General features: G+C 69.8%; 104 protein-coding genes and 1 pseudogene (1 of these 105 only partly in view). 53 read left to right on the top strand and 52 right to left on the bottom strand.

Translation table 11 applies throughout. The annotated features are described in order from the left end of the window. Positions 1-277 precede the first annotated feature (277 nt). The gene (locus ACVFYP_RS12325; RefSeq protein WP_499200483.1) at positions 278-820 is read left to right on the top strand and encodes a fasciclin domain-containing protein; all 543 of its coding nucleotides are present in this window, start codon (positions 278-280) and stop codon (positions 818-820) included. 81 nt (positions 821-901) lie between these two features. Here the strand turns inward: ACVFYP_RS12325 and ACVFYP_RS12330 are convergent, their stop codons facing one another. The 5 genes from ACVFYP_RS12330 to ACVFYP_RS12350 all read right to left on the bottom strand — a co-directional run bounded on the left by ACVFYP_RS12330 (position 902) and on the right by ACVFYP_RS12350 (position 7,780). Next, positions 902-1,327 (bottom strand): OsmC family peroxiredoxin, encoded by a 426-nt coding sequence (locus ACVFYP_RS12330; protein ID WP_499200484.1) that lies wholly within the window; start codon positions 1,325-1,327, stop codon positions 902-904. Between the two features lie 99 nt (positions 1,328-1,426). Beyond that, positions 1,427-4,291: an ATP-binding protein gene (locus tag ACVFYP_RS12335; RefSeq protein ID WP_499200485.1), complete on the bottom strand. Its 2,865-nt coding sequence runs from the start codon at positions 4,289-4,291 to the stop codon at positions 1,427-1,429. 99 nt (positions 4,292-4,390) lie between these two features. Further along, on the bottom strand, positions 4,391-5,254 hold the full coding sequence (locus ACVFYP_RS12340; RefSeq protein ID WP_499200486.1) for an alpha/beta fold hydrolase: 864 nt from the start codon (positions 5,252-5,254) through the stop codon (positions 4,391-4,393). 26 nt (positions 5,255-5,280) lie between these two features. Continuing rightward, positions 5,281-5,919, bottom strand: coding sequence for a cysteine hydrolase family protein (locus ACVFYP_RS12345; protein ID WP_499200487.1), 639 nt, complete (start codon positions 5,917-5,919; stop codon positions 5,281-5,283). Positions 5,920-6,316: 397 nt separating this feature from the next. Next, a complete protein-coding gene (locus tag ACVFYP_RS12350; protein ID WP_499200488.1) occupies positions 6,317-7,780 on the bottom strand; it encodes an LLM class flavin-dependent oxidoreductase in 1,464 nt (487 codons plus the stop codon). Between ACVFYP_RS12350 and ACVFYP_RS12355 the strand changes: the two genes are divergently transcribed. Next, positions 7,730-8,431 (top strand): GntR family transcriptional regulator, encoded by a 702-nt coding sequence (locus tag ACVFYP_RS12355; protein ID WP_499200489.1) that lies wholly within the window; start codon positions 7,730-7,732, stop codon positions 8,429-8,431. The two genes, ACVFYP_RS12350 and ACVFYP_RS12355, sit on opposite strands and share 51 nt — an antisense overlap. 193 nt (positions 8,432-8,624) lie before the next feature. Next, the gene (locus ACVFYP_RS12360; RefSeq protein ID WP_499200490.1) at positions 8,625-9,608 is read left to right on the top strand and encodes a Bug family tripartite tricarboxylate transporter substrate binding protein; all 984 of its coding nucleotides are present in this window, start codon (positions 8,625-8,627) and stop codon (positions 9,606-9,608) included. Between the two features lie 71 nt (positions 9,609-9,679). Here the strand turns inward: ACVFYP_RS12360 and ACVFYP_RS12365 are convergent, their stop codons facing one another. Then, positions 9,680-11,056, bottom strand: coding sequence for an amidase (locus ACVFYP_RS12365; RefSeq protein ID WP_499200491.1), 1,377 nt, complete (start codon positions 11,054-11,056; stop codon positions 9,680-9,682). Between the two features lie 7 nt (positions 11,057-11,063). After that, the gene (locus ACVFYP_RS12370) at positions 11,064-11,888 is read right to left on the bottom strand and encodes an IclR family transcriptional regulator (RefSeq protein WP_499200492.1); all 825 of its coding nucleotides are present in this window, start codon (positions 11,886-11,888) and stop codon (positions 11,064-11,066) included. Between the two features lie 162 nt (positions 11,889-12,050). On the opposite strand from ACVFYP_RS12370, the gene ACVFYP_RS12375 reads away from it, so the two are divergent. Both ACVFYP_RS12375 and ACVFYP_RS12380 read left to right on the top strand, forming a co-directional pair. Then, entirely contained in the window at positions 12,051-13,040 is a 990-nt protein-coding gene (locus ACVFYP_RS12375; RefSeq protein WP_499200493.1) for a Bug family tripartite tricarboxylate transporter substrate binding protein, read from the top strand. Positions 13,041-13,059: 19 nt separating this feature from the next. Further along, on the top strand, positions 13,060-13,749 hold the full coding sequence (locus ACVFYP_RS12380) for a cyclase family protein (RefSeq protein ID WP_499200494.1): 690 nt from the start codon (positions 13,060-13,062) through the stop codon (positions 13,747-13,749). A gap of 50 nt (positions 13,750-13,799) precedes the next feature. Here the strand turns inward: ACVFYP_RS12380 and ACVFYP_RS12385 are convergent, their stop codons facing one another. The 7 genes from ACVFYP_RS12385 to ACVFYP_RS12415 are packed head-to-tail and all read right to left on the bottom strand — an operon-like array spanning position 13,800 to position 22,170. Next, entirely contained in the window at positions 13,800-14,585 is a 786-nt protein-coding gene (locus tag ACVFYP_RS12385) for an enoyl-CoA hydratase-related protein (RefSeq protein ID WP_499200495.1), read from the bottom strand. After that, positions 14,582-15,757, bottom strand: coding sequence for a CaiB/BaiF CoA transferase family protein (locus tag ACVFYP_RS12390; RefSeq protein WP_499200496.1), 1,176 nt, complete (start codon positions 15,755-15,757; stop codon positions 14,582-14,584). The genes ACVFYP_RS12385 and ACVFYP_RS12390 overlap by 4 nt, the downstream gene beginning before the upstream one ends. Then, on the bottom strand, positions 15,754-17,874 hold the full coding sequence (locus ACVFYP_RS12395; RefSeq protein WP_499200497.1) for a hydantoinase/oxoprolinase family protein: 2,121 nt from the start codon (positions 17,872-17,874) through the stop codon (positions 15,754-15,756). Before ACVFYP_RS12395 ends, ACVFYP_RS12390 begins: the two co-directional genes overlap by 4 nt. Continuing rightward, the gene (locus tag ACVFYP_RS12400) at positions 17,871-19,487 is read right to left on the bottom strand and encodes a hydantoinase B/oxoprolinase family protein (protein WP_499200498.1); all 1,617 of its coding nucleotides are present in this window, start codon (positions 19,485-19,487) and stop codon (positions 17,871-17,873) included. Before ACVFYP_RS12400 ends, ACVFYP_RS12395 begins: the two co-directional genes overlap by 4 nt. Before the next feature lie 7 nt (positions 19,488-19,494). Beyond that, on the bottom strand, positions 19,495-20,466 hold the full coding sequence (locus ACVFYP_RS12405; RefSeq protein WP_499200499.1) for a Bug family tripartite tricarboxylate transporter substrate binding protein: 972 nt from the start codon (positions 20,464-20,466) through the stop codon (positions 19,495-19,497). Between the two features lie 52 nt (positions 20,467-20,518). Then, complete coding sequence (locus ACVFYP_RS12410; RefSeq protein WP_499200500.1) at positions 20,519-21,220, bottom strand: GntR family transcriptional regulator; 702 nt, start codon at positions 21,218-21,220, stop codon at positions 20,519-20,521. 56 nt (positions 21,221-21,276) lie between these two features. Continuing rightward, positions 21,277-22,170, bottom strand: a complete 894-nt coding sequence (locus tag ACVFYP_RS12415) for a LysR substrate-binding domain-containing protein (protein ID WP_499200501.1) — start codon at positions 22,168-22,170, stop codon at positions 21,277-21,279. Between the two features lie 223 nt (positions 22,171-22,393). On the opposite strand from ACVFYP_RS12415, the gene ACVFYP_RS12420 reads away from it, so the two are divergent. From ACVFYP_RS12420 to ACVFYP_RS12445, 6 genes are all read left to right on the top strand, one after another. After that, positions 22,394-23,380 carry a Bug family tripartite tricarboxylate transporter substrate binding protein gene (locus ACVFYP_RS12420; RefSeq protein ID WP_499200502.1) on the top strand — a complete coding sequence of 329 codons (987 nt, stop codon included), beginning with the start codon at positions 22,394-22,396 and terminating at the stop codon, positions 23,378-23,380. 40 nt (positions 23,381-23,420) lie between these two features. Further along, positions 23,421-25,505, top strand: coding sequence for a hydantoinase/oxoprolinase family protein (locus ACVFYP_RS12425; protein ID WP_499200503.1), 2,085 nt, complete (start codon positions 23,421-23,423; stop codon positions 25,503-25,505). Continuing rightward, positions 25,505-27,121, top strand: a complete 1,617-nt coding sequence (locus ACVFYP_RS12430) for a hydantoinase B/oxoprolinase family protein (RefSeq protein WP_499200504.1) — start codon at positions 25,505-25,507, stop codon at positions 27,119-27,121. The genes ACVFYP_RS12425 and ACVFYP_RS12430 overlap by 1 nt, the downstream gene beginning before the upstream one ends. Positions 27,122-27,451: 330 nt before the next feature. Continuing rightward, the gene (locus ACVFYP_RS12435) at positions 27,452-27,943 is read left to right on the top strand and encodes a (2Fe-2S)-binding protein (protein ID WP_499200505.1); all 492 of its coding nucleotides are present in this window, start codon (positions 27,452-27,454) and stop codon (positions 27,941-27,943) included. A 10-nt stretch (positions 27,944-27,953) separates the two neighbouring features. Further along, entirely contained in the window at positions 27,954-30,269 is a 2,316-nt protein-coding gene (locus ACVFYP_RS12440) for a xanthine dehydrogenase family protein molybdopterin-binding subunit (protein WP_499200506.1), read from the top strand. 29 nt (positions 30,270-30,298) lie between these two features. After that, complete coding sequence (locus ACVFYP_RS12445) at positions 30,299-31,270, top strand: SDR family oxidoreductase (protein ID WP_499200507.1); 972 nt, start codon at positions 30,299-30,301, stop codon at positions 31,268-31,270. On the opposite strand, the gene ACVFYP_RS12450 is transcribed toward ACVFYP_RS12445, so the two are convergent. Genes ACVFYP_RS12450 through ACVFYP_RS12460 form a run of 3 tightly spaced genes read right to left on the bottom strand, consistent with a single transcriptional unit; the run spans position 31,257 to position 33,465 of the window. Beyond that, a complete protein-coding gene (locus ACVFYP_RS12450) occupies positions 31,257-32,195 on the bottom strand; it encodes an alpha/beta hydrolase (RefSeq protein WP_499200508.1) in 939 nt (312 codons plus the stop codon). The two genes, ACVFYP_RS12445 and ACVFYP_RS12450, sit on opposite strands and share 14 nt — an antisense overlap. Next, positions 32,192-32,815: a DedA family protein gene (locus tag ACVFYP_RS12455; RefSeq protein ID WP_499200509.1), complete on the bottom strand. Its 624-nt coding sequence runs from the start codon at positions 32,813-32,815 to the stop codon at positions 32,192-32,194. The genes ACVFYP_RS12450 and ACVFYP_RS12455 overlap by 4 nt, the downstream gene beginning before the upstream one ends. Then, entirely contained in the window at positions 32,812-33,465 is a 654-nt protein-coding gene (locus ACVFYP_RS12460; RefSeq protein ID WP_499200510.1) for a class I SAM-dependent methyltransferase, read from the bottom strand. Before ACVFYP_RS12460 ends, ACVFYP_RS12455 begins: the two co-directional genes overlap by 4 nt. Positions 33,466-33,620: 155 nt before the next feature. Between ACVFYP_RS12460 and ACVFYP_RS12465 the strand changes: the two genes are divergently transcribed. Continuing rightward, a complete protein-coding gene (locus ACVFYP_RS12465; RefSeq protein WP_499200511.1) occupies positions 33,621-34,331 on the top strand; it encodes a response regulator in 711 nt (236 codons plus the stop codon). A gap of 11 nt (positions 34,332-34,342) precedes the next feature. Beyond that, positions 34,343-35,668, top strand: a complete 1,326-nt coding sequence (locus tag ACVFYP_RS12470) for a sensor histidine kinase (RefSeq protein ID WP_499200512.1) — start codon at positions 34,343-34,345, stop codon at positions 35,666-35,668. 5 nt (positions 35,669-35,673) lie between these two features. On the opposite strand, the gene ACVFYP_RS12475 is transcribed toward ACVFYP_RS12470, so the two are convergent. The 4 genes from ACVFYP_RS12475 to ACVFYP_RS12490 form a co-directional block, all read right to left on the bottom strand. Continuing rightward, positions 35,674-37,095: an aminotransferase-like domain-containing protein gene (locus ACVFYP_RS12475; protein ID WP_499200513.1), complete on the bottom strand. Its 1,422-nt coding sequence runs from the start codon at positions 37,093-37,095 to the stop codon at positions 35,674-35,676. Positions 37,096-37,132: 37 nt separating this feature from the next. Continuing rightward, positions 37,133-38,413: a hydroxymethylglutaryl-CoA reductase, degradative gene (locus tag ACVFYP_RS12480; RefSeq protein ID WP_499200514.1), complete on the bottom strand. Its 1,281-nt coding sequence runs from the start codon at positions 38,411-38,413 to the stop codon at positions 37,133-37,135. A 44-nt stretch (positions 38,414-38,457) separates the two neighbouring features. Continuing rightward, entirely contained in the window at positions 38,458-39,435 is a 978-nt protein-coding gene (locus ACVFYP_RS12485) for a Bug family tripartite tricarboxylate transporter substrate binding protein (protein ID WP_499200515.1), read from the bottom strand. A gap of 122 nt (positions 39,436-39,557) precedes the next feature. Next, complete coding sequence (locus tag ACVFYP_RS12490; protein WP_499200516.1) at positions 39,558-40,472, bottom strand: LysR family transcriptional regulator; 915 nt, start codon at positions 40,470-40,472, stop codon at positions 39,558-39,560. Between the two features lie 115 nt (positions 40,473-40,587). On the opposite strand from ACVFYP_RS12490, the gene ACVFYP_RS12495 reads away from it, so the two are divergent. Then, entirely contained in the window at positions 40,588-41,574 is a 987-nt protein-coding gene (locus ACVFYP_RS12495; protein ID WP_499200517.1) for an MBL fold metallo-hydrolase, read from the top strand. A gap of 32 nt (positions 41,575-41,606) precedes the next feature. Continuing rightward, the gene (locus ACVFYP_RS12500; RefSeq protein ID WP_499200518.1) at positions 41,607-42,701 is read left to right on the top strand and encodes an aldo/keto reductase; all 1,095 of its coding nucleotides are present in this window, start codon (positions 41,607-41,609) and stop codon (positions 42,699-42,701) included. A gap of 90 nt (positions 42,702-42,791) precedes the next feature. On the opposite strand, the gene ACVFYP_RS12505 is transcribed toward ACVFYP_RS12500, so the two are convergent. Continuing rightward, positions 42,792-43,673 (bottom strand): SDR family oxidoreductase, encoded by an 882-nt coding sequence (locus ACVFYP_RS12505; RefSeq protein WP_499200519.1) that lies wholly within the window; start codon positions 43,671-43,673, stop codon positions 42,792-42,794. A gap of 97 nt (positions 43,674-43,770) precedes the next feature. On the opposite strand from ACVFYP_RS12505, the gene ACVFYP_RS12510 reads away from it, so the two are divergent. From ACVFYP_RS12510 to ACVFYP_RS12555, 10 genes are all read left to right on the top strand, one after another. After that, complete coding sequence (locus ACVFYP_RS12510; RefSeq protein WP_499200520.1) at positions 43,771-44,586, top strand: helix-turn-helix transcriptional regulator; 816 nt, start codon at positions 43,771-43,773, stop codon at positions 44,584-44,586. 69 nt (positions 44,587-44,655) lie between these two features. After that, positions 44,656-45,048: a DUF2946 family protein gene (locus tag ACVFYP_RS12515; RefSeq protein ID WP_499200521.1), complete on the top strand. Its 393-nt coding sequence runs from the start codon at positions 44,656-44,658 to the stop codon at positions 45,046-45,048. Between the two features lie 65 nt (positions 45,049-45,113). Next, positions 45,114-45,548: a DUF2946 family protein gene (locus tag ACVFYP_RS12520; RefSeq protein ID WP_499200522.1), complete on the top strand. Its 435-nt coding sequence runs from the start codon at positions 45,114-45,116 to the stop codon at positions 45,546-45,548. Positions 45,549-45,607: 59 nt separating this feature from the next. Beyond that, positions 45,608-47,650, top strand: coding sequence for a TonB-dependent receptor plug domain-containing protein (locus ACVFYP_RS12525; protein ID WP_499200523.1), 2,043 nt, complete (start codon positions 45,608-45,610; stop codon positions 47,648-47,650). Continuing rightward, the gene (locus ACVFYP_RS12530) at positions 47,650-48,207 is read left to right on the top strand and encodes a hypothetical protein (protein ID WP_499200524.1); all 558 of its coding nucleotides are present in this window, start codon (positions 47,650-47,652) and stop codon (positions 48,205-48,207) included. The genes ACVFYP_RS12525 and ACVFYP_RS12530 overlap by 1 nt, the downstream gene beginning before the upstream one ends. Further along, complete coding sequence (locus ACVFYP_RS12535; protein ID WP_499200525.1) at positions 48,204-48,980, top strand: DJ-1/PfpI family protein; 777 nt, start codon at positions 48,204-48,206, stop codon at positions 48,978-48,980. Before ACVFYP_RS12530 ends, ACVFYP_RS12535 begins: the two co-directional genes overlap by 4 nt. A gap of 16 nt (positions 48,981-48,996) precedes the next feature. Continuing rightward, a complete protein-coding gene (locus ACVFYP_RS12540; RefSeq protein WP_499200526.1) occupies positions 48,997-50,106 on the top strand; it encodes an ABC transporter substrate-binding protein in 1,110 nt (369 codons plus the stop codon). Further along, positions 50,094-51,146, top strand: coding sequence for a FecCD family ABC transporter permease (locus ACVFYP_RS12545; RefSeq protein WP_499200527.1), 1,053 nt, complete (start codon positions 50,094-50,096; stop codon positions 51,144-51,146). Before ACVFYP_RS12540 ends, ACVFYP_RS12545 begins: the two co-directional genes overlap by 13 nt. A gap of 23 nt (positions 51,147-51,169) precedes the next feature. Then, the gene (locus ACVFYP_RS12550) at positions 51,170-51,922 is read left to right on the top strand and encodes an ABC transporter ATP-binding protein (protein ID WP_499200528.1); all 753 of its coding nucleotides are present in this window, start codon (positions 51,170-51,172) and stop codon (positions 51,920-51,922) included. A gap of 65 nt (positions 51,923-51,987) precedes the next feature. After that, positions 51,988-52,863 (top strand): S1C family serine protease, encoded by an 876-nt coding sequence (locus tag ACVFYP_RS12555; RefSeq protein WP_499200529.1) that lies wholly within the window; start codon positions 51,988-51,990, stop codon positions 52,861-52,863. Positions 52,864-52,871: 8 nt separating this feature from the next. Here the strand turns inward: ACVFYP_RS12555 and ACVFYP_RS12560 are convergent, their stop codons facing one another. The 7 genes from ACVFYP_RS12560 to ACVFYP_RS12590 form a co-directional block, all read right to left on the bottom strand. Next, the gene (locus ACVFYP_RS12560; protein WP_499200530.1) at positions 52,872-54,089 is read right to left on the bottom strand and encodes an O-antigen ligase family protein; all 1,218 of its coding nucleotides are present in this window, start codon (positions 54,087-54,089) and stop codon (positions 52,872-52,874) included. Positions 54,090-54,109: 20 nt separating this feature from the next. Next, positions 54,110-54,889: a glycosyltransferase family 2 protein gene (locus ACVFYP_RS12565; RefSeq protein WP_499200531.1), complete on the bottom strand. Its 780-nt coding sequence runs from the start codon at positions 54,887-54,889 to the stop codon at positions 54,110-54,112. A gap of 276 nt (positions 54,890-55,165) precedes the next feature. Beyond that, positions 55,166-57,838: a pyruvate, phosphate dikinase gene (ppdK, locus tag ACVFYP_RS12570; protein ID WP_499200532.1), complete on the bottom strand. Its 2,673-nt coding sequence runs from the start codon at positions 57,836-57,838 to the stop codon at positions 55,166-55,168. Positions 57,839-57,915: 77 nt separating this feature from the next. Then, positions 57,916-60,057 (bottom strand): glycine--tRNA ligase subunit beta, encoded by a 2,142-nt coding sequence (gene glyS, locus ACVFYP_RS12575; RefSeq protein ID WP_499200533.1) that lies wholly within the window; start codon positions 60,055-60,057, stop codon positions 57,916-57,918. Beyond that, on the bottom strand, positions 60,057-60,446 hold the full coding sequence (locus ACVFYP_RS12580; RefSeq protein WP_499200534.1) for a type II toxin-antitoxin system VapC family toxin: 390 nt from the start codon (positions 60,444-60,446) through the stop codon (positions 60,057-60,059). Before ACVFYP_RS12580 ends, glyS begins: the two co-directional genes overlap by 1 nt. Next, on the bottom strand, positions 60,443-60,703 hold the full coding sequence (locus ACVFYP_RS12585) for a type II toxin-antitoxin system VapB family antitoxin (RefSeq protein WP_499200535.1): 261 nt from the start codon (positions 60,701-60,703) through the stop codon (positions 60,443-60,445). Before ACVFYP_RS12585 ends, ACVFYP_RS12580 begins: the two co-directional genes overlap by 4 nt. Before the next feature lie 52 nt (positions 60,704-60,755). Then, positions 60,756-61,625: a glycine--tRNA ligase subunit alpha gene (locus ACVFYP_RS12590; protein ID WP_499200536.1), complete on the bottom strand. Its 870-nt coding sequence runs from the start codon at positions 61,623-61,625 to the stop codon at positions 60,756-60,758. An 83-nt stretch (positions 61,626-61,708) separates the two neighbouring features. Between ACVFYP_RS12590 and ACVFYP_RS12595 the strand changes: the two genes are divergently transcribed. Further along, positions 61,709-62,113, top strand: a complete 405-nt coding sequence (locus ACVFYP_RS12595; protein ID WP_499200537.1) for a ketosteroid isomerase-related protein — start codon at positions 61,709-61,711, stop codon at positions 62,111-62,113. Here ACVFYP_RS12595 and ACVFYP_RS12600 read toward each other — a convergent pair. Beyond that, the gene (locus ACVFYP_RS12600) at positions 62,098-62,790 is read right to left on the bottom strand and encodes an alpha/beta fold hydrolase (RefSeq protein ID WP_499200538.1); all 693 of its coding nucleotides are present in this window, start codon (positions 62,788-62,790) and stop codon (positions 62,098-62,100) included. The genes ACVFYP_RS12595 and ACVFYP_RS12600 overlap by 16 nt on opposite strands. Between ACVFYP_RS12600 and ACVFYP_RS12605 the strand changes: the two are divergent. Next, positions 62,701-62,964: pseudogene (locus tag ACVFYP_RS12605) on the top strand (tautomerase family protein); the annotation flags it as partial. The gene ACVFYP_RS12600 and the pseudogene ACVFYP_RS12605 overlap by 90 nt on opposite strands. Here the strand turns inward: ACVFYP_RS12605 and ACVFYP_RS12610 are convergent. Then, positions 62,862-63,899, bottom strand: coding sequence for a substrate-binding domain-containing protein (locus tag ACVFYP_RS12610; protein ID WP_499200539.1), 1,038 nt, complete (start codon positions 63,897-63,899; stop codon positions 62,862-62,864). The pseudogene ACVFYP_RS12605 and the gene ACVFYP_RS12610 sit on opposite strands and share 103 nt — an antisense overlap. A gap of 54 nt (positions 63,900-63,953) precedes the next feature. After that, positions 63,954-64,823 (bottom strand): branched-chain amino acid aminotransferase, encoded by an 870-nt coding sequence (locus ACVFYP_RS12615; protein WP_499200540.1) that lies wholly within the window; start codon positions 64,821-64,823, stop codon positions 63,954-63,956. Positions 64,824-64,942: 119 nt separating this feature from the next. Here ACVFYP_RS12615 and ACVFYP_RS12620 point away from each other — a divergent pair, with 119 nt between their 5' ends. From ACVFYP_RS12620 to ACVFYP_RS12635, 4 genes are all read left to right on the top strand, one after another. After that, on the top strand, positions 64,943-65,227 hold the full coding sequence (locus ACVFYP_RS12620; protein WP_499200541.1) for a UxaA family hydrolase: 285 nt from the start codon (positions 64,943-64,945) through the stop codon (positions 65,225-65,227). Positions 65,228-65,240: 13 nt separating this feature from the next. Further along, the gene (locus tag ACVFYP_RS12625) at positions 65,241-66,416 is read left to right on the top strand and encodes a UxaA family hydrolase (RefSeq protein WP_499200542.1); all 1,176 of its coding nucleotides are present in this window, start codon (positions 65,241-65,243) and stop codon (positions 66,414-66,416) included. A 54-nt stretch (positions 66,417-66,470) separates the two neighbouring features. Continuing rightward, positions 66,471-67,055, top strand: a complete 585-nt coding sequence (locus ACVFYP_RS12630; RefSeq protein WP_499200543.1) for an HD domain-containing protein — start codon at positions 66,471-66,473, stop codon at positions 67,053-67,055. 71 nt (positions 67,056-67,126) lie between these two features. After that, a complete protein-coding gene (locus ACVFYP_RS12635; protein ID WP_499200544.1) occupies positions 67,127-69,664 on the top strand; it encodes a Calx-beta domain-containing protein in 2,538 nt (845 codons plus the stop codon). 1 nt (position 69,665) lies between these two features. Here the strand turns inward: ACVFYP_RS12635 and ACVFYP_RS12640 are convergent, their stop codons facing one another. From ACVFYP_RS12640 to fabD, 11 genes are all read right to left on the bottom strand, one after another. Next, a complete protein-coding gene (locus tag ACVFYP_RS12640; RefSeq protein ID WP_499200545.1) occupies positions 69,666-70,460 on the bottom strand; it encodes a DUF72 domain-containing protein in 795 nt (264 codons plus the stop codon). A 50-nt stretch (positions 70,461-70,510) separates the two neighbouring features. Then, the gene (locus ACVFYP_RS12645) at positions 70,511-71,338 is read right to left on the bottom strand and encodes a metallophosphoesterase family protein (RefSeq protein ID WP_499200546.1); all 828 of its coding nucleotides are present in this window, start codon (positions 71,336-71,338) and stop codon (positions 70,511-70,513) included. Further along, positions 71,335-72,078 (bottom strand): phosphonate ABC transporter, permease protein PhnE, encoded by a 744-nt coding sequence (gene phnE, locus ACVFYP_RS12650; RefSeq protein WP_499200547.1) that lies wholly within the window; start codon positions 72,076-72,078, stop codon positions 71,335-71,337. Before phnE ends, ACVFYP_RS12645 begins: the two co-directional genes overlap by 4 nt. Further along, complete coding sequence (locus tag ACVFYP_RS12655; protein ID WP_499200548.1) at positions 72,075-72,935, bottom strand: phosphate/phosphite/phosphonate ABC transporter substrate-binding protein; 861 nt, start codon at positions 72,933-72,935, stop codon at positions 72,075-72,077. Before ACVFYP_RS12655 ends, phnE begins: the two co-directional genes overlap by 4 nt. A gap of 65 nt (positions 72,936-73,000) precedes the next feature. Further along, positions 73,001-73,708 carry a TVP38/TMEM64 family protein gene (locus ACVFYP_RS12660; RefSeq protein WP_499200549.1) on the bottom strand — a complete coding sequence of 236 codons (708 nt, stop codon included), beginning with the start codon at positions 73,706-73,708 and terminating at the stop codon, positions 73,001-73,003. 64 nt (positions 73,709-73,772) lie between these two features. After that, a complete protein-coding gene (gene mltG, locus ACVFYP_RS12665) occupies positions 73,773-74,750 on the bottom strand; it encodes an endolytic transglycosylase MltG (RefSeq protein WP_499200550.1) in 978 nt (325 codons plus the stop codon). A gap of 53 nt (positions 74,751-74,803) precedes the next feature. Next, positions 74,804-76,093, bottom strand: coding sequence for a beta-ketoacyl-ACP synthase II (gene fabF / locus ACVFYP_RS12670; RefSeq protein WP_499200551.1), 1,290 nt, complete (start codon positions 76,091-76,093; stop codon positions 74,804-74,806). A gap of 37 nt (positions 76,094-76,130) precedes the next feature. Further along, positions 76,131-76,370 (bottom strand): acyl carrier protein, encoded by a 240-nt coding sequence (locus ACVFYP_RS12675; RefSeq protein ID WP_092963667.1) that lies wholly within the window; start codon positions 76,368-76,370, stop codon positions 76,131-76,133. Between the two features lie 282 nt (positions 76,371-76,652). After that, positions 76,653-77,390, bottom strand: a complete 738-nt coding sequence (fabG, locus tag ACVFYP_RS12680) for a 3-oxoacyl-[acyl-carrier-protein] reductase (protein ID WP_499200552.1) — start codon at positions 77,388-77,390, stop codon at positions 76,653-76,655. Continuing rightward, the gene (locus ACVFYP_RS12685) at positions 77,390-78,289 is read right to left on the bottom strand and encodes a GNAT family N-acetyltransferase (RefSeq protein ID WP_499200553.1); all 900 of its coding nucleotides are present in this window, start codon (positions 78,287-78,289) and stop codon (positions 77,390-77,392) included. Before ACVFYP_RS12685 ends, fabG begins: the two co-directional genes overlap by 1 nt. After that, on the bottom strand, positions 78,286-79,245 hold the full coding sequence (fabD, locus tag ACVFYP_RS12690; protein WP_499200554.1) for an ACP S-malonyltransferase: 960 nt from the start codon (positions 79,243-79,245) through the stop codon (positions 78,286-78,288). The genes ACVFYP_RS12685 and fabD overlap by 4 nt, the downstream gene beginning before the upstream one ends. Positions 79,246-79,481: 236 nt before the next feature. On the opposite strand from fabD, the gene rpsF reads away from it, so the two are divergent. From rpsF to ACVFYP_RS12740, 10 genes are all read left to right on the top strand, one after another. After that, positions 79,482-79,961, top strand: coding sequence for a 30S ribosomal protein S6 (gene rpsF / locus ACVFYP_RS12695; RefSeq protein ID WP_499200555.1), 480 nt, complete (start codon positions 79,482-79,484; stop codon positions 79,959-79,961). Between the two features lie 6 nt (positions 79,962-79,967). Then, entirely contained in the window at positions 79,968-80,255 is a 288-nt protein-coding gene (gene rpsR / locus ACVFYP_RS12700) for a 30S ribosomal protein S18 (RefSeq protein WP_216878295.1), read from the top strand. 27 nt (positions 80,256-80,282) lie between these two features. Further along, complete coding sequence (locus ACVFYP_RS12705) at positions 80,283-81,218, top strand: hypothetical protein (RefSeq protein ID WP_499200556.1); 936 nt, start codon at positions 80,283-80,285, stop codon at positions 81,216-81,218. Between the two features lie 11 nt (positions 81,219-81,229). Continuing rightward, positions 81,230-81,802, top strand: a complete 573-nt coding sequence (rplI, locus tag ACVFYP_RS12710) for a 50S ribosomal protein L9 (RefSeq protein ID WP_499200557.1) — start codon at positions 81,230-81,232, stop codon at positions 81,800-81,802. 166 nt (positions 81,803-81,968) lie between these two features. After that, entirely contained in the window at positions 81,969-83,183 is a 1,215-nt protein-coding gene (locus ACVFYP_RS12715) for a class I SAM-dependent methyltransferase (RefSeq protein ID WP_499200558.1), read from the top strand. A gap of 97 nt (positions 83,184-83,280) precedes the next feature. Further along, a complete protein-coding gene (locus tag ACVFYP_RS12720; RefSeq protein WP_499200559.1) occupies positions 83,281-84,822 on the top strand; it encodes a replicative DNA helicase in 1,542 nt (513 codons plus the stop codon). Continuing rightward, the gene (locus ACVFYP_RS12725) at positions 84,803-85,276 is read left to right on the top strand and encodes a GNAT family N-acetyltransferase (protein WP_499200560.1); all 474 of its coding nucleotides are present in this window, start codon (positions 84,803-84,805) and stop codon (positions 85,274-85,276) included. The genes ACVFYP_RS12720 and ACVFYP_RS12725 overlap by 20 nt, the downstream gene beginning before the upstream one ends. A gap of 2 nt (positions 85,277-85,278) precedes the next feature. Then, positions 85,279-86,373, top strand: coding sequence for an alanine racemase (alr, locus tag ACVFYP_RS12730; protein ID WP_499200561.1), 1,095 nt, complete (start codon positions 85,279-85,281; stop codon positions 86,371-86,373). Between the two features lie 19 nt (positions 86,374-86,392). Next, positions 86,393-87,178 carry an MlaE family ABC transporter permease gene (locus tag ACVFYP_RS12735; RefSeq protein WP_499201266.1) on the top strand — a complete coding sequence of 262 codons (786 nt, stop codon included), beginning with the start codon at positions 86,393-86,395 and terminating at the stop codon, positions 87,176-87,178. Next, positions 87,175-87,948 (top strand): ABC transporter ATP-binding protein, encoded by a 774-nt coding sequence (locus ACVFYP_RS12740; RefSeq protein WP_499200562.1) that lies wholly within the window; start codon positions 87,175-87,177, stop codon positions 87,946-87,948. The genes ACVFYP_RS12735 and ACVFYP_RS12740 overlap by 4 nt, the downstream gene beginning before the upstream one ends. A gap of 42 nt (positions 87,949-87,990) precedes the next feature. Here ACVFYP_RS12740 and ACVFYP_RS12745 read toward each other — a convergent pair whose 3' ends face one another. Beyond that, positions 87,991-90,666 (bottom strand): glycosyltransferase, encoded by a 2,676-nt coding sequence (locus tag ACVFYP_RS12745; protein WP_499200563.1) that lies wholly within the window; start codon positions 90,664-90,666, stop codon positions 87,991-87,993. A 702-nt stretch (positions 90,667-91,368) separates the two neighbouring features. Between ACVFYP_RS12745 and radA the strand changes: the two genes are divergently transcribed. The 4 genes from radA (at position 91,369) to purF (ending at position 95,980) form a co-directional block, all read left to right on the top strand. Beyond that, on the top strand, positions 91,369-92,796 hold the full coding sequence (gene radA / locus ACVFYP_RS12750) for a DNA repair protein RadA (protein WP_499200564.1): 1,428 nt from the start codon (positions 91,369-91,371) through the stop codon (positions 92,794-92,796). Positions 92,797-92,850: 54 nt separating this feature from the next. Beyond that, positions 92,851-93,825 (top strand): NAD-dependent epimerase/dehydratase family protein, encoded by a 975-nt coding sequence (locus ACVFYP_RS12755; protein WP_499200565.1) that lies wholly within the window; start codon positions 92,851-92,853, stop codon positions 93,823-93,825. A gap of 103 nt (positions 93,826-93,928) precedes the next feature. Continuing rightward, entirely contained in the window at positions 93,929-94,489 is a 561-nt protein-coding gene (locus ACVFYP_RS12760; RefSeq protein ID WP_499200566.1) for a CvpA family protein, read from the top strand. A gap of 9 nt (positions 94,490-94,498) precedes the next feature. Beyond that, positions 94,499-95,980 (top strand): amidophosphoribosyltransferase, encoded by a 1,482-nt coding sequence (purF, locus tag ACVFYP_RS12765; protein WP_499200567.1) that lies wholly within the window; start codon positions 94,499-94,501, stop codon positions 95,978-95,980. Between the two features lie 22 nt (positions 95,981-96,002). Here the strand turns inward: purF and ACVFYP_RS12770 are convergent, their stop codons facing one another. Continuing rightward, a complete protein-coding gene (locus ACVFYP_RS12770; RefSeq protein WP_499200568.1) occupies positions 96,003-96,917 on the bottom strand; it encodes an alpha/beta fold hydrolase in 915 nt (304 codons plus the stop codon). 164 nt (positions 96,918-97,081) lie between these two features. On the opposite strand from ACVFYP_RS12770, the gene ACVFYP_RS12775 reads away from it, so the two are divergent. From ACVFYP_RS12775 to ACVFYP_RS12790, 4 genes are all read left to right on the top strand, one after another. Continuing rightward, a complete protein-coding gene (locus ACVFYP_RS12775; protein WP_499200569.1) occupies positions 97,082-97,816 on the top strand; it encodes an SDR family NAD(P)-dependent oxidoreductase in 735 nt (244 codons plus the stop codon). A gap of 7 nt (positions 97,817-97,823) precedes the next feature. After that, complete coding sequence (locus ACVFYP_RS12780) at positions 97,824-98,552, top strand: substrate-binding periplasmic protein (protein ID WP_499200570.1); 729 nt, start codon at positions 97,824-97,826, stop codon at positions 98,550-98,552. A gap of 85 nt (positions 98,553-98,637) precedes the next feature. Continuing rightward, complete coding sequence (locus ACVFYP_RS12785; protein ID WP_499200571.1) at positions 98,638-99,630, top strand: aldo/keto reductase; 993 nt, start codon at positions 98,638-98,640, stop codon at positions 99,628-99,630. Positions 99,631-99,640: 10 nt separating this feature from the next. Next, entirely contained in the window at positions 99,641-100,243 is a 603-nt protein-coding gene (locus tag ACVFYP_RS12790) for a TetR/AcrR family transcriptional regulator (protein WP_499200572.1), read from the top strand. 40 nt (positions 100,244-100,283) lie between these two features. Here the strand turns inward: ACVFYP_RS12790 and ACVFYP_RS12795 are convergent, their stop codons facing one another. Further along, positions 100,284-102,335, bottom strand: coding sequence for a PhoX family protein (locus tag ACVFYP_RS12795; protein WP_499200573.1), 2,052 nt, complete (start codon positions 102,333-102,335; stop codon positions 100,284-100,286). A gap of 227 nt (positions 102,336-102,562) precedes the next feature. Here ACVFYP_RS12795 and ACVFYP_RS12800 point away from each other — a divergent pair, with 227 nt between their 5' ends. Beyond that, complete coding sequence (locus tag ACVFYP_RS12800; RefSeq protein ID WP_499200574.1) at positions 102,563-102,967, top strand: host attachment family protein; 405 nt, start codon at positions 102,563-102,565, stop codon at positions 102,965-102,967. Between the two features lie 6 nt (positions 102,968-102,973). Here ACVFYP_RS12800 and ACVFYP_RS12805 read toward each other — a convergent pair whose 3' ends face one another. The 4 genes from ACVFYP_RS12805 to ACVFYP_RS12820 all read right to left on the bottom strand — a co-directional run bounded on the left by ACVFYP_RS12805 (position 102,974) and on the right by ACVFYP_RS12820 (position 107,504). Then, positions 102,974-104,032: a Rieske 2Fe-2S domain-containing protein gene (locus ACVFYP_RS12805; protein WP_499200575.1), complete on the bottom strand. Its 1,059-nt coding sequence runs from the start codon at positions 104,030-104,032 to the stop codon at positions 102,974-102,976. A 54-nt stretch (positions 104,033-104,086) separates the two neighbouring features. Then, positions 104,087-105,421, bottom strand: coding sequence for a ribosome biogenesis GTPase Der (gene der / locus ACVFYP_RS12810; RefSeq protein ID WP_499200576.1), 1,335 nt, complete (start codon positions 105,419-105,421; stop codon positions 104,087-104,089). Between the two features lie 107 nt (positions 105,422-105,528). Then, the gene (locus ACVFYP_RS12815; RefSeq protein WP_499200577.1) at positions 105,529-106,857 is read right to left on the bottom strand and encodes an outer membrane protein assembly factor BamB family protein; all 1,329 of its coding nucleotides are present in this window, start codon (positions 106,855-106,857) and stop codon (positions 105,529-105,531) included. Further along, positions 106,854-107,504: a tetratricopeptide repeat protein gene (locus ACVFYP_RS12820; RefSeq protein ID WP_499200578.1), complete on the bottom strand. Its 651-nt coding sequence runs from the start codon at positions 107,502-107,504 to the stop codon at positions 106,854-106,856. The genes ACVFYP_RS12815 and ACVFYP_RS12820 overlap by 4 nt, the downstream gene beginning before the upstream one ends. Positions 107,505-107,586: 82 nt before the next feature. Here ACVFYP_RS12820 and ACVFYP_RS12825 point away from each other — a divergent pair, with 82 nt between their 5' ends. Continuing rightward, entirely contained in the window at positions 107,587-108,018 is a 432-nt protein-coding gene (locus tag ACVFYP_RS12825) for a hypothetical protein (RefSeq protein WP_499200579.1), read from the top strand. Between the two features lie 10 nt (positions 108,019-108,028). Here ACVFYP_RS12825 and ACVFYP_RS12830 read toward each other — a convergent pair whose 3' ends face one another. After that, positions 108,029-109,141: a hypothetical protein gene (locus ACVFYP_RS12830; protein ID WP_499200580.1), complete on the bottom strand. Its 1,113-nt coding sequence runs from the start codon at positions 109,139-109,141 to the stop codon at positions 108,029-108,031. A gap of 471 nt (positions 109,142-109,612) precedes the next feature. On the opposite strand from ACVFYP_RS12830, the gene ACVFYP_RS12835 reads away from it, so the two are divergent. Then, on the top strand, positions 109,613-110,440 hold the full coding sequence (locus ACVFYP_RS12835) for an FkbM family methyltransferase (RefSeq protein WP_499200581.1): 828 nt from the start codon (positions 109,613-109,615) through the stop codon (positions 110,438-110,440). A 45-nt stretch (positions 110,441-110,485) separates the two neighbouring features. Here ACVFYP_RS12835 and ACVFYP_RS12840 read toward each other — a convergent pair whose 3' ends face one another. Continuing rightward, positions 110,486-111,460: a Bug family tripartite tricarboxylate transporter substrate binding protein gene (locus ACVFYP_RS12840; RefSeq protein WP_499200582.1), complete on the bottom strand. Its 975-nt coding sequence runs from the start codon at positions 111,458-111,460 to the stop codon at positions 110,486-110,488. A gap of 217 nt (positions 111,461-111,677) precedes the next feature. On the opposite strand from ACVFYP_RS12840, the gene ACVFYP_RS12845 reads away from it, so the two are divergent. Then, a protein-coding gene (locus ACVFYP_RS12845) for a gamma-glutamyl-gamma-aminobutyrate hydrolase family protein (protein ID WP_499200583.1) crosses the window boundary here: on the top strand, positions 111,678-111,807 show its 5' portion. 674 nt of this gene lie beyond the right edge of the window; only the first 130 of its 804 coding nucleotides appear in the window; the start codon lies at positions 111,678-111,680; the stop codon falls past the right edge of the window.

Consider the following 111,807-nt stretch of genomic DNA (forward strand, 5'->3'; position numbering starts at 1 on the left):
CCCCCCCCGCCCCCCCCCCCCCCCCCCCCCCCACGGCGTTTCGGCCCAGTTACGCGGCCACGATGGCCCCGCTCGGCGACGGTGGGAATCGACAAACACGCGATCCTGCTTCAATCGGATCGAAGTGAAGCGGCCCAGGATGCACGAGCGATGTGCTTCGCGGGACCGGCGACCCTGGTGACAACGCAGGGCGTCGGCAACCGGCGGGACATGGCGAACCCACAGCACGGCGCTGGCACTTCGCCATCGCCCTCATCCGAGATGGAAGGCTTCCACCATGAAGATCCCGCAGCTGATCCAGCGCGCCGCCCTCGTTGCCGGCGTCGCCGTCATCACCGGCCTCGGCGGCAACGCCGCGCAGGCGCAGAGCCGCAACTGCATCGACACCCTGGCGGGCCTGCCCGACGCGTCGCGCTTCGTCGGCGTGGTCAGCCGCAGCCACCTGGTCGAGGATCTGCGCCAGGTCGGTCCCTTCACCATCTTCGTGCCCACCAATGCGGCAGTGTCGGAGGTCACGCCGGCGCTGATCAACGTGCTGTTCCCGATGGGCGCCCCGGGCGAGGGCGGCACGGCGGACCCGGTTCTCGCCCCGGCCGCCGTCAATGCGCATATCCTGGAGGGGCGCTACACCTCCGTGGCGCTGGAGCCGGGGCTGACCATGCCGGCGCGAACCCGCGCGGGGAACACGATCGAGGTGACGAATGCGGGCGGCAAGGTCACGCTGCGCGCCACCAACGGGGCGGTGGCCACTGTGGTGCGCGGCGACATCCCCTGCTCCAACGGCGTCATCCACATGATCGACCGCTCGCTGGTCCACTGACATCGCCTTTCCGCCACGTGGCCGGGTGGCCACGTGGCGGTGCTTGATCCTTGCAGAACCGAAGACCCCGCGTCGGCATGCTCAGCCGAGCAGGGTCGCCTCCAGCAGGGCCTTCACCCGGCACAGATTGGCGACCGGGCAGGTCGCCTGGGCACGTGCCGCGAGCGCCTGGAAGGCGCCATCCTCCAGCAGCGGGATTCGGGCCTCCAGCGTCAGGCGGAGCGCGCCGATGATGAAGCGGCCGGAGGAGCCGGTCAGCGTCACCTCAACGGTGGTATCCATCCGCGCCGCGATGAAGCCGGCCTCGGCCAGCAAGCCGGCCAGCGTCATGGAAAAGCTGATGGCGTGGGCGGCCGCGATCATCTCCTCGGGGTTCGTGCCCAGCCTGCCGCCCATCCGGCTGGCCAGGCTGAAGGCATGGTTCACCATGGCGCCACTCCGGGTCGACAGGGTGCCCGCGCCGTTCTCGATGCCGCCCCGCCACACGGCGCTTGCATAGGTCTTCATTCAGCGCCCCCTGGACCGCGCCTCGGCCTGATGCCGCCGCCCGCGCAGACTGGGCGCTGCAAGGCGCCGACGATTGACCTTTATCGCCGTGGCGGGGCTTCAGGCGCGGCTGGCGAGCAATGCGGAGGCTGCCTGCCAGTCCGCGGTGCCCTGGGCTTCGGCAAAGCGGGTCAGAAGCGGTGCCAGGATGGCGTGCCGCGCATCCGGCCGCAGCCGCGCCAGGCTGTTCGCGGCGCGCAGCTCCCAGGCGAGTGCGCCACTCTCCCGCGCCTGTTCCAGCGCGCGCCGGAACAGGGCCTCGGCCGTCGCCGCATGGCGCCCGGCATCCGCCCGGCGCAGCAGGGCCTCGCCCTGTCCCCGCAGGATTTCGGGGGCGCACCAGCCAGCCTGGCCGGCCTCGGCCCGCGCCAGGGCCAGGTCATCGACGAACCCGACATGCAGGGTGGCGAGGATGTCGCGGTGGAACGGCCCGGCCGACGTGTCGCGGAGGTCGATCCCAGCCTCGCCCTCATGCAGCGCAATCGCCGTCTCGTAGCAGGTGACCCAGGATCGCCAGTATTCGAAGGACAGGTTGGAGGACAGCCGGTGGAGCCTGGCGACCAGCGTCTTCGCCCCGGCGATGTCGCCGTTCCAGATGGCCAGCGGGCAGGCGGCAGCGACCAGCAGGTGGCACATCGGCGGCGGGTATTCCAGCTGCTCAGCCAGGGTGAGCGCTTCCTCCACCATCTGCCCCGCCTGGTCCGCGCGGCCCTGGATCCAGAGGATGCGCGCGAGGTGCGAGCGGACGGCGACCTGGTGGTCGTATTGCAGGAAATTGCCATGCGCGCTGCGCAGCGACGGCGCACGCCAGGCCATCGCCTGCTCGGCGTGCCGGCGGGCCTCCTCATGCTGCCCAACCAGATGCAGGCCCCAGGCCATGACCCGGTCATGCAGCGCGTGCGCCTCCTCCCCTCCGCCCGACCCGGCCAGCGTCCCGATGCGGCGGCAATAGGCGAGCGAGGCGGCGTAGTCGCCGGTGACGCAGTGGTAGCCGCCGAGGCCCCAGGCTGCCTGGACCCGCAGGGAAGCATCGGGCTGCGCTGCGGCGAGCTCCGCCGCCCGCGTATAGGCCAGCAGCATGCCGGGTCCTGGCCCATCCGTGTTGTAGCGCGCGGTACCGAGCGCGAGATGGATCCGCGCGGCCAGCGCCGGCTCCTCCGCCAGCGCCGCCCCGCCCAGCGCTAGCGCGCGCTCCAGCCGCTCCCGGTATTCGTCGACCAGCGCCAGCTGGAACCAGACTGGCGCGGAGCTGGCGGTCAGCCGGCAGCCAAGTCCCGCATCGCCCTCCGCCCCGAAGGCCCAGTCCAGGGCGAGCCGCAGGTCATCGATGCTGCGGCAATAGGTCTCCCGCCACTGCGCAGCCGGCTGGTCCTTCCAGGCCTGCGCCGCGCCGCGCATCAGCGTCTCGCAATAGGTGGCGTGGCGGCGGGCGAGGGCCGCCACCTCCGGTCCATCCCCCAGCCGATCCAGCGCATAAGCGCGCGTCGTGTGCAGCAGGCGGTAACGCACCGTGTCGCCGCCGAGGTCGACCGCCAGCAGGGATTTGGAGGCCAGACGCGCGATCTGGTCGACGATGTCGTCGCGGTCCGCCGCCTCCGGCACCACGGCGATGGCGGCATCCAGCGTGAAGCCGCCGGCGAAGATGGCCAGGCGGTGCAGCACCTGGCGCTCTGCCTCGGAAAGGAGGCCGTGGCTCCAGTCCAGCGTCGCACGAAGCGTCTGCTGGCGCGGCAGCGCGGTGCGGCGCCCACGGGCCAGTAGGCTCAGCCGGTCCTTCAGCCGCTCCGACAATTCCTGCACGCTCAGCATGCCGAGCTGCGCGGCGGCAAGCTCGATGGCGAGCGGGATGCCGTCCAGCTGCCGGCAGATAGTGGCAATCAGTTGCGCGGCGGCTTCGGTCGGCCGGAAGCTGTCGCGATGCGCCGTGGCGCGTTCGACGAAAAGCTGCACGGAGGGGAAAAGAAGGAGCTCTTCCGCCGCCGCCCCATCCGCCTCCGGCGGCAGGCCGAGCGCATCGACCCGGTGCACCCATTCGCCCTCCGCCAGCAGCGGCTCCCGGCTGGTGGCCAAGATCCGCAGCCCAGGCGCGCCGCGCAGCAGGGCCTCGGCCAAGCCGGCCGCGGCATCGATCAGGTGTTCGCAATTGTCCAGCAGGATCAACAGCCGGCGTTGGCCGAGCGCGCCGACGAGACCCGCGAGCGGTGCCTGCGACGGTACCGAAAGCCCGAGGGCGGAGGCGACGGCGGAGGGCACCAGCGCCGGATCGGCCAGTGGCGCCAGGTCGACAAAGCACAGGTCGCGCATCCCGCCATCGACCATGGCCCAGCCGGCCGCCAGCGCGAGGGAGGTCTTGCCGATGCCGCCCGGCCCGACCAGCGTCACCAGCCGCCGCTGCCCCAGAAGGCTCGCGATGGACGCCAGCTCTGCCTCACGCCCGACCAGCCGGGTCAGCAGCAGCGGCAGCCGCGCCGGGCCTGGGGGCGGTGCGGCCGGGGGGGGCGCCGCGTCGGGCACCTTGTCCAGCTCGGCGGCCGCGATGGCCACAACCGGCGCCACGAAGCTGTAGCCCTGGCCGGGCAGGTTGAGGATGAAGCGCCGATCTCCCTGGCCATCGCCGAGCACCTTGCGAAGGCCAGCGATGTGGACCCGCAGATTGGCATCCTCGACATAGACGCCCTGCCAGACGTGGCGGCGGATCTCCTGGTGGCTCACCACCTCGCCCGCGCGTTCGGCCAGCAGCCGCAGGATATCGAAGGCGCGGTTGCCAAGGCGCAGCGGGCGTCCGTGCTCAGTCAGCAGCTTGCCCGCCACCAGCAGCTCGAAGGCGTCGAAGCGCAGGACGGCAGGCCCGCGGCCCGGCTCCGGCGCGTCGCGTCCAGCTTGCGGACCGATCCCTGGATCGGCCACCGATGCCTGCAGCAACATGGCCCATTGCCCCTGTCAGCATCCATTGGAGGCGGACGGGCAGGGTTGTTGCAATCATACCAATGTATAGGCGCGGCCGGACGAGGCTCGCGCCGCCTCTCAGGCGGTGGTTCGGATGAAGCTCGCGATGTAATCGGCTGTCGCCTCAGGGTACTGGTGGTGCGGCCCATGGCCGCTGCGCGGGAAGGTCAGCAGTTGCAACGTCGGCAGTTGCTGGTTCAGCGCGTACCAGTTCTCGATCGGGAAGACGATGTCGTGGTCGCCGCCGATATGCAGGACCGGGATCGTGGTCGTCTTCAACATCTCCAGCAGGCTGTCGACCGGGAAGATCGGGTTTGCGGGCTCCCGGGCAAGGGCGGCCTTGGCCCAGGGCTGCGGCACCGGGATGCTGCGCCCGGAAACCCGGCTGGCGATCCGCTGCACCGACTGCCGCGCGGCGTCGCGGCTGCCAGCGGAGGCCGGCTCGAAGAACAGGATGGTTTCATCTTCCAGCGTGTAATCCGGCTTCGTCGCGGTGTCGTAGAACAGCTGTTCACCGGCCTTCACCAGCGGGCCCGGCGGCGTCGTGCCGATCAGTACCGCGTGGCTGATGCGGTCCGGGAACATCGCCATCGCCAGCTGCGCCGCCATGCCGCCGAGTGACCAGCCGCTGATCACGACCTTGTCGAGGCCGAGTGCCTCGATGAGATCGCCGGCATCCTGCGCGAGCGCCGGCGGATCATAGGTCGGCGTGCCGGTAGACAGGCCAAGGCCGGTATAGTCGAAGGTGATCACCCGCAGGCCATTCGCCACCAGGGCGTCCAGAAAGGCAGGATCCCAGATGTCCATGTTGCCTCGATAGCGGGCACAAAGAAGAATCGGCGTTCCCTGTCCGATCGAGCGATAGGCCAGCCTGCGGCCCTTCACCTCGACGAACTGATTGGCGGCATGCACGGCGGCGCTGACTGGCATGATCGTGTCCATCTGCTCTCTCCTCATCCAGATCGGGGTCAGGCGGCCATCGCGACGGGCGGCAACTGCGCCAGAAGATCCGCGGTGGTGAGAATGGCATGGGCATAGGTCGGGCCGTTCAGCTCGTGCGCCGCATGCATACGGTCCTGGCTGAAGGCGGCTGTCGCGTCGCGGACCAGTGTGACGTGGTAGCCGAGTTCGACGCCGAACTTGGCCGTCGTCTCGATGCAGGTGTTGGCCAGCAGGCCGATCAGGATCAGCTTGCGGATGCCATGCTGCTTCAGCTGCATGTCGAGGTCGGTATTCGCAAAGCCGCTGCTGCCCCAGTGCTCCTGGACGACGACATCACCCGGCTGCGGCGCGAATTCGGGGTGCCATTCGCCGCCCCACTCGCCGCGCGCAAAGACCTGCACTGCGGCGGCCTGCTTCTGGTACGGCGTCGCATGGTGCCAGCATGCGAAGTCGCCGGGCTCCGCGCGGTGATGCGGAACGATGAAGACCTGGATGCCGACGCTGCGCACGGCGGCGAGGATGCTGCGCAGATTGTCCAGCAGCCCGATCTCCTCCGCCACCGACTTCACGAGGGGCCACATCTTGCCGCCTTCCGAGAGGAAGTCGTTGTAGGGATCTATGAAGAGCAGGGCGGTTTCGCGCGCGATGTAGGGAGTGTCGTGCATGACGGAGCCCTTCGACGATGACGTGCCGAAGGATGATCCGCGGACCCCATGCTGCATTGTCGGAAGTTGCGCTCCCCGGCCGCCCGCGCAGGCAGGTCATGAGGCACCGGGGGGACCTTGCTCAACGGAACGCGCTGATGCGCTGACTGGCGTCGTGCCATCCGGCATGCATCGCAGGTGGCGTGCGCTGACGCTGAGTGGCTAAGCCATGCCTAGAGGCCGGACATAGCGGTCTCACGCCCCTCACCGTCCAGCACGGACCGGACGGTGAGGCCCTACAGCAGGGTGCGGGGGCGATGTCCGCGGCCAGCTTTAACGACGATGCCGGCCCGATGCGGCGGATGTTCGCCTGGTCGCCGGCAGTCAGCCTGGAAGGCTATCATTCGCGGAGGGGTGCTCAGCGGCCAAAGCGGTCCTTGGGGCGCTTCAGGCCAAGATTCTCCCGCAGCGTGAGGCCCTCATAGTCGCGGCGGAACAGCCCGCGGCGCTGCAGTTCCGGCACCACCAGGCGGGTGAAGCGCTCGAGGCCGGTGGGCACGACAGGCGCCGCGATCATGAAGCCGTCGCAGCCTTTTCCCCGATACCATTCCTCCATCACGTCAGCGACCTGAACCGCATCACCCTTGAACATGTTGCCCGCCATCTGCGGCAGGATTCGCTTGTAGGTCTGGCGCACCGTGAGGGACTGTTCCCGGGCGACGGCCACGATGGCCCGGCCGATGCCGGTATGGCCGACATGCTCCTCCTCGAAGGCCGGCATCGGGCCGTCAAGCGGATAGTCCTTCATGCTGCGGCCGAGCATTTTCGACAGGTAGTCGACGCCGACCGCCGGCGGCACGAGGTCGTCAAGCTGCCCTGCCAGATCATCGGCTTCCTGCGCCGTCTCGGCCACGAAAATGGTCACGCCGCTCAGGATCTTGAGGTCGTCCGGCTGCCGACCGAATGCCGCAAGGCGTCCCTTCAGATCCGCATAAAGCGCCTGCGCGGCGGGCAGCGTCGCCTCGATCGCGAAAACGCAGTCGGCATGCCGCGCCGCGAGATCCTTGCCCGCCTCCGACTGTCCGGCGGAGAAGACGACCGGGTGACCCTGCGGTGGCCGCGGCGCGTTCAGCGGGCCCTCCACCCTGAAGTGCTTTCCCTTATGGCCGAGCACATCGACCCGTGTCGGGTCGAGGAAGCGGCCGCTCGCCTTGTCCTGCGGAAAGGCATCGTCGCCCCAGGAATCCCAAAGCCCCTTGACCACATCGGCGAACTCGTTGGCGCGCTCGTAGCGCTGGTCGCGGGCAACATGCTCCGCATGGCTGAAATTCAGCGCATCGCCTGGATTGGAGGTCGTGACGAGATTCCAGCCGGCGCGGCCACCACTGATATGGTCGAGCGAGGCGAATCGTCGCGCGACATGGTAGGGCTCATCGTAGGTCGTGGTCGTGGTGGCGACGAGGCCGACATGTTGCGTGACCATGGCGAGCGCGGAGAGCAGGGTGACAGGCTCGAGGACGCCGGGGCGGTCGGAGGGCGAGGTGGCGGCGAAGAGGTCCGGCTTGTCCATCTGCCGGACGCCATTGCCGTCCGCGAGGAAAAGGAGGTCGAGCTTGCCAGCCTCGGCGATCTGGGCGAGGCGGACGGCGTTGGCGATATTGGCGGCCGGCCGGTCCCAGGCATCAGGATGGCGCCATTCGCCAACATGGCTGCCTTGGGCATTGGCATTGGCGGCGAGGATCATCGGCATGGGCGGCTCCGGTCGACGGCATTGGCACAAAACTGCTTGCGTCGCGGGGCTGTGTCCAGCATTTTTGAATTCAATAATGCGATGACCCGATCCCCTTACCTCAACCTCCCGGAGCCCGGCCCGGGCGCGCATGAGGCCTATCCGAGCCTCCCGGCCTTCGTGGCCGCACAACTGCGCGAAGCCATCCTGTCCGGTGCGATCCAGCCGGATGCGCTGCTGCGGCAGGAGGATGTGGCGATCCGCCTCGGCGTCAGCCGCCCGCCGGTGCGCGAGGCCCTGAAGCAGCTCGAAACCGAGGGGCTGGCGCAATCGCGCCCGCGGCGCGGCTATGTCGTGGCCGCGCTTGACCCGCAGGACATCGCGGAAATCTTCGAGATCCGCGCGCTGTTCGAGGAACGCATCGGCCAGGCGGCGGCGCAGCGCCGCAGCGCGGAGGACCTGGCCGCCCTGGAGGCGCATCTCGCGGCGATCGAGGCGCTGCCGGCCGGGACACTCGAGGGCGGGCACGCCTTCGCCGAGCACAACCGGCATTTCCATGACCGCATCCACGCCGCCAGCGGACGCCGCGTGATGGGCGAGTTGCTCGGCACGCTCGGTAACCGGGTGGAACGCTATATCCGTCTGGGCGGGCAGATCGCCAACAGCCGGGACCAGGTCAACAACGAGCACCGCGCCATCCTGGCCGCGTTGCGGGAGGGGGATGGCGACCGGCTGGGCCTTCTGCTGCGCCTGCATGTCCACGATGCCGGGGCTCGGCTGCTTCGATCTCTGCGCGGGCGCTGAGAGAGCACCTGCGTGTCGCTTCCGCGGCACTTTGTCGCCCCTGCGGCATCCGGCGCTGGCTTCAGCTTCCCGGGTCACGGGAGTTGGGCATTGCAAACTGAATTCAAATCCTGTGGTATTTCCCCAGAGGGCGCCAGCCACAGCCAATGTCGCCGGCAATGACCGGCCCCGCCCCATGCCGGAGCCTTGCCCCATGACCTTCGCCACACGCCGCCATGCACTGGGCCTCGCCGCCGCACTCGGCGCCGGAAGCCTGGCCCGCACCGCCGATGCCCAGGCCGCCTGGCCGGCCCGATCGATCCGGGTGATCGTGCCTTTCGCGCCGGGTGGCGGAACCGACCTGATGACCCGACTGGTTGCCGACAATCTGGGCGCGCCGCTCGGGCAGCAGGTGGTGGTGGAGAACCGCGCCGGGGCCTTCGGCGTGATCGGTGCCGATGCCGTCGCCAAGTCGCCGCCCGATGGCTACACGCTGCTTGCCGGCAGCCCCGGGCCCATGGCGGTCAACGGGCATGTCTACCGCGCGCTTCCCTATGACCCGGCGCGCGACTTCTGCGGCGTCTGCATGGTGGCCAATATCCCCTATGTCATGGCGGTGCCGGCATCGCTGCCGGTTACCACGGTGCAGGAGTTCATCGCGCTGGCCCGTGCGCGCCCCGGCACCATCAACTTCGCCACCTCCGGCATGGCGTCCCGCCTGACGGTGGAACTGTTCCGCGCCATGGCCGGCGGGCTGGAACTGGAGATGGTGCAGTACCGTGGCGGTGCGCCGGCGAGGACTGATCTACTGGCTGGGCGTATTCAGCTGGTCATCGAGCAGGTGCCGTCCTTCCTCGAGGATTTTCGCACCGGCCGTCTGCGTCCCCTCGCCGTCGGCACCACGCGCCGCTTCTCCCTGCTTCCCGATGTGCCGACGATGGCGGAGGCCGGACTGCCGGGCTACGAGGCCAGTGCCTGGATGGGCTTTGCCGCGCCCGTCGGGACGCCCATGCCGATCCGCCGCCGCCTGGCGATGGAGATCGACCGTATCATCAAGCTGCCCGCCGCCCAGGAGCGCCTGGCCTCCTGGGGCTCCGAGCCGCTCGGCGGCACACCGGAGGATATGGACCGGATGCTGACCGAGGATCGCGAACGCTGGGGCCGTGTGGTCCAGATGGCGGGCATCGAGAAGGAATAGCCCGGCCGAAAGCATCGCGGTTGCCCTGGCTCGACCACATGTCTGGCCGCCTGCCTGTGCATCGCCGATCATCAGGCTCCCAGTCGCCGTGCCAGTTCGAACAGCAGCGCTTCCCCGCCATAGCTACTGACCAGTTGCACACCGATCGGCCGGCCATCCGGGTGCGGCTGGCCGGGGACCGTCAGCCCCGGCCAGCCCATGGCATTGACCCAGGTCGCGAAGACATTCTGGGCGCGCGCATGGCCGGGCTTGCCGTCGATCACGGCTGGGTATTCCTGCTCGACGGGCCAGGCGGGCGCCGCCGCGCTTGGCAGCAGCAACACGTCATAGGCGCCCCAGCGCGCCGACACATCGGCGCGGAACGTCGCCAGCCGGTCCAACGCCTCGACATATTCCACCGCGGGCATGGTCGCGCCGCGCACCGCCATGGGCTTCAGGGAGTCACTCGCTTCCGCCTCCCAGCGCTCCGGCAAGCGTGCGGCCATGCGCGCGACGCCCGCCGCCGTCAGCACGCCCCAGATGGCGCGCAGCTCCGCCAGGTCATAGGGGATGGCGCAGGGCGCCACATCGCAGCCCTCCGCCGCGAGGCATGCCGCGGCTTGCGCAACCGCTTCGCGGACTGCGGGGTCCACCAGCTCCCCTTCGATCGCGGCGCACCAGCCAACCCGCAGGCGCCGGCCTGGCCCGACCGTTTCCTCGGGTGGCAGGCGCTGGGAGGTCGGGTCGCGTGCATCCGGCCCCGTCACCGCCGCATAGAGCAGCCGCAGATCCGCCAGTGTCGCCGCGATCAGCCCCACCGCCTGAAAGTCCAGCGCCATCGGCGGAAAGCCATGGCGCCGCGCGATCCGCCCGTTGGAAGGCCGCAACCCGACCAGCCCGGTATAGCTCGCCGGCAGACGGGTGGAGCCGCCCGCATCGGTTGCCACCGCCAGCGGCACCATGCCGGCTGCGACGGCCGCCGCGGCCCCACCGCTCGACCCGCCCGGCGTCAATGCCGGGTTCAGCGGATTGCGTGTATGGCCGGTCAGGGGGCTGAAGCAGCGCCCTGACAAGGCGAATTCGGGCGTGCTGGTCTTCCCCAGAATCACCGCGCCGGCGGCCCGCAGCCGCTCCACCACGATGTCGTCCCGCGCCGGCGCGAAATCGGCGAAGAAGCGGCTGCCCCAGCGCGCCGGCATGCCCGCGACATGCAGATTGTCCTTCACGCTGACCGGCACGCCATCCAGCGGCCCCAGCGGCGCGCCGGCACGGTGCCGCGCGGCGGAGGCCGCGGCGGCGACAGCCGCGCCCTCGGGGTCCAGATGCACCCAGGCATGCAGGGTGCTGTCCAGCGCAGCGATGCGATCCAGGCAGGTCCGCAGCAACGTCTCGGGCGTCGCCGTGCCGGCAGCCAGCCTGGCGGCCATCCCGGCCGCCGTGTCGCGGGGAAACAGGGTCGGCGTCATCATGCTGTCCTCATCCCAGGGCCTCGGCATCCTGCGGGGCGGATCGTGCCAGCAGCGCCGCCAGCGCGGTCGCCTCCCGCAGCAGCAGCCGCGCCACCCGTTCCAGCCGCGGCGGCGCCAGGCGTTCGGAGATGGCCACGATCGACAGGGAGGCGGCGGGCAGGCCGCGATGCTGTGGCACCGGCACGGCCACACCGCGATAGCGCGCGACGAAGCGGCCAGTGCTGACCGAATAGCGGTCCCGCCGTGCCTGCTCCAACGCCTCCCGCACCCGGGCATCGGTCAGGCGGTAGCGCGGGAAGCGCGCGGCGTTCCGGGCCAGCGCGGCCTCGGCCTCCTCCGCCGGCAGCGCGGCCAGCACCGCGAGCGCCCCGGCGCCGACGCCGAGCGGCCGCCGGTTGCCGATTTCCAGCGGCAGGGCCTTGATCGGAAAGCCGCCCTCGCAGCGATCCAGGCACAGCGCATCCTCCCCGCTGCGGATGGTGAGATAGGCGCTGTCGCCGCTCTGCTCCGCCAGCCGTTCCAGGCTCGGCCTGCACAGCGCCCGCAGGTCGAGCCTGGGCGCTGCGGCGAGGCCGAGTTCATACAGCAGCGGCCCCGGCCGGTAGCTGCGCGCCGAGGCCTCCTGCGCCAGCATCTGCTCGGCGACCAGGGCCTGCAGCATGCGATGCGCGGTGGGCCGTGCCAGCCCGGTGGCCGCCGCCAGCGCGCCCAGCGAGGCGGCCTGGCCGCGCGCGGCGACAATCTCCCGCAGCAGCGCCGCGACGCGGTGGATGGTCTGCGCACCATCACGCGGCGGCGCGGATGCGCCGGCCTGTCTCAGATCAGAGTCCACAATACGGAACTCCCAATTGCGCGGTGGTACGGCTGACAGCAAGCATAGACGGCAACGAGGGCTGGCGGCGGTGTAAAGTCCACATGGTGGACTCTGCCGCGACTGCCCCGCTCGGAAGGAGAAAGCCCGTCGCTCGGCCCATTCGGACCGGGAGATCGCATCATGTCTGACGCTCGCCACACCACCCTTACCCGCCGTGGTCTGCTGGCAACCGCCGGGGTCCTGGCCGCGGGCCCCCTGCAGGCGCAGGGCCAGAGCTTTCCGAACCGCCCGCTGCGGCTGATCGTGCCCTTTCCCCCTGCCGGCGCCGCCGACGTCATGTCTCGCGTGGTCGCGGAGGCCGCCCGCGCCGCCTTCGACCAGAATGTGGTGGTCGAGAACCGCTCCGGCGGCGGCGGCACCATCGGCACCGAAGCGGTGATGCGCAGCGCGCCGGATGGCTACACGGTGCTGATGGCCAACCAGTCGACCCATTCCATCAATCCGGAAATTCGCGAGAATCCCGGGCTCGACCCGGTGACGATGGTGCCCATCGCCTCGGTCGGCAATGTTGCGCAGGTGCTCTATGTCCGCCCCAGCCTCGCCGCGCGCTCGGTGCCGGAGCTGATCGCCCTGGCAAAGGCCAATCCCGGCCAGCTCACCTACGGCACCGCCGGCATCGGCACCGGCGGGCATCTGGCGATGATGCTGCTGGAAGCCCATGCCGGTATCGCACTGAACCACATTCCCTTCCGCGGCACGGCGCCCTCGACGGCCGCCGTGCTGGCGGGGCAGGTGGACATGATGATCGATACCATGCCGACGGCCCTGCCCCATATCCAGAACGACGCCGTCCGGCCGCTCGCCGTCACCACCACCACGCGCCACGCGCGGCTGCCGCAGGTGCCCTCGCTGACCGAGGCAGGCTTCAATGACTACGAGGCGGTACTCTACTACGCGCTCTTCGCCCCGCCAGACACGCCCGAGGCCATCGCGGCGCGGCTCGGTGAGGGCTTCGAGGCCACCGTCGCCCTGCCCGCCGTGGCCAACCGCCTGACCGAGATGGGCTGCGATCCGCTGCCCGTGCCGCGCGCCGCGCTTGCCGCCCATGTCGCCGCCGATCGTGCCCGCTGGCGTGCGGTGATCCGCCGTGCCGGCATTCGCATCACCTGACCCTCAAGAGGAAACTGTCATGGAATTCGTCGACCTGAGCCGCGAGATCTTCCACCGCACCCAGACCCACCCTTCCCACCCGCCGGTGGTGATGACGGTGTGGAACGACCATTCGGAGCCGAAGCGCGCCGGCAATACCACCTTCACCAGCAAGGCGCTGTCCATCGCCTTCAGCGACCATGCCGGCACCCATGTGGACGCGCCGGTGCATTTCGACCCGCGGCCGGAGGCGCTGTCGATCGACCAGGTGCCGCTGGAGAAATTCTACACCTCCGCCTTCTGCATCGACCTGTCCCACCTGCCGCTGAAGACGGCCGCGACGTTGGAGGAGGTGCAGGCGGCGGTGGCCAAGTCCGGCGAGACGATCCGCCCGGGCGACACGGTACTGATCCACATGGCCACCAATGACCGGCTGCTCGGCAAGCCCGGCTATGCGCATGACTTCCCGGGCCTGTCGCTGCCGGCGATCCATTGGCTGGCGGATCAGGGCATCGGCATGTTCGGCGTGGAGGCGATCAGCCCGGCGCCGGAGGGTGAGCCCAACTTCCAGGCGCATATGGCCTGCGCCGAGCGGGGCATCACCCACATGGAATGCCTCGCGAATCTGGACAAGCTGCTGGGGCGTGGCCGCTTCACCTTCATCGGCTTCCCCCTGCGCATCCGCGGCGGCACCGCCAGCCCGATCCGCGCGGTGGCGATGTTCGCCTGATCGCCTGATCGGGCGGTGACGCCGACCGCCCCAGCGCACCGCTGGGGCGGTCAGCCCGTGAAGCTGGGTTTGCGCTTCTCCCGTTTCGCAGCGCGCCCCTCGCCGTAGTCCGCGCTGGCGTAGCAGGCATCCTCGGCGGCCTGGACCCGAGCCAGGTCGACGGCTCCTTCGCGCCGGGTGAGCTCCTGAAAGGCGATCTTGGCGGCCTTCAGGCTCAAAGGCGCGTTCTCCGCCAACTCCCGGGCAAGGCTTTCCACGGCAGCCTCCAGCGCCGGTGCGTCGGGAAGGATCTGCTGCGCGATGCCAAGCGAGAGCAGCTCCTCCCCGGCATATTGCCGGCCCAGCAGCACCATCTCCCGCGCCCGCGCCAGACCGACCACATCGACCACCTTGACGATGTCCTCCAGGCGGTAGGGCAGGCCGAGGCGCACCGCGGGGATGCCGATGCGTGTATCCGCCTGGCAAAGCCGGAAATCCGACATCAGCGCGAATTCGAATCCGGCGCCGAGGCAATAGCCATGGATCGCGGCGACGATCGGCTTCTCCAGCCCCTGCAATGCCGTCGCGACATCCCGCTGCCAGACGTTGTAGCGCGCGGCGGCGGTGGGATCGGCACGGATCGTGTCGAATTCCGAAATGTCGTTCCCGGTGCAGAAGGCGCGGTCCCCGGCGCCGGCCAGGACCAGCACCCGGATGGCACGATCCTCCGCGACGCGCGCCAGCAAGGCCGGCAGCGCCTGCCACATCTCGGCATTCACCGCATTCAGCCGGCGCGGATTGTCCAGCGTCAGGCGGGCGATGCCGCCGTCGACCTCGAAGCGGATCAGGCTGGTCACAGCGCCTTCTCCGCCCGCAGCGCCGCGATCTCCGCCGGCGTGAAGCCGAACTCGGCCAGCACGCTGTCGGTGTGCTCGCCGCGATCCGGCGTCGGGTTGCGCGGATTGGCCACGCCCGGCATCTGGATCGGCGTGCGCACCAGGTTGATCTCGCCCAGGCGCGGATGCTGCACCGGGAAGGCCAGGCCCAGATGCTGCACCTGCGGGTCGGCAAAGACCTGGTCCATGGAATAGATCGGGCCGGTCGGCACACCTGCCTTGTTCAGCCGCTCGATCCAGTTGGCCGCCGTGTCGCCCAGCAACTTCGCCTGGAGCACGGCATTCACCTTGGCGCGGTTCGCCCCGCGCGCCTTCTCGGTGGCCAGCTCGGGCGCCTTGGCTTCCTCGGCGATGTCCAGCGTCTCGACGATGCGGCGCCACATCTCGTCGCCGCCGGCGGCGACATTGATGATGCCGTCTGCCGTGTGGAACACGCCCGTGGGCACCGTCGTCGGATGATCGTTGCCGGTCTGCTCCGGCACCTGCCCCGCCATGGTCCAGCGCGTCGCCTGAAAATCCATCATGGCGACCATCGCCTCCAGCAGCGAGGTATGCACCCAGCGGCCGCGCCCGGTGCGCTCGCGCTCCACCAGCGCGGTCAGGATGCCAATGGCGCAGAACAGGCCGCTGGTGAGGTCGGCCACGGGAATGCCGACGCGCACAGGCCCCTGTCCCGGCAGCCCGGTGACGCTCATCAGCCCGCCCATCCCCTGGGCAATCTGGTCGAAGCCGGCGCGGCGGGCATAGGGGCCATCCTGGCCGAAGCCGGAGATGGAGCCGAGCACGATGCGCGGATTGATCGCCGCCAGCGCCTCATAGCCGATGCCGAGCCGGTCCTTCACATCGGGGCGATAGTTCTCCACCACCACATCGGCCTGCGCCACCATGCGGCGGAAGGCGGCGAGACCTTCGGGATGCTTCAGGTTCAGCGTGATGCCACGCTTGTTGCGATGGACATGCTGGAAGTCCGGGCCATTGCGCGCGCCACCCATGCCCTTGCCGGTGTCGATCTCGTCCGGCGCCTCGATCTTGATGCAGTCGGCGCCCCAGTCGGCGAGCTGGCGCACGCAGGTGGGGCCGGAGCGCACGCGGGTCAGGTCGAGCACGCGGATATGGGATAGCGGAAGGGTCACGCGACGGTCTCCGTCTGGCGGGCGGTGGTCTGCGCGGCCTGCGCAAGGCGGATGACGATATTGCCACCGGCTTCCACGCTGGCACGGGCGCCTGGGGGAATCAGCAGGGTGGACATGGCTTCCTCGATGATCGCCGGCCCCGCGATCTCGGACCCGGCGGCCAGTCGCCGCCGGTCGAGTACTGGCGCGGCCACCAGCCGGTCGCCGAAATGCGCCTGGCGGGTGCCGGTGCGCGGATCGCCTTCGGCCGTGCTGGGCACCTTGGGGTCCAGCACGCCGCCGGCGGTGCTGCCGGTGACCGAGACGCGGATATTGATCAGCTCGATCGCCGCGACGGCCGGGCGGCGGGCGAAGACGCGCTGGTAGCCCGCCTCGAAGGCGGCGCGGATGGCACCTTCCGCCTCGGCGCCATAGGGGCCGGGCGGCAGATCGGTGATCACCTCATAGCCCTGGCCGAGGAAGCGCAGATCGGCGCTGCGGCGCAGGGTGAGGACGGCATCTGCGCCCAGCGTCGCCGCTATGACCGCTCGCGCCTCCCGCTCCATGGCGGCAAAACCTTCCTCCAGCATCGCCCAGTCCATGCCGTCGAGGCGGCGGGAGATGGTGGCGACGCGATCGACCCGGGCCGGCGCCAGCAGCAGGCCCAGCGCGGAGGCCACGCCGGCGCCCGGCGGGCAGATCACCTCGCTGATGCCGAGGCGGCGCGCCAGCTCCGCGCCATGCAGCGGGCCGCCGCCGCCGGTGACGAGCAGCGCGAAGTCGCGCGGGTCGTGGCCCTGCTCCGCCACATGCACCCGCGCGGCGGCGGCCATCGTCTCATTAACCACGGCATGGATGCCGGCGGCGGTGCGCAGCCGGTCCAGCCCGGATTGCGCCGCCAGGCCGCCCACTGCCGCATCCGCCGCCGCGGTGTCGAGCCGCATGGTGCCGCCCGCAAAGGTTTCGGCATCCAGGTAGCCGAGCAGCAGGTTGCCGTCGGTGACGGTCGGCTCGGTGCCGCCGCGGCCATAGCAGGCCGGGCCGGGGGTGGAGCCCGCACTGCGCGGCCCGACCTTGAGCAAGCCGAGCGCATCATGCGCCGCGATGGAGCCGCCGCCGGCGCCGATCTCGATCAGCTCGATGGTGGAGATGTTCAGCGGCAACCCGCTGCCGGAGGTGAAGCGGCGTTCCCGCCCCGCCTCGAAGCGATGCACCACCAGCGGCTGGCCGCCGGTCACCAGGGCCAGCTTCGCCGTGGTGCCGCCGAGGTCGAAGGCCAGGAGGTCGCCGCGCCCCGATCGCTGGCCGAAGAAGGCGGCGGAGAGCGCACCGGCAGCCGGCCCGCTTTCCAGCAGTTGCACCGGCACGCGCTTGGCCTCCTCCACATGCGTCAGCCCGCCGTTGGACAGCATCATGAACAGCGGCGCGGTGATGCCGAGCGCGGCCAGGTCGTCGGACAGCCGGTTCAGATAGCGTTCCGCCAGCGGCTTCACATAGGCATTGGCGACGGTGGTGGAGGTGCGTTCGAATTCGCGGATCTGCGGCGAGACATCGCTGGACAGCGACAGGATCAGCCCGGGATGCCGCGCCGCGATCAGCCGCGCGGCCTCCCGCTCATGCGCCGGATTGGCATAGGCGTGCAGGAAGCAGATCGCGACGGATTCGACACCCTGCGCCACCAGCGCATCCGCCGCCGCCAGCACGCTGGCCGGGTCGAGCGCGATTTCCACCGCGCCGTCCGGCGCCAGCCGCTCCATCGCCTCCTGCCGCAGGGCGCGGCCGACCAGCGGGCGCGGCAGCGGCAGGTGCAGGTCATAGAGCTCGTATTTGCGCTCATGGCCGATTTCCAGCGTGTCGCGGAAGCCGGCGGTGGCGATCAGGCCGGTGACGGCGCCACGCCGCTCGATCAGCGCATTGGTGAACAGCGTGGTGGCATGCACCACGCGGCCCACGGTCGCCGGGTCCACCGCCTCCGCGGCGAAGAGATGCCGGATGCCGGTCACGACACCCTGGGCCGGATGCTCCGGCGTCGTCAGTTCCTTATGGGCGGCGAAGCGTCCCGTGGTGGCGTCATACAGCACCACATCGGTGAAGGTGCCGCCGATATCGATGGCCAGCGCGTGGCGTTGCGCGATCATGCCGAAGCCTCCGGAACCAGGCCGTCGCGGCGGTCCTGCTCGATGAGATGGGCCGGCCGCTGCGCCGGGTCGCCGAAGCCGCCGCCGCCCGGGGTGCGCAGCTCCACCGTGCTGCCCGGTTGCAGGATGTGCTGGCGCTTGGGGTCCACCAGCACGCCATCGATCAGCACGCCGCCCGGCGTGCCGGACCCGCCGCCATCCAGGCCGCGCGCCGCGGCTTCCTCCCGCGTGCGCTCGGCCATGAAGGTGATGGCGACGGGGGTCGCGGAACGGCTCTCAAAAGCCCATTCCTGGCCGGTGCCGCCGCGATGCCGGCCGGCGCCGCCGGTGCCCTCGCGCAGGCGGCGATGGCGGATGCGGAAGGGCGCGCCCTGCTCGATCATCTCGACCGGCGCGGCGGAGACATTGGACGGCCAGCTCAGCACATTTGCGCCGTCGCGCGCCGCACCGGCCCCGTAGCCGCCATTCATGAAAAACTGATTGGCGATCGGCGTGCCATCCGGCCGTACGCCCGCGAAATTCAGGCTCCAGAGCGGTGAGCCGACGCCCGCGATCACCCGCTCCGGCAGCGCCTTGGCCAGCGCCTCCAGGATCATCGGCGGGATGAAATGCCCGGTCAGCGCGCGATTGGCGCCGGCGGCCGGCGGCGTGGAGTTCAGGATGCAGCCCAGCGGCGCGGCGACGGTGATGGGCCGGAAGGCGCCTTCATTGTTCGGCACCTCCGGGCAGAGCGCCGCCTTCACCGCAAAGGCGGTATAGGCCAGCGTATAGGCGAGGCAGACATTGATGCCGCGCGGCACCTGCGGGTCGGTGCCCGCATAATCCGCATGGATCGATTCGCCCTGCTTATGCAGCGCCAGGCGCAGGCGGATCGGCTGGTCCAGCCCATCGGTCAGCACCTCCGCATGGTAGGTGCCATCCGGCACGGCGCGGATCGCCGCGCGGGTGGCGCGTTCGGAGCGGCCATGGATCTCATCGGCCAGCGCCTCCAGCGTCTCCATGCCATGCTCGTCGAGCAGCGCGCAGAGGCGGCGCTCCATCAGGTCGAGCGCGGTGAACTGGGCATAGAGATCGCCCATCACCTGGTCCGGCACGCGGGTGTTCTTGCGCAGGAAGCGCACGAAGGTGTCGTCGATGGTGCCCGCGCGCACCACCTTCATGATCGGGATCTGCAACCCCTCCTCATAGACCTCGCGCGATTCGGCGGTGCGGATGCGGCCGCCGATATCCGGCGCATGGGCGACGGAGCCGGCGAAGCCCAACAGCCGGCCGCCGCGCATGATCGGCTTGGCCACGGTGATATCGGGCAGATGCCCGGTGCCGAGCCAGATGTCGTTGGTGATGAGGATATCGCCCTGCTCCAGCGTCTCCGGCGGATATTCCGCCAGGAAATGGCCGATGGTGCGCGGCACGGTGCAGAGGAAGGACGGCACGCCATCCGTCGCCTGCACCAGGGAATGACCGCGCGCATCGGTCAGCACGCAGGCGAAGTCGTGCGATTCACGAACGATGGTGGAGAAGGAGGTGCGCAGCAGCGCCGCCCCCGCCTCGTCCACGATGGAGACGAGACGGGTCCAGAGCAGCTCGAGCGTGACCGGGTCGAATTGGGTCATGAAAGCCTCAGTTGAGCCGGATGCCGGCGGTCTCGATCACCCGGTTCCACTTCACCGTCTCGCTGGCGAAGAAGGCACGGGATTCGGCGAGCGTGCCGCCGACCGGGGTGATGCCGAGCGCGGCCAACCGCTCGCGCAGTGCCGCCGTGCCCAGCACGTTGCGGGCATCGGCGTTCAGCCGTTCCAGCAGCGGCTCCGGCACGCTGGCCGGGGCGGACAAAGCGAGCCAGGCGGTGGCGACATAGCCCGCCACGCCCGCTTCCACCGCCGTCGGCACATCCGGCATCGCCGGCGCGCGGACGGGGGATGTGACGGCGAGCGGGCGCAGGGCATGGGCGCGCGCCAGCGGCGGGATGGTGGGCAGGTTCTCGAACATCACCTGGATATTGCCCGCCACCAGGTCGGTCAGCGCCGGAGCGCTGCCGCGATAGGGCACATGCGTCATCTGGATGCCGGCGGTCAGCATGAACAGCTCACCCGCCAGATGCGTGGAGCTGCCATTGCCGGCGGAGCCGAAGCTGATCTGCCCGGGCCGGCTGCGCGCCAGCGCGACCAGTTCCTGCAGCGTCTGCGCCGGCACGCCCGGATGCACCACGATGACATTGGGCAGGTCGCCGAGCACGGTGACCGGCGACAGTTCCTTCGCCGGATCGTAGTTCAGCCGCGGATAGATGGCGCTGGCGCCATGGATGCCCAGCGTGCCGAGCAGCAGCGTGTAGCCATCGCCCGGCGAACGCGCGACGTATTCGGCGCCTATATTGCCGCCGGCGCCGGGGCGGTTCTCCACCACCACGGGCTGCGACCACAGCGCACCGAGATACTCCGCCATCAGGCGGGCGAGCACATCCCCCGATCCGCCTGGCGCGAGCGGCACGACGATGCGGACCGGCTTCACGGGGAAGGCCGGCGGGGTCTGGGCGGCGGCCGGCAGCGCGGTGAGCGCGACGGCGAAGGCGGCGGCGACGATTTGACGCAACATGGCTCATCCTCGTTCAGGTTCAGCCGTGCGACCTGGCGGTATCCCGGTAGACTTAGGTCTTGAGCGTGGCCGTCAGCACGCTGACATAGACGGCACGGCCGGCGGCGATGTGGCGCCGCATGGCCGTCTCGGCGGAAGCAGCCTGGCCGGCCTCGATGCTGGCCAGGATCTCGGTATGCTCCTCGGCGATGCGGCCATGCCGTTCCGGCACGCCGCGGGCGAGGTGGCGGTAGCGCTCGAAGCCCAGCAGCACCTGTTCATGACAGGCGGCGGCGGAGGCATTGCCGCTCAGCCGGCGCAGCTCCTCGTGAAAGTCGAAGCCGACGGCCAGCGTCAGCTCGGCGTCACCGATGCCGAGCACGCGCATATGCCGGGCATGGATGCCGCGCAGCCGCGCGGGGTCCGCCATGCCGCGCGCGACACGGTCGGCCGCCGAGGCGGCGAGCAGCCCTTCCAGCACCTCCCGCGTCGCCGACAGGTCGTGCATCTCCTCCATCGACAGCGGCGGCACGCGCAGCCCCCGCCCCGGCTCGCGGATCAGCAGCCGCAACTGCTCCAGCCGCCTGACGGCATCGCGCAGCGGCGTGCGGCTGACCTTGTAGCGCGCGGCCAGGCGCTCCTCCGTCTCCACCGTATCGGCGCCGAGGTCGCCGCTGGTGATGGCGCCGAGCAATTGCCGGAACACCATCTCGGCGGCGGTCATGCCGGAGGGGGTGCGCTCCAGCTCGTCTCGTGGGTCGGTGGTCCATCGCATGGCGCTATGAATGCATGTATACATGGACACAGCAAGCCCCAAAAATGGCCCGTCCCTCAGCCCGCCGGCGCCTGCCCCAGCAGCCAGTCGCGGAAGGCCCGCAGGGCCGGCACCTCCTCCGCCGCCTCGGGATAGGCGAAGCGGTAGGCCGCCTCGCCCGCCAGGGCACGGGCGAAGGGGGTCGCCACCCGGCCGGCGGTGATGTCCGGCTCGACCAGGAAGCGCGGCAGCAGGGCCACGCCGAGCCCGGCGGCCACCGCCTCCGTCACCATCGCCATGTGTTGGAACAGCGGGCCGCGCAGCCCGTCGATGCCCTCGACCCCCGCCTCCGCCAGCCAGCGTACCCAGCCCTGCGGCTGCGTGGTCTGCTGGATCAGCATATGGCCCGCGAGATCCGCCGGCTCGCGGAGCCGCGCGGCCAGGGCGGCGGCGCAGACCGGCAGGCGCGCATCCTCCACCAGCCGGTGGCTGACCACGCCTTCGGGCGGCGTCTCCGACATCATGATGGCGGCGTCGACATCCTCCGCCGCGAAATCCAGCGGCCGCAGCCGCGTGGTGTAGTTGCGGAAATTGAGCATCACGCCGGGATGCGCGGCCCGGAAAGCCGGCAGGCGCGGCACCAGCCAGCGGGCGCCGAAGGTGGGCGATATGGCGAGGTTCAGCGTGCCGCCGGCGCCGCGATGCGCCAGCAATTCCAGCGTCGCGCCTTCCAGCCGTGCCAGGCTGACGCGCACGCGCGGCGCATAGGCGGCACCGGCGGCGGTGATGACCAGGCGCTGCCGCACGCGCTGGAACAGCCGCAGCCCCAGCAGATCCTCCAGCCCCGCGAGCTGCCGGCTGACCGCGCTTTGCGTCAGGCGCAGCTCCTCCGCGGCGCGGGAGACGCTGAGATGTCGGGCACAGGCCTCGAAGGCCTGCAGGGCGGCGACCGGTGGGACATGGCGGCGCATCGGGGTTCATTCCAATCCGGCATGAAGATATGCGGCAGTTTCATTTGCCGATCCGCCATTTCGCGCGGAACCTGCCACCCAGCCAAGGCGACCCGCCGGTACCGGCGCGGAGGACCATGCAGGATAGGCATGATCCCGCCCCAGCGTAACAGAGCCATCCGGGCATGGATCCGGCGGCCGGGAGATCATGCCAGCTGCGCCCATCCTGCCAGGAGATGAGCCGATGCCTTCTATTCGCCACCCACGCCGCGCCATCCTTGCCGGCGCCGCCCTCACCGCCTTGGCCAGGCCGGCGCTCGCCCAGCCCGCCTGGACACCGCAGCAGCCCATCCGCGTGCTGGTCGGCTATCCGCCGGGCGGCGCGGTGGACATCCTGGTGCGCGTGGTGGCGGAGGGCGCGCATCGCCTGCGCGGCCTGACCATCATTGCCGAGACGCGCAGCGGCGCCTATGGCTTCATCGCCGCGCAGACGGCGGCCCGCGCCGCGCCGGATGGCCTGACGCTCGCCAGCGCCATCATGGGCATGATGAGCGTGCTGCCGGCGATCCCCGGCATTCCGGTGCCGCTCGACCTCGATCGCGAACTGACGCCCATCTCCGCGTTGGCCGGCACGCCGATGGCGCTGGTGGTGCGGCCCGACGCGCCGTTCAACGATATCGACGGGCTGGTCGCCTATGCGAAGTCGCGCGACGGCGCCGCGACCTATGCCTCCTCCGGCAATGGCTCGATCAACCATCTCGGTGCCGCGCTGTTCTGCGGCGCCACCGGTATCACCATGACGCATATCCCCTATCGCGGCGGCGCGCCGGCAACCCTCGATGTCTCGGCCGGGCGCGTCGACATGATGGTGGCGAATGTCGCGGAAGTGGCGGAGCAGATCAGGGGCGGCCGCCTGAAGGGTCTGGGCGTCACGGCGAAGGAACCGACGCCGCTGATGCCGGAACTGACGCCGCTGGCCCAGCGCGTGCCCTCGATGGAGATCAACAACTGGTTCGGCCTTGCCGGCCCCGCCGGCCTGCCGCCGCATATCCGCACGGCGCTCGGCGAACTCTTCGCCGCGGTGGTTGCCGATCCGCAGACGGCGCGGACGCTGAACGAGCGCGGGCTGATCCCGCTCGGCGAATTCGGCACGGCCTTTGAGGAACGCATCCAGCGGGACCGCGCGCGCTGGCGCCAGGTGGTGCAGGCCAACAACATCCGCGGCGACTGAATCCCTTCTTCTTTCTCGCGACGCCATTCCAAGGAAGCGCATGTCTGCAACGCACTCGCCCGGTTCCCTGTCACTGGGGATCGATATCGGCGGCACCTTCACCGACCTCGTCATCCTCGATCCCTCCGACGGCAGCGCCTCCATCTGGAAGGAAAGCACGACGCCCGATGATCCCTCCCGCGGGGCCATCACCGGGCTGGAAGCGCTGCTCGCCCGCAGCGGCATCCAGGCGGGGCAGATCGGCCGCGTGGTGCACGCCACCACGCTGTTCACCAACGCGCTGATCGAACGCAAAGGCGCCGCGACCGGCCTGCTCACCACCGCCGGCTTCGCCGATGTGCTGGAGATCGCGCGGGAGCGGAAATACGAGCTCTACGACCTGTTCCTCGAAATGCCGCAGCCCCTGGTGCCGCGCCCCTGGCGGCGCGAGGCGCGGGAAAGGCTGGGGCCGGATGGCAGCGTCGATGTGCCGCTCGATGTGGAGGCCGCGCTGGCCGAGGTGGCGGAGCTGGTGGCGCAGGGCGTCACCAGCCTCGCCATCTGCTTCCTGCATGCCTATGCCAACCCCGTGCATGAGCGGCAGGCGGCGGCGGCCATCGCGGCGCGCTTCCCGCAACTGTCGCTGTCGCTGTCCTGCGACATCGCACCCGAAATCCGCGAATATCCGCGCACGGTGACCACCGTCGCCAATGCCTATGTGCGGCCGATTGCCGAAACCTATCTCGACACGCTGGAACTGGCGCTGAAGCGCGCCGGCATTCCGGGTGGGCTGTTCCTGATGTTGTCGAATGGCGGCCTGACCCATGTGGCGGAGGCCAAGCGCGCGCCCGTGCAGCTGCTGGAGAGCGGCCCGGCGGCCGGCGCGCTGGCGGGCGCCTGGTTCGGCCGCCATGCCGGGCTGGACCGCGTGCTGGCCTTCGACATGGGCGGCACCACGGCAAAGCTCGCCCTGGTGGACGATGGCGAGCCGCTGGTCGCCTGGGGTTTTGAGGCCGCGCGCACCAAGCGCTTCCTGCGCGGCTCCGGCCTGCCGGTGCAGATCGCGACCGTGGAGCTGATCGAGATCGGCGCCGGCGGCGGCTCCATCGCGCGGCCGAGCGAACTCGGCACGCTGCATGTCGGGCCGGACAGCGCCGGTGCGCAGCCGGGGCCGGTCTGCTACGGGCGCGGTGGCACGGAGCCCACCGTCACCGACAGCGACCTGGCGCTCGGCTATCTCAACCCCGACTTTTTCCTGGGCGGTACGATGCGGATCGATCCCGCGCCGGCGATCGCGGCGCTGGAGGGACTTTCGGCAAAGCTTGGCCTTGGCAGCGGGCGCGCGGCACCTGGCATCCATGACGTGGTGAACGAGAACATGGCCGGCGCCGCCCGCGTCGCCATCGCCGAACGCGGCCGCGTGCCCCGCGACTACGCGCTGCTGGCGACGGGCGGCGCGGCGCCGGTGCATGCCTGGAACGTGGCCCGCAAGCTCGGCGTCGCGCGCGTGGTCTGCCCGCCCGGCGCGGGGGCCGGCAGCACCATAGGCATGCTGATGGCGCCGGCGCGGATCGACCGCGTCGCCTCCCGCAACCAGCCACTGGCCCAGGCCGACTGGGCGGAGATCGACGCGACCTTCGCTGCGCTGGAGCAGGAGGCACTGGCCATCGTCGCCGAGACCGGTGCCGATCTGGCGCACCGCAGCGTCCGCCGGCTGGCCGATATGCGCTATGTCGGCCAGGGATCGGAAATCACCGTGACGCTGCCCGAAGTGCTGGACCAGGCCGCCGTGCTGGCCGCTTTCGAGGCCGCCTACAAGCAGCTGTTCGGCCGCACCCCACCCGGCGCGGCGGCGCAATTCGTGGCGCTGCGGCTGGCGGTGACGGCGCCCATGCCAGGCGCCGGCGGCCAGCTGCGGATCGGCGGCACCACGGGCGGTGTCGCGCTGAAGGGCAGGCGCATGGTCCATTTCCCCGATGCCGGCGAAATCGAGACGCCGGTCTATGACCGCTACGCCTTGCCCCTGGGCACCACGCTCGAAGGCCCTGCGGTCTTCGAGGAGAATGAAAGCACCTTCGTCGTCGGTCCCGACGCGCGCATCCGCGTGCTGCCCGATGGCGCGATCCTGGCGGAGCATCTGGCGTGATGGAAACGGAAACCGTGCGCCGCTTCGATGCGGTCGAGATCGAGCTGCTGTGGCGCCGCCTGATTTCCCTGGTGGATGAGGCCGCGGCGGCGCTGGTGCGCACCAGCTTCTCCACCCTCGTGCGCGAAAGCTACGACTTCTCCTGCGTCGTCACCGATGCCGCCGGCCAGTCCCTGGTTCAGGCGACCGAGAGCATCCCGAGCTTCATCGGCACGCTCCCGGAGACCGTGAAGCACTTCATCCGCTTCTTCCCGGAGGAGACGTTGCAGCCGGGCGATGTGCTGATCACCAATGACCTCTGGCTCGGCACCGGCCATCTGCCGGACATCACCGTGGCCAAGCCGATCTTCCGCGACGGCAAGCTGGTGGCCTTCAGCGCCTCCACCGCCCATGCCCCCGATATCGGCGGCAAGATCCGCAGCCCGGAGCCGCGCGAGGTGTTTGAGGAAGGCCTGCAGATCCCGCCGATGAAGCTGCTGCGCGCGGGGCAGCAGGACGACACGCTGGTGGCGCTGATCCGCAAGAATGTCCGCACGCCGGACCAGACCATGGGCGACCTATGGGCGCAGGTGGTGGCGCTGGACCTGATGGAGGAACGGCTGCTGGTGCTGATGGAGCAGGCCTCGCTCACCCATCTGCGCGACCTGGCGGCCGAGATCCACGATCGCTGCGAGACGGCGATGCGCAGCGCCATCGCGGCGCTGCCGGACGGCACCTATCGCAGCGAGTTGCAGACCGACGGGCTGCTGGACAAGCCGGTGACGCTGAAGATGGCGCTGACCATCTCGGGCGATTCCATCTCGGTCGATTACAGCGGCACCGATCCGCAGGTGGATCGCGCGATCAACTGCGCGCTTTGCTACACTTATGCGATGACCATGTACGGCGTGAAGGTGTGCACCAGCGCCACGCTGCCGAACAATGAGGGTGCCTGGCGGCCGATCAGCGTCACCGCCCCCGCGGGCTGCATCGTCAACCCGGTGTTCCCGGCCTCCGGCGGGTCGCGCATGCTGATCGGGCATTACCTGCCGATGCTGGTCTTCGGCTGCCTCGGCCAGGTGGTGCCGGACCGGGTGATGGCGGCCTGCGGATCGCCGATGTGGGGCATGAACCAGTCGGGCGTGAATGCGGCCGGGAAGCCCTATGCCAATATGTTCTTCTTCAATGGCGGCATGGGCGGCAATATGCGGGGCGATGGGATTTCCTGCCTGTCCTGGCCCTCCAACGTCTCCTCCACCCCGGTCGAGATCACCGAGCACATCGCGCCGCTGCGCGTGCACCACAAGCGTCTGCGCCCCGGCAGCGGCGGCCCCGGGCGGCATCGCGGCGGGCTGGGGCAGGAGGTGCTGATCGAGAGCCGCTCCGAGAGCCCCATCGCCGTCTCCTTCCTCGCCGAGCGCACTATCTTCCCGGCCTTCGGCATCGAGGGCGGCGAGCCCGGCGCGCCGGGCATGCTGCGGATCAATGGCGCGGCGGTGGACCCCAAGCGGCAATATGTGCTGGCGATGGGCGATACGGTGCTGATGGGGACGCCGGGCGGCGGTGGCCATGGCAGTCCCGCGGAACGTCCGGAGGGTGCCAGACAGGCGGACCGGCAGTTCGGCTACACGCTCTGAGCGTCAGCGCGGGGACGCGGCGGACGGCCTCAGGCAAGGCGATCGACGTCGTGGCTGAGAGGGTCACGACGCAGGCTGGGCAACGAATCCCTCAGCGCGTTGGTACGCCGTTTCGGCGGAACCTAGGCTTGCGCGCGCGCCTGTGCGGCGAGGCGGGGTCGCAAGCGGAGCCGGCGCGGGCGGCCATCGGATCCGGACATACGGCAGAATTATAGCGCCGACATTCTCGGGGCTCCGCAACACGCCGGAGACCCCGAAGATGAACAGCCCCCAGGCACACGCCCTGCACGCCACTGCCCGCCTTTCCACCGGCCAGGGGCGGCGCCCGGCATGACGCAGCTCATCGTCAACAGCAGGCCCGTCACCATCACCGGCCGCGACGACACGCCCCTGCTCTGGGTGCTGCGCGAGGATCTTGGCCTGCTCGGCGCGAAATACGGCTGCGGCGTCGCGCAATGCGGCGCCTGCCGCGTGCTGGTGAACGGCATATCCACGCCCTCCTGCCTCGTGACGTTGGGCACCTTGCAGGGCGCCTCGGTGGTCACGGTGGAGGGCCTGGCCGCGGCAGACGGAACGCTCTCGCCTGTGCAGCAGGCCTGGATCGAGGAGCAGGTGCCGCAATGCGGCTTCTGCCAGCCGGGCTTCCTCGTCGCGGTCACCGCGCTGCTGGATCGCACCACCCATCCGACCGATGCCGAGATCAACGCGGCCATCACGAATATCTGCCGCTGCGGCACCTATCCGCGCATCCGCCGCGCCATTCATCGCGCCGCCACGGCGCGGGCCACGGATCGCGCCGCCGCGGCGCCGGCGGAAGGCTGAGGCCCGCGCCATGGCACGCCTCCCCTCCCGACGCAGCATCCTGATCACCGGCGCGGCCCTCGGCGGCACGGCGCTCGTCGCCGCCGTGGCCGGCGCCGGCTACCTCGCCACGGTCGATGTCGATGGGCCCGCCGGCTTCCTCGCCGGCGATCAGGCCGTCTTCAACGCCTTCCTCGCCATCCACGACGATGGGCGCGTGGTGGTCCAGGCCCCGCGCAGCGAGATGGGCCAGGGCATCCACACCGGCCTCGCCATGCTGGTGGCGGAGGAGCTGGACATTCCCTTCGACGGGCGCATCTCCGTCGAACACCCGGTCGCGCTGCACGCCGTCTATGCGCAATGGGCGGTGCCGCTCGGGCTGCGTCCGGAAAACGCGCGTGGGCCCCTGGCCTGGATCGGCCGGCGGGCGATCTCCGCCGTGCCGCTGATCGTCACCAGTGGTTCGGGGTCCATCTTCGGGCTCTGGCACCCGATGCGCAGCGCGGGCGCCGCGGCCCGGCAGATGCTGCTCGCGGCCGGCGCCGCGCGGCTCGGCGTGCCGCAGGCGCAGCTCAGCACGGCCGATGCGGCGGTGCATCACGCGGCGAGCGGTCGCAGCATCCCCTATGCGGCGCTGGCGCGGGACGCCGCGCTGCTGCCGCCGCCGCGCGCGCCGGTGCTCAAGCCCCGCGCCGCATGGCGGCTGATCGGCCGGTCGCAACCCCGTCTCGATCTACCCGCAAAAGTCCGGGGTGCGCCGGTCTTCGGTGCCGACGTGACGCTGCCGGGCCTGCTGCATGCCAGCATCCGCCAGGCGCCGGTACATGGGGCGGGGGTCGCGCGTATCGCCAACGAGGCAGCGATCCGCGCCGCGCCAGGCGTTCTCGACGTCGCGGTGATCGACGGGCGCAGCGTGGCCGTCGTCGCGGCCTCCTGGTGGCAGGCTGAGCAGGCCGCCGGACAGCTCGAACTGGCCTGGACGCGCACGGAGGCGGACAGGGTCTCGGGCCGCGCGCTCACGGCCCGGCTGCACCGGGCGCTTGAGGGCGAGGACCCGCACCAGCACCTCGCACAGGGCGCGGCCTTCCCGTCGCAGCCGACCGGGCTGGTCGAGGCCCGCTACGAGGTGCCCTTCGTCACCCATGCCTGCATGGAGCCGATGAACGCGACGGTGCTGGTGCGGGAGGATGGCACGGCGGAGGCCTGGATGCCCTCCCAGTCGCCGACCAGCCTGCGCTGGGGCGTGCAGCGCGGGGCGGGCTGGGCCGGCGTGGAACTCAGCGAGGTCACCTGCCACGTCACGATGAATGGCGGCGCCTTCGGCCGCCGCAGCGAGATGGATGTGGTGACCCAGGCCGCCTTCCTCGCCGCGCGGCATCGCGGCCGCCCGGTGAAGCTGATGTGGCCGCGGGAGGAGGATATCGGCCGCGGCATGTTCCGCAGCCACGCCGCCGCCAGGCTGCGCGCCGCGCTCGGGCCGGACGGGCTGCCGCGCGCCTATGACGCCATGGTCGCCGCGCAATCGGTCGGGCAATCGACCGTCGCGCGCAACCTCGGCGTCTCGCGCAGCCCGGAGGGTGACTACTGGACCGTCGAGGGCCTGCACAAGGCGCATTACGCCATCCCGTCCCGGCGCCTGCGCAGCCATCACGTGCCGAGCCATCTGCCGATCGCCTATTGGCGCTCCAACGGCTTTTCCTTCGGCACCTTCTTCTCCGAATGCTTCATCGACGAATGCGCCCATGCGGCCGGCCAGGACCCGCTCGCCTATCGGCGCGCCCTGCTGCGCGACAACCCGCGCCACCGAGCGGTGCTGGACCGGGTCGCGGCGATGTCCGGCTGGGAGGTGCCGCTGCCGGCGGGGCGCGGCCGTGGGGTCGCGATCGAGCAGTGCTACGAGAGTGTGGTAGCGCAGGTGGTCGAGGTGACGGTCGCCGCGGATGGCGAGCTCATCGTGGACCGCGTCTTCTGCGCCGTCGATGTCGGCATCGTGGTGAATCCCGATTCGGTCGCCGCGCAGATGGAGGGCGGGCTGCTCTTCGGCCTCGGCACGGCGCTGATGAACCGCATCACCATCCAGGACGGCGCGGTGGTGGAATCCAATTTCCATGACTTTCCGGCACTGCGCCTGCGCGACGCACCGGAGGTGGTGGTGGAGATCCTCGACAGCGACCTGCCGCCCGGCGGCGCCGGCGAGCCCGGCACCGTCCCGGTCGCCGCCGCGCTGGCCAATGCGATCCACGCCGCCACGGGCCGCCGGCTGCGCGCCCTGCCCCTTGCGGTCACCGAAACCATCGACGCGGGGCAGACACGGCGCGTGCTGCCACCGGAGCCCGCCGCATCGTGACGCCCTTTCAGAACGAGAAAGACCCGAGAATGACCACAGCCACGCAGACCCACGACACCGACCGCCGCCCCGCCACAACGACCGCCGCCGCACGATGGACGGCCCAGAACATTCCGCCGCAGCATGGAAGGCTGGCCGTGGTGACCGGCACCGGCGGCCTTGGCTATGAGACCGCGCTCGCTTTGGCCGTGGCCGGCGCGCGCATCGTCATCGCCGGCCGCGATCCCGGCAAGGGCGCGGCGGCGGTCGCCGCCATCACCACCGCGATTCCGGGTGCGGAGGCGCAGTTCCTCCGGCTCGATCTCGCCAGCCTGGACTCCGTCGCGGCCTTCGGCGCGGCGCTGACGCGGGAAGCCGAGCGGGTGGATATCCTGGTCAACAATGCCGGCGTGATGACGCCGCCGGCGCGCCGCCTGACGCAGGATGGATTCGAGCTGCAATTCGGCACCAACCATCTCGGCCACTTCGCCCTCACGGCGCATCTGCTGCCGCTGCTGCGGCGCAGCCGGCGCGCGCGCGTGGTGACGCTCAGCAGCATCGCGGCGCGCAGCGGGGCGATCGATTTCGACGACCTGCAGGCGGAGCGGGCCTACAGGCCGATGCCCGCCTACGCCCAGTCGAAGCTCGCCTGCCTGCTCTTCGCGCTGGAATTCAGCCGGCGCAGCGCGGCGCAGCGCTGGGGGGTGGAGAGCCTGGCCGCGCATCCCGGCGTCTCCCGCACCGATCTGCTGCCGAACGGGGCGGGGCGCGGCAGCCTGCCAGGCCTCATCCGCCGCTTTCTGCCCTTCCTGTTCCAGCCCGCGGCGCAGGGCGCGCTGCCCACGCTCTTCGCCGCGACCGACCCTGCGGCCCGCGACGGCGGCTATTACGGGCCGCGCGGGATCAGCGAGCTGCGCGGTCCTCCGGCGCCGGCCGCTGTGCCGGAGCAGGCCCTGGATGCGGAGACGGCGCGCCGGCTGTGGGAGGAATCGCGGAAGCTGACAGGCCTCAGCTTCGGCTGAGGCTGGCGGCGAAGAAGCCGTCCAGGCTCGCCACGGCCTGGTCCACGAAGACCGGCCTGTCGTAGAGGTCGTAGTGACCGGCGCCCTCGATCACCACGAGGTCGCGCCGGTTGGGCGCGCTGGCCCACAGCCTCCGGCCATCCTCGTCGGACCGGGTGCTGCCCGGCACGCCGCCGATGATCACCTGAAGCGGCTGCACCAGCAGATCCGGCACCAGGTGGAAGGCATCGAAGCCCAGCAGCAGGGCGTGGCTGCGGAACAGCAGCCGGTTGGTGGAACGCGGATGGTGGCCGCGGGGCGTGCGGTAGTAGTCTACTGCCTGCAACGTGGCCGGGTCGCGGAGGCCGGCGGCCTCGGCCTCCGCTGGGCTGTCGGGGATCCAGGGGTCGCGGCGCGGGGCGGCACCGCGTGCCTCCGCCGTGCGCGCCGCGCCGATCGCCTCCAGCAGCGTCTCGGTCGTGCCGGCCTCCGCCTGCATCCGGCGGAAGGCGCGGCCAATATCGCTGGCTACGACGGTGCCGAGGGCCTTGATGCGGCGTTCGGTCAGCGCCGTGCCCACCGCATAGCCGCCACCGGCGCAGATGCCGAGCAGGCCGAGCCGATCCGCATCGATGCAGGGCAGCGTCACCAGGAAGTCGATCGCGCAGCGCAGATCCTCCATCCGCGTCGCCGGATCCTCGAGGTCTCGCGGCGTGCCGCCGCTCTCGCCCTGGTGGGAGGGGTCGAAGGTCAGCGCCGCATAGCCGCGCGCGGCCAGGCGACGGCCGTAATTGGCGCCGATCTGTTCCTTCACGCTGCTGCCCGGCGTGGCGAGAACCAAGGCCGGACGCGAGGCTCCCGTCTGCCCTTCGGACGGCAGCCAGAGCGCGCCCACGATCTCGTTCGGGCCGTTACGGAAGGTGACGCGGCGGGGCTGTTCGGTCATGACAGTCTCCAGGGTTGCAGGGCGGGCGATGCGCGACGCCGGCGCCAGAACCAGGCGAGCAGCGCGGCCGTTCCCTCGGTGGTCAGCAGCGCGGCCAGAATGGCGAGGCCGGCCTCGCCGGCCGTCCAGCCCTGGCGATGCAGCAAATGGCCGGCGCCGGCCAGCAGCACGATCCAGCCCAGTGACCCCAGCGCGGTGGCGGCCAGAAAGGGCACCAGCGGCAGCCGCAGCACGCCGGCCGGCAGCGCCTGGAAGATCCGCACCGTGGGGATGAGCTGCCCCAGCAGGGTCAGCCAGCCGGGCCGCCGGCGGTAATCCGCCATCAGCCGGCCATAGAGACGCGGCGAGAGCAGCAGCCAGCGGCCATGGCGGGTCACCAGCGACAGCGTCCGCCGCTCCCCCACCCAGGCGCCGAGCCCGTACCAGGCCAGCGCGCCGCCCAGCGATCCCGCCATGGCCACCAGGCAGCGCGCTGCCAGCGACCACAGGTCATCGGCCCCGATGCCGATCGCCGGATAGAGGACGTAGGAGGGCAGGATGGGCAGGAACTTCTCGATCATGGCGGCGAGGAACACCGCCTCCAGGCTCGCCGCGCGCAGCAGCGCATCCAGCCCGCTCACCACGTTGCGACGGCCTGCGGGCCCATCAGGCGGTAGGTCCAGACCCGCGCCGGCCACAGGTTCCACCAGATCATGCCGGAGCCATGCGCGCGCAGCCCCGGCCGCGGCGCGGGCACGGGCGACCTGACGAAATAGGTGAATTGCACGAAGGGCGCGCCGCGGACCGCCTGGCGCAGGCAGCCCATGACCAGCCGCAGCCGCTGCGAGGGCGGGCGGATCAGCAGCGGCAGCCCGGCCACCACAGCCGCGACAGGCCTGTCGAAATCCCGCAGCAGGGCCGGCGTGTCCCAGGCATCGGCCTGCAACACGCTAGCCTGCGGCCAGCGCTCCCGCAGCAGCGCGCAAAAATTCGGGTCCGCCTCGACCAGCACCAGCCGGGCGGGGTCCACCCCGCGCTCGACCAGCGCGCGGGTGACGGCGCCGGTGCCTGGCCCGAGCTCGATCACCGGGCCGGGAATGGAGGGGTCGACCCTGGCGGCGATGGCGCGCGCCAGGTCGGGGCTGCTCGGCTTGAAGGCGCCGGCGCGCAGCGGCGCCTGCATCCAGGATTTGAAGAACAGCAGGTTGTCGCCCGCACCGGGGCTGTCATGCCGTTCAGGCCTGGGCGTCGTATCGTGCAGCGCGGGTTGGTTGGCGGTATCGAGCGGCATTCGGAAACCTCGGCCAAGCGGTTGTGTTGCGGCGGACCGTGGGGCGGCTTCGTGTCTGTGATGTTTCCTCCTATGCTGTGCTGCGGCGCATTGGCGGACATCCGCCAGAAACATCCGCGCCTGATCCGGTGCCCCATTCTGCAAAGGCAGCTGCGATGGATGACGGCAGGCACACCGTGCTCGTGGTGGATGACGATGCGGGCATCCGCGAGGTGATCGGGGAGAGCCTGCGCGGCCATGGCTTCCGCACGCTGGACGCGCCCGATGCCCGCAGCATGGCGCGCGTGCTGGCCGCCGAGGCGGTGGACCTGATTCTGCTGGATGTGCTGATGCCCGGGGAGAATGGCCTGTCCGCCTGCCAGCGCCTGGCCGGCGGCCCGCATCCGCCGGTGGTGATGCTCTCGGCGCTGGACACGCCGCCCGACCGCATCGCGGGGCTGAATGCCGGCGCCGACTATTACGTCGGCAAGCCGAGCAGCCCGGCGGAGCTGCTGGCGGTGGTCCGCGCCACGCTGCGCCGCGGCGCGCGCGCCATGGGCGAGGATTTCCGGCCCCATCGCGTCAGCTTCCTGGGCTGGACCGCCGATTTCAGCGCGCATGAGCTGCGCGACCCCGCCGGCGTGCTGGTGCACCTGACCGATGGCGAGCTGTTCATGCTGAAGGCCTTCGTCGAACGCCCACGTCGCGTGCTGACGCGCGACCAGCTTCTGGATGCCGCGCGCGGACCCGATAGCGAATCCTTCGACCGCGCTGTCGATGTCCAGGTCAGCCGGCTGCGGCGCAAGCTGCGCGCCGGCGGCGACGAGCTGATCCGCACCATCCGCAGCGAGGGCTATATGTTCGTCCCCGCCACCCGGCGCTGCTAGGAGACATGCCCTTGCCATCCAAGGCCGTTCCCCTCGTCGTCCGCAGCGCCGGCATCGTGATCGCCTGCGTGCTGCTGGTGCAGCTGCTGAACCTGGCGGTTTTCGCGATCTGGCCGCCGGTGCCGCTCGGCCCGGTGAATTTCGAGACCATGCAGCAGGCGCTGGCGAAGGGCGGATACGTGCGCGGGGTGGAGGTGCGCGACATCCCGGCGCATGACGTGCCCGTGCAGGACCCGCTGCTGGCGCCGATCCGCGACGTGATGGCGGCGCGGCTGGGGCTGCCGGAGGATCATCTGCGCGTGCAGTTCGTCTCCATGCTGCAGGCGCTGAAGGGCACCGCCTATGCCGCGCGCCGCATCGCCGATGGCGGTGACGATCCGGGCATCCGGGAAATGGCGACGATGGACTTCTCCGGCGGCATCACCCTGGCCCGGCTGCTGGAGGATGGAAGCTGGCGCGTGGCCAATCCCTCCGGCTCGCTCTTCCGCAGCCGCGTGGCGCTGGCGACCATCTGGCTGCTGGGCACCATCCTCTTCGCGATTCCCTGCGCCTGGCTGGTCGCGCGCTGGCTGGCGCGGCCGATCCGCCAGTTCGCCGAGGCCGCCGAACGTCTGGGCCGCAATCCGCGCGAGCCCGACCTGGAGCCGGACGGGCCGCGCGAGCTGCGCGGCGCGGCGCTGGCCTTCAACGAGATGAAGGGGCGGCTCGGCCGCTATGTGGACGACCGGCTGAACATGATGAGCGCGATCGCGCACGACCTGCGCATTCCGCTCACGCGCCTGACCTTCCGCCTGGAGCGCGTGCCGGAGCCGATCCGCAGCCGGGCGGAGGCTGATATCGCCGAGATGCAGGGCATGCTGGCGGCCGTGCTGTCCTTCGTGCAGGCGACGCATGCACAGCGTCCGCGCCAGCCACAGGAACTGCGCTCGCTGCTGTCGAGCATCGCCGACGACATGGCCGAGACCGGCCGCAATGTCAGCCTGGAGGAAGGCCCCGATGTGGTGCTGCATGCCGATGATATCGGGCTGCGGAGCCTGTTCACGAATCTGATCGACAATGCCGTGACCTATGGCGGCGCGGCACGGGTACGGCTGACCCGGGAAGATGGCGCCGCGGTGGTGGAGATCGAGGATAACGGGCCAGGATTGCCGCCCGAGGAATTGGAGCGGGTGTTCGAGCCGTTCTATCGCACGGAGAAATCGCGCAACCGCGCCACCGGCGGCATCGGACTGGGCCTCGCGCTGGTACGCTCCGTCGCGGTGGCGCATGGCGGCTCGGCAAGTTTGGAGAACCGGGCCGCGCGGGGGCTGCGGGCGAGGGTGGTGCTGCCGGCCTGAGCGGATCAACGCGGCCGGGTTTTTGCCCAGGCCGCCGACTCCGCCAGGAATGCCAGAAAGCGCGGATCGCTGGCATAGGCGACGTTGACCCGCATCATGGCGGGACGCGCCTGCTGGTCCGGTTCGGGTCGGAAGATGGAACCAGGTGCCAGGAAGATGCCCTCCGCCGAGGCGCGGTGGCAGATCTCCGCCTCGTCCAGTCCCTGGGGGAAGGGAACCCAGAGGTAGAGCCCACCACCCGGCGGCAGCGGCACCGGCCAGCCGGCCTTGGCGAGCGTCTCGACGGCCAGGGCGGTTGCCGCCTCCACGCGGCGCCGCAGGCGGCGCAGGTGCCGCAGATAGTGGCCGCCCTGAATGAGATGGGCGACGAAGCCTTCGGCATAGGTGGAGGTCGAGACGACCGTCAGCATCTTCACATCGTTCAGCGCCGCCACCACCGGGGGCGAAGCGGCGAGATAGCCGACGCGCAGCGAGGCCGAGAGGGTTTTCGAGAAGGTGCCGATACTGATCACCCGCCGCAGTCCATCGAGCGCGGCCAGCCTTGTGCTGGTCGCGGGCAGGATGTCGGCAAAGGGATCGCATTCCACGATCGTCACGCCATGGCGCTCCGCCGCCCCCAACACGCGATGCGCCACGGCCAGGGAGAGGCTGCCCCCCGTGGGATTATGCGCCAGGGACTGGGTGAAGAAGGCCTTGGGCCTGTGCCTGGCGAGCAGGGCCAACAACTCATCCGGGTCCGGGCCGTCCGGCAGGCGCCGGACACCCACCGCGCGCAGGCGTGCCAGTTGCAGCTTGCCGAACAGCGGATAGTAGCCGGGATCATCCACCAGCACCGTGTCGCCCGGCTCCGCGATGTGGCGGATGACCAGGTCGAGCGCATGGTTCGCGCCCATCGTCGTCAGCACCTGTTCGGGCGCGCAGGAGATGCCGCGCTCCACCAGCGACAGGGCGATGCGCTCGCGCAGCGGCAGGAAGCCCCAGGAGCTGCCATAGCCGTGCTCCAGGCTGCCGCCGGGCCGCCATTTGCCGCCGGCGAACTGGGCCGACAGCTCCGACCCCTCCATCCAGCCCGGCGGGGGCCGGCCATCGCCCGGCCGGACCTTGTGCTGCGCCTCCAGCTGTTCCCGCAGCAGGGAGACGGTGTCGATCGCCTCCGCCAGATGGGGGGGCACGCGCGTATGCGCGGAGCGGGCAGCGGCGGCGGCGAAGGTGCCCGCGCCGCGCCGCGCCTCCAGATGGCCGGAGGCGATCAGGCGGTCATAGGCCTCCGCCATGGTGTTCTTGGAGACGCCGTGGTCCTCCGCCGCGCGGCGGACGGAGGCGAGCCTTTCCCCGGGCTTCAGCAGGCCGCGGTCGATGGCATCCGCCACACGCTCGACGATCTCGCTGACGCGGGTCGCCGGGCGTTCCCTGTCCTGCGCGCTCACCCCTGCCATCCCCTGCCGCCCGGTTGGGCCAGGGAAGCTAGGCCGTCCCGCGCAGCTTCGCGAGTTCCTCCGCCGCCACGTCCGGCCGCACCTGGCGACGGGCGACGAGCAGTGCGGCGACCTTCTCCACCTCCGCCCCCACCGCACCGGCGGCGATGGCGACGTTATGGGCGTGCAGCGCCATATGGCCCTGCTGGATGCCCACGGTCGCCAGCGCCTTGATGGCCCCGAAATTCTGCGCGAGGCCGACGGCGGCGATGATGCGCGCGAGTTCTGCGGCGGAGCTGACGCCCAGGATCTTCAGGCAGGCCTGCGCCGTCGGATGGATTTTTGTGGCACCGCCGACCAGGCCCACGGGCATCGGCATCTCCAGCATGCCGGCGAGCGAGCCATCCGCCGTCACCTCCCAGGTGGTGAGGCTGGTGTAGCGGCCATCGCGGGCGGCATAGGCATGGGCGCCGGCCTCCACCGCGCGGGTGTCGTTGCCGGTGGCCAGCACCACGGCGGAGACGCCATTCATGATGCCCTTGTTGTGCGTGGCGGCGCGATAGGGATCGGCCTCCGCGAACTGGTAGGCGGCGATCATGCCATCGCGCACCGCCGCACCACCGATGGCCTCCACCGGCCACACCGCGCGGGCGCGCGCCAGGCGGCGATCCGCCAGGTTCGACAGGATGCGCAGAAACACCTTGCCGCCGGTCCAGTTTTCGATCGAAGGCGCCAGCGTCTCCGCCATGGTGTTGACGGTATTCGCGCCCATCGCATCGCGCGTGTCGATGATGAGATGCGTCACCACCATGGTCCCGCCCTTGGAGGGAACGAGGCGCACCTCCAGGTCCCGGAACCCGCCGCCGAGCTTCACCAGCATGGGATCGCAGCCATCGCAGATCGCCGCGATCTCCTCCCGGTGCTCAAGAATCCGCAGACGGGCATTGCCGGGATCGGTGAGGCCCACAAGCTGCACCTGCGCGATCATCAGATTGCCGGACAGCGAGGTGACGAAGCCGCCGCTGTCGTAGCACTGGCGGGCGGAGTTGCAGACGGCGGCGACGACGGAGGATTCCTCCGTCGCCATCGGCACCAGCACATCCCGCCCATCCACCTTCATGTTCGTCGCGACGCCGACCGGAATGGCGATGGTCGCGACCGCATTCTCGATCATGTGGTCGGCGAGATGCGGATCGATATTGCCGGCGCGGCGGAGTTGCTGCACCGCCGTGTCATCCAGGCCCGCGAAGGCCGCGACCGCCGCCAGGCGTTCCTCCATCGTCATGCGGTGGAAGCCGGAAATGCGGGAGGTCAGGTTGCTCAGGGACATGGTCCAGTCCTGTGGGAGGGCAGGGAAGGCAGCGGGCGCGAACCTCACTCCAGGCGGATGCCGGCCTCGCGGATGAGGTTGCCCCAGCGGGACGTGTCTTCCGCCAGCGTCCGGCGCAGGGTCTGCGCATCGCCGGAGAGAAGCTCGACGCCCTGTTCCGCCAGCCGCGCGCGGTTGGCGGCATCATCCGTCGCGGCCCGCAGCGCCGCGCCGGCCCGCTCGATCACCGCGGCCGGCGTGCCGGCGGGGGCAAACAGGCCCTGCCAGAAGAAGACCTCGAAGCCCGGGATCGTCTCATTGATCGGGGGCAGGGTGGGATAGTCGGCCAGCCGCGTCGGCGCGGTGACGGAGAGGCCGCGCGTGACCCCGTCGCGCAGCGTGGGCGCGGCTTCCTGCGGCGCCTGGAACATCGCATGGACGCGGCCAGCCCGCAGGTCCAGCGCCGCCGGCGCGCCGCCGCGATAGGGCACATGCACGATGTCGATCCCGGTGCGCGCCTTGAACAGCTCCAGGCACAGATGGCTGACGGCCCCGGTGCCCGGGGAGGCAAAGAGCACCTTGCCGGGATTGGCCTTGGCATAATCGATCAGCTCCGCCGTCGTCCGGACCGGAAGCGATTCATGCACGTGCAGGATGAAGGGTGTGCGGAAGACCATGCCGATGGGGTCGAGCTCGCGGCCCGGGTCGCGCGGCGTCAGGGTCGGCTGCAGGGTGTTGTTGATGGCGAGCGTCGTGGTGCCCATCACCAGCGTGTAGCCATCCGGCCGGGCGCGGGCGACATAGGTGGCGGCGACGGAGGTGGCGGCGCCGGGCCGGTTCTCCACCACCACGGGCACGCCGAATTCCCGCGCCATGCGGTCCGCCACGGCGCGGGAGGCGAGGTCCGTGACGCCGCCGGGGGGATAGCCCTCCACCACCGTCACCGCGCGGTTCGGCCAGGCGCCGGACTGCGCCTGGGCGCGGCGTGACAAGGCAAGGGCCGGCAGGCCGAGGCCGGCGGCGAGAATGGTGCGGCGTTGCATGGGGTGTTCCATGGGCGCGTCCCTCCTAGGACTTTGTCATTGCCCCATGAGTGTCCCAATCGAGCGCCAGGCAGAAGGGACAGTGCGGCCGATTCTTGCTGGGACAGTGCGACGGCGAGCGCTCAAGGCCTGTCCGCGCCCGCAAGCCAGTCATAGGCGCGGAGGTGGTCGAGGAAGGCGCGCATCGCCGCGCCGGTATGGCGCCGGTTGGGATAGTAGAGGAACCAGCTCGGCAGCTTCGGGCTCCAGTCGCGCAGCACCTCGACCAGGTCGCCGCGCGCGACATGGGGCTTCGCATAGTCCTCGAACACATGCGCGATGCCCTGGCCGGCCAGGGCCGCCTGCAATTCCTGTTGTGCCGAGCTGAGCGTCAGGCGTCCCTCCGGCGTGACGTCGAGGGCTTCGCCGTCCTTTTCGAAGCGCCAGGTGGCAAGGGTTCCGCCGGGGAAGCGGCGGCGGATGCCGTCGTGCCGGACCAGGTCGTGCGGCGTGTCGGGCGCGCCCCGCCGCCGCAGGTATTCGGGCGCGGCGACGATGGCGTAGCGCAGGGATGGTCCCAGCGGCACCGCGATCATGTCCTTCGCCACCTGCTTCCCGAAACGCACGCCGGCATCGAAGCCCCGCGCGACGATGTCGACGATGGCCGCATCGCTGATGATCTCGACCTTCACCTGCGGGTGGCGCCGCATGAAGTCGAAGGCGAGGGGGCAGAGCACATGGTCCGCCGCGGGCCCGGGCGCGTTGATGCGCACGCTGCCCGAGGGACTCTCCCGCAGGTGGTCGAGCTCGGCGATCGCCAGCCTGATGTCGTCCAGCGCCGGGGCCAGCGTCTCCAGCAGGCGCGTCCCGGCTTCGGTCGGGGCGACGCTGCGCGTCGTGCGGTTCAGCAGGCGGATGCCGAGCGCCGCCTCCAGCGCCGCCACCGTCTGGCTGAGGGCGGAGGAGGAAACCCCACGCTCCGCCGCCGCGGCCCTGAAGCCACCGCATCGGATGACCGCCGCCAAGGCATCCAGACTGTCGAGACGAAGCGGCGGCATTGCAAAGCCCAGCTTATCAAGCTGTGCAGATTAACAGCGGTTATGCGCAGACGTCGACAGGGTCATCTCGGCAGCGCGCCAGACCTGGCGTGACCACGGATGAAGGAGACGCCGCATGCAGGATGTGATGGGCTATCGACGCAGGACGGCGCTGGGCGCCATGGCCGGCGCGACCGCGCTCTGGACGGGGGGCATTGCCCGCCAGGCCATTGCGCAACCCGCCGTGCCGCCAGGCGGCAACGCCGGCCATTATCGCTTCCGCGTCGGCGAGATCGCCGCGACGGTGCTGAGCGACGGGCTGATCGGCGGCCCGCCCCGGATCTATGCCATCGATGCGCCGGAGGATGCGCTGCGGGACACGCTGCGCCGCGCCTTCCTGCCGACCGATCACCTGACCCTGAACCTGAACACGCTGCTGATCGAGACGGGCGGGCGGCGCATCCTGCTGGAGGCGGGCGCGGGGCAGACCATGGGGCCGAATGGCGGCCGGCTTTTTGCCCATCTCGCGGCCATCGGGCTCAGCCCCGCCGATATCGACGCGGTGGTGATCTCCCACACCCATCCCGACCATGTCGGCAATCTCCGCGCCGCCGATGGCAGCCGGGCCTTCCCGCGCGCCACGGTTTTCATGCCGCGCGCGGACTGGGCCTTCTTCGTGCGCGGCGAGCCGGACCTGTCCTACATGCCCGTGCCGGAGGATTTCCGCCGTCGCTTCGCCGCAGCCATCAAGCGCAGCGTCGAGCCCGTGGCCGCCGGCGTCGAGCTGTATGAGGGCGGCACCGAGATTCTGCCCGGCCTCGCCACCATCGCGGCGTCCGGCCACACGCCCGGCATGGCAGCCTTCCTGGTCCATTCCGGGACCGACCAACTGCTGCTGACCACCGACCTCGCCTACCACCCCGTGATCAACGTGGATCGCACCTGGCGCCCTGGGCCGGATCGCGATCCGGAGGCCGCGCTGACGGCGCGCCGTAGCCTGTTCGACAGGGCGGCGACCGACCGCATCCCGGTGCTCGGCTTCCACTACCCCTTCCCCGGTGTGGGTCGCCTGCTGAAGACCGAGGCCGGCTACGCCTGGGTTCCGGCGGCCTGGCAGTTCTGATGCGCGAGGATTCCAACAGGAAAGGCGACGCCATGACCGATCAGTTCTCCCCCGCCGGCCGGCGTGGCTTTCTCGGCGCCGCGGCGCTCGGCGCGACCCTGGCCGGCGCGCCTGGCGCGCTTGCGCAGACCGGCGCCGGCACGCCCGCCACCGCGGCCGCAACACCGGTGCTCACGCGGCGGATCGGGCGGACCGGCCAGACGGTAACGGCGCTGGGCCTCGGGACCTTCCTGACCTACGACCTGAAGCCGGGCGACCGGCGCGACGCGCTGCGCGAGGTGCTGCGGCGCTACGTCGCCGGCGGCGGGCGCCTGGTCGACACCTCCCCGCTCTACGGCTCCGCCGAAGTCAGCGTCGGCGCCTTCCTCGCCGGCCTGCCGGAGGCGCCGGAGGTTCTGGTCGCCAACAAGATCTGGTCGACCGGCGAATACCTGGGCGATGAGAGCCATGCGCTGGCGAGCCTGGAACAGTCCCGGCTGCGCATCTGGCGCGCCTCGATCGACATCATGCAGTGCCACAGCATCGTCAACGCCCCCGTCATCCTGCCGCTGTTGCAGGCCTGGAAGCAGGAGGGGTTGATCCGGCACGTCGGCGTGACCCATCACGAGACGGCCGCGCAGGACGAGTTGGCGCGGATCGTCGAGGCAGGCGGCGTCGACGTGGTGCAGACGAACTACTCCATCTTCTCTCGCGGTGCCGAGGACCGGCTGCTGCCCGCCGCAGCCGATCGTGGCGTGGGCGTGCTGGTGAACCTGCCGTTGGAGAAGGCCCGCCTGATGCGGGTGGTGGAGGGCGTGCCCCTGCCCGGCTTCGCGCGCGAGATCGGCGCGACGAGCTGGGCGCAGTTCTTCCTGAAATGGGTGATGGGCCATCCGGCCGTCACCTGCGTTCTCTGCGGCACCTCCAATCCGGACCATGTCACCGACAACCTGCAGGCCCTGCAGGCCCTGCGTGGCCCGTTGCCGGACCAGGCCATGCGCCGCCGCATGGTGGCGCATATGGAGACGATCCCGGGCTTCGGCGATATCGGCCGGATGCCCTGGTATCCGGGCAAGGACGGGATGTACCAGGGCCTGATCCGCGCCGCCCAGGCCCGTGCCAGGGTACGGCTGACCCAGACGCGGTGACGGAGCCAGGGGTCAGCGGGGAAGAGCATCGGCCGGGTTGCGCAAGAGGTCGGGTAACGTGCCGGTCATCATGCGCCGCCCGGGCGCGGATCACGCGCCGGCGTAGTAACCCGGCTGCGCGATATCGGCGAGCAGGCCGGGGCCGCCCGGCTGCCAGCCCAGGGCTTCGCGGGTGGCGGTGCTGTCAGCCACCATATCCTCCCCCGCGAAGCCGGCGAACCAGCCGAAATGCGCGGCCTCCCGCGGCGCGACCGGCAGGCCGAGCTTGCGGCCGATGGCCTCCGCGATCTGGCGGAAGGCCACGCCCTCCTCCCCCACCGCGTGATAGGCGGGCTGCGTCGCCTCGGTCTCCAGCGCCAGGCGATACAGGCGCGCGGCGTCGGAGACATGCACCGCGGGCCAGCGGTTCGCCCCCTCGCCGATATGGGCGGAGACGCCCGTTCGGCGCGCGAGGTCGATGAGCATCGGCACGAAGCCATGCGTTTCGCCGACCCCATGGACGGAATGCGGCAGCCGCAGGCAGGTGACGCGCACATCCTGCAGGGCTCGCGCCGCGATTTCGGAGCGGCGCGGCAGGGCGGGATCGGCGACGGGCAAGTCGGCCTCCGTCGCGGCGCGCCCGTGCACCTGCAAGGCGGAGAGCGTGCCCGTCACCACCAGCGGCTTGCCCGTTCTCCGCAGCGCCGCACCCAGCGCGCCGATCACCCGCTGGTCCTGCGCGGCATTCTCGGCGTAGCGCGAAAAATCGTGGTTGAAGCCGATATGCGCCACGGCATCGGCCTGCCGCGCTGCCTCGCCCAGCGCATCGAGGTCATCGAGCGTGCCCGACAGCACTTCGGCCCCCATGGCGGCGAGCGCCTTGCCCTTCTCCGCCGAGCGCGACAGTCCGAGCACCCGATGCCCGTGGGCCAACAGATCGGCGGTCACCGCCCGTCCGATCCAGCCCGTGGCGCCTGTCACGAATACTTGCATATCCTCTCTCCGATCCTGTTGCGGCGGATATGCGCGGCGCCGACATGCCATAAAAGACGAGACGTTATCCCGGTATAATGACCAACAGGATTGCGCGATGGCCGAGCCTCATCTGGGACTTTACCTGCGGGAACGCCGCGAGCGCCTCGATCCGGCGGCGCTCGGCGTGGCGGGCGGCCGGCGCCGCACGCCCGGGCTGCGGCGGGAGGAAGTCGCCCAGCGCGCCGGCATCAGCGCAACCTGGTACAGCTGGCTGGAACAGGGGCGCGGCGGGGCGCCATCTGCGGCGGTGCTCGACCGCGTGGCGCGCGCCCTTCTGCTGACGGATGCGGAACGCGACCATCTGTTCCTGCTCGGACTCGGGCGACTGCCCGCGGTGCGCTATCGGCCGCCGGGCGAGATTTCGCCGCGGCTTCAACGCGTGCTGGATACGATGGGGGCGAGCCCGGCGATCATCGCCACCATGCGCTGGGATGTCATCGCCTGGAACGCTGCCGCCGCCGCCGTGCTCACCGATTACGGCATGCTGCCGCCGGAGGAGCGCAACGTGCTGCGCCGCGTCTTCCTCGATGCCCGATCGCGGGCGATGAACCTGGACTGGGAGGGCGTCGCGCGCATGACGGTCGCGGTTTTCAGGGCCGGCATCGCACGCGCCGGGGCGAGGGACACCGCCGAGGAGCTGGTGCGGGAGCTGCGACAGGCCAGCCCGGATTTTGCGCGGATCTGGGATGAGGGCGATGTCTGCGGCCTCAGCGACGGTATCAAGCATCTGCGCCATGCGACCCTGGGTGAGATCGCGCTGGAGTATTCGGCCTTCGCGGTCGATGGCCGGCCGGACCTGACCATGCTGGTCTTCACCCCGACACGCCGCGAGGATGCCGACAGGATCAGGGCGTTGATCGCGCCCGCCTGACGTGATCGACCAGGGCGCCATTGTAAGCGGCCGGTTGCGGTCGGGGAGAAGGCAAGGCAAGAAGCCCGCATGTCCCGTCTGGCAGCCCGCACGCTCCGGCTGATCTTCGCACTGGTCTTCTGCTTGCAGAGCGGCCTGGCGATGGCCCATTGCGCGCGCCTGGCGGTGCAGGGCCCGGCGATGCCGGGGGCGCTGCAGATGGTGATCTGCACCAGCGACGGGCTGGTCACCATGGACATGTCCGATCCCGACCAGGATGGGCGCGGCACACCGCAGCAGGCCGTGTCGGATTTCTGCCTGGCCTGCCACGTGCTGCCGAGCGCGGACCTGGCGCCCCCTGTCGAGGTGCCGGCTCCGCGGCTCATTGCGGTTGATGTGCCAGGTGTTTCGCGCAGCTCGGTGCTGCCACTGGGTGCGCGCGCGCCGCCCTACCGCCCCACAGGTCCCCCAACTCACCTCTGACGTCTTGCTGCGCCCCCGGCCGCCTGCGGTCTGGGGCGTCGTTGTTGGAGCTGGGGGTGTTTGGGATGGTGGGAGCAGGTGGCGGCAGCGCCATGGCCGCGCGGCGGGTTTCGGCCCCCGCCCGGTCGATGCCCTGGCGCGGCCGGGGCCTTATCGCCTGCCTGCTGGCCTGCCTGTTGCTGTGCCAATGGATGGCGACCCCGATGGCGCATGCGCGGGGGATGGCGCGGCTGGCCGATAGCCAGGCGGTCGAAATCTGCACACATGACGGCATCCGCATCCTGCTGCTGGATGCGGAGGGCCAGCCCATCGAGCCAGTGAAGGCGATGGAATGCTGCGCCCTCGGCCTCGGCCCCCTGGCCATCCTGCCCGCGCCGCCCACCGCGCTGGCCATCCGCTCGACCTTCGCGATCCTGCCCACACCGCGCCGCATGGCCGGCCTGCCGCCTTTCCCGCCGCGCGCCCCGCCACAACAGCCCCGCGCCCCTCCGATCGCCTGACGACGCCCCTCCGGCCCCGAGCCGGATGCCTTTCGTCACGACAAAATCGGAGAGACATCATGTCACGCCCATCCGCGCGCGCCTGCCTTCTGGCAGGTGCCGCCTTCTGCCTGTTGCCCGGCGGCCTTGCCGCGCAGACCACTGCCCCGGAACCCTTCGCGCTGGGCGAGATCATCGTCACCGGCACCGCGCCGGAGGCGCCGGTGAACTGGCCCTCCAGCGTCGATCGCGTGGACCGGCGCAGCATGGATGCGCTGGATGCCAACCGCGTTGGCCAGGCGCTGGAAGCCGCCCCAGGCCTGTCGCTGAACCCCGGCAATCGCGGCGGCGCGCGCGGCGAGGTCGGCTTCTTCCTGCGCGGCTTCGACCAGTCCCGTGTGCCGGTGCTGGTCGATGGCATTCCGATCTACGTGCCCTATGACGGCTATCTCGACCTCAACCGCGTGCTGACCAGCGACCTGGCGGAGATCGAGATCACCCGGGGCTTCGCGCCTTTCGCGCTCGGCCCCAACGCGCTGGGCGGTGCCGTCAACCTTGTGACGCGGCGGCCGGTGCGGCCCTTCGAATTCGATGCCAGCACGGGCCTGGATATCACCGGCCGTGGCGATTTCGGCGGGTCCCGCACCATCCTCAATGCCGGCAGCCGCATCGGCGACTACTATGTGCAGGGTGGCGCCGCCTATATCGGGCGGGAGACCTTTGGGCTCTCGGAGGATTTCGGCGGCGGGCTGTACCAGCCCTCCGGCAACCGCCTGCGCGCGGAATCCGAGGATCTGCGGCTGTCCGGCAAGGTCGGCTACACGCCCTCCGCCACCGACGAATACGCCATCGGCTTCGTCGTCAATCGCGGTGTGAAGGAAGCCCCGCCCTATGCCGGGCAGGACGCCACGCGCGCCACCTTCTTCGACTGGCCGCGCTACGACCGCGACAGCTTCTATGCGCTGACCCGCACCGGCCTGCCGATCGGCACGGACAGCTACATCCGCACCCGCGCCTATTACGACACCTTCCGCAACTCACTCTACCGCTACGACAACCAGACCTACACGACGCAGCGGCTGCCCTACGCCTTCCAGTCTTCCTACAACGACCACACCCTGGGTGGCGGTGTGGAGCTCGGCACCAGCCCGACCGCCGGCGGCACGCTGCGGCTTTCGGCCACCACCAAGCAGGATGTGCACCGCGAATCCGGCCCGCGCACGCCGGAAAGCGAGATGAGCGACTTCACCTGGACCCTTGGCCTTGATGCCGAGCAGCGCGTCAATTCCTGGCTGACCTTCTTCGGCGGCGTCGGCTACGAGGTGCGTGACGCGCTGCGGGCGGAGGACCCGGCCTATAACGGCGCGCGGCGCTTCGAGACGCGCGACCAGGATGCGCTGAACGGCCAGATCGGCATGCGCATCCGGCTGGACGACACCAACGAGGTCTTCACCAGCATCGCCCGGCGTTCCCGCTTCGCCACGATGTACGAGCGCTATTCCTACCGCCTCGGCAATGGCCTGCCCAATCCGGATCTGGCGCCGGAACGCTCGACCAATGTCGAGCTGGGCTGGGACACGCGCGTCACGCCCGATACGCGGCTGCGCATCGCCGCCTTCGGCAGCCAGGTGGATGACTATATCCAGGCCACCACCGTCGGCCGCGCCACCACCGCGCCCTTCGGCCTGATCACCCAGTCGCGCAATGTGGGGGAGGCGCTGTTCTACGGCGTGGAGGCCAGCGTCGAGACCCGTCTGACGGAACGCGCGCGGCTGCGCCTGAACTACACCTATCTGGTGCGCGAGCGCGGCAATGATGACACGGCGCTGCTCTATGGCGCGCCGCGCCACAAGCTGTTTGCCCTGGGCTTCCTCGATATCACCGAACGGCTGACGCTGATGCCGAGCGTGCTGGCGCAGTCGCGGCAGTTCACCACGGATGCGGGCAATGGCCGGCCGACCGGCGGCTGGCTCGTCGGCAATGTGAAGCTCGCCTACGCCTTCACGCCGCGGCTCTCGGGCGAGGTCGCGGCCAACAACATCACCGATGCCGATTACAGCTACGACGATGGCTACCCCGCGGAAGGTCGCAATTTCCGCTTCACGCTGCGGAGCAGCTTCTGATGCGCAAGCGGATCCCCCTTCTGATGCTGCTCGCGCTCGGCACGCCGGTCGCGGCGCAGGAGGCCGCATCGCGTGGCCGTCCGATGCATGAGATGCGCGGCGGCTGCGACAATTTCGCGATCGACCTGAGACGCGAATTCTCGGTGTGGGACGCTGCGCCGCAGCGTCTCGCCGCCGCGCCGGCGGAACCCGCTGCCGATGCCATCGCGGTGCAGGCGGCGCAGCCGACGGAGATCACGCTGCTGCCGGACGGCGCCTATCGCCTGGCGCCGCAGGCCGGGCAGGACCGCCGCGCCGAGGGCCGCTTCGGCGGCGAGGTGATGGTGGAGATCCCGGCGGCCGGCCAGTGGCGAGTCTCCGCCGGGCCGGGCGGCGTCTGGTACGACCTGATGGGGCCGCGAGGCTCCCTGCCCGATCCGCGCTTCGAGATGCAGACGCGCTGCACCAGCATCTTCAAGACCGTGGTCTTCGCCGTGCCGGAACCGGGTCGCTACCGCCTGGCGATCAACGGCAATGCCGGCGCCGTGCTGCGCATCCTTGTGAGTCCCGAGCCATGAGGACCGCGCAGCTGCCCCGCCGCGCCAGCCTCGCGGCCTTGGCCGCCCTCGCCGCGGGCACCACGGCCGGCGCGCAGCCGATTCCGCGCGAGGGGCCGGAGGTGGTCATGCTGGTGCATCCCGGCATGATCCTGCTCGACCTCGTCGCGCCGATGACGGTCTTCAACCTGATGGGCGCGACCCTGCGGCTGGCCTGGAAGGATCTGTCGCCGGTCGCGACCGACGTCGGCCTGCCGGTCACGCCGACCAGCCGGCTCGCCGACCTCACACCCGGCGCGCCGATCTTGTTCCTGCCGGGTGGCCTCACCGGCAGCGTCGCGCTGATGGACGATCCCGAAGTGCTGGGCTTCCTGGCGGCGCATGGGGCGGCGGCGCGCTGGGTCACCAGCGTCTGCACCGGGTCGCTGGTGCTCGGCGCCGCCGGGTTGCTGCGCGGCCATCGCGCCACCTCGCACTGGTATGTGCGCGACCTGCTGCCGCTGATGGGTGCCACCACCGCCACGGATCGCGTGGTGGTGGACCGCAACCGGATGACCGGCGGCGGCGCCACGGCGGGGGTGGATTTCGGCCTGCGCCTGGCCGCCGAGATCGGCGGGGAGGATTTGGCCCGCCGCATCGGCCTGGTTCTCGAATATGCGCCGGACCCGCCCTTCGGGCCCGGATCGCCGGAGGCATCGCCAGTGGCGGTGCCGGATGTGCTCGCCCGCCGCGCGCCTGTCCTGGCCACCGCACGCGCTGCGGCGCTGCGGGCCCAGCGCCGGCTTGGAACCTGAACCGAGGAGAGATCCCATGACCACCCGACGCCAGATCCTGGCCACGCTCGCGGCCGCCAGCCTGCCTCTGCCCGCTTTCGCCCAGACCCGCACCATCACCGACGCCATCGGGCGGGAGGTCGTGCTACCGCGCCAGCCGCAGCGCGTGGTGGTGATGTTCAACTACGAGGAATTCACCGCCATCGCCGGCCTGGATGGCTGGCAGCGTGTGGTCGGCATGAACCGCGTGGTGTGGGAAGGCTGGCGCCCGGCCATCTTCTCCCGCTACCGCGCGCTGATTCCGAACCTCGCCACCCTGCCGGACACCGGCAATACCGATGAGGGGACCTTCAGTGCGGAGAAGGTGATCTCGCTGCGCCCGGACCTGCTGATGATGCCGGCCTGGGCCTGGACCGCGGGATCGACGGTGCGCGACCAGATCGTGGCGGCCGGTATTCCCGTGCTGGTCTTCGACTACAATGCGCAGACGGTGGAGCGCCACGTCGCCTCCACGCTGGCCATCGGTGCCGCCATGGGCACCGAAGCCCGCGCGGCGGAGCTGGCGGAACGCTATCGCCGCAATATCGGCGATATCCTGGACCGCGTCGGCCGCGCCGCCGGCCCGACCCGCCCCAAAATCCATCTGGAGCTGGGGCAAGGCGGCAAGGATGTCATCGGCAACAGCTACTCCGCCGCCACCATGTGGGGCCGCATCTTCGCGATGCTCGGCGTACAGAACGTCGCGGAGGGGCGCTTCACCGGCAATTACGCGCCGATCGCGGCGGAGGCGGTGCTCGCCGCCAATCCGGATTTTCTCTACATCGGCGCTTCTTCCTGGGCGAACAGGCCCAACGCGGTGCGCACCGGCTATGGCGTGGCGCCGGAGGAAACGCGCCGCAGCCTGGCCACCTATGCCACGCGCCCCGGCTGGTCCGGCCTGACGGCGATCCGCAATGGGGAGCTGCATGCCATCGAGCACGGGCTGTGCCGCACGCTGTTCGACGATACGGCCATGCTCTACATCGCCCGCCGCGCCTGGCCCGGCGCCTTTGAGGGCATGGACCCCGTGGCGGTGCTGGCCGACTACCACGCCCGCTACCTGCCGGTGCCCTTCTCCGGCACCTGGATGCTCCCATGGCGGGGCTGAGCGCCACGGCGGAGGCGCGCGCGGCCTGGGGGCGGCTCGCCGCGCGGCGCACCAGCGTGCTTGTCGGCGCGCTGGTGGTGCTGGCGCTGTGTTTCCTGCTGGATCTGGCGACGGGGCCGGCGCTGCTGCCCGTCAGCGCCGTCGCCGCATCCCTGTTCGGGGCCGGGCAGGACCCGATGGTGGAGGCGATTGTCTGGTCGATCCGCCTGCCGGTGGCGCTGATGGCGCTGCTGGTGGGCGCGGCGCTCGGCCTGACCGGGGCGGTGATGCAGACCATCCTGAACAATCCGCTGGCGTCGAGCTACACGCTCGGCGTCTCCGCCGGCGCGGGGTTTGGCGCGGCGCTGGTCATCGTCTTCGGCGCGGCCCTGCCGCTGGCGGAGGCGCAGGCGGTGCCGCTCGCCGCCTTCCTGTTCGCGGCGCTGGCCTGTGCCGGTGTCTGGGCGCTCGGCGGCATCCGCGGTGCGACGCCCGAAACGCTGGTGCTGGCCGGCATCGCGATGATGTTCCTGTTCCAGGCGCTGCTGGCGATGCTGCAATTCATGGCGTCGCCGGAGGCCTTGCAGCAGATCGTCTTCTGGCTGTTCGGCAGCCTGCAGCGCGCCACCTGGCCGAAGCTCGCCATCGTCGCCGTGGTGTTGGTCATCGCGGTGCCGCTGCTGCTGCGCGATGCCTGGCGGCTAACGGCGCTGCGGCTGGGCGATGACCGTGCGGCGGCGCTTGGCGTCGGCGTGGCCGGGGTGCGGTTTCGTGGCTTCATCTTCGTCTCGGTCGCCACCGGCGTCGCCGTGGCCTTCGTCGGCACCATCGGCTTCGTCGGTCTGGTGGCGCCGCATGTGGCGCGGATGCTGCTGGGGGAGGATCAGCGCGTGCTGCTGCCAGGCGCAGCGCTCGCGGGCGCGGTGCTGCTCTCCGCCGCCTCCGTCGCCAGCAAGATCGTCTCGCCCGGCGCGCTGTTTCCGGTGGGCATCGTCACCGCGCTGATCGGCGTGCCCTTCTTCGCCTGGCTGATCGTGGCCGCGCGGAGGTCGCATTGGTGAACCCCCTTCGGAAAGGAGCTGCCATGGCCGTCCGGCTCGACCTGGAGGCGGTTTCGGTGCGCTACGGCACGCTGCGCGCGGTGGAGGGGGTGACGCTCTCCGCCCGGGGTGGGGAGGTTCTGGCACTGCTCGGGCCGAACGGCTCGGGCAAATCCTCCCTGCTGCGCGCCGCGGCGGGGCTGCTGCGGCATGAGGGACGCGTGGTGCGACATGGGCTGGCGCCAGACGGCATCGGCTTCCTGCCGCAGGACAATGGCGCGCGCACGGCGCTGACGGTGCTGGAGACGGTGCTGCTCGGCCGGCTGCGGGCCCTGGGGATGCGGGTGGCGGAGGGGGAGGTGACGCGCGCCATCGCGGCGCTGGACCGGCTGGGCATCGCCGGCCTGGCGCCGCGCCTGCTGGGCGAGCTGTCCGGCGGCCAGCGGCAGATGGTGTTCCTGGCGCAGCTGCTCTGCGCGGAGCCCGCGGCGCTGCTGCTGGATGAGCCGACCAGCGCGCTCGACCTGCGCAATCAGTTCGAGCTGCTGGGATTGCTGCGGCACCTGGCGCGGGATCACGGCTTGTTGGTGATCGTCGCGATCCACGACCTGAACGCCGCCGCGGCCTTCGCCGACCGGCTGGCCGTGATCTGCCGCGGCCGGCTGGTGGCGCATGGTGCGCCGGCGGAAGTGCTGACGCCGCGGCTGATGGCGGATGTCTATGGGCTGGAGGCGGAGATGCATGTGACCTCCGGCGGGCAGCGCGTCGTCGTACCGATCGCCGCCCTGCCGGGCTGAGCGGGCGCATGGCCGGCCCGGTGCCGATTGACCATGCCCCCCGGGACTCGGCATGGTGTCGGCGCATGGTACGCTCCCTCGCGCTGATCCCCGCTGTTCTGTTCGGCCTGCTCGCGGGCGGCGATGCCCTTGGCCAGGGCAAGCCCGCCCCCAGCAACATCGCACCCGGACCCCGCCAGGGCGGCTTCCCGCCGCTGCCGACCAGCAAGCCACCGGCGCTGGCCCCGGTGCCGGGACCCCAGGCGGGCCTTCCCGGCGGACCGCCGGCGGCGGTGCCCGGCAAGCCGGGCGGCCCGGCCCCCGGTGGCACCGGCCGCATGGTCTCCTCCGGCACCGGCTTCGTGGTGGCGCCGGGGCGGGCGCTGACCAATGCTCATGTGGTGGAAAGCTGCCGCGCGGTTCGGGTGCGCCTGGCCAATGGCACCGATGCCACCGCCCGGGTGTTGCGCGCCGACCGCCAGCGCGACCTGGCGCTGATCGAAATCCCCGCCGATTCCGGACCGGCACTGCCCTTCCGCCGGCAGATGACCATGCGTCGCGGCGAGGGCGTGGTGACCTACGGCTTCCCGCTGGCCGGCATGCTGTCCTCCGGCCCGACGCTGACCACGGGGGAGATTTCCGCCCTGGCGGGGCTGGCGGATGACCAGCGGCAGTTCCAGATCTCGGCGCCGGTGCAGCCCGGCAATTCGGGCGGGCCGCTGCTGGATCTCAGCGGGCAGGTGGTGGGCGTGATCGTCTCCAAGCTCAACGCCGCCCGCGTCGCCCAGCGCACCGGCGACATTCCGCAGAATGTGAACTTCGCGGTGAAGGGGAATGAGGCGCTGGATTTCCTGCGCGATGCGGGCGTGACCCCGACCCTCGCGGACGGCCCGCCTCGCAGCCCCGCCGAGGTGGGGGAGATCGCGCACCCTTCCACCCTGTTCATGCGCTGCATGGGGTAGGGGACGGCTCAGCGCCGCCGCGCCAACACCCCCGCCACCACGGCCGCCAGCAGCACCGAAGCCACCCACCAGGGCTGCCAGACCCCAAAGGAAAGCTGGCCCGTCACCACCGCGGAGACGGCCATGCCGAACCCCGCCGGGCTGGCCCCCGCCGCCAGCAGCGCCACCGCCCCCAGCCCCGCCGCGATCGCCGCCCCCACCAGCCCCAGCTCCAGCCAGACCTGAAGGCTGGCATTGTGGGTGTGCAGCGGCAGGCGGCGGGCGGAAGGCATGGCGAACCACTGCCGCGCCTCCGCCGAGTTCAGCCCGTAGCGCGCCAGGTCCTCCACCGGGAAATTGTCGCTGCCGCCGGGGATGGAGCGCGCCGCCTCCATCCCCCAGCCGATCAGCGGCCGTTCCGCGATGCGGTCCGCCACGAAATCCCAGATCAGCACGCGATGCGCCGCCGAGCGCGGCAGAGGCTCCAGCGACGGCGCCCGCGCCAGCCCCGCCGCGAAGATCAGCGGCGCCGTCACGATGAAACCCGCCAAGGCCAGCGCCGCCAGCCTCGGCACGAAACGCGGCAGCAGCGCCGCCCCGCCCGCCGCCAGCATGCCCCCAAAGGCGGCAATCTTGGCCGAATCGGCGGGCAGCCAGAGCGACAGGGCCAGCCCCGCCACCACCAACGCGCCCCGCCAGACCCAGCCCATCGGCACCGCCAGCACCAGCGGCAGCAGCAGCGCCATCAGCGACACCGCCGGCTTCAGCCCGAAACTGATCTGCGGCATGTCCGCGGGGAATCCACGCACCGCCAGGCGCAGCCAATTGCCGCTGGCATGGTCCAGCGCCGCCAGCACCACCCCCGCCGCCAGCCCGCCCGCCAGAGCGAGGCCCAGCCGGCGCGGCGCCGCCGCATCATCCTCGATCGCACGCGATGCCATCAGTGCCAGCAGCAGCAACGCCGCCAGTCCGCCCACCGTCTGCACCGCCCGCACCGGCTCCAGCGACCACAGCGCCGCCAGCAGGCACCAGCCGAGCAGGCCCACCGCCAGCCATCCGGCGCGGCCCGGCCTCGGCCAGGGCAGCGCGCGCCGCAGCCGCCACTGCGCCACCACCGCCAGCAGCAGCGCGACCGTCACCGCCAGGGCCATGGCCCGGAATTGCGCCACGGCCAAAGCCGGCGCCACCGCCAGCAGGACCGCCACGGGCGTGGTAGGGGAGCGCTGCCAGGGGAGGGGACTATTCAAGTTGCCAGGGGGCGGCGGCATCACTTGCGGCCACCATGCCGCTCCGGCTCCAGCCGCGCCTTCAGATAGGACAGCAGGGGAAAGGCCCCCGTGCAAAAGGCCAGCAGAACGCCCCAGGCGCCCTCCCGATACCCCTTGCGCGACACATAGGACTTGAAGGCGCGCGAGACGAAACGCCGCAAATTCGCCGCCAGCGACCCGATATTCCCGCTCTCCAGCAAATCCGCCGCCTTGGCCGAGGAATACTTGTCCAGCCGCCGCAGCATGTCCGACACATCCCGGTCGACCAGATGCACCAAGGCCCCCTGCTCGATCCGCGGCCCCTGCTGCCCCACCCAGTCCAACCCCGGATGCACCCGCTGCGCCCGCCAGCGCTTCGCCCCCCGCCGGAACAAACGCGGCACCGAGGTCGTCCCGAAACTGCCCGCCCAGCCGTACCGAATCAGCCGGTCACCCACATAATTGTCGACCATCACCTGATGCCAGGCAAAGCCGGACTCGCCGATCACCCGACGCACCGCCTGCGCCAAATCCGGGCTGACCCGCTCATCCGCATCCACCTCCAGCACCCAATCACCCGAGCAAGCCGCAATGCCCGCATTGCGCCGCTCCCCCTCCAACTCCCAAGCCCCCTCCAGCACCACAGCTCCCGCCGCCCGCGCCACATCCGCGGACCCATCCGTGCTGCGATCCAGAACCACCAGCACCTCATCCGCAAACGCCACCGACGCCAAACACGCCGGCAACCGCTGCTCCTCATTCCGCGCGACAATCAGCGCAGACAGGCGGGGTGGGGACATCGGACGGGCCTCAAAGGGCTGAAGGTGGCACGGGTTGTTTGCAAGGAGGGCTCTGCCCTCCCTGCACCCTCCCGCGAAGGGGCAATGGCCCCTTCGAACCCTCGACTTAGGGGTAGGCGAGAGGAGGGGCACGGCGGGCGCGTTGGGACAAGCGGATGCTCAATGCCCCTCCTCTCGCCTACCCCTTAAATGGGTTTCCAAAGGGACCACTGTCCCTTTGGCGGGGGTGCAGGGGGCAGCGCCCCCTGCAAACAACCAGCGCCGACTTCAGCCCTCTCAGGCCGTCCGGTCCCCACCCCCGCTCGTCAGCGCCGCTTGGGCGGCGGCGAGGCGGGCGACGGGGACGCGGTAGGGGGAGCAGGAGACGTAGTCGAGGCCGACGGAGCCGCAGAAGTGGATGGAGGCTGGGTCGCCGCCATGTTCGCCGCAGATGCCGAGTTTCAGGTCGGGTTTGGTCTTGCGGCCTTTTTCGGAGGCGATTTGCACCAGGGCGCCGACGCCGTCGATGTCGATGGAGACGAAGGGGTCTTTCGGCAGGATGCCTTTTTCCACGTAAAAGGGCAGGAACTTGCCGGCGTCGTCGCGGGACAGGCCGAAGACGGTCTGGGTCAGGTCGTTGGTGCCGAAGCTGAAGAAGTCGGCCGATTCCGCGATGCTGTCCGCCGTCAGGGCGGCGCGCGGCAGTTCGATCATCGTGCCGACCTGGTAGACGATGTGGTACTTCGTCTCCGCGAAGACTTCCTGGGCGACGCGGTCGACCAGGGCGCGCAGGATTTCCAGTTCGCGGCGCAGGGCCACCAGTGGGATCATGATTTCCGGCACGGGGGCCTTGCCGGTTTCCTGCCCGGTGGCGACGGCCGCTTCGAAGATGGCGCGGACCTGCATTTCGTAGATTTCGGGATAGGTCAGGCCGAGGCGGCAGCCGCGGTGGCCGAGCATCGGGTTGGCTTCCGACAGGTCGGCGGCGCGGCGCTGCATGGCGGCGACGTCGGCGCCCAGGCTTTGCGCCACCTCGGCGATTTCGCTGTCCTTGTGGGGCAGGAATTCGTGCAGCGGCGGGTCGAGCAGGCGGATGGTGACGGGCAGGCCGGCCATGATCCGGAACAGCTTGAGGAAATCCTCCCGCTGGAAGGGTAGCAGGCGGGAGAGGGCGTCGCGGCGGCCGTCCTCGGTATCGGCCATGATCATCTGGCGGACGGCGCCGATGCGCTCCGGGTCGAAGAACATGTGTTCGGTGCGGCAGAGGCCGATGCCCTCGGCGCCGAATTTGCGGGCCGTTTCGGCGTCCAGCGGGGTTTCGGCATTGGCGCGCACCTTCATCTTGCGCACGCCATCGGCCCATTCCATCAGGGTCGCGAAGTCGCCGGAGAGCTGTGGTTCGATCATCGCCACGGTGCCGGCAAAGACTTCGCCGGTGGCGCCGTCGAGCGTGATGGTGTCGCCGGCCGTCAGGCGCTTGCCGCCGGCGGTCAGGGTCTGGCCGGCATAGTCGACGCTGACCGAGCCGGCGCCGGCGACGCAGGGCCGGCCCATGCCGCGGGCGACGACCGCCGCGTGGCTGGTCATGCCGCCGCGGGTGGTGAGGATCCCCTTGGCGGCGTGCATGCCGTGGATGTCCTCGGGGGACGTCTCGATACGGACCAGGATGACGGCCTCGCCCTTGGCAGCGCGGGCTTCGGCCTCATCCGCCGAGAAGACGATGACGCCGCAGGCCGCGCCCGGGCTGGCCGGCAGACCCTTGGCAATCGCCTTGCGCGGGGCCTTGGGGTCGAGGGTGGGGTGCAGGAGCTGGTCGAGGGCCTTGGGGTCGACGCGCTTGATGGCCTCGGTGCGGTCGATCAGGCCTTCGCGGGCCATGTCCACGGCGATCTTCAGGCTGGCGGCGGCGGTGCGTTTGCCGTTGCGGGTCTGCAGCATATACAGCTTGTTCTGCTGCACCGTGAATTCGATGTCCTGCATGTCCGCATAATGCTTTTCCAGCTTTTCCCGAACCGCGACCAGTTCGGCATAGGCCTGGGGCATGGCGACTTCCATGCTGCGCTCACCGGGCTTGGCGCGGGATTCGGCCATGGGCTGCGGCGTGCGGATGCCGGCCACCACGTCCTCGCCCTGAGCGTTGATCAGGTACTCGCCGTAGAAGAAATTCTCGCCGGTGGAGGGGTCGCGGGTGAAGCAGACGCCCGTGGCGCAGTCCTCGCCCATATTGCCGAAGACCATCGCCTGGACGTTCACGGCGGTGCCCCATTGGGCGGGGATGTCGTGCAGGCGGCGATAGGTGTTGGCGCGCGGATTCATCCAGCTTCCGAAGACGGCGCCGATGGCGGCCCAGAGCTGGGCATGCGGGTCCTGCGGGAAGGGGCTGCCCGTGACTTCCTCGACCATGTCCTTGTAGCCATCGACCACGCGGTGCCAGTCCTGCGCGGTGAGGTCGGTGTCTTCCTGGACGTCGCGGTCGAGCTTCACATGCTCGATGATTTCCTCGAAGCGGTGGTGGTCTACGTTGAGGACGACGGAGCCGAACATCTGGATGAAGCGGCGGTAGCTGTCCCAGGCGAAGCGGGCGTCGCCGGAGGCGGCGGCCAGGCCGTCCACCGTGGCATCGTTCAGGCCGAGGTTCAGCACCGTGTCCATCATGCCGGGCATGGAGACGCGGGCGCCGGAGCGGACGGAGACCAGCAGCGGCTTGTGGTGGTCGCCGAACTTGGCGCCGACCGCCTGTTCCACCCGGCCCAGGGCTTCGGAGACCGCATGGCGCAGCTCCGGCGGGTAGGACTGGCCGTGGTCGTAGTAGTAGGTGCAGACCTCGGTGGTGATGGTGAAGCCGGGGGGAACGGGCAGGCCGATGCTGGCCATTTCCGCGAGGTTGGCGCCCTTGCCACCCAGGAGATTGCGCATATCCGCACGGCCTTCATTGTGGCCGGCGCCGAAGCTGTAGACCCATTGAGTCATGAAACGGCGTTCTCCTGCTTGGACTGTTACGGAGCCCCCAAGGGAAGCCCTGGGTGGAGTGGGGGAGGCGCCGCTTCTCAGCCTTCGATCCGGGAAAAGTCTGCAACAGTATCCATGGCCCCACGGAGGCGAGCGAGCAAGCGCAGCCTGTTGCCGCGGGTTGCCTTATCCGGGTCGTTGACGATGACCTTTTCAAAAAAGGCATCGAGCGGCGCCCGCAGCGCCGCCAAGGCGGACATGGCGGCGGCGAAATTTTCGGCAAGCAGGGCCTGCGCGACGATGGGCTCCGCGGCGTCGAGGGCCGCGGCCAGCGCCTGTTCCTCCGGCGCTGTCAGCAGGGCGGGATCGATCGGGCCAGCATGGGGGCCGTCCTTCTTGTCCTCGATCCGCAGGATGTTGGCGGCGCGCTTGGCGGCGGCGAGCAGGTTCGGGCCATCCGGACCTTCCACCAGGGTTTTGAGGGCCTCCGCGCGGGCGAGCAGACGCAGCAGGTCATCCTCCCCACCCTGGCCGAAGGCGGCGGCGACCAAGTCGTGGCGCGCGCCCTCGGTGCGGAGCTGGACGCGGAGGCGTTCGGCGAGGAAGTCGAGAAGCCCGGCGGCGAAGGCGGCGACCATCGGCGGATGGGCGCTGCGGGGCTCGGGCTGCCAGCCGGTCTTCAGCTTCTCCTGCGCCACGGCCATGCCGAAGTCGGGGCTGGCGGTTTCGCCGAGGGCCTGTGGGAAGCCGAAGAAGGCTTCCGCCAAGGCATCTTCCAGCCGCAGGCGCAGGCGGTTCTCGCGAATGATCCGGATGGTGCCGAGCGCGGCGCGGCGCAGCGCGAAGGGGTCGCCGGAGCCCGTCGGGCGCTCGTCGACCGCGAAGAAGCCGGCCAGCGTGTCCAGCTTGTCCGCCAGCGCGACCGCGATGGCGATGGGCTCGCTCGGCACGGCATCGCCAGGCCCCATCGGGCGGTATTGCGTGCCAATCGCCTCCGCGACCCGTGAATCCTCGCCCTGATGCAGGGCGTAGTAGCGGCCGATGGTGCCCTGCAATTCCGGGAACTCGCCCACCAGGCCGGAGGCCAGATCCGCCTTGGCCAGCTTCGCGGCGCGGGCGGCAAGCGCCGCATCGGCGTCGACATGCGGCGCCAGCCAGCGGGCCAGCCGCTCGATCCGGGCCACCCGCTGGCCCTGCGTGCCGAGCTTGGCGTGGAACACTACCGACTCCAGCTTCGGCAGAAACTCCTCAAGCTTCTGCTTGCGGTCCTGGTCCCAGAAGAAGCGCGCATCCGAAAGCCGCGCCCGCAGCACGCGCTCATTGCCCGCGATCAGGGCCGTGCCGCCGTCATTCGGGACGATATTGGCCACCAGCCCGAAGAAGGGCGCCGCACCACCCTCCGGCTTCACCAGGGAGAAATAGCGCTGGTTGACGCGCATGGTGGTGCGCATCAGCGCCGCCGGCAGGTCCATGAAGGCGTCGTCGATGCGGCCCAGCAGCGGCACCGGCCATTCGACCAGGCCGGCCACCTCCTCCAGCAACCCCCGGTCCGGCACCACGGCGACGCCCTGTTCGGCGGCGAGTTTCGCGAGGCCTGTCTCGATCAGGGCCATGCGCGCCGCCGCATCCGGTTCCACGAAGCGGGCGCGCAGGCCGGATTCGTAGTCGGCGAGGCCGGTCACGGCAAAAACCCGGTCCCCGGCCGCCATGATGCGGTGGCCCTCGGTCAGGTTGCCGCTTTCCATGCCCGGCAGCGCCTCGATGGCGAAGGGCACCACCTGGCCGTCCAGCAGGCACAGGATGCGGTGCAGCGGGCGGACCCAGGTGAAGGGGCCGTTCCAGCGCATGGATTTCGGCCACCCGAAATTCTGGATCAGCCCGGGCAGCACCTGCGACAGCAGCGCGGCGGCGGCGATGGTCTCGCCCGGCTTTTGCAGCACCCAGAAGCCGTTTTGGTCGACAAGCTGGTCCTTCGTGGCGCCATGCTTGCGCAGGAAACCGTCCAGCGCGGCGGGCGGGGCGGCGGTGCGGGGGCCGCGTTCCTCCTTGCCCTCGGTCGTCACCTGGGCGCGCAGCGTGGCGGAAAGGCCGATGCGGCGCGGGCCGTAGAAGGGGTTTGGGGCACCTTCCAGCAGTGGCGCGGCGGCACTGGCGAAGGCCTTCACCAGATCCTCCGCGCCCCGGGCCTGCATCCGCGCCGGAATTTCCTCGCAAAACAGTTCGAGCAGGAATTCGGGCATCAGAGCGCGGCCTTCACATCGGTCTGGGAAAAATCATCGCCCTTGAACAGCAAGGGCTGCCGGCGCTCCTGCGCCAGGGCATAGGCGAAGCAGTCACCGAAATTCAGCGCGGCCTTGTGGCGGCCCTTGCCGAAGCGGCGCCAGGCCTCCAGCGCCAGGCGCGCCTGGACCTCGGTGAAGGGCACCACCTCCGCCCCCGCATCGGCCAGAAGCCGGTCCATGCGCGGCCGGATCGCGGGGCCGGCCTGGCCCTCCGCCACCATGCCGAGTTCCAGCAGCGTCGCGGCGGAAAGCGCCACTTCCGGCGCTTCGGCCAGCAGCGCCGTGAATCGCTCGGCCTCCGGCTCCTGCCGCAGGATGGCCATGAAGGCGGAGGTATCGACGATCACTTCGGAAGGCCGTTCTCGTCATAAAGATCGCTGTGGTCGCTGCTGCCGCCGGGCGGAAACAGCTTCGCGGATTCCCGGCCAATCGCCATCAGCGCCTCATACTTCCGGCGCGCCTTGTCATCACGCACCGCACGTTCGCTCGCCAGGCGGCTCTGCACCGCCTCTCGCAACGCCGCGGTGGTGCTGGTGCCCAAAAGTTCGGCCAGCGCCTTCGCGTCCGCGATCAGCGCATCGTCCTTGATGTTCAACTGGCCCATGGCGCCCTCACGGTAGAACAAAGCGCCAATATGGTAGAAGAACCCGGCAAAGTCACGCGGTCTCGCCCGCGACCCAGGCCTCGCAGCAGCCTTTGGCCAGCGCCCGGACGCGCGCGATATAGGCGGCGCGCTCCGTCACGCTGATGGCGCCGCGGGCGTCCAGCAGGTTGAAGCGGTGGCTGGCCTTGATGCACTGGTCATAGGCCGGAAGGGCCAGCGGCGGGTCATAGGCCAGCAGCGACTGGCATTCCTTCTCGGCGTCCGCGAAGTGCTGGAACAGCATCGCGGTGTCGGCGCCCGTGAAATTATGATGGCTGTATTCGACCTCGGCGCGGCGAAACACCTCGCCGTACTTCACGCCACGGCCGTTGAAGTCGAGTTCGTACACATCGTCCACGTCCTGGATGAACATGGCCAGGCGTTCCAGCCCGTAGGTCATCTCAAAGGAGGGCACCTCGCAGGTGATGCCGCCGACCTGCTGGAAATAGGTGAACTGGCCGACTTCCATCCCGTCGCACCAGATCTCCCAGCCCAGGCCCCAGGCGCCCAGCGTCGGGCTTTCCCAGTCATCCTCGACGAAGCGGAAATCATGCTTCATCGGGTCCAGGCCGAGGTCGCGATAGCTGGCGATCAGCAGGTCCTGCGCGTCGCGCGGGCTCGGCTTCATGATGACCTGGTACTGGTAGTAGTGCTGCAGCCGGTTGGGGTTCTCGCCGTAGCGGCCATCCGACGGCCGGCGGGACGGCTGTACATAGGCTGCCGCCCAGGGCTTCGCGCCCAGCGCCCGCAGCGTGGTGGCCGGGTGGAAGGTGCCGGCGCCGACTTCCATGTCATAGGGCTGCAGGATCAGGCAGCCCTGCGCGCTCCAGAAATTATGGAGGCGCAGGATGATGTCCTGGAAGGAGGGGGGTTTTGCGGACATGCCGGGTGTGGGTCTTGCCGGGGAGGTTTCGACCGCTTCAATACCCCCCCGTCGACCCAACCGGCAAGCAAGGGGCCCCGTTCATGACCGAGACCGAGCGCCTGATCCGCGCCTACTACGCCGCCTTCGATGCCGGCGACCGCGCCGCCATGCTGGCGATGCTGACCGATGACGTGGTGCACGACCCGAACCAGGGCAGCCGCCGCACCGGCAAGCCGGCCTTCACCGCCTTCCTGGCACAGATGGACGCCGCCTATGCCGAACGCATCACGGATCTGGTGGTGATGGTGGACGAAACCGGCACCCGCGCCGCGGCGGAATTCACCGTGCTCGGCCAGTATCTGCGGACCGAGGAAGGCCTGCCGGAGGCACGCGGCCAGCGCTACACCCTGCCCGCCGGCGCCTTCCTGACCATCCGGGACGGCAAGATCGCCCGCGTGGCGACGCAGTACAATCTGCCGGAGTGGATCCGTCAGGTTTCCGTCTGAGCCACGAAATCCAGGATGATGCCGGCCAATTCCTCCGGCACCTCCACCGGCAGCATATGGCCGCTGCCCTCGATGACGCGCAACGTGGCGCCCGGGATACCGTCCCGCAGCTCTTCCGCCTCCGCCAGGCTGCGCAGCGCGTCCTGGGCGGCGGCGATCACCAGGGTGGGGCAGGCGATCTCGCCCAGGCGGTCATCGAAGACGGGGCGGGGCAGCAGGGTCTGGCGCAGGAAGACCTCGCCCCCCAGACGGTCGCCCATGCCGCGCAGCCGGTCCACCAGGGCCGTGTCGCCGGCGCGGCTGGGGTGCAGGCCGCGGGCGATGGCGGTGCGGCTCATCCCCCGGAAGGCGGCCTCCGCCGGGCGTCCGGCCACGGCCTGACGGCGCGCGCGCTGGGAGGCACTGTCTCCGCGGGCGGAGGTGGCGACCAGCACCAGGGCCTGCACACGTTCCGGCGCCATCCGCGCGACTTCCCGCGCCACGAAGCCACCCATGGAGAACCCCACCAGCACGAAGCGCGCCGGCGCGTCCGCCAGTACCCGCCGCGCCATGCCCTCCAGCGTATCGTCCCGAAACAGGTCGCCGTGATGGATCGGGCCGAGCGGCGCCAGCAGCGGCGCGATATCGTCCCAGAGGCCGGCATCCAGCATGAAGCCGGGCAGAAGGACCAGGCTCATGCGCTTGGCAGCCCGGCGAACCGGAGGCAGGCTGGGATACCAGAGGAGAAGATCATGCCCGAAATCATCATCTACGCAATTGCCGGCCGCACCACGGAACAGAAGCGCGGTCTGGTCAAGGACATGACCGAGGCCATGGTGAAGAACTTTGGCGTATCGGCCGATGCGGTCAGCATCCAGTTCGTGGAGGCGGAGAAGGATTCGAAGGCGAAGGGCGGCGTGCTGTTCAGCGAGCGGTAGCCGCCGCGCAGGCTACCTCCCGCTGGCGCCTGGAAGCCCAGACCCGCCAGGCGCTGGCCGCCGCCTTCCCAGGCCATCAGCCCGGCCATGGCGATGACGGGTGCGGCGGCGTCGGCCATATGCGCCACGTAGAAGTGTTTCATCACCAGCCAGTTGCGGCCATCCGCCAGGTTCTGGACCGGCACCTGCGCGATCTGGCGCCGTTCGGTCATGGCCTGTCCCAGGGTGATGAAGCCCAGCGATCCGGCCTCGCGCTCGATCGCCTCCGCGTTGTTCTGCGCCGTCCGCGCCGTGCGTGGGCCGGGGCGCGCGAGCATGGCCCGCACCGCCGCCGCCATCTCGGGCGATACGGAGGCGAGCTCGGCGTTGTCGATCTCCTGCGCCGTGCGGCGAATGAGGGTCACCGGCCGGCCATCCGGCCAGGCGGCCTGGCTGCCATCCATCAGGCCGCACAGCGTCGCCATGTCGACCGGCATCGGCGCGGCGGGGCCGGCCCGTGTGGCGGCAATCAGCGGGCTGTCGCCCAGAGGCAGGGCCAGCATCCCGGCCGCGCGTTCCTCGGCATTGGGTGGCCGCGCGAACAGCGCCAGATGGATGGTACCGTCCCGCAGCGCCTGCAAACCACCGCGCGTGCCGAGGCTGTCCAGCACGTCCACAGCCTGGCCTGCCGCGCGGGCGGGACCTTCCGCCAGCAGCCGGGCGGCAGCCAGGACGGGGCCGCTGCCCCCGATGACGATGGGTTCCGCGGCTTTGGCCACGGAGATCAGGGCCGGCGAGGGCAGGGCCAGGGTGGCGCCCGCCAGAAACAACCGCCGCGTGATGAGCTGGGCCATTTTGGGCTCCATTCGCAGGATGGCCCAGAATGACATGCGGGTGTTTCGATATCGTAAACAAAGCACCCTGATGTCGGGCGCGGTATCGCGTCAGGCCGCGACCTTCGGCAGGATGCGCCACTTGGCTTCCGCCCAGTCGAAATACAGCGTCCGAGCCTTCTGGCAGAGCGGCCCCGGCTGCATGGCGCGGCCCTGCCAGTTGGAGCAGGGCAGGACCTTGCCGTAATTGCCGGTGGAGAGGATCTCGTCCGCCGTTTCCAGCTCCTCCGGCTTCACGGCGCGTTCCTCCACCGTCACGCCCGCTTCGCGCAGCAGGGCGATGACGCGGCCGCGGGTGATGCCGGCCAGGAAGGTGCCGTTGACGGCCGGGGTGATCACCTTGCCATCCTTGGCGAACATCAGATTGGCATGGGCGAATTCCGCCACATGGCCGATCGGGTCCAGCACCACGGCCGCCTCGAACCCCTTGTCATGGGCGAAGGCCGCGGCGCGGGACCCGTTGGGGTAGAGGCAGGCGGCCTTGGCGTCGGTCGGCGCCTGATCCGGTGCCGGGCGGCGCTGCGGCGCCAGGCAGGCGGAGAAGCCTTTGTATTCCGGCAGCGGGCTGTCGTAGATCGCCAGGATGAAATCCGTGCTGTCCGGGTCCGGCCGGGCGGCGCCCAGACCCTTGCGGACGAAGAACATGGGTCGGATGTAAAGCTCCGCCTGCGGACCCATGCGGCGGATACCCTCCCGGCACAGCTCCTCGATTTCGGCGGGGGTCTTCGTGGGCTTCATCAGCATGTTGCGGGCCGACTGCACCGCCCGCGCGCAATGCAGGTCGAGGTCCGGGGCGACGCCGCCGAACGATCGGCCGCCATCAAAGATCACGCTGCCGAGCCAGAAGGCGTGGTCCATGGGGCCGATCACCTTCGGCTCCTCGGTCGACCAGACTCCGGCATACCAATAGACGCCCGCCATGGCGGCAGCCCCTTTTTCCGCATTCCCGACCCCAGCAATGACACGTCCAGGGGGACGGTTGAAGGGGGCGCCGCGCGCGCCTAGGCTGCCGCCAGGGACACCGGCTTCGGGGGGAACATATGACGATCCATTTCGTCGTCCATGATGAGGGCGACAGCGTGGGCGTGGTGGTGGTGGAAGGTCTGAAGGCCGGCACCCGGCTCAATGGCTGGATCATGGACCAGGACAAGATGATGGAGTTCGATGCGAAGTCGGACATCCCGATCGGCCACAAGCTGGCGATCCGGTCCATCGCCAAGGGCGATACCATCATGAAATACGGCACGGATATCGGCCGCGCGGTGGCCGATATCGGCGCCGGCGAGCATCTGCACGTCCACAACGTCAAGACCAAGCGCTGGTAAGGGAACGCATCCGATGGGCCTGAACCTGAGAGAGGCCAGCTTCGAAGGCTGGCGGCGCGAGAATGGCCGGATGGGCGTGCGCAACCACGTCATCATCCTGCCGGTGGACGATCTTTCCAACGCCGCGGCGGAAGCCGTCGCCAACAACATCAAGGGCGCGCTGGCGATCCCGCACGCCTATGGCCGCCTGCAATTCGGCGCCGACCTGGAACTGCATTTCCGGACGCTGATCGGCACGGGCACCAACCCGAATGTCGCGGGCGTCATCGTCATCGGCATCGAGCCGGGCTGGACCGGCAAGATCGTCGAGGGCATCGCCAAGTCCGGCAAGCCGGTGGAGGGTTTCGCCATCGAGCAGAATGGCGACATCAACACCATCGCCAGCGCATCGCGCGCAGCCTACCGGCTGGTGAAGCATGCGTCGAAATTGAAGAAGACCAAGGCGCCGCTGGTGGAGCTGTGGGTCTCGACGAAATGCGGCGAAAGCGACACCACCTCCGGCCTCGCCTCCTGCCCCACCGTTGGCAACTCCTATGACAAGCTCTGGGCCAACGGCAACACGCTGGTCTTCGGCGAGACGACGGAGCTGACCGGCGGCGAACACCTGGTGGCCGCGCGCTGCAAGACGCCCGAGATCCGCCAGCAGTTCCAGGCGATGTTCGACCGCTACCAGCGCGTGGTGGAGGTGAACAAGACCAGCGACCTGTCCGACAGCCAGCCGACCAAGGGCAATATCGAGGGTGGCCTGACCACCATCGAGGAAAAGGCGCTCGGCAACATCACCAAGATCGGCAAGAAGTGCACGGTCGATGGCGTGCTGGACAAGGCCGAGGTGCCGACGCATGCGGGGCTGTGGTTCATGGACAGCTCCTCCGCCGCCGCCGAGATGGTGACGCTCTGCGCAGCCTCCGGCTTCGCGGTGCATACCTTCCCCACGGGTCAGGGCAATGTCATCGGCAATCCGATCCTGCCGGTGATCAAGCTGACGGCCAATCCGCGCACGCAGCGCACCATGTCCGAACACATCGACGTGGATGTGACCGGGCTTCTGCAAAAGCAGATGAACATGGACGAGGCCGGGGAGGCGCTGCTGGACTGCATTCTGCGCACCGCGGATGGCGAACTGACGGCAGCGGAGCTTCTGGGCCACCGCGAATTCAGCCTGACGCGGCTTTACGAAAGCGCCTGACGAAGGCACATCGCCGGGCGGGCACTCCGCCCGGCGATCCTTCAAAGTGACGGCATGACCCCGGCCATCTTCGCCGACCTTCGGCACCGTCACGCCGAACCGCATCGCGCCTGGCACAACTGGGCACGCATCTCCGCCATGCTGGCCATGGCGGAGGAGGTGTCGCATGCGCTGGCGGACCGGCCGGCCTTCATCCTGGCGGTGATGTTCCACACCGCGGTCTTCGATCGCGGCCAGGCGGATTGCGGCGCGCAATCGGTCGCGCTGCTGCACCGCCATCTCGGCCGCGCCATGCCGCCGCATATGCTGGCGCGGGCGGAGGCGCTGATCCAGGCCGTGCTGCGCCAGGAACCGCCGGAAAGCGAAGACCCCGGCATGCGCGCCGATGCCGCGCTGCTGCTGGATCTGGACAATGCGCCGCTGGGTGAATCACCGGACCGCTATGCGGCCTATGAGGCGGCGATCCGCCGCGAATTCGCGCATCTGTCGGAAGATCGCTACCGCATCGCCCGGACGGCCGCCTTGCAGATGTTGCTCTGGCGTCGCCGGCTTTACCTGACCGACCGCTTCTTCCTGGACCGCGAAAAGCGTGCGCGGCGCAACATCGAAGCCATGCTCGACCGGTTGCAACAGGACTGACGCGGGGGGACCGTTGTCCAGCTTCATGCCACGGTATAAACGTTGCGTCTGGACATCAGGTGCCGGTCCCCATGACGCTTCCCGTCGTTTCCCTCGATTGGTCCCGTGATTCCTACGAGGAGGCCGATTCCGGCAGCACGGAACGCAAGGTCTATGTCTACCTCGACGGATCGAGCGAAACGCCGGTCGTCGTCAGCTACACCACCGTGGATGGCACTGCCTCGGCCGGCGCGGATTACACGGCGCAGACGGGCACCGTCACCTTCGCGCCGGGCGAAACCTCGGCGATCATCACGATCCAGACCCTGGCCGACACCGATTACGAGGCGAACGAATCCTTCGAGGTGCGGATCACCGGCGTCTCGGACAATGCCACCATCGCAGAAACCGGGTCGAGCACCTCCGTCGAAATCTGGAATGACGACCCGCTGCCCAGCGTCACGCTCAGCCCCGCCTCGCCCGTGGTCGTGGAAGGCGATTCGGGCAGCAAGGCCCTGACCTTCACCGCCAGGCTTGCCGCGCCGGCCATGGCGCCCTTCAGCCTGATCTACGAAGCCAGCCAGGGCACCGCGACCTATCCCTATGACTTCGGCTTTACGTTCGGCTTTCTCCGGTTCGAGACGGGGGATACGGAGGCGACCTTCATCGTCAACATCACGGGCGACACGGTCTACGAGCCGGAGGAGACCTTCACGGTGCGCGTCGGTGAGGCCGAGGCGGTTGTCACGATCCAGGACAATGACCCGCCGCCGCCTTCCGTCGCCCTGCTCTCCACCGTCACTTCGGTGACCGAAGGCGATGCGGGCACGACGGACCTCACCTTCACGGTCCAGCTCTCCCAGGTCATGCCGGGCGTGGTCTATGTCGATTACGGGACCCTCGCAGACACCGCCCAGGTCGACCTGGACTACAATCGCTGGTTCGGAACCTTCAGGTTTGAGCCTGGCGAGACCTCGAAATCCTTCACGGTCTCTGTCCGCGGTGACACGCTGCATGAGGGGGATGAGAGCTTCTTCGTGCGCCTGGGCAATCCCACCGGCGGCGTCGTGCTCGACTCCGCGCACCGCAGCGCGACCGTCACCATCCTCGACGACGATCCGGCGCCCACCACCCTCCTGTCCCTTGCCGCCACCCTGGATGATCGTACCGAGGGCACTGGGGACGGCGTCAGCGTCTTCTCCTATCTGGTCACCCGCAGCGGCGACCTTTCCGGCAACAGCCAGGTCGGATGGTCGGTCAGCGGCAGCGGCGCCAATGCCGCGAATGCCGCGGATTTCCTCGGTGGCGTCCTGCCCAGCGGCACCCTCACCTTCGCCGCCGGCCAGGCGGAGCAGGTCATCAAGGTGCGGGTCCTGCGCGACGCCGTCTTCGAGCCCGACCAGACCTTCCAGGTCGCCCTGTCGGCACCTGTCGGCGCGAGTCTCGGCATCAGCCAGGCCAGCGGCATCATCCGCAACGACGACGCGCCCAGCGGCACCCTGGCCATCGCCGGTGAGATCACCGATCGCTCCGAAGGCACCGGCGACGGCGTCAGCGTCTTCACCTACCGCATGACCCGCACGGGCGATTTGTCGGAGACGATGCAGGCCGGTTGGTCGGTCCGCGGCACCGGCGTCAACCCCGCCGATGCGGCGGATTTCCTGGGTGGGGTGCTTCCCAGCGGCGTCGTCACCTTCGCCGCCGGCCAAGCGGAGCAGACCATCAAGGTCCGGGTTCTACGAGACGCCGTGCAGGAAAGCGACGAAGGATTCTCCGTCATCCTCGCGGCGCCTTCGACCCCGGGCATCCGCGTCATCAGCGGGGTGGCCAATGGCATCATCCGCAACGACGACCTGCCAAGTGTCCGCTTCGCGATGACCACGGATATGGTGGACCGCGATGAGGGCACCGGCTCGGGCGTCAGCGTCTTTTCCTACACTGTGACGCGCAGCGGCGACCTCTCCGGCACATCTCATGTCGACTGGATCGTCCTGGGCGCGCCGCCCTATGGCGCCGATGCGGCGGACTTCCTGGGCGGCGCACTGCCCAAGGGTCGGGTGACCTTCGAGGCCGGTCAGGCCGAGCAGGTTATCAAGGTGCGCGTGCTGCGTGACGCCGAGGAGGAGCCGGATTCCTACTTCCATCTGCTCGCCAAGTCGGCCGAGGACTTTTCCTACACCATGTCCGCCCGCGGCGTGATCCGCGACGACGACGCGCCGCCGCGAACGAACCTGTCCATCGGCGGCGACGTCACCGAACGCAGCGAGGGCACCGGCACCGGGGTCAGCGTCTTTTCCTACATCGTCACCCGCAGCGGTGATCTTTCGGGCGCCAGCCAGGCGGCCTGGTCGGTCCGCGGTACCGGGGCCAGCGCCGCGGATGCGGCGGATTTCATGGGCGGCGTCATGCCCGGCGGCACCGTCGCCTTCGCGGCCGGCGAGGCGTCCCAGGTCATCAAGCTGCGCGTCCTGCGGGATGCGCAGCAGGAGGCAGATGAGACCTTTGTCGTCACCCTCGGCAGCCTCTCATCCGGCACGGCCATCACCTCGGCCACTGCGACCGGCACCATCCTCAATGACGATCTGGCGCCCAGCTTCATGGCCCTCTCGGACCATATGCTGATCGGCTAGCCTATAGCCGCGCGATCAGCGCCTTGGCTGCATGCGGCGCCTTCGGCTTGAAGCCGTTGATCATGAAGACGAAGACGTCCCGCGTCTTCGGCGCCTTCTTTTCCGGCGGGGCGAGCAGGGGAAGGTCCTCGGGCGTGCCGCCCTTCGCCCAGGTCTTGGCGCGCGCGGCCCAGCGGTCCAGGGCGGCTTCGGGGTAGCCCAGCGCCTCCTCCTCCGCCGCCGACTGCAGGCGCGCATAGACGAAGGGCGCGGTCACGTCGTGGATCGCGGGGAAGTTGGGCTTGTCCGCCACCACGGCCGCCACCCCGTAGCGGCGCAGCAGCTCGGGGAATTCGGGCACCGCGAAACTCGGGTGACGCACCTCCACCACATGCCGCAGCGCCACGCCGTCCTGCTCCTTCGGCAGCAGCTGAAGAAAAGCCTCGAAATCCTCGGGCTCGAACTGCTTGGTCGGCAGGAACTGCCAGTTGATCGGGCCGAGCTTGGCCTTCAGCTCCACCAGCCCACTGGAGAGAAAACGCGTGATGGAGGCCTCGGATTCGGCCAGCACCTTGCGGTTGGTGGTGAAGCGGCTGGCCTTCAGCGCGAAGACGAAATCCTCCGGCGCCTCGTCATGCCAGCGGGCGAAGCTCTCGGGCTTCTGGCTGCCGTAATAGGTGCCGTTGATCTCGATGGCCGTCACCTGGCGGCTGGCGAAATGCAGCTCCTGTTTTTGGGGCAGGCCTTTCGGGTAAAAATTGTCGCGCCAGGGTTCGAAGGTCCAGCCACCGATGCCGACCCGGATTTTTGGTGCCATGCCGCCCCCCATTCCCTGTCCGCAGGCTGCCCCATGCGGCGCGGGATGCCTCACCACATCAGCGCGACTGGCGCCAGAGGATTGCCGCGCCGTGCCCGTTCCACCGGCGGCAGCACGTCGCAGGAGGGCCATAAGCCGCTGGACAGCGCCGCCGCATAGCCTTCCGGCAGCCGGGCCGCGCGCATCGCGGCGGCGGCGGCTTCGTGGTCGTAGTCCAGCGGCAGGATTTCCGCGCGCAAGCCCTCGGCGGTCGGCGTCAGCACCGAAAACCAGACGCGCGGCGTGCCGTCATCGGCCGGCATGCCCACCGCGCCCGCATTCAGCCAAAGCCCATCCCCGACGCGCCGCGCGAAGGGCAGGCCGCAATGGCCGGCGATGACGCCATCGCAGCCCGTCACTGCGATTTCCTCGGCCAGCACATCCTCGGGCGCCGAGGCAAACAGGAAGCGGCTGGTCTCCGCCGCGCCACCATGCAGCACCGCCAGCCGCCGGCCATCCGGCAGCGCCAGCACGATCCGCCTGGGCAGGCCGCGCATCCAGTCGCGCTGCGCCGGCGTGACCTCCGCATTGGCATGGGCGTACCAGCTTCGGCTGAGCAGGTCGCAGGCGGTGCCTTCCTCGAACCCGCAGCCGCAATCCTCGGCGGCCTCGGCGAGCTGTTCCTCGCAATTGCCGGCCAGCACGGCGATGCCGCTGCCCATCACCAGGTCGCAGCAGGCGGCGGCATCGGCGCCATAGGCGACCACATCACCGGTGCAGAGGATGTGCGTGGCCGAAATGCCGCGCCGCGCCGCCTCCGCCAGCACCGCCTGCGTCGCCTGAAGGTTCGAATAGGGACCGCCAAAAACCAGCATCAGGCCGTCGAGCGCGATTATCATGCGAGGCTTCTCCGAAGGGCTGCGCTGATCCGATCCGCCGTCAGGGTCAGCCCGACCACCACGAGCAGGATGGCAAAGAGGCGGTTGAAGTCGAGCAGGTCCACGGCGTTCTTCAGCTCCTGTCCAATGCCGCCGGCGCCGACCAGCCCGAGCACGGTGGAGGCGCGGATATTGAACTCCCACACATAAAGCAGCGCCCCCGCCGTCTCCGGCAGGGTCTGGGGGATCAGCGCGTGGCGCGCCACCTGAAGCTGGCTGCCGCCCACCGCGAGAATCGCCTCCGCCGGGCGCGGATCGGCGGCTTCCAGTGCCTCCGACCACAGCTTGCCCAAGGAGCCGGCGGAATGCAGCGCCACGCCGATCATGCCGGCGAAGGGGCCGAGGCCGACGGCGGCGACGAAGATCAGCGCGAAGACGAAGCCATCCACCCCGCGCAGCGCATCCAGCGCCCCGCGCGCCGGCTGCCGCAGCCATCCGGCGCGGGTCACCGGCCTCGTCGCCAGCAAGGCCACCGGCGCGGCCAGGATCGCCGCGACGAAGGTGCCCAGCGTGGCGATGCCCACCGTTTCCGCCGCGCGGCGCGCGATATCGCCGGGTCCGGAAAAATCCGGCGGCCAGGCACCGGCCAGCCAGCCGCCGAGTCTCGGCAGCCCCGCCGCCAGCCGCGCCGGGTCCGGCCCCACCACCCAGACCGAGCCCGCGAGCAAGGCCAGGAACGCCGCCCAGCCCAGCCGCTTCACGCGTTGCGCAGCCTTCCCAGCGCGCGGCCGGCGGCCTCGATGGGGGCGTAGGTCTCGGCGGTGGCGGGCACCCAGCCGGTATAGTCGGTGGGCAGCACCTCGGCCGTGCTGGCAATGGCGGCCTCGGCCAGGGCGGTGCGGGTCGCGGCATCCAGGCCGCGGCGCACCGCCAGCGCATCATTGGGCAGGGGATCGCTGCGCCACACCACCTTCACCTGCCCCTCCCGCACCCTTCCGGCTGCCATCATCGCGGCGAGGTTGCGGTCGTAATCGGTGGCGAGGTCCACCTGGCCATTGGCCACGGCGATGACATTCGCCGCATGGCTGGCGCCGTCGCGGTAGCGGAAGAAAGTGCGGGGATCGATGCCCTGGCGCAGGAACCAGTGATGCGGCACCAGCCAGCCGCTGGTCGACCCGGCATCGGCGAAGGAGATCGACATCCCCCGCGCATCCTCCGGAAAGCGGGTGATGGGCAGGTCCGGCCTGGCCAGGATGATGGCGTGGTAGGTCGGGCTGCCGCGCCAGAGCACGGTGGCCACGGCCTCCGCCCCCGCCCGGTCCTGCGCCAGCACATAGCCCCAGGGGCCCATCCAGGCGCAGTCCATCTGGTCGCTGCCCAGCGCCACCGCGATGCCGGCCCAGTCGCCGGTGACGGAAAGCTGGTAGCGCCGGCCCAGCCGGGCGGCGAGATGGGCGAAGAAGGGCTCGAAGGCCCGGCGCGTGTCGCCCGGCGTGGGCTGGAACGGCCCCACGGCGAAGCGCAGCGGCGCGGCCTGGGCCAAAGCCGGGCTGGCCAGCGCGACGAGGCCGCCGGCCAGCACGGCACGGCGACGGAGACTCGGCGGATGCTCGGGCAAGCTCGACCCCTTCGATATCAGGCGCGGCTTCGCCGGCGCGGGCAGAAAGGTTACACCGCGCCGCCTCAACGAGCGAAGCGCGCCTTCAGGGGGATGGCGGCCAGCGCCAGCGCGGCGAGGCCCAGCAGCGCGCCCAGGATCTGCGGTGTCAGCACGCTGCGGATGTCGAAATCGCCGCCCGCCTCCAGCACCCCGCCCAGCCCGGCGCCGGCCAGGCTGAACACGGCCGTGCCGGGCAGGATGCCGAAGAAGGTGGTCAGCACATAGACCGGCAGCCGCACCCCGGCGAAGGCCGGCACCAGATTGACCAGCACGAAGGGAAACAGCGGCACCAGCCGCAGCACCAACAGGTAGGAGGCGGCATTGCGCCGGATGCCCTCCGCCAGCTTCTGGGCGCGCGGCCCCAGCCGGTCCAGCGCATCATCGCCGAACAGCCGGCGGGCCAGCAGGAAGACCAGGGTGGCGCCCAGCGTCGCGCCCGTGACCGTCAGCACCGTCCCCAGCACCGCGCCGAACAGGAAGCCGCCGGTCAGCGTCAGCACCACCGCGCCAGGGATGGAAAGCGCCACCGCCGCCGCATAGACCAGCACATAGCCCGCCGCCGCGACCGCCCCATGCGCCGCCACCAGCCCCAGCAGCGTCGTCCGGTGACGGCCCAGGGTCTCGATCGACAGATGATCCGACAGGCCGCTGGCCCGCAGCCCGAGCACCAGCGCCAGGATGGCGAGCGCGATCCACAGCCGGGGGTCGCGCAGCAGGCGGGCTAGGCGCATGGCGCGTCTCCTCGGGGTGGCGGGTGCGGACGGCTTCGCCCCCAACCCTGGGCCGGTTACGGCCTCATCGCTGCGGCGTGCGGGCGCGCTCGATCTCGCGCCAGCGCGCGACGTTGCGGTTGTGCTCCTCCAGCGTGCGACCGAAGGCGTGGCCGCCGGTGCCGTCGGCGACAAAGTAGAGAAAATCCGTCGCCTCCGGCCGTGCGACGGCGCGCAACGCCTCCCGCCCCGGGCTGGCGATGGGGGCGGGGGGCAGGCCGCGGATGCGGTAGGTGTTGAAGGGATGGTCGCGGTCCAGGTCGGCCCGGGTCAGCGCCCGGTCCAGCACCCCACCATCGGCAGCGGCATAGGCCGCGGTGGGATCCGATTGCAGCATCATCCCGCGCCGCAGCCGGTTGATGAAGACTCCGGCGACGCGGGCGCGTTCCTCCCGCTGGCCGGTCTCACGCTCGACGATGCTGGCCAGGATCAGGGCTTCCCGCGCATTGGCGAGCGGCAGGTTGGGCGCGCGCTCGGCCCAGATCTCGGCCAGCGCCTGGTCCATCGCCTGCCGCGCCCGGCGCAGCAGGGCACCGCGATTGTCGCCCCATTGATAGGCATAGGTCTCCGGCAGCACCTCGCCCTCCGCGAAGGCGGGAAGGTCGCCGACCAGGCCCTCCGCCTGTTCCATCAGGCGCGCGATCTGCTGCGCGGTCAGGCCTTCCGGGATGGTCAGGCGGCGCTGTACCGGGCGGCCATCGCGCAGCACGTTCAGCACGTCCCGCAGGCTGGCACGGGCGGGAAACTGGAATTCGGCGGCGCGCAAAGGCCCTTCGCCCCGGGTCAGCCAGGTGGCGGCCAGGAAATACAGCGGCTGGGCGATGACGCCGCGTTCCGCCAGGGCATCGGCGATGGCCGCCGTGCCGCCGCGCGGCACCACGATCTGGGCGGGGGCGGCGAGGGGGCCGGGGGCCTCCCATTGCTGCCGGGCATACCAGAAGGCTCCCCCGGCGCCAGCGCCGAGAATGAGCAGGACAAGCAGAAGGGCTATCAGACGGCGCATGGCCTATGACTGGCCTCGCCAGCCGCCTGTTGCAAGGCGGCTGGCGGAGGACCTCAGCCCGCCCGCCGGAAAATGATGCTGGCGTTGGTGCCGCCGAAGCCGAAGCTGTTGGACAGCACGGTGTCGATCTTGCGCGGCTGGGCCTGCTTGGCCACCCGGTCGATCGGGCTTTCGCGGGAGGGGTTTTCCAGGTTCAGCGTCGGCGGGGCGACGCCATCGCGGATCGCCAGGATGGAGAAAATCCCCTCCACCGCGCCGGCCGCGCCCAGCAGATGGCCGATGGCGGACTTGGTGGAGGACATGGCGAGGTTCTTTGCCTCATCCCCCCACAGCCGCTCCACCGCCTGCAATTCCAGGTCGTCGCCCATGGGCGTGGAGGTGCCATGCGCGTTGACATACTGGATGTCGGACGGCGACAGGCTGGCGGATTTCAGCGCGGCCCGCATGGCGCGGAAGGCGCCATCGCCATCCTCGGTCGGCGCGGTGATGTGATAGGCGTCGCCGGACATGCCGTAGCCGATCACCTCGCCATAGATCTTGGCGCCGCGCGCCTTGGCGTGCTCCAGCTCCTCCAGCACCACGACGCCGGCACCCTCGCCCATGACGAAGCCGTCGCGGTCGCGGTCCCAGGGGCGGCTGCCCTTGGTCGGATCGTCGTTGAAGGCGGTGGACAAGGCGCGGGAGGCGCAGAAGCCGGCCATGCCGATTTCCGCCACCGCGGCCTCGGCGCCGCCGGCGACCATGACATCCGCGTCGTTCAGCGCGATCAACCGCGCCGCATCGCCCAGCGCATGCACGCCAGTGGCGCAGGCCGTGACCACCGCGTGGTTCGGGCCCTTGAAGCCGTATTTGATGGAGACATGGCCGGAGGCCAGGTTGATCAGGGCGGAGGGGATGAAGAAGGGCGAAATCCGCCGCGTCTTGCCCTGCGCGATCAGCAGAGAGGCTTCGTAGATGGTCGGCAGGCCACCGATGCCCGACCCGATCATCACGCCGGTGCGGCAGCGTTCCTCCTCGGCATCCTCGCCGGGCATCCAGCCGCTGTCCTCGACCGCTTCCGTGGCCGCCACCAGCGCGAGCTGGATGAAGCGGTCCATCTTCTTCTGGTCCTTGACCGGGATCCACTCGTTGATGTCGAGCTTGCCCTCGGTCTTGGTCCCGACCGGAACCTGGCCGGCAATCTTGGCCGGCAGGGCACTGACGTCGAAGTTCTGGATCGCCGCCAGCCCGCTTTCGCCGGCCAGCATCCGCTTCCAGACGTTCTCGACGCCAACTCCGAGCGGGCAGGCGATACCCATGCCCGTGACGACAACGCGCCGCGGCGCAACGAGATGACCGAACACCGCTGCTTCCCCTACCCTACACGCCAGACCGCTGAAATCAGGCGGACTTCTGCTTCTCGATGTAGTCGATCGCGTCCTTGACGGTCGTGATCTTCTCGGCGGCGTCGTCCGGGATCTCGACCCCGAAGGCCTCCTCGAAAGCCATGACCAGCTCGACGGTGTCGAGGCTGTCCGCGCCCAGATCGTCGATGAACGACGCCTCGGTGGTCACCTTGGATTCCTCGACGCCGAGGTGCTCCACAACGATCTTCTTCACCTTGTCGGCGGTATCGCTCATGCCGCGATGTCTCCTGCTGGTCACTGCCGTACCGAGTATCGGCCCTGGTCCCCTCCATGGGGGCGGGGGCGGCGCGGCTTAACATGGAAGCGTCACTTGGCCTAGGCGGCGGCGCGACGCAAGCGGTCGGGTGCCGCGAAGTGCGGCTTTCCTGCGCCGGAGGCATCTGGAAGGGGTGGCCGGCCCTTCCTGTGTCGGCGGCGCAACGCCCCGGAGGCTGATGTTGCCACCGCGAAATGCCGATGAAGCGGCCCACCAGCCTCGCAGCCCGAAGCCGGGCCCTCAGATCATCGCCATCCCGCCATTCACATGGATGGTCTGGCCGGTGACCCAGGCCGCCTCGGCGCTGGCCAGATAGGCCACGGCGCCGGCCACATCCTCCGGCGTGCCCATGCGCTGGGTGGGGATGCGGGTCAGCAAGGCGGTGCGGGCGGTTTCCGGCAGGGAATCGGTCATCGCCGTCTTCACGAAGCCGGGCGCCACCACATTCACCGTGACGCCGCGCGTCGCGACTTCCTGGGCGAGCGACTTGCTCATCCCGATCAACCCGGCCTTGGCGGCTGCGTAATTGGCCTGGCCGGCATTGCCGGTGACGCCGACGATGCTGGCGATGGAGATGATCCGCCCGGACCGGCGCTTCATCATCCCGCGCAGCGCGGCGCGGGCCAGGCGGAAGGGGGCGGTGAGGTCCACTTCCAGCACCGCGTTCCAATCGGCATCGCCCATCCGCAGCGCCAGCATGTCCCGCGTAAAGCCCGCATTGTTCACCAGGATGTCGAAGCCGCCGAGCTCGGATTCCACCTTTTCGATCAGCGCGGCGGGCGCCGCCGGGTCGGCGAGGTCGGCGGGCGCAACCAGCACCCGGTCCCCGAGCGTCTCGGCCAGGGCGGCCAGCTCCGCCTCCCGCCGCCCGGAAATGGCCACCTTGGCGCCTTGCGCATGCAGGGCGGTGGCGATGGCGGCACCGATGCCGCCGGTGGCGCCGGTGACGAGGGCCACCTTGCCGGTGAGGTCGAACATCAGGCTTCTCCGTCCGTGAGGCGCTTCATCAGATAATGCCGGCTATGGCCAGGCGGGTAGCCGTCGATCCGGCCGAACTCGGTGTAGCCCAGGGCTTCGTAGAAAGGCTTGGCCTGGAAGCTGAAGGTGTCGAGCCAGATGCCGGCGCAGCCCCGCGCCCGCGCCGCATCCTCCGCCCTTTGCATCAAGGCGCGGCCCAGGCCCTGGCCCCGCAGCGATTCGGGAAGGTGGAAGAACTGGATGAACAGCCAACCGAACAGCAGGTAGCCCGTCAGGCCGCCGACCGGCTCGGACTGCCCGGCCAGGCGAACCACCAGATTGAAGGGCGCATGGCCCGGCGGACCGGCCGCGGCTTCGGCATGGGCGGACAGGCCGGCGACGATCACCGCCGTGGCGGGGTCATCCTCCGCCGCCGTTTCGGTGATGGTGACCCGTGGCGCGGCCGCATCCGGCCAGGGCTCGGCGGCCAGCGTGGGACCATCCAGGCGCTTGGTCATGGTGAAGCGGGTGGCCCCTGGCGGGCAGTCCTCGATCTGGCCAACCACGCCGAAGCCGAGCTTTTCGTAGAAGCCGCGCGCCTGGAAACTGTAGGTATCGAGCCGCATGCCGGTGCAGCCGCGCCGCCGGGCCTCGGCCTCCGCCGCGCCCATCAGCTTGCTGCCCCAGCCGGCGCCGCGCAGCTCGGCCGGGATCACCAGATTTTCGATATACAGCCAGGACCAGCCGGTTGAGCCGATCAGCCCGCCGACGACCGTGCCGGTCGCATCGCGCAGCAGCAGGGACAGCCCCTTCCGGTCGCGCGGGAAGCCCGCCGTGGCGTTCGCCTGCCACAGCGTGTCACGGACCGCCTTCTCCTCCTCCGCACTCGGCTGGGAGGTGAGGTCGAACCAGGCCGTCACAGCGACTTCAGGAAGGCTTCGATATCGGCCGGGGTGCCGATGGCGCTGGCCGAGGCCTCCGGCGCCAGGCGCTTCATCAGCCCGGTCAGGACCTTGCCCGAGCCGATCTCAACGAAGCGGTCGCAGCCCATGCCGGCCATGGCCAGGATGCATTCGCGCCAGCGCACCGTGCCGGTCACCTGGCGCACCAGAAGTTCGCGGATTTCCGCCGGATCGGTGGCCTTGGCGGCGGAGACATTGGCCACCAGGGGGACCAGCGGCGCCCGCATCACGGCCTCGCCCAGGGCCTCGGCCATCGCATCGGCGGCCGGCGCCATCAAGGCGCAGTGGAAGGGGGCGGAGACCGGCAGCTTCATGGCGCGCTTCACGCCGGCGGCCTTCGACCCCTCCATGGCGCGTTCCACCGCGCCGGCATGGCCGGAGATCACGATCTGGCCGCCACCATTGTCATTGGCGATCTGCACCACCTCCCGCACCTTGGTCAGCGGGTCCTCGGCGGCGGCGTCGCAGATGGCCTGGGCCTGTTCGGCCTCGGCACCCAGCAGCGCGGCCATGGCGCCGACCCCGGCGGGCACCGCCTGCTGCATGGAATCGCCGCGCAGCCGCAGCAGCCGGGCAGTGGTCGACAGTTCAAAAGTGCCGGCGGCGGCCAGCGCCGCATATTCCCCGAGCGAATGGCCCGCCACCAGGGCCACGCGGTCCTTCAGCACGAAGCCGCCCTCGACCTCCAGCACCCGCAGGACGGCCAGGGACACCGCCATCAGCGCCGGCTGGGCATTGGCGGTGAGGGTCAGGTCCTCCGCCGGCCCCTCGAACATCAGCTTTGACAGCTTCTGCTTCAGCGTCTCGTCCACCTCCTGGAACACTTCCCGCGCGGCGGGGAAGGCGGCGGCGAGGTCGCGGCCCATGCCGGGGGCCTGGCTACCCTGGCCGGGGAAGGTGAAGGCGAGCGCCATTTTTTCTGTCCGTGCGATCTGTCTGTGGCGGTCGGGCGGCCTAGGGCGGTCCCGGGTCGGGCGTCAAGTGTCCAGCGCCGCCCCGCGCTGAATCCGCTTGCCCCCCACCCCCGGCCCGTGCTTTACGCCGCGCTCCCCTGCCGGGACCCGAGGCATCGGTCCTGGCTATGCCCGTTCGCGCGCGTCCCTGGCATGGTGCCCGGGGCCGCAGGGCTGAGACAGCCGGAGGGAATCGGATGCCCTTGTATGAATGCGTGCTGTTGGCACGCAGTGATATCACGCAGGCCCAGGTCGAGGCGATCGCCGACCAGGTGCAGGCGACCCTGACCGAACAGAATGGCGGCGAGATCAAGAAGCGGGAGTATTGGGGCCTGCGTGGCCTCGCCTACCGCATCAAGAAGAACCGCAAGGCCCACTACATGCTGCTGGGCCTGGATTCGACCCCGACCGCCCTGCTTGAGGTCGAGCGCCAGCTTGGCCTGAACGAGGACGTGCTGCGCAGCCTGACGCTGCGCATCGAGGCGATCGACGACGCGCCGTCCGCCATCCTGGCCCGCCGTTCCGACGACCGTGAGCGTGAGCGCGGCTTCCGTGGCCCGCGCCCGGCCGGCCGCTTCAGCTCGGGCCGCACCGGTGGCCGCGAGCGTGACGACCGCGAGGAATTCCGCGCCCGTCCGCGCGACGAACTCGATATGGGCCCCGGGGGCGAGGAGTAATCCATCATGTCCGACCGTAACGAAGACGTCGCCCTGAACCCCGCCCAGCGCCGCCCCGCCGTGGGCGCGCGCCGGCCGTTCTATCGCCGCCGCAAGTCCTGCCCCTTCTCCGGCCCGAACGCGCCGAAGATCGACTACAAGGACGTGCGCCTGCTGTCCCGCTTCCTGAGCGAGCGTGGCAAGATCGTGCCGAGCCGCATCACGGCGGTCTCCGCCAAGAAGCAGCGCGAGCTGGCGAATGCCATCAAGCGCGCCCGCTTCCTGGCGCTGCTGCCCTACGTCATCAACGACTGAGACGGCGCGGGACCGGGACACAGGATGATGGCGGACGGCCTGGATCGCGGGATGGGGGAGGGTCGCGGCATTGCCGCCGATCCGCGCCTGCTCGCGGCCGGCGCGGCGGGTCTGGCGGCGGCGGTGCTGGCGCTCTGGGCCTTTCGCGGGCTGCCGGGCGGGGCCTTCGCGCTCTGGCTCACCGCCATGCCCCTGTTCCTGGCCGGCATCGGCTTTGGCGCCTTCGCGGCGCTGATGGCGCTGGCGGTGGCCAGCCTCGCCTTGCTGGTCCTCGGCAATTCACTCGGCCTCGGCCTGTTCCTGGCGCTGTTCGGCGTTCCCGCCGCGGCGCTGGTGCTCGCACGGGGACATGATGGCCGTCTGGACCTGCCCTTCGCGCTACTCGGCGTGATCCCGGCACTCGGCGTGCTGATGGCGGCCTTCCTGCTGGGCGATGCGCCCGGCGGGCTGGAAGGCGCCATGCGGCAGGCGGCGGAAGTCGGGCTGCAGCGCATGGGCCTGCCGGCGCATGACGGGCTGGTCGAGGAGCTGGTGCGGGTCAAGGCCGCGGCAATCGGCTTCTGGGTGGCGCTCGCGCTGCTGGTGAATGCCGCCGCCGCTGCGTCCCTGCTGGTGCGGGCGAAGGTCATCGCCGCTGCGCCATCCTGGCGCGAGGCCCGGCTGCCGGGCTGGTACCCGGTGCTGCCGGCGGTCGCCGCCGGCTTCTGGCTGGCGGCGGAGGAAGGCGGCGATGCCGTCACCCTCTCCGTGCTGCTGGTGCTGCTGGTGCCGGTCTTCCTGCACGGGCTTGCCGGCCTGCATCGCGCCAGCGTGGCGCTGCGGGGCCGCGCCTTCCTGCTGAGTGGCGCCTATGCGGCGCTGCTGATTCTGTCCGTGCCGGTGGCGCTTGGCGTCGCGGGCTACGGCTTCTACGACATTCTCAATGGAACACGGGCCCGGCGCGCTGCGCCCCCCCGAAGCTGAACGGTGCAGCCATGATCGAAGTCATCCTGATGCAGCGGGTCGAAAAGCTTGGCCAGATGGGCGAGCTGGTCACGGTCCGCCCCGGCTATGCGCGCAATTTCCTGCTGCCCCAGGGCAAGGCGATCCGCGCGAACAAGGACAACCTCGCGCGTTTCGAGCGCGAGCGCGCCCAGCTCGAAGCCCAGAACCTGAAGCGCCGCGAGGAAGCGGAGCGGGTGGCCGAGCGCGTGCACGGCCTGACCGTGGTCATCATCCGCTCGGCGGGTGAGAGCGGTGGCCTGTACGGCTCCGTCTCCGGTCGCGACATCGCCGATGCCTGCAAGGCCAGTGGCCTGACGCTGGAGCGCAACCAGATCCTGCTGGAGCAGCCGATCAAGCTGCTGGGCCTGACGCCGGTGCGCGTCGCGCTGCACCCGGAAGTGGTGATCGAGGTCGGCGTGAACGTCGCCCGCTCCGTCGAGGAAGCCGAGAAGCAGGCCCGCGGCGAGGATCTGCGCGCCGCCGACCAGGCCGAGGAAGAGAGCCTGGAGGCCGAGCTGGCCGCCGAGCTGGCCGAACTCGGTGCCGCCGCCGACCGCGACTGAGATCGCTGGGCGCCCGCTGCCCCTATCCGGGCAGCGGGTACCCATCACCCATCCGTGTGGGTGGGCGCAGGCCCTGCCCGCTGGATTTGCGTGACCTTCGTGACAAGATGACGCCTCCGCACAGGGGGCGTTGATCTTCGCTGCGTGCCCCCAAAGGGGGTCGCGCATGCTGCATGCCCTTCTCTCCCGCGCCATCCGGCATGGCAGCCTGATGGTGCAATATCCGGATGGAAGCAGCCATCGCTACGGCGATGGCTTGGGGCCGGAGGCCGGCTTCCGCATCCTGACCCCCCGGGCCGCGCGCCGGCTGGTGATCAATCCCGGCCTGTCCTTCGGCGAATCCTACATGGATGGGGCCATCGAGCCGCTGGATGGCAGGCTGCTGGAGGTGCTCCAGCTGCTGATGGCCAATATGGTCAATGGCGTCTCACACCCGGTGGAGCATGCGTTGCAGCTCTGGCGCCAGGCGCGGCGACGGATCGACCAGTTCAATCCGGCACCGCGGGCGCGCCGCAACGTGGCGCATCACTACGACCTGAATGGCCGGCTCTACGCCCTGTTCCTGGATCGGGACCGGCAATATTCCTGCGCCTATTACCCGACCGGGGCGGAGACTCTTGAGCAGGCGCAGGCCGCCAAGAAGCGCCATATCGCCGCCAAGCTGCGGCTGCGGCCGGGCCTGGAGGTGCTGGATATCGGCAGCGGCTGGGGTGGCATGGCGCTGAGCCTGGCGCGGAACCACGGCGTGCGTGTCACCGGCATCACCCTGTCGCAGGAGCAACTCGTGGAGAGCCGCCGCCGTGCCGCCGAGGCCGGGCTTTCCGAGCAATGCCGCTTCGAACTGATGGATTACCGCGACTGGCACCGGCCGGTAGACCGGATCGTCTCGGTCGGCATGTTCGAACATGTCGGCATCGGCAACTACGCCACCTTCTTCCGCACCCTCAGCCAGGCTTTGCGCCCCGATGGGGTGGCGCTGGTGCATGCCATCGGCCGCAGCGACGGGCCTGGCAGCACCAATCCCTGGCTGACCAAGTACATCTTCCCCGGCGGCTATTCTCCCGCGCTGTCGGAGGTGCTGCCGGCGATCGAGCGCAGCGGGCTGTTCGCCACGGATATCGAGATTCTGCGTCTTCACTACGCGCTGACGCTGCGGGAATGGCGCCGCCGCTTCGCCGCCAACCGCGATGCGATCCAGTCGCTGTATGACGAGCGCTTCTGCCGCATGTTCGAATTCTACCTGGCGGCGAGCGAGGCGGCGTTCCGCAACGGCGGGCTCATCAACTGGCAGGTGCAACTGACCACACAGCTGGAGACGCTGCCCCTGACGCGCGACTACATGCAGGAAACGGAACGTTCCCTGGCCGCGGCTTGCCAGTAATTGTATAAAATATCTCCACAAATCCACCCCCGTTATCCACAGCGATCCACAGGCTGGGTGGGGCGTCGCGACTCGGCGGGCGGGGTAGGATGGGGCGATGAACACTTTCGGCTCCCCCTCTCTCGGCAGTTCCGCCCCCGGCTTCGGCGGCGGCGACGGGCTGCTCGGCCTGTCGCAACGCCTGCCCCCTGCCAATCTGGAGGCCGAGCAGGCGCTGCTCGGCGCGCTGCTCGCCAACAACAAGGCCTATGAGCGGGTTTCCGAATTCCTGGCGGCCGACCATTTCGCCGATGCGGTGCATGGCCGCATCTTCACCGCCATTCAGCGCCGCATCGAGGCCGGGCAGCTCGCCGATGCGGTGACGCTGCGGGCGGAGTTCGAGCATTCCGGCCTGCTGGATGATGTCGGCGGACCCGCCTATCTGGGCCAGCTGCTGACCGCGATGGTTGGCATCATCAATGCCGGTGAATATGGCCGCGTCATCCACGACGCCTGGCTGCGCCGGCAATTGCTGGACCTGGGCGAGGTGATGGTGAATCGCGCCTTCGGGGCGGATTCGGACCTCGACGGCAAGCTGCAGATGGAAAGCGCCGAGCAGGCGCTGTTCGACCTTTCGCGCGCGGGCGAATCCGGTGGCGGCTTTGTCTCCTTCGAACGTGCGCTGGCCACGGCCGTGCAGCACGCCGAAAAGGCGTTTTCCAATCCGGGCGGCGTGGCTGGCCTGCCGACCGGGTTGCGGGACGTGGACGCCAAGCTGGGCGGCTTGCATCCGTCGGACCTTCTGATCCTGGCCGGCCGACCTGGCATGGGCAAGACGGCGCTGGCGGTGAAGCTGGCCTTTGGCGCGGCCCGGGCCGTGTTGCGAGAGGCGCGGGAGAAGGACCCGAACGCCATTCCGCGCGGCGGCGTCGCCATCTTCTCGCTGGAAATGTCCTGCGACCAGCTCGCCACCCGTCTGCTGTCGGAGGAAAGCCGGATCTCGGGCGACCGCATCCGCCGTGGCGAGATCAGCCAGCGCGACTTCGACAAGTTCCTGGAGGTCAGCCGGGAATTGCAGGCGCTGCCGCTCTACATCGACGACACGCCAGCCATCACCATCTCGGCGCTCCGGACCCGTTGCCGGCGCTTGCAGCGGACCAAGGGGCTGAACCTGATCATCGTCGACTACCTCCAGCTCATGCGGCCCGCGGCGGGCAGCAAGCCGGAGAACCGGGTGCAGGAAATCAGCCAGATCACCCAGGGGCTGAAGGCCATCGCCAAGGAATTGTCGGTCCCGGTCATCGCCCTGTCCCAGCTCTCCCGCGCCGTGGAGCAGCGGGAGGACAAGCGGCCGCAGCTTTCGGACCTGCGCGAATCCGGCTCGATCGAGCAGGACGCTGACGTGGTCATGTTCATCTACCGCGACGAATACTACCTGCAGCAGCGGCAGCCGAAGGAGCTCAGCTTCGACAACCCCCAGAAATTCACGGAGGGGATGGAGAAGTGGCAGAAGGATATGGAGGACGCCCATAACAAGGCGGAGCTCATCATCGCCAAGCAGCGCCACGGCCCCACCGGCACCATCCGCCTGTTCTTCGAGGCCGAGTTCACCCGATTTGGCGACCTGGATACCCATTACGATGCTGGCTATGGGGAATGAACCGCTGCTGATCCGGCCCGTCGCGTCGGGGGATTTTGCGCAGTGGCTGCCGCTGTGGGAGGGCTACAATGCCTTCTACGGCCGTGCCGGGGACACTGCGCCGGCCGCCGCCGTTACCGAACTCGCCTGGGCGCGCTTCTTCGATGGGCTGGAGCCGATGGAGGCGCTGGTGGCGGAGCTGGAGGGCCGGCTGGTCGGGCTGGCCCATATCATCTTCCACCGCAACACCGGCATGCCGGGCGCCACCTGCTACCTTCAGGACCTGTTCGCCGCGCCGGAGATCCGGGGCAGGGGCATCGGCCGGGCGCTGATCGAGGGCGTCTATGCCCGCGCCCGGGCCGCCGGGGCGCGGCGCGTCTACTGGCACACCCATGAGACGAATGCGGTCGCCAGGCGGCTCTATGACCAGGTGGCGGAGCGTTCGGGCTTCATCGTCTACCGGCAGGACCTGTGAGCATGCCCGAAGCGGCGGCGGGGCAGGGCGTGCTGCGCATCGACCTGGATGCGATCGTGGCCAATTGGCGGGATCTCTCCACTCGCCACGGCGCGCCCTGCGCCGGGGTGGTGAAGGCGGATGGCTACGGGCTGGGCGCGGTGCCAGTCGCCCGCGCGCTGCACGCCGCCGGCTGCCGCACCTTCTTCGTGGCGCATCTGACGGAGGGGGTTGCGCTGCGGGCCGGCCTCGGCGCCGAGGCTGACATCATCGTGTTGAACGGCTTCCCACCAGGCGCCGACGGGCAGGCCGGGCTGATCCCGGTGCTGAACAGCCTGGGCGATGTCGAGGCCCATGCCGCCGCAGGCCGAGCCCAGGACAGGCCGAGCCCCGCGCTGCTGCATCTGGACACCGGCATGTCCCGCCTCGGGCTGGATTCGGCGGAGCAGGCGGCGCTGGCGGATGACCGGGCGCGGCTGGATGGGCTCGACCTGCGCTTTGTGATGACCCACCTAGCCTGCGCCGATGAACCCGCGCATCCGCTGAACGCCGCCCAGGCCGCGCGCTTCGCCGCGGCAGCGGCGGCCATCGCGCCGGGGGTGCCGCGCAGCTTCGCCAATTCGTCCGGCCTCTTCCTGGGTCCCGACTACTGCTCCGACCTCGCCCGGCCGGGCTGCGCGCTCTACGGCATCAACCCGACGCCGGGGGCGGCGAACCCGATGCGGCAGGTGGTGACGCTGGAGGTGCCGGTGCTCCAGATCCGCGAGATCGGGGCCGGGGAGACGGTGGGTTACGGCGCCGGTTACACAGCGCACGGCAGGTTGCGGGTCGCCACCGTTGCGGCGGGCTATGCCGATGGCTACCTTCGCAGCCTGTCCGGCCGGTCCCTGGCGCTTTTCCAGGGCCGAGCCGTGCCGCTCATAGGCCGGGTCTCGATGGATTTGACGACGTTCGACGCGACCGACTTTCCCGATCTGCGCCCCGGCGACCGGCTGATGCTGATCGGCGGGCCGGGAAACACGCCTGACGATGTCGCCGCGCGCTGCGGCACCATCGGCTATGAGGTGCTGACCGGTCTTGGCCCGCGCTATCTGCGCGCCTATGCCGGCGGCGCCTGAGGCCTTGGCCAGCACCCTGGTGGACCGCCTCCTCGATCCCGTCGCCGCGCTTGGCCGGGCCGTGCTCGGCCTGTTGCGCAGCATCGGCGCCATCGCCCTGTTCGCGGCGGAGGCAATCAGTCATCTGCTGCGACCGCCCTTCTATGGCCGGCTGTTCCTGAAGGCTTTTGTCGAAATCGCCTGGTTCAGCCTGCCGGTAGTGGCGCTGACCGCGGTCTTCACCGGCATGGTGCTGGCCCTGCAATCCTATACCGGCTTTGCGCGCTTCAATGCGGAAGGTGCGGTGGCCAATGTGGTGGTGCTGTCCATCACCCGCGAACTCGGCCCTGTGCTGGCCGGGCTGATGGTGGCCGGGCGCATCGGCGCCGCCTTCGCGGCTGAGATCGGCACGATGCGGGTCACGGACCAGATCGACGCGCTCTCCACCCTGTCCACCAATCCGATGAAATACCTGGTGGCGCCACGGCTGCTGGCGGGCACGCTGGCCCTGCCGCTGCTGGTCATCGTGGCGGATACGCTGGGCGTGATGGGCGGCTGGCTGATCGGCACACAGCAGCTCGGCTTCGGATCGGGCGCCTATCTGAAGGCGACCTTCGACTTCCTGCAGGTGGCCGATGTGGTCTCCGGCCTCATCAAGGCGGCGGTCTTCGGCTTCATCATCACGCTGATGGGCTGCTGGTCCGGCTACCAGTCGGGCGGTGGGGCGCAGGGCGTGGGGCGGGCCACGACCTCCGCCGTCGTCGCCTCCTCCATCCTGATCCTGGCGCTGGACTATGTGCTGACCGCCGTGTTGTTCAGCCGATGAGCGATGTCCCGAAGATCCGCCTGCGGGGCCTGCGCAAGGCCTTTGGCGCGAAGCAGGTGCTGGATGGCGTGGACCTGGATATCCGGGCCGGCCATTCCATGGTGATCCTGGGCGGATCGGGCTCCGGCAAGTCGGTCACGCTGAAATGCATCCTGGGGCTGATCCCACCCGATTCCGGCGTCATCGAGATCGACGGACGGGATGTTGCGAGCCTCTCCAGGCGGGAGCGGGAACTCGTAAACGACCGCATCGGCATGCTGTTCCAGAACGGCGCGCTGTTCGACAGCCTGCCGGTCTGGGAGAATGTCTGCTTCAAGCTGCTCGCCCAGAACCGCATCAGCCGCCGCGCCGCCCGCGACAAGGCGGCGGAAGTGCTGGCCCAGGTGGGCCTGGCCGCCAGTGTCGGCGACCTGTCGCCGGCGGAGCTTTCGGGCGGCATGCAGAAGCGCGTGGGCCTGGCGCGCGCCATTGCGGCCGAGCCGGACATCATCTTCTTCGACGAGCCCACCACGGGCCTCGACCCGATCATGGGCGCTGTGATCGACGGGCTGATTGTGGATTGCGTGAAGCGCCTGGGCGCGACGGCCGTCAGCATCACGCATGACATGGCCAGCGCACGGCGCATCGGCGACGACGCGGCGATGATCCATCGCGGAAAAATCATCTGGCGTGGCGGGGCGCACAGCCTGGGCGATACCGGCAATGCCATGGTGGACCAGTTCGCGCGCGGGGAGCGTGAGGGTCCGATTCAGATGGAGTTGCGGCGGTAGAAAGCAGCCGCCGGTGCTGTCACCGGCGGCCGAGGGGGATGGTCAGGATTGGACTGAACCGACGCCGGCGGCCTTCAGCCGCTCCAGATGGCGCTCATAGCTGAAGTTGTTCCGGGCATAATCGCGCGCCTTGTCGACCTGCGCGTCATATCCCTTGGCATCGGCGTGGATGCGCCTGGCCAGGTCGAGGGCGGTGTTCTTGTCGGCATAAAGGGCCGCGTCGCCGAAGAGGGGGCGATAGAACTCCGGCAGAATGACCGGCACGCCAACGGCCATCGCTTCGATAATCGTGCGACCGAAGGCTTCCACCCAGTCGGGATGGTGGAAGTAGATGAAGACATCGATCTCCGCGAGGAACTCACGGGGATGCACGGAGCCGAAGGGAAGGACCGTCCAGTTCGGGGGGATATCGCCAATCACCTGCGCGACGGAATCCGCCCCACCCAGAACATGGACCTCCACATCCTCCGCCGGCGCATAGATCGCCAGGATATCCTCGCGGCTGTTCGGCCATTTCACCGAGGCATCGCGCGAATGCCGGCCAATGCGCAGGCGATCGGAGGGTGAGCGTTTACGCTTGCCGCGGCTCCAGCCCTTGATATCGATGATATTCGGCCAATCCTGGTCCGAGAGGTTGATGTGGTGCAGTTCCGCGGCGTGGTGCTCATGCATCGCGGTGCGGATCAGCGGCCCGATCGGGTGCCATTCCGCATCGGCGCCAAAATACCGGCGGCAATTCGCGGCGGCGGCTTCCAGGGTGAACCGGACCTCGCCCTGCTCCGAATACTCACTCATCGGCGGCTGGTTCAGGATGACCTTGATGTTCTTCGCGGCGATATCCGGAATATAGCGCTGCGTTTCCTGCAGGATTGGCGGATATCGGAGGATCAGAAGATCGCAGGAGATCTTCTCGCCGTAGACCACCATGTCGATGTCTTCCAGCGCCATGTCCTCGCCCAGCACCGCGAAGATCGAGCGCGGCGTCTCAAGGTCGTAGCGATACATCTGGAGCACGCCCGTGCTCACGCCGGCGGCGCGCTGGCAGTGCATCTCCTCGATGCTGGAACGCGTGCTGCCGCCTGCCATGCGGAATTCCGAGGCGATGACGACATCGAAGTGGCGGCGCTCGCCCTTCACGCGATGCGGCCGCATCGGATAGGGCGCGAGAAATGGCCGGGCCTGGTCCTTGCCCTGATACTTGATCTGGTCGGAATTCTTGTGTTTCAGCGCCGCCGCCTCGGCATAAAGATGGCGGGCGCCGAAGAAGAAACCTTCCATGCCGAAAAATTCGTCGGCGACGATGCTGGTCTCGGAGATACGCTGGAACGACAGCGGTCCGCTTTCGAGGTGCTGCACCGCCTCCCGCCCCGCGGCGACGTTCAGGCGCTTGTGCATCTCCGTATCCGCGCCGAAGCGGACGGTGTCCCAGTAGCCGCACTTCTCCTTGAGGAACTTCGTGCGCGTCATCAGGGACGACATGTTGACATTGCGAAGCTGCGAATTCGCCGTCGGTCGGAGGAATTCCAGGTCATTGGTCGCCCGTGCCTGCTGCGACGTGCAGGCGACGAAATCCTCGTTCTTGATCAGCCATTCAACCTGGCGCTGGAGCTTGGTCGGATGCGACCAGTCGTCGGCATCGTGAATGGTCACGAAAGCGCCGGAGCTTATGTCAAGGCCGTGATTCCGGGCGACATAGGCGCCGCCGTTCACCGGCATTTCCAGGACTTTGACACGCGGATCGCGCGCGGCGAATTCCCGCGCGACGCGCACCGTGCCATCGCTGCTGGCATCGTCGATGACAATCGCCTCGAAATTCCGCCAGCTCTGCACCAGCAGCGATTCAAGCGCGGTCGGCAATGTCGTTTCCGCATTGTAGCAGGCGATCAGAATCGACACGAGCGGAGCGCTCGGCCCGGACACCTCCTGAATTTTCGCCTTCATACGCAGGCGATCATAGGCGGGGCCGCCATTCTCGGGTGCCAGCGTGATATCCGGGATGTCGTAAAGCGCCAAAGCCTTGTTAATGGTCGCGACCCGCTCCGCCTCGCTCGTCATGTGATTCGCATGGGCGAGGTAGATATCCAGCATCTCGGAATCGGGAAGATTGGCTGCCGGCAGAATGGTACGCCCCTCCTCGCTTCGACCGAGGAGGTAAAGACAGAGGCTCTGAATCGTCAAAGCCCGGGCGCGGTCGTGGTCATCCTGCGCCGTGTCCAGCGAAAGAAGGATGTATTCCAGCGACTTCTGATAACCCTCGGGAGTTTTCGAGCGATAATACCACAAAGCCAGTTCCCGCGCCGCATAGGTCGCGTGGAAGGGGCGGTTCTTATTGCGCGCCAGTTCATCGAGCGAGGCGAGCGGCTTGTCGGTGAACCCCTGGCTCAGCAGGCGGGTGCGCAGCCGCAGCATGGACTTCCGCGCAAGTTCCCGAAACTTCGCAACGTCGGTCGCCTTGGTGAGGCGTTCTTCCTCGATGCCCTTCAGCGCGTAGTGGACAGCCGGATTAAGTCCACTCTTGGAGACATCGGGATATCTACTGACGTAAAATCCTGTGTCGAAGCCGGGGCGAGGGCTGCGCCCCAGCAACGCGCCATAACGGACATAGTGCAACGCGGAATCCATGCCGAGCATCGCGACGTCCGGATACTCGGTCCGGTACCAATTCGAATGGATCTGCTTCTTCTGCTTCAGAATCTGGATCTGCGTCTTTTCGTCCAAGGGAAGCTCCATCGAAGGGCACCGCGCTACACAATACATCAACGCCGCCGCCACAGTCGGGCGACGACAAAACCTTCAAGACTCTCTTGGCGTCACAGGTTGATCTTATCATTGGTCACTGACCAGCCGCCCCGCCGGAGGCGGAGGGCCCATGTGAGGGACCCAAGGCGGCCTTTCTAAGGTCGCATTCATTTAAACTTGACTGATGGAGCGCACAAGCCAGTTTCAGGTTGGATTCGAGGTGGCACTACTTGTCATCGCGATGCCATGCAAAGTGCCGGATCAATTGGAGACGCCTCACCCAAATAGAGACAAGGTTGTCTCATTGCATGGCCTGGGTCAGACAACCTTCAACAGGCTGGGAGCCTTGTCAGCCCGGCAAGGCGAAGGGTAATGTTGTCTGCTGGGCGCTGTTTCTTCAAGGGCGTCTTCCAGGCGCGCCTGTCCTATCATTGGATGGCCCAGGCGAGATGGCGCCAAGCCTCATGACGCCGGAGAGGGCGGGCGTCACACTGGCCAGGAACGCAGCACGCAATCAGCGCAGCGTCCGGTTCGCGGCGTTGGATCTTCGACGCGGAGGTGAAGTCGGTGAAAATGCATGCGGCCGTCTTCGGCGCCCCCCTGGAGCGGAAGGGCGAGGAGCCTCTGTCGGCCCGCCGACCCGCGCAGTGCGGCATCCCGCGCGAAATCGCGGGCTGAACCATGGCCAAGCCCATCACCCGTTTTGTCTGCCAGGCCTGCGGCGCTGCCTACCCCAAATGGCAGGGCCGCTGCGATGCCTGCGGCGAGTGGAACACCCTGTCGGAAGAAGTCGCCGAGGCGCGCGGCCCCGGCCCGGCCGCCAAGGCGGTGGGCGGCCGGCGGGTGGAATTCGTCGGGCTGAAGGGCAAGTCGGCGCCCCCCGCGCGCATCCTGACCGGCATCGCGGAGCTGGATCGCGTTCTGGGTGGCGGCATGGTGCCGGCCTCGGCCGTGCTGGTCGGCGGCGATCCCGGCATCGGCAAGTCCACCATCCTGCTCCAGGCCGCTGCCCGTATCGCCAGCAGCGGCCGCCGCGCGCTTTACATCTCCGGGGAGGAGGCGGTGGAGCAGGTGCGGCTGCGCGCCGCCCGGCTCGGCCTGACCGAAAGCCCACTTGGCCTCGCCGCCGCCACCAGCCTGCGCGACATCGTCGCGAGCCTGGAGGGTGAGGGCGATGTGGCCCTGGTCATCATCGACAGTATCCAGACCGTCTGGCTGGACGCTCTGGATTCCGCGCCCGGCACCGTCAGCCAGGTGCGCGCCTGCGCGGCGGAGCTGATCCGCTTGGCCAAGGCGCGTGGCTTCGCCATCGTACTGGTCGGCCATGTGACGAAGGAGGGCACGCTGGCCGGGCCGCGGGTCCTGGAACATATGGTGGACGCAACACTTTACTTCGAGGGCGACCGCGGCCACCAGTTTCGGATTCTCCGCGCTGTCAAAAACCGATATGGCGCGACGGACGAAATCGGCGTCTTCGAGATGACGGAGCGGGGCCTGGTCGAAGTGGCCAATCCCTCTGCCCTATTTCTGGCGGAACGCCGTGGCAATGTTTCGGGCAGCGCGGTCTTCGCCGGCATTGAGGGCACGCGGCCGGTGCTGGTGGAGGTGCAGTGCCTGCTCTCACCCAGCGCGGGCGGCAGCCCGCGCCGGCAGGTGGTCGGCTGGGATTCCGGGCGGCTCGCCATGCTTCTGGCGGTGCTGGAAACGCGCTGCGGGATGGGGGTGGGCATGAATGACGTGTATTTGAATGTCGCCGGCGGCCTGCGGATCGTAGAGCCAGCTGCGGATCTGGCCGTGGCCGCAGCCCTGGTGTCCGCCGCCACAGACCGGCCGACCGACCCGGGCGCGGTCTATTTTGGGGAGGTTGGACTGTCTGGCGAGGTGCGACAGGTCAGTCAGTCCGAAACACGGCTGCGTGAGGCTCAGAAGCTCGGCTTTACCGCCGCCACCCTGCCGCGCCGCGTGGCGCGCGGCAGCGCCACGCCGCCCGCGATCCCCGGCCTGAAGCTGGAGGAGACCGGACATCTGGCCGATCTCGTCGCCGTCTTCGCGGCACAAACGGTGAAGCGTGGGGCGAAAAATGACGCGGCCCGTGCCGAGAAACCTTGACGGCGGCCGTCAACTGACGGCGCTACTGGGACTTTCGGAGGGAATCGAGACCGAATGACGATCCTCGTCACGGGCGTCGCGGGATTCGTCGGGTCTCATGTGGCTGCGGCGTTGCTGGCGCGGGGCGACCGTGTGGTCGGCGTGGACAACGTCAACAGCTATTACAGCGTGGCGTTGAAGGAAGCGCGGCTGGCCCGGCTGAAGCCGTCGCCGAATTTTCACTTCCTCCGCCTCGACCTGGCCGACCGCAATGAGGTGTTCCGCGCCCTGAAGCCGGAATTCGGGGAGGTGACGGAAGTCATCCATCTGGCCGCCCAGGCTGGCGTCCGCCATTCCATGGTCGACCCCTATGCCTATGTCGCCTCCAACGTCATGGGCCATGTGGTGATGCTGGAAGCGGCGCGGCGCATGCCGAAGCTGCGCCACTTGGTCTATGCCTCCTCCTCCTCCGTCTATGGCGGCAATACGCGCCTGCCGTTCCGCGAGACGGATCCAGTGGAGCTTCCCGTCTCCCTCTATGCGGCGACCAAGCGGGCGGATGAGCTGATCGGCCAAGCCTACAGCCACATCTATGGCCTGCCGCAGACCGGGCTGCGCTTCTTCACCGTCTATGGCCCCTGGGGCCGGCCGGACATGGCGTATTACAGCTTCGCCAAGGCGATCTCGGCCGGCAAGCCGATCACGCTGTATGACAAGGGCGAGTTGAAGCGCGACTTCACCTATATCGACGACATTGTGCAGGGTGTGATCGGCTGCCTGCCTCACCCGCCGCCGCCCGGCGACCGCGCCCGCCTGCTGAACATCGGCAACAACCGGTCGGAGCGGGTGATGACCCTGGTGCAGCTGCTGGAGAAGGGGCTCGGCCGCCGCGCCAAGATCATCGATGCGCCGCGTCCGGTGGCGGATGTGGAGGAGACCTTCGCCGACATCTCCGCCATCCAGGAACTGGCCGGCTTCTCCCCGCATATCAGCCTGGCCGAGGGCATCCCGAAATTCGTGACCTGGTTCCGGGAGTGGAACGGGGTTTGAGGCCGGAGGCTCCGACGTCGTCGGCCGATGACGTGGCCCGAGGCGGTTGCGCCGCCCGGCAGCGGCATGACACCTGCCCCCTCGCCCGCTATAGGCAGCCGCGATGACCTGGGTCGATGCCATCATTCTCGTCCTGCTGCTGCTTTCGGCGGGGCTCGCCTATTTCCGGGGGCTGGTGCGGGAGGTGCTGGGCGTCGGCGCCTGGGCCGGCGCCATCATCCTGGCCATTCTGGCGGAGCCGCAGGTAACGCCGCTGGTCGCTGCCCATGTCGATCCGCCCTGGCTTGCCACCGGCATCGCGGTGGGCGGCGTCTTCCTGGTGGTGCTCATTATCCTCAAGCTGCTGATTGCCTGGCTGGCCGGCCATGTGCAGCGCTCGGCCCTGGGTGGCGTGGATCGCGTACTTGGGCTGGTCTTCGGACTCGCGCGGGGTGCTTTCGTGGTCGTGATCGCCTATATCGTGGCCGGACTGGTTTTGCCGGACAGCGATCGCTGGCCGGAACCGGTCCGTCAGGCCCGTTCCCTGCCCCTCGCGGCGCAGGGCGCGGCCTGGGTGGTGGCAAAATTGCCGGACGAATTCCGCCCGCGCCTGCCGGAAGGCACGGGCCGCCAGGAACCCAGCATGGACCAGCTGCTTCGCCCCCCCGCGCGCAGCCGGATCTGAAGGACGCGCATGAACCAGGCCCCGTTTGCCAGCCAGTGGGATATCGGCGACGACGACCATCCGCATGAGGAATGCGGCGTCGTCGGGGTCTGGGGCAGCAGCGATGCCGCCGCGCTGACCGCGCTCGGGCTGCACGCCCTGCAGCATCGAGGGCAGGAGGCGGCGGGCATCGTCTCTCTCGCCGGCCAGGGACAGTTCCACGCCCATAAGGGCCGCGGCCTGGTGGGCGACAATTTCGGCGATGCGGCGGTGATCGCCGGCCTGCCCGGCCATGCCGCGCTGGGCCATAACCGCTACGCCACCACCGGTGAGACGGCGCTGCGCAATGTGCAGCCGCTTTATGCCGATTTCGAATTCGGCGGCCTGGCCGTGGCGCATAATGGCAACCTGACCAATGCGCATGTGCTGAAGCGGGCCCTGGTGCGCCGTGGCTGCCTGTTCCAGTCCACCACGGATTCCGAGGTGTTCATCCACCTCATCGCCATCTCGCTCTACTCGACGGTGATGGACAGGCTGATCGACGCGCTGAAGCAGGTGCAGGGCGCCTATAGCCTGGTCGCCCTGCACAATGGCGCGCTGCTCGGCGCGCGGGACCCGCTGGGCGTGCGGCCGCTGGTCCTGGGCAAGCTGCCCGCGGGCGGCTTCGTGCTGTCCAGCGAGACCTGCGGCCTCGATATCGTCGGCGCCGATTTCGTCCGCGACGTGGAGCCGGGCGAGATCGTGCTGATCGACGATTCCGGCGTGCGCTCCATCCGTCCCTTCGCGCGCCCGGCCAGCTCGCGGTTCTGCATCTTCGAATACATCTACTTCGCCCGGCCGGATTCCATCGTGGAAGGCACGCCGGTCTACGACACGCGCAAGCGCATCGGTGCTGAGCTGGCGCGCGAATCAGGCGTTGAGGCGGATGTCATCGTGCCCGTGCCCGATAGCGGCGTGCCGGCGGCGATGGGCTATGCGGCCGAGGCCGGCATTCCCTTCGAGCTCGGCATCATCCGCAACCATTATGTCGGCCGCACCTTCATCGAGCCGACGGACCAGATCCGTAATCTCGGCGTGAAGCTGAAGCACAGCGCCAATCGGTCGATGATCGAGGGCAAGCGCGTGGTGCTGGTGGACGATTCCATCGTCCGAGGCACCACGAGCCGCAAGATCGTGGAAATGGTGCGCCAGGCTGGGGCGACGGAGGTGCATATGCGCATCTCCTCTCCTCCGACCACGCATTCCTGCTTCTACGGCATCGACACGCCGGAACGCTCCAAGCTGCTGGCCGCCAATCACGACGTGGAGGAGATGGCCCGCATCATCGGCGCCGACAGCCTCGCCTTCATCTCGTTGGATGGGCTGTACCGCGCTTTGGGGCGGGAGGGGCGCGACCCCAAGGCGCCGGCCTATTGCGACGCCTGCTTCACCGGCGACTACGCCATCGCGCTGCTCGACCAGCAGGACAATTCGGAACGCCCGCTGCCGCTGCTGCAGGTCGCCAACCGCTAGATCAAACCTTCGGTCATCACGCTTATCGCGCCAGGAAGTCGCGCAGCGGGACCAGAGTGTCCCGCGGCGCTTCCTCCTGCGGCACATGGCCGATGCCGGGCAGCGTCACCAGCCGCGCATCCCGCAGGGCCGCCAGGTAGTCCTGCGCATTGGCCAGCGGGATCATCCCATCCCGCTCACCCCAGAGCAGCAGCGTCGGCGCCGTGATCCGGCCGAGCAACGGCACGGGGTCGGGCAGCACATGCCCCGCCATGCGGTCCAGCACCGCCTGGCGCACGCCGGGTGCCAGCATCAGATCGTAGCTGCGCTGTTCCACCTCCGCGGTCAGCCGGGCGGGGTCGGCATAGGCGGCGGCCAGGCTGCCGCGCAGCATCCCGCGCGGCAGCGTATAGGGCAGCACCCGCATCAACAGCGGCACCGAGGCCCGCTTGCCATAGTCCGAACCCGGCGAGGCAAAACCATCCGGTGAGACCAGCACCAGCTTCGCCACCCGGTCCGGATGGGCGGCAGCAAAGCCCCAGGCGATCCGCCCGCCCATGGAACTGCCGATCAGCGTCGCGCGCGGCAGGCCGAGCCGGTCGAGCAGCGCCAGCAGCACGGCATGGGCGCGGGCATCACTGTAGTCGCCGCCGGCATCGGCGCCGGTCAGGCCGAAGCCGGGCAGGTCGATGCGGATTACGCGGTAATCGGCCTCCAGCCCCGCCGCCCAATCCTCCCATGTGTGCAGGCTGGCGCCGAAGCCGTGCAGCATCAGAAGGGCCGGCGCGTCGCGTGGACCGGTGTCGCGCAGATGCAGGCGCAGCCCGGCGATATCGAGGAAGGTCGAGGGTGGCGTGGCATAGGCCGCCTCGAGTGCCGCGCGCGGCCGGTCGGGCGTGTAGAGCCAGGCGCCGGCGCCCAGGATCACCACGAGGACCAAGCCGGCGAGGATCATCATGGCACGCCTCATCCCCATACTCTCCAAGGCCCGGTATCGGCGCCCTTGTTGAAGCCGATATGCGCCGCCGGCGCCACTTCGCACCCGTATGGATTGACGCGCGACGCGGGGACGGGGAGGAGATGGCCAGCAACGCCATGCCATCCCAGCATCAGGACATCGCCGTGAGCCTTCCCCTCGAAAACCGTGTTGCCCTGGTCACCGGCGCCTCCCGCGGCATCGGCGCCGCGCTGGCGGTGGAACTGGCGCGGATGGGCGCGCAACTCGTCCTCATCGCCCGCACCCAAGGCGGGCTGGAGGAGACGGATGACGCGGTCCGCGTCGTCTCCGGCCGCGGCGCCACGCTGCTGCCGCTCGATCTGCACAAGGATGCCGAGAAGCAGCTCGACCTGATCGGGCCTTCGATCATGGAGCGCTTCGGGCGGCTGGATATCCTGGTGCACAATGCGGGCGTGCTGAACAAGCTGACCCCGGTGGCGCATATCGACCCGAAGGACTGGGCGCAGACGGTGGGGGTGAACCTGACCGCCGCCTGGCGCCTGATCCGCAGCTGCGACCCGCCGCTGCGCGCCTCCGATGCCGGCCGCGCCGTTTTCGTCACCACCGGCCGGGTGCTGCGGCCCAAGGCCTATTGGGGGATGTACGGCGCGACCAAGGCGGGCATGGAACATCTGGTGCAGAGCTGGGCGCAGGAAGTGGCCAATACGCCGCTGCGGGTGAACCTCTTCGACCCGGACATCGTCGCCACCAAGCTGCGCGCCCAGGCCATGCCGGGCGAGGACGCGTCCCAACTGACCCAGCCGGCGGAGGTGGCGCCGGCGCTGGCCACGCTTTGCCTGCCGAGCGAGACGCGGCACGGCGAGAGGGTGCTTTTCGCACCCTCGCAGCCGACCCATTGATCGCCGGATGACGGCCCTCCTCCCGCGCCGCAGCCTGGTCGCCGCCGCGCTGGCCCTGCCGGGGCTGGCGCGGGCGAGCGAACCGCTGGAGATTCTGACCTCCGACATCCGGCCGTTGTCATTCCCAGGCCCTGATCGGCACGGCATCACCCTCGACATCCTGGCGGAAGCGATCACCGCCATCGGCCGCACGCCGCGCTTCACCTTCCTCAGCTTCGGGGAGGCGGTGGACCGCACCCGGAGCACCCCCGGCACGCTGCTCTGCCCGATCGGCCGCACCCCGGCGCGGGAGGCGCAGTTTCGCTGGGTGGCGCAGGTGGTGGAGGTGCCGCAGGCCATGGGCACCCTGGCCGACCAGCCCGCGGTGGATCTGGTGGGCGCCCGCGCTTTGTCCCGCATCGGCGTGGTGCGCAACGGGTTGCAGGAGGTGTTCCTGCGCCAAAACGGCTTCGACAACCTGATGGTGCTGGAGACGGGGCGGGAGCTGGCGCTGGCGCTGGCGGAGGGCCGGATCGCGGCCTGGTACGCGACGGAGCCGGAGATCATCCAGCAATTCGCCGCCATCGGCCGCCCCGGCGGTGTCCGCACCGGACCGGCGTTGCAGATCATCTCCGCCTGGCTCGCCGCCCATCCGGACCCGCGCGACCTGCCCATCGCAGAATTGCAGGCGGCGATGGCGCGGCTGGAGCGGGACGGGACGGCCGCAAGGATCTACCGGAGCTACACCACCGGCTGACCGGCATAATGACAAAATCTGTCTATTGTCATTCGTCATATCCTGCCCTATCTGCCCGTCACACCCAGTGACGGAGCGACCCCCCATGGACTATCGCAACCTCGGCCCCAACGGCCCCCGCATCTCCGCCCTTGGCCTTGGCTGCATGGGCATGTCCGACTTCTATGGCCCGGCCGATGAGGCCACCTCCATCGCCACCATTCATGCGGCGCAGGAGGCCGGGATCACCTGGCTCGACACCGGCGATTTCTACGGCATGGGCCATAATGAGATGCTGCTGCGGGAGGCGCTGAAGGGCGGCCGCCGTGACCGCGCCTTCATCGCGGTGAAGTTCGGCGCCCAGCGCGACCCCTCCGGCGCCTTCATCGGCTTCGACACGCGCCCGAACGCCGTGAAGACCGCGCTGGCCTATACGCTGAAGCGCCTCGGCACCGACCATATCGACCTGTACCAGCCCGCCCGCCTCGACCCGGCCGTGCCGATCGAGGAGACGGTGGGCGCGATCGCGGAGCTGGTGGCCGCCGGCTATGTCCGCCACATCGGCCTGTCCGAAATGGGCGCCGCCACCATTCGCCGCGCCCATGCCACCCACCCCATCGCGGCGCTGCAGATCGAATATTCGCTGATGTCGCGCGGGCCGGAGGCGGAGATCATGCCGGTGCTGGCCGAGCTCGGTATCGCCCTGAACCCCTATGGCGTGCTGTCCCGCGGCCTGCTCGGCGGCACGCTGCCCGGCGGCCGCGGCGATTTCCGCAGCCATTCGCCACGGTTCCAGGGCGAGAATTTCGTCCGCAACCAGGCGCTGGCCGCGGCGCTCGCGGCCTTCGCGGCGGAACGCGGGGCGACGCCGGCACAACTGGCCATCGCCTGGGTGCTGGCGCAGGGGCCGCATGTCATCCCCCTCGTCGGCGCCCGCACCCCGGCGCGCCTGGCCGAGGCGCTCGGCGCGCTGGCGCTGCGGCTGACGCCCGCGGACCTCGCGGCGCTGGAGGCGGCGGTGCCGGCCAGCGCCGTCGCCGGCACCCGCTACGACCCGCATCAGATGGCCATGCTGGACAGCGAGCGTCCTACCGCCTGAAAAGGACGCGATGACCGACTCCACCACCTCCCTCGACCCCTCCGCCCTTCGCATGCTCGATGCGGCGGAGGCGCTGATCCGCCGGCATGGCCCGGCCAAGGCGACGGTGGTGGATGTCGCCCGCGCGCTGGGGATGAGCCATGGCAATGTCTACCGCCACTTCCCCAGCAAGGCCGCGCTGCGGGAGGCGGTGGTGGCGCGCTGGCTGCATGCGGTGGTGGTGCCGCTGGAGCCGATCGTCGCCAGCCCCGACCCGGCCCCCGATCGCCTGGCCCGCTACATCCGCACCCTGGCCGGGCTGAAGCGCCAGAAAGTGCTGGGCGATCCGGAGCTGTTCGCCGCCTACCACCTTCTGGCCGAGGAACATCGGGAGGCGGTGGCCGCCCATGTCGCGACGCTGCGCGGCCATGTCGCGACTATCCTGCGCCAGGGCAATGCGGCGGGGGATTGGCGGGTGGAGGACCCCGAGGCCACGGCCGTGCTGCTGCTGGAGGCCACCATGCGCTTCCACCACCCGCATCATGTCCGGGACCAGGCCGCCGATGAAACCGCGCCCGCGCGGCTCGACGCCGTGCTGGACCTGCTGGTGAAGGGCCTCGGCACGGCCCGCTGAAGGCCGGCCAGCAGGCCCGCCTTCAGCGTCGGTGGCACCATCAGGTGCCGATGATGCCGCCGTCGTTCTTGGTGATGACCAGCGTCGCGGAGAGCGGGACGCCGCCCGTCAGGAAGCTGGTGTTCGGCTTGCCCGCCGCCCAATCCGCCGCGCTGGTGGTGGCGCCGGGGTGCTGGAGGTTGACGAACATGGTGCGCCGGTCCGGGGTGGTGACCACGCCGGTCACTTCCTGGCCGTTCGGACCGGTCAGGAAGCGCCGTGTCTCGCCGGTGATCGGATTGGCGCAGAGCATGGCGTTGTTGCCGAAGGGGGCCAGGGCGCCCTTGAGCTGCTCATTCTCGCCGATGTCGGTCTGGATCCACAGCCGGCCATCGGCGTCGAACCACAGGCCGTCCGGGCAGGCCAGGATGTTGTCGGCGCTGACGGTGGCATCGCTGGCAAGGCGGCTGTTGCCCTCCGGACCGGCGATCAGGAACAGGTCCCAGGCGAAACGGGTCGCGGCGTGGTCATCGCCGGCTTCCCGCCAGCGGATGATCTGGCCGAACTCGTTGCGCGCGCGCGGATTGGCGGGGTCCAGCTGGGCCGCGGTGCGGCGGCTGTTGTTGGTCAGCGTGAAATAGACCCGACCGTCGCGCGGATCTATCGCACCCCATTCCGGGCGATCCATCTTGGTGGCGCCCAGCGCATCCGCGGCGAGGCGCGTATTCACCAAGACCTCGCCCTGGTCGGCGAAGCCGTTGGCGGCGGTCAGCGGCCCCTGGCCATGCACCAGCGGCAGCCATTCGCCGCTGCCATCGGCATTGAACCTGGCGACATACAGCGTGCCTTCGTCGAGCAGCGCGCCATTCGCGGTGGCGCGCTGGAAGGGGCGGGCCGAGACGAACTTGTAGATGTATTCGAAGATCGAATCGTCGCCGGAATAGGCTACCACGGGGCTGCCCTCGCGGGTCGGCCCGAAGACCATGCCCTCATGCGCGAAGCGGCCGAGCGCGGTGCGCTTCACCGGCCGCGCCGCAGGGTTGAAGGGGTCGATCTCGACGATCCAGCCGAAGCCATTGGCCTCGTTGCGATAGTCCTGCGTGGCGTCGGCGCCGGTGGCGGAGACGTTGAAGCGGATGAATTCATCGGCGCCGCCCGCCGCCTGGTCCCAGTTGTAGCGGCCGGCATCGGTCGGCACGCCGTAGCGAGCCTGTTCGCGCGGCAGGCGCGGCTGGCCGTCCTGCCGGTCGAGGTTGCGGAAATAGCCCGACCAGTTCTCCTCGCAGGTCAGGTAGGTGTTCCAGGGCGTATAGCCATGCGCGCAATTGCTCATCGTGCCGCGCACCGCGGTGCCGTCCGGGCTGTATTTGGTGCGGACCAGTGCGTGGCCGCGCACCGGGCCGGCGATGTCCATCGGCGTGCCGGCGGTAATGCGGCGGTTGCGCGGGTCGGCCACCACGGCCCATTTGCCATCGGCCTGGCGGGCGATGCGGACCACGCCGACGCCGTGCGCGGCGATTTCCTTGCGCACCTCCTCGGCATCCCGCACGCCGTCCACCAGCGGCATGCGGCCGCTGCCCATGGAGAGGCCGACGGCGCGCGCATGCATGAAGCGCGGCTCGATGTATTCGTGGTTCAGCACCAGGAAGCCATCCGTGCTGCTGCCTTGGTTCGGCTCGCGGCCCTCGATGGGGAAGAAATGCATGCCGTCATGATGCGCGCCGATGGCGGCGTCCTGTTCGGCGGCCGTCATCTCCGCCACCGTCTTGCCGGCCGGCTGGCCGTTCAGCGGCGTGCCCTGCGGGATGATGACCTGAACCGAATAGCCCTCCGGCACCACCACCGTGTCGTTCGGGCTGATCGGCACCGGCTTGAAGCCGATGACCGGGCCCTGCGCGCCGGCCGCGGCCGGGGTGGCGCCCTGGGCGCTGGCGGTGCGGCTCTCCGCGCCGATGAAGCCGGCGATGGCGGCGCCGAGGCCGCCCATCAGCATGCCTCGGCGGCCCAGCCGCGCCTCGACGATCTCGGCGAAGCGCGGATTGGAGGAATAGTTGGAGGGAACCTCGTCGCCCGCCTCGATGTCGTAGGGCAGGTGGGGATTGGTGTCGGGCATGCTGCGGCGTCCCTGGCTGGTGGCTCGGCGAGGGCGTTCTACCGGCGTCGCGCGAAAGCCCGGCGGCAGGCCTGTTGCAGCGATATGACAGTTGACCGCCCGGGTCCTGCGCGCCGGCGGGGAGCCAACCGCGGGCTGCCGCGTTGAGAGCATGAACCAGCGGGCAAAGGCTCCCTGGCGGCGCCCGTCACCCGGCGCGATGCGGCCCTTGAGGCCCAGGAGATGTCATGCTGCTTCCCACCAATGCCTATGTCGCCGTCGCCGACGGCGAGAAGCTGAACCTGTTCAAGAACACCGGCCCTGCCGGCACGCTTGAGCTCACCGCAATGCAGTCGCCGGATGTGGACAGCGACAACAAGGGCTCCGGCGGCCGCCATTCCAGCAGCTCCGCCAACCCCTCCGACAGCCAGCAGGATGAGGACGGTTTTGCCGCCGGCGTCGCCGACATGCTGAACAAGCAGGTCATGGCGGGCCATGTGGAGGGCCTGGTCATCATCGCCGCGCCGCGGACGCTGGGCGAGCTGCGCAAGCACTACCACAAGACCCTGTCGGCCAAGCTTCTGGGCGAGATCCCGAAGGATCTAACGGGCCATTCCCTGAAGGATATCGAGGCCGCGATCACCGCGGCCTGAGCAGGGTCAGGCGGCCTCCACCGCCAACGTATCCGGCGCCGCCAGTTCGGCGGCCGCCAGATGCGCGTTGGGGTCATGGTCGCGCAGCAGCCGGCGGAGCGTCTGGCGCATGACCAGGCTGGGACGGTCGAGGATCATGTGCGCCTCCGCCTTCGGGTCCAGCGGGAAGTCGGCGGGGCAGGATTCCAGCAGCCGCCGGTCCTCGCTGCCCACCCGGCGATCGAAGGCGGCGATATTGGCACCGGGCGCCTCGGCTTCCGTGTCGCTGCGATAGACGAACTGGATGCGGCGGCACTTATGGTCATCGATGGGCGTGGCGAAGCCGCAGATCGCGTGGATCAGGCCGTTTGGATAGGTGAAATGCAGGGTGAAGGCACCCGGCATCAGCCATTTGATATCCACGGTCCGCACCGTCTCCTCCTCCGCGATGCGGAGGTTGCGCTGCTGGTCACTGCGATTTGCCACCGGCAATAGGCAGCGGAAATTCACCCCGTTCGCCATGGGCACCAGGGTCAGCCGCGGCATGGTGGGCTTGCTGTCATCGCCGATGGTGGCGCGATGGACGAAGGCGACATGGCCGACATCCAGCGCGTTCTCGGCGACGCGCAGGAAATTGGCGTCCCAGTCTTCGGCGTATTCGAAGATCTGGCGAAAGCCGGGATCCTCCGCATGCGGCAGCTCCGGAATCGGCAGCAGCGGGTTCTCATCCAGGCAGACCCAGGCGAAGCCGTAGCGGGCAACGCAGGCATAGGCCTTGGCCGCGCTGCGTGCCCCCGCCCGCAATTCCGGCATCTGCGGAACGAACAGGCAGGTGCCGCTGCTGCCGAACTGCCAGCCGTGATAGCCGCAGGCCAGCGCCCCGTTCACCACCTGGCTGTCGACCGAGAGCTTGGCGGAGCGGTGCGGGCAGCGATCGGCGAGGCAGGCCGGCGCGCCCTCGGCATCCAGCCACAGCACGATATCCTCCCCAAGCAGCCGGAAGGCGCGCGGCCCTTCGGCAAGCTCGGTCAATTGGAAGATGGGGTACCAGAAGCGGCGGAAGACGGGGTGCTGCGTGGCGAGCATGCGTACCTCTCCGGCGGGGACCGCCAAAGAGGCAAGCATGCCCCGTGCCAGAGGCTACTCTTCTTCCCCATAGGGGTTTTCGGTCCCCCGCAGATGCAGCCGGATCGGCACGCCCGGCATGTCGAACTTTTCCCGGAAGCTGTTCACGAGGTAGCGGCGATAGTCTTCCGGTAGCTGCTCGGCCCGGGTGCCGAAGACGGTGATGGTGGGCGGGCGGGCCTTCGGCATGGTGGCGTAGCGCAGCTTGATGCGCTTGCCCTCGACCAGCGGCGGCTGGTGGCGTTCCTTCATCGTCTCGAACCAGCGGTTCAGCTCGCCGGTCGGCACGCGGCGGTTCCACAGGTCATAGACCGTGCGCACCGTCGGCATCAGCTTTTCGAGGCCCCGCCCATTGGCGGCGGAAATCGGCACCACCGAGATGCCCTTCATCTGCGCGAAGCTGCTGAGCAGCGTGTCCTCGAGCTTGCGCCGGGTCGCCGTGCGGTCTTCCACCGCATCCCACTTGTTGAAGGCGATCACCAAGGCGCGGCCCTCGCGCTCCGCCAGCCGGCCGATGCGCAGGTCCTGCTCATCCATGCCTTGCAGGGCATCGACGACCAGGATCACCACCTCCGCCTCCTTCAGCGCGGCGATGCTGGCCTCCGTCGACATTTTTTCGAGCAGCTTCTCGATCCGGGCCTTCTTGCGCAGGCCGGCGGTGTCCACCAGGCGGATCGGCCCCTCGGCATCGCGGAAATCGACGGCGATGGCATCGCGGGTCAACCCGGGCTCCGGCCCGGTGATCATGCGTTCCTCGCCCACCAGGGCGTTCAGCAGGGTGGATTTTCCCGCGTTGGGGCGCCCGAGGATGGCCAGCCGCAGCGGCCGCTCCCGGTCCTCCTTGCCCCGCCGCGGCTCCGCCTGCAGCCGGTCCCGCACCTCGTCGTGCAGATTCCCAAAACCGTCGCCATGCTCGGCGGAGACGGCGATCGGGTCGCCGAGGCCGAGTTCATAGGCCTCCATGGCGGATTGCATGCCGAGCCGACCCTCAGCCTTGTTCGCCACCAGCAGGACCGGGCAAGGCGCCTTGCGCAGCCAGCTCGCAAAAGCGCGGTCGGCGGCGGTCAGGCCGGTGCGGACATCGACCACGAACAGCACGAGATCCGCCTGGCGCAGCGCGCCCTCGCTGCTCGCGGTCATGCGGCCGGCCAACGTGTCCGGCGCCGCTTCCTCCAGCCCCGCCGTGTCGATCAGCATGACGGGCACGCCGCCGATCTCGGCTTCCACCTGCTTGCGGTCGCGGGTGACGCCGGGGGTGTCGTCCACCAGCGCGATCTTCCGCCCGGCCAGGCGGTTGAACAGCGAGGATTTGCCCACATTGGGCCGGCCGAGAATGGCAACGGTCTGCATGGTATTCCAAAGGTCCCGGCCGCGCGGTGCGCACGGCCAAGGCCCTCATAGCACCAAGCGCGCCCGATGGGGCGCGCTTGCCGCGAATAGCCGAATCCTGGCGCGGCCTAGCGCAGCGCCATCAGCGTCCCGTCATCGCCCAGAAGCACCATCGTGCCCTGCGCCAGCGCCGCCGGCAGGGTCACGCCGGAGGATAGCGGCACGCGGCCGGCGATGCTGCCATCGGCAGGCGCCAGAAGCAGCAGCTCGCCGCGGCTGGAGGGGATCATCACGAAGCCGCCGGCCAGGATCGGCGGGCCGAAGCGCGCCGCGTCGCGGCGGCGGCCGCCTTCCGGGGTGGGGTCCAGCTCGGCCACCCAGCGGATGCGCCCATCTTCCCGCCCCACCGCCACCGCATCGCCGCCGCGGGTGACGGAGAACACGTAGTCGCCGGCGGAAGCGACGCCGGTGCCGCCGCCAAAGGTGCGTTCCCACAGCCGCCGGCCGCTGCGCAGATCCACCGCGATGGTGGTATTGCCCAGGCCCGCCGCCAGCACCCGGCCACGATCGATCACCGGCAGGCCGGTGATGCCGACGATATCGGCCAGGCTGGTGGCGCCGGTGGTGCCCAGGCCCTCCGACCACAGCACGCGGCCATCCGTGACGCGGGCGGCCACCATCTCGCCGGTGCCGAAGCCGGCCACCACGGATTCACCCTCCACGGCCGGGGCGGGCAGGCCGAGCGGCAGGGTGGTCTGCGCGCCGCCACGATGCGTCCACAGCCGGCGCCCATCCTCGATGGACAGGGCGATCAGGTGGTTTTCCAGCGTGGTGACGAAAATCCGCCCGCCCGCCACGGTGGGGGCGCCGCGGGTGGGGGATGGTGTGCGGACGCGCCAGCGTATCGCGCCATCCAGCGGCGACAGGGCCAGAACCTCCGCCATGCCGGTCGCGACATACAACACGTCATCGGCGAAGGCGGCGCCACCGCCAACCGTGCCGGCGCTCTCATCCTCCGGCGTCGTCTCCACCCGCCAGCGGCGGGCGCCATCGGCCAGGGCGAAGGCCGAAACCTGGCCGGAGGCATCGACGGCATAGACCGTGTCGCCGGCGATCACCGGCCCGGCGGTGATCTGCGACCGGTAGCCGGAGCCACCGCCGATCGAGGCGCGCCAGGCCTGGCGCGGCTCCGCGGTGAAGGCCGCATGGCCGGGCGCGTGGCTCGGCGGGCCGCCGGCCTGCGGCCAGTCGGTGATGGCCGTGGGTGGTGGCAGGCTGACCGCACCGGTGGCGCCGGTATCGGCGGCCAAAGGCGGGTCGGCGCTCAGCACGCTGCGGCGCTCCCCGGGCAGGGGCGTTTTGCGGCTGCCCCAGATGTTGTCGAGGCTGGAACAGCCGGAGAGCAGGGCGACGGCGCCGAGCAGTCCGGCACGGCGGGAGAGGGTCTTATGCATCATGAACCGAGCCCCGCGGCGAGGCGCTGCGCGCGTTCGCGCAGCCCCGGTGTGGCGGCCGTGTCGGCGGCCAGGGCCTGCAATTGCTGCCGTGCCGTGGCGGTGTCGCCGCGGCGGATGGCGACCAGGGCGGACAATTCCCGCGCCGGGGCCTGCCAGGCATTGCCGGTCTGGGTCAACGGCGCGATGCGGCTGGCGAGCTGGGCGGGGTCGCCGCTGTCCAGCGCATGGCCGACATAAAGAAGGCTGGCGAGGTCGCGGTACAGCGACTCGGCCGTATTGTCCTGCGCCACCTGGTCCCAGAGGGCCAAGGCGGCGTCCCGGTCCCCGGTTTCCGCCTTCAGCGCCGCGGCGCGCAGCCGCGCCAGGGTGCGGTAGCCGGCGGGGGCTTCCCGCGACAGGGCGGCGAAGCCATCGGCCACGGCGGGAAGGTCCGCGCCCTGGGCCTCGGCGTTGCGGTGCAGGGTCAGGAAGGTATTGGCGGCGGTGGCGGCCTGGCCGGCCTGCTGCCAGCGCCAGGCCTGGTACCCGCCGGCGGCGGCCATCACCACGAGGACCACGCCGAGCGCCAGCCCACCCCACCGCATCGCCAGGCGGCGGGCACGGTCGGCGCGGAGGTCCTCTTCGATCTCATCGAAGATATCGGGCACGGGCTATCCTTCGATCCGCCAGGGGCGCGGACCATAGCCGCGCGGTGAGGCCACGTTAAGCCCGAGCGGGTAGCTTCCCGTCATGCCCCGACCCGATCGCCGCACTTTCCCGCCATCCCGCCGCCGGAATACGCGCCGGGCGATCCTTCTGCTGGCACTGCCGGCGCTGGCCGGCTGCCAGATCGGGCCGATGCTGGCGGCCACCTCCGGCCCTGTGCTGGTGGCCAGCGGCGCCGGCCTGGTGCTGACCGGGCGGACGCCGATCGACCATGTGGCGAGCCTGGCGACCGGGCGGGACTGTTCCCTGGTGCGGGTGGAGCGGCGGGAGAGCTGGTGTGCGCCGCCGGACCCCGTGCCGGTGGCACAGCCCTTCTGCACGAGGTCCCTCGGTGCGGTGGATTGCTGGACGGCGCCCCCCACCGGCGCCGCGCGCCCTGTGGCGGACCCGCCACAACCTTCAAGGTCGGCGGACCCGCTACTGTCCTCAAGGGTGGCGGAACCGCCGCAGCGTTGAGGGCGCGGGATCAGGCCAGCGGGCCGCGCCAGAGCTGGCCACCCGGCTGACCGGCATGGGTGGGGCGGGCGAGGTTCAGCACCGCCGGTCGGTCTGCCACCAGTGTCCAGCCGGTGCCGGCCAAAGCCTTGATGAGGCTGGATTCATCGGCCCTGTTCAGCGGGCAAACAACAAGCCAGCGTACCCGTTCGGTCACCAGGGCCAGGATCCGGCCCAGAATATGGGAGACCATCCGGGCGTCGCTGAGGCGCAGCAGGTCCCAGACCTGCTCCCGCCCAATCACGTCCTGCGCCAGGGCGCCGCGCGGCGGCAGCTTGGCCGGGTCGGCGACCACGGCGGCCTGCAACAGCCGCGTGTCGCCATCCGCCAGCCCCTCCGCTTCCAGCGCGGCCAGCAGGGCACCGAAGCGGCCGGGATGGGCTTCCACCGCATGCAGCGCCGGTGCCAGACCCTTCCGCCGTGCCGCCAGAGCGCCGGCCAGCGGCACGTCGGGCGCATCGATGCCGAGGAACAGGGCGCGCCAATGGTCCTGCGCCGTGTCCAGGCTTCGCGCCAGGGCCAGCCATTCCAGGCCTGCCGGCGCGGCCTCGGGCGGCATCGGCCGGTCCTGCACCGCCTGATAGGCGGCGGCGATGGCCGTTATCTCTTCCTGCTCCGGCGGGGCCGGCGTGCTGGCCATCGGTGATTCGACGGGCGCCGCAGGCGTTTCGGCCGGCTCGGGTTCCGGTGCTGGCGGCGGCGGGCTCACCGGGGCGGCAGGGGCGACCTTGCCGAGCGGCGGCTTGGCGGTCCCGGGTTGCTGGACCGGCGGCAAGGCGGGGCTGGCGGCGACGCCCAGCGCGGCCAGCAAAGGGCTGGCCCAGATCTGGATAGGGTCGGAGGGCGGCGGCGCGGGGGCGAGTAAGGCGAGCAGGCCGGTGGGGGCCGGTGGCTCGGGTGCCGCCGGCGGGGCCAGCGATGCCAGGGTGGAGGCAGGCGGCGCGCTGGGGGGCGGTGGCGCCATCAGCATCTCCCGCAACAGGGGCGCTTCCCCCGCCGGAAGCTGCGAGGCAGTCACCGCCTGAGCGGGCGCGAGCGACGCCCGAAGCGTTGCCGCCCAGCCAGCCATGGCCGAATCCACCATGGGCCTGTCCTGTTCCGCCATCATAACCTCCGCATCCCGCCCCACGGCTCTACCAGCCGCGCGAGGGCGTCTCAACCGGCGATGAGGAGGAGGAGGCCCAGGCCCCGTGCGGTCTGCCCCTTCAGGCTTAGCGTAGCGGCCGCCGGCCACCGCCGAGGTAGCGTCGTTCCGGGCGATAGGTCAGCCAGCGGCGCAGGTTGTGTAGGAAGTCCCGCCACGGGCGGCGGGCGCGGAACGCCCACGGGACTGACCAGGGCAATGTCGGGGTGGCGAAGCTGTCTGTGGGCATGGCGAGGGCTCCCGGTTTCGGGTGCGCCGTCCTGGCGATGCGGTCTTCACGACGATCTATGCCGTGTACGTGACAATTGCATGATCGTGCTTAACAGCGGGTTGTGATCGCTGGCCTTTGGCTTGGCCGCCCGGCGCCGCTATGGTGACCGTCGCAAAAACTGTCCGAAGGCGGCCCGAAGCTTGTTGCGACGTATGTTCCTGTCCCGCAAATCCCGCCCGGCGCCCATGCGTCGCGACACCTATTGCTTCCTTGGCAACCGCGCCGTTGCGATGACGAGGTCGGGGTTGAAGATCTTCCTGGATGTTCGGGATGTCGGCATGACGCCGCATATCGCGCTGTCCGGGGAGTGGGAGCGCCAGGTGGAGGCGCTGCTGCGCCAGCTGCTGAAGCCTGGCGACCGGGTGGTCGAGGTCGGCGCCAGCATGGGCTACCACACCCTGGCGATGGCCCAGGCGGTGGGCGCCACCGGCCATGTGCATTCCTTCGAGGCCAATCCCCGCGTGCTCGCGCTGTTGAAGGACAGCGTCATGGTGAATGGCTTCGGCGACCGGGTCACGGTGCATGAGGCCGCCGCCCTGGCGGAGCCGGGCCGCATCGCCTTCGCCGTGCATCCCGCCCAGATCGGCAGCGGCCATGTGGCGCGTTCGAGCAGCCTGGAGGACTATCCGGAGCGTTTCGAGGCACGCGGCGTGCGCATCGACGACGTGCTGCACGACCTGCCGGAGGCGCGTCTGATGCGCCTGGACTGCGAGGGCAGCGAGCCGCAGGCGCTGCGCGGGGCGGAGGCGCTGATCCGCCGGTCCCCGAACCTCATCATGGTGACCGAATGGGACCCCCATATGATGGGCACGACGGAGGATGCGGCCGCCTTCGAGGCCTGGCTGCGCGGGCTCGGGCTGGTGCATGTGCAGATGATCACCGTCGACGGCCTGCGGCCGATGGCGGAGGGCAGCCTCTCCGCGCTGAGCCATGCCGATCTGGTGCTGTCCCGCCGCCCGCTGACGTGACAAGCGGGGCTCCCCGCCCCGTCCGGGGCAGGGAGGCCGGCGAGGTCAGCCGTCCAGGCGGATCCCCAGCTCCCGGATCAGCGGCCGCCACACCGCATTCTCCCGCTCCACGAAGGCGGTGAACTGGGCGGGGGTCCAGGGCTGGTATTCGATGCCGAGGTCGGCGAGCCGCTTGGCGATGTCATCCGAGGTCATGGCCCGCACCATCTCCTCCGCCAGCCGGGCGACGACCGGGGCGGGGGTGCCGGCGGGCACGCTCATGCCCTGCCAGCCATAGGCGGTGGTGTCGGCGAAGCCCAGCTCCACCAGGGTCGGCACCTGCGGGAACAGCGCGCTGCGCGCCTCGCTCATCACACACAGCGCGCGGACGCGGCCATCGCGGATGAAGGGGGTGCCGGTGGCGGTGTCGATCACCACCAGATCGACACTGCCGCCCAGAAGGTCCTGCATTGCCGCCGGCCCGCCCCGATAGGGCACATGTTCCGCCGCCAGCCCGGTGCGGCGCTTCACCAGTTCCATCGCCAGGTGGTGCGGGGAGGCGACGGCCGGCGTGCCGTAGGTCGGCGCGCGGGTCTTCGACGCCGCGACCAGTCCGGCAAAGTCCTGGATCGGATCATTCGCCCGCACAACGATGTAGAGCGGGAAGCGCCCGATGAAGCCGACGCCGGTGAAATCCCGGTCCGGATTGTAGGGCAGACGCGAATAGAGCGCCTGATTATAGACCAGGATGCCGTTATCGACATGCATCCAGGTATAGCCATCGGCCGGGCTTCGGGCGACGATCTCACTGGCCAGCACGGCGCCACCGCCGGGGCGGTTCTCCACCAGCACATTCTGGCCAAGGCGGGGCGTCATCTGCGCGGCGATCAGCCGGGCGAAGGCATCGGATGCCCCGCCGGGCGGATAGCCGACGATCCAGCGCAGGGGGCGCTCGGGCCAGGCGGCCTGCGCTTGCGCGCCCGATGCGGTGGCCAGACCCGCCATGCCCAAACCGGCCAGAACCTCGCGACGCCCGAACATGCCCAAGCCCTCCTTCACAGGGTTGCATTGTGCGGGCTGGCGTGGCGCGCGCAACAGCAACCATGGGCGGGCGGGGCAGCGGCAACAAGAATTCGCTGTCCGATTGGGCGATCCGCGCCGTCAAAAGCGGCAGGGGGAGGCTGCCATGCGCCCCACGCGCGACCAATACGCCGAAGATCGTCTTGATCCCGCCACATAAGGGACTGACATTTCCAAGATGCGCGCGATGGTCGGTATCTCCTGCTGTGTAAAAGCCTTTGGCCTGTTCGGCACGCCGAACCATGCCGCCTCGGACAGCTATGTGCGGGTGTCGCTGGGGCCGATTGGCGCCGTGCCCGTGCTGCTGC

The organism is Roseomonas sp. F4 (assembly GCF_053891155.1).

Excerpts from the sequence above, each read along its gene's own strand:
- ACVFYP_RS12515 (WP_499200521.1), top strand. The coding sequence starts at position 44,656 with ATGTCCCGTCTGGCAGCCCGCACGCTCCGGCTGATCTTCGCACTGGTC.
- ACVFYP_RS12465 (WP_499200511.1), top strand. The coding sequence starts at position 33,621 with ATGGATGACGGCAGGCACACCGTGCTCGTGGTGGATGACGATGCGGGC.
- rpsF (WP_499200555.1), top strand. The coding sequence starts at position 79,482 with ATGCCCTTGTATGAATGCGTGCTGTTGGCACGCAGTGATATCACGCAG.
- ACVFYP_RS12440 (WP_499200506.1), top strand. The coding sequence starts at position 27,954 with ATGGCACGCCTCCCCTCCCGACGCAGCATCCTGATCACCGGCGCGGCC.
- ACVFYP_RS12405 (WP_499200499.1), bottom strand. The coding sequence starts at position 20,466 with ATGTTGCGTCAAATCGTCGCCGCCGCCTTCGCCGTCGCGCTCACCGCG.
- ACVFYP_RS12660 (WP_499200549.1), bottom strand. The coding sequence starts at position 73,708 with ATGCGCCTAGCCCGCCTGCTGCGCGACCCCCGGCTGTGGATCGCGCTC.
- ACVFYP_RS12620 (WP_499200541.1), top strand. The coding sequence starts at position 64,943 with ATGACGATCCATTTCGTCGTCCATGATGAGGGCGACAGCGTGGGCGTG.
- rplI (WP_499200557.1), top strand. The coding sequence starts at position 81,230 with ATGATCGAAGTCATCCTGATGCAGCGGGTCGAAAAGCTTGGCCAGATG.
- ACVFYP_RS12325 (WP_499200483.1), top strand. The coding sequence starts at position 278 with ATGAAGATCCCGCAGCTGATCCAGCGCGCCGCCCTCGTTGCCGGCGTC.
- ACVFYP_RS12350 (WP_499200488.1), bottom strand. The coding sequence starts at position 7,780 with ATGCGCGCCCGGGCCGGGCTCCGGGAGGTTGAGGTAAGGGGATCGGGT.
- ACVFYP_RS12420 (WP_499200502.1), top strand. The coding sequence starts at position 22,394 with ATGCCTTCTATTCGCCACCCACGCCGCGCCATCCTTGCCGGCGCCGCC.
- ACVFYP_RS12565 (WP_499200531.1), bottom strand. The coding sequence starts at position 54,889 with ATGTCCCCACCCCGCCTGTCTGCGCTGATTGTCGCGCGGAATGAGGAG.
- ACVFYP_RS12535 (WP_499200525.1), top strand. The coding sequence starts at position 48,204 with ATGAGGACCGCGCAGCTGCCCCGCCGCGCCAGCCTCGCGGCCTTGGCC.
- ACVFYP_RS12525 (WP_499200523.1), top strand. The coding sequence starts at position 45,608 with ATGTCACGCCCATCCGCGCGCGCCTGCCTTCTGGCAGGTGCCGCCTTC.
- ACVFYP_RS12635 (WP_499200544.1), top strand. The coding sequence starts at position 67,127 with ATGACGCTTCCCGTCGTTTCCCTCGATTGGTCCCGTGATTCCTACGAG.
- glyS (WP_499200533.1), bottom strand. The coding sequence starts at position 60,057 with ATGCCCGAATTCCTGCTCGAACTGTTTTGCGAGGAAATTCCGGCGCGG.
- fabD (WP_499200554.1), bottom strand. The coding sequence starts at position 79,245 with ATGGCGCTCGCCTTCACCTTCCCCGGCCAGGGTAGCCAGGCCCCCGGC.
- ACVFYP_RS12430 (WP_499200504.1), top strand. The coding sequence starts at position 25,505 with ATGGAAACGGAAACCGTGCGCCGCTTCGATGCGGTCGAGATCGAGCTG.
- ACVFYP_RS12365 (WP_499200491.1), bottom strand. The coding sequence starts at position 11,056 with ATGATGACGCCGACCCTGTTTCCCCGCGACACGGCGGCCGGGATGGCC.
- ACVFYP_RS12725 (WP_499200560.1), top strand. The coding sequence starts at position 84,803 with ATGCTGGCTATGGGGAATGAACCGCTGCTGATCCGGCCCGTCGCGTCG.
- radA (WP_499200564.1), top strand. The coding sequence starts at position 91,369 with ATGGCCAAGCCCATCACCCGTTTTGTCTGCCAGGCCTGCGGCGCTGCC.
- ACVFYP_RS12815 (WP_499200577.1), bottom strand. The coding sequence starts at position 106,857 with ATGATGCATAAGACCCTCTCCCGCCGTGCCGGACTGCTCGGCGCCGTC.
- rpsR (WP_216878295.1), top strand. The coding sequence starts at position 79,968 with ATGTCCGACCGTAACGAAGACGTCGCCCTGAACCCCGCCCAGCGCCGC.
- ACVFYP_RS12550 (WP_499200528.1), top strand. The coding sequence starts at position 51,170 with ATGGCCGTCCGGCTCGACCTGGAGGCGGTTTCGGTGCGCTACGGCACG.
- ACVFYP_RS12500 (WP_499200518.1), top strand. The coding sequence starts at position 41,607 with ATGACCGATCAGTTCTCCCCCGCCGGCCGGCGTGGCTTTCTCGGCGCC.
- ACVFYP_RS12675 (WP_092963667.1), bottom strand. The coding sequence starts at position 76,370 with ATGAGCGATACCGCCGACAAGGTGAAGAAGATCGTTGTGGAGCACCTC.
- ACVFYP_RS12800 (WP_499200574.1), top strand. The coding sequence starts at position 102,563 with ATGCTGCTTCCCACCAATGCCTATGTCGCCGTCGCCGACGGCGAGAAG.
- ACVFYP_RS12830 (WP_499200580.1), bottom strand. The coding sequence starts at position 109,141 with ATGGTGGATTCGGCCATGGCTGGCTGGGCGGCAACGCTTCGGGCGTCG.
- ACVFYP_RS12445 (WP_499200507.1), top strand. The coding sequence starts at position 30,299 with ATGACCACAGCCACGCAGACCCACGACACCGACCGCCGCCCCGCCACA.
- ACVFYP_RS12790 (WP_499200572.1), top strand. The coding sequence starts at position 99,641 with ATGACCGACTCCACCACCTCCCTCGACCCCTCCGCCCTTCGCATGCTC.
- ACVFYP_RS12485 (WP_499200515.1), bottom strand. The coding sequence starts at position 39,435 with ATGCAACGCCGCACCATTCTCGCCGCCGGCCTCGGCCTGCCGGCCCTT.
- ACVFYP_RS12330 (WP_499200484.1), bottom strand. The coding sequence starts at position 1,327 with ATGAAGACCTATGCAAGCGCCGTGTGGCGGGGCGGCATCGAGAACGGC.
- ACVFYP_RS12825 (WP_499200579.1), top strand. The coding sequence starts at position 107,587 with ATGCCCCGACCCGATCGCCGCACTTTCCCGCCATCCCGCCGCCGGAAT.
- ACVFYP_RS12435 (WP_499200505.1), top strand. The coding sequence starts at position 27,452 with ATGACGCAGCTCATCGTCAACAGCAGGCCCGTCACCATCACCGGCCGC.
- ACVFYP_RS12355 (WP_499200489.1), top strand. The coding sequence starts at position 7,730 with ATGACCCGATCCCCTTACCTCAACCTCCCGGAGCCCGGCCCGGGCGCG.
- ACVFYP_RS12755 (WP_499200565.1), top strand. The coding sequence starts at position 92,851 with ATGACGATCCTCGTCACGGGCGTCGCGGGATTCGTCGGGTCTCATGTG.
- ACVFYP_RS12795 (WP_499200573.1), bottom strand. The coding sequence starts at position 102,335 with ATGCCCGACACCAATCCCCACCTGCCCTACGACATCGAGGCGGGCGAC.
- ACVFYP_RS12640 (WP_499200545.1), bottom strand. The coding sequence starts at position 70,460 with ATGGCACCAAAAATCCGGGTCGGCATCGGTGGCTGGACCTTCGAACCC.
- der (WP_499200576.1), bottom strand. The coding sequence starts at position 105,421 with ATGCAGACCGTTGCCATTCTCGGCCGGCCCAATGTGGGCAAATCCTCG.
- ACVFYP_RS12520 (WP_499200522.1), top strand. The coding sequence starts at position 45,114 with ATGGTGGGAGCAGGTGGCGGCAGCGCCATGGCCGCGCGGCGGGTTTCG.
- ACVFYP_RS12545 (WP_499200527.1), top strand. The coding sequence starts at position 50,094 with ATGGCGGGGCTGAGCGCCACGGCGGAGGCGCGCGCGGCCTGGGGGCGG.
- ACVFYP_RS12375 (WP_499200493.1), top strand. The coding sequence starts at position 12,051 with ATGTCTGACGCTCGCCACACCACCCTTACCCGCCGTGGTCTGCTGGCA.
- ACVFYP_RS12740 (WP_499200562.1), top strand. The coding sequence starts at position 87,175 with ATGAGCGATGTCCCGAAGATCCGCCTGCGGGGCCTGCGCAAGGCCTTT.
- ACVFYP_RS12585 (WP_499200535.1), bottom strand. The coding sequence starts at position 60,703 with ATGGGCCAGTTGAACATCAAGGACGATGCGCTGATCGCGGACGCGAAG.
- ACVFYP_RS12610 (WP_499200539.1), bottom strand. The coding sequence starts at position 63,899 with ATGTCATTCTGGGCCATCCTGCGAATGGAGCCCAAAATGGCCCAGCTC.
- ACVFYP_RS12840 (WP_499200582.1), bottom strand. The coding sequence starts at position 111,460 with ATGTTCGGGCGTCGCGAGGTTCTGGCCGGTTTGGGCATGGCGGGTCTG.
- ppdK (WP_499200532.1), bottom strand. The coding sequence starts at position 57,838 with ATGACTCAATGGGTCTACAGCTTCGGCGCCGGCCACAATGAAGGCCGT.
- alr (WP_499200561.1), top strand. The coding sequence starts at position 85,279 with ATGCCCGAAGCGGCGGCGGGGCAGGGCGTGCTGCGCATCGACCTGGAT.
- ACVFYP_RS12480 (WP_499200514.1), bottom strand. The coding sequence starts at position 38,413 with ATGTCCCTGAGCAACCTGACCTCCCGCATTTCCGGCTTCCACCGCATG.
- mltG (WP_499200550.1), bottom strand. The coding sequence starts at position 74,750 with ATGCGCCGTCTGATAGCCCTTCTGCTTGTCCTGCTCATTCTCGGCGCT.
- ACVFYP_RS12600 (WP_499200538.1), bottom strand. The coding sequence starts at position 62,790 with ATGAGCCTGGTCCTTCTGCCCGGCTTCATGCTGGATGCCGGCCTCTGG.
- ACVFYP_RS12540 (WP_499200526.1), top strand. The coding sequence starts at position 48,997 with ATGACCACCCGACGCCAGATCCTGGCCACGCTCGCGGCCGCCAGCCTG.
- ACVFYP_RS12590 (WP_499200536.1), bottom strand. The coding sequence starts at position 61,625 with ATGTCCGCAAAACCCCCCTCCTTCCAGGACATCATCCTGCGCCTCCAT.
- ACVFYP_RS12395 (WP_499200497.1), bottom strand. The coding sequence starts at position 17,874 with ATGATCGCGCAACGCCACGCGCTGGCCATCGATATCGGCGGCACCTTC.
- ACVFYP_RS12495 (WP_499200517.1), top strand. The coding sequence starts at position 40,588 with ATGCAGGATGTGATGGGCTATCGACGCAGGACGGCGCTGGGCGCCATG.
- ACVFYP_RS12705 (WP_499200556.1), top strand. The coding sequence starts at position 80,283 with ATGGCGGACGGCCTGGATCGCGGGATGGGGGAGGGTCGCGGCATTGCC.
- ACVFYP_RS12335 (WP_499200485.1), bottom strand. The coding sequence starts at position 4,291 with ATGTTGCTGCAGGCATCGGTGGCCGATCCAGGGATCGGTCCGCAAGCT.
- ACVFYP_RS12425 (WP_499200503.1), top strand. The coding sequence starts at position 23,421 with ATGTCTGCAACGCACTCGCCCGGTTCCCTGTCACTGGGGATCGATATC.
- ACVFYP_RS12450 (WP_499200508.1), bottom strand. The coding sequence starts at position 32,195 with ATGACCGAACAGCCCCGCCGCGTCACCTTCCGTAACGGCCCGAACGAG.
- ACVFYP_RS12595 (WP_499200537.1), top strand. The coding sequence starts at position 61,709 with ATGACCGAGACCGAGCGCCTGATCCGCGCCTACTACGCCGCCTTCGAT.
- ACVFYP_RS12360 (WP_499200490.1), top strand. The coding sequence starts at position 8,625 with ATGACCTTCGCCACACGCCGCCATGCACTGGGCCTCGCCGCCGCACTC.
- ACVFYP_RS12415 (WP_499200501.1), bottom strand. The coding sequence starts at position 22,170 with ATGCGCCGCCATGTCCCACCGGTCGCCGCCCTGCAGGCCTTCGAGGCC.
- ACVFYP_RS12400 (WP_499200498.1), bottom strand. The coding sequence starts at position 19,487 with ATGACCCAATTCGACCCGGTCACGCTCGAGCTGCTCTGGACCCGTCTC.
- ACVFYP_RS12380 (WP_499200494.1), top strand. The coding sequence starts at position 13,060 with ATGGAATTCGTCGACCTGAGCCGCGAGATCTTCCACCGCACCCAGACC.
- ACVFYP_RS12780 (WP_499200570.1), top strand. The coding sequence starts at position 97,824 with ATGACGGCCCTCCTCCCGCGCCGCAGCCTGGTCGCCGCCGCGCTGGCC.
- ACVFYP_RS12530 (WP_499200524.1), top strand. The coding sequence starts at position 47,650 with ATGCGCAAGCGGATCCCCCTTCTGATGCTGCTCGCGCTCGGCACGCCG.
- ACVFYP_RS12805 (WP_499200575.1), bottom strand. The coding sequence starts at position 104,032 with ATGCTCGCCACGCAGCACCCCGTCTTCCGCCGCTTCTGGTACCCCATC.
- ACVFYP_RS12410 (WP_499200500.1), bottom strand. The coding sequence starts at position 21,220 with ATGCGATGGACCACCGACCCACGAGACGAGCTGGAGCGCACCCCCTCC.
- ACVFYP_RS12490 (WP_499200516.1), bottom strand. The coding sequence starts at position 40,472 with ATGCCGCCGCTTCGTCTCGACAGTCTGGATGCCTTGGCGGCGGTCATC.
- ACVFYP_RS12555 (WP_499200529.1), top strand. The coding sequence starts at position 51,988 with ATGGTACGCTCCCTCGCGCTGATCCCCGCTGTTCTGTTCGGCCTGCTC.
- ACVFYP_RS12340 (WP_499200486.1), bottom strand. The coding sequence starts at position 5,254 with ATGGACACGATCATGCCAGTCAGCGCCGCCGTGCATGCCGCCAATCAG.
- ACVFYP_RS12770 (WP_499200568.1), bottom strand. The coding sequence starts at position 96,917 with ATGATGATCCTCGCCGGCTTGGTCCTCGTGGTGATCCTGGGCGCCGGC.
- ACVFYP_RS12505 (WP_499200519.1), bottom strand. The coding sequence starts at position 43,673 with ATGCAAGTATTCGTGACAGGCGCCACGGGCTGGATCGGACGGGCGGTG.
- ACVFYP_RS12760 (WP_499200566.1), top strand. The coding sequence starts at position 93,929 with ATGACCTGGGTCGATGCCATCATTCTCGTCCTGCTGCTGCTTTCGGCG.
- ACVFYP_RS12715 (WP_499200558.1), top strand. The coding sequence starts at position 81,969 with ATGCTGCATGCCCTTCTCTCCCGCGCCATCCGGCATGGCAGCCTGATG.
- ACVFYP_RS12720 (WP_499200559.1), top strand. The coding sequence starts at position 83,281 with ATGAACACTTTCGGCTCCCCCTCTCTCGGCAGTTCCGCCCCCGGCTTC.
- ACVFYP_RS12615 (WP_499200540.1), bottom strand. The coding sequence starts at position 64,823 with ATGGCGGGCGTCTATTGGTATGCCGGAGTCTGGTCGACCGAGGAGCCG.
- ACVFYP_RS12460 (WP_499200510.1), bottom strand. The coding sequence starts at position 33,465 with ATGCCGCTCGATACCGCCAACCAACCCGCGCTGCACGATACGACGCCC.
- fabG (WP_499200552.1), bottom strand. The coding sequence starts at position 77,390 with ATGTTCGACCTCACCGGCAAGGTGGCCCTCGTCACCGGCGCCACCGGC.
- ACVFYP_RS12625 (WP_499200542.1), top strand. The coding sequence starts at position 65,241 with ATGGGCCTGAACCTGAGAGAGGCCAGCTTCGAAGGCTGGCGGCGCGAG.
- ACVFYP_RS12645 (WP_499200546.1), bottom strand. The coding sequence starts at position 71,338 with ATGATAATCGCGCTCGACGGCCTGATGCTGGTTTTTGGCGGTCCCTAT.
- ACVFYP_RS12630 (WP_499200543.1), top strand. The coding sequence starts at position 66,471 with ATGACCCCGGCCATCTTCGCCGACCTTCGGCACCGTCACGCCGAACCG.
- ACVFYP_RS12510 (WP_499200520.1), top strand. The coding sequence starts at position 43,771 with ATGGCCGAGCCTCATCTGGGACTTTACCTGCGGGAACGCCGCGAGCGC.
- purF (WP_499200567.1), top strand. The coding sequence starts at position 94,499 with ATGAACCAGGCCCCGTTTGCCAGCCAGTGGGATATCGGCGACGACGAC.
- ACVFYP_RS12785 (WP_499200571.1), top strand. The coding sequence starts at position 98,638 with ATGGACTATCGCAACCTCGGCCCCAACGGCCCCCGCATCTCCGCCCTT.
- ACVFYP_RS12345 (WP_499200487.1), bottom strand. The coding sequence starts at position 5,919 with ATGCACGACACTCCCTACATCGCGCGCGAAACCGCCCTGCTCTTCATA.